109 protein-coding genes, 1 tRNA gene and 1 other RNA gene (2 of these 111 only partly in view) are annotated in these 111,183 nt (G+C 67.6%); 46 read left to right on the top strand and 65 right to left on the bottom strand.

The window, feature by feature from the left end; genetic code table 11:
- Positions 1–1,923: the 3' portion of a GumC family protein gene (locus IED13_RS06725; protein WP_191123745.1), read on the top strand. 216 nt of this gene lie to the left of the window's left edge; 1,923 of the gene's 2,139 nt are visible here — the last part of the coding sequence; its start codon lies off the left edge, out of view; it ends in the stop codon at positions 1,921–1,923.
- Positions 1,924–1,964: 41 nt separating this feature from the next.
- Positions 1,965–3,317, top strand: coding sequence for a VpsF family polysaccharide biosynthesis protein (locus IED13_RS06720; protein WP_191123744.1), 1,353 nt, complete (start codon positions 1,965–1,967; stop codon positions 3,315–3,317).
- Here the strand turns inward: IED13_RS06720 and IED13_RS06715 are convergent.
- Together IED13_RS06715 and IED13_RS06710 are read right to left on the bottom strand one after the other, a co-directional pair.
- Positions 3,259–4,503, bottom strand: coding sequence for a glycoside hydrolase family 5 protein (locus tag IED13_RS06715; protein ID WP_191123743.1), 1,245 nt, complete (start codon positions 4,501–4,503; stop codon positions 3,259–3,261). The genes IED13_RS06720 and IED13_RS06715 overlap by 59 nt on opposite strands.
- Entirely contained in the window at positions 4,500–5,669 is a 1,170-nt protein-coding gene (locus IED13_RS06710) for a DUF1972 domain-containing protein (RefSeq protein ID WP_191123742.1), read from the bottom strand. Before IED13_RS06710 ends, IED13_RS06715 begins: the two co-directional genes overlap by 4 nt.
- A gap of 171 nt (positions 5,670–5,840) precedes the next feature.
- Between IED13_RS06710 and IED13_RS06705 the strand changes: the two genes are divergently transcribed.
- Entirely contained in the window at positions 5,841–6,980 is a 1,140-nt protein-coding gene (locus IED13_RS06705) for a glycosyltransferase family 4 protein (RefSeq protein ID WP_260368377.1), read from the top strand.
- On the top strand, positions 6,977–8,233 hold the full coding sequence (locus tag IED13_RS06700; protein WP_191123740.1) for a hypothetical protein: 1,257 nt from the start codon (positions 6,977–6,979) through the stop codon (positions 8,231–8,233). Before IED13_RS06705 ends, IED13_RS06700 begins: the two co-directional genes overlap by 4 nt.
- Before the next feature lie 841 nt (positions 8,234–9,074).
- Here IED13_RS06700 and IED13_RS06695 read toward each other — a convergent pair.
- The 9 genes from IED13_RS06695 to IED13_RS06655 form a co-directional block, all read right to left on the bottom strand.
- A complete protein-coding gene (locus IED13_RS06695; RefSeq protein ID WP_113252766.1) occupies positions 9,075–10,052 on the bottom strand; it encodes a type II secretion system F family protein in 978 nt (325 codons plus the stop codon).
- A 9-nt stretch (positions 10,053–10,061) separates the two neighbouring features.
- Positions 10,062–11,039 (bottom strand): type II secretion system F family protein, encoded by a 978-nt coding sequence (locus tag IED13_RS06690; protein WP_113252765.1) that lies wholly within the window; start codon positions 11,037–11,039, stop codon positions 10,062–10,064.
- A gap of 30 nt (positions 11,040–11,069) precedes the next feature.
- Complete coding sequence (locus IED13_RS06685; protein ID WP_191123739.1) at positions 11,070–12,509, bottom strand: CpaF family protein; 1,440 nt, start codon at positions 12,507–12,509, stop codon at positions 11,070–11,072.
- 75 nt (positions 12,510–12,584) lie between these two features.
- Positions 12,585–13,853 (bottom strand): CpaE/TadZ family protein, encoded by a 1,269-nt coding sequence (locus IED13_RS06680; RefSeq protein WP_191123738.1) that lies wholly within the window; start codon positions 13,851–13,853, stop codon positions 12,585–12,587.
- On the bottom strand, positions 13,850–14,593 hold the full coding sequence (locus tag IED13_RS06675) for a CpaD family pilus assembly protein (protein ID WP_113252762.1): 744 nt from the start codon (positions 14,591–14,593) through the stop codon (positions 13,850–13,852). Before IED13_RS06675 ends, IED13_RS06680 begins: the two co-directional genes overlap by 4 nt.
- 29 nt (positions 14,594–14,622) lie before the next feature.
- A complete protein-coding gene (locus tag IED13_RS06670; protein ID WP_191123737.1) occupies positions 14,623–16,074 on the bottom strand; it encodes a type II and III secretion system protein family protein in 1,452 nt (483 codons plus the stop codon).
- Positions 16,071–16,853: a Flp pilus assembly protein CpaB gene (gene cpaB / locus IED13_RS06665; RefSeq protein ID WP_113252760.1), complete on the bottom strand. Its 783-nt coding sequence runs from the start codon at positions 16,851–16,853 to the stop codon at positions 16,071–16,073. Before cpaB ends, IED13_RS06670 begins: the two co-directional genes overlap by 4 nt.
- Positions 16,854–16,974: 121 nt before the next feature.
- The gene (locus IED13_RS06660) at positions 16,975–17,487 is read right to left on the bottom strand and encodes an A24 family peptidase (protein ID WP_113252759.1); all 513 of its coding nucleotides are present in this window, start codon (positions 17,485–17,487) and stop codon (positions 16,975–16,977) included.
- Between the two features lie 156 nt (positions 17,488–17,643).
- Positions 17,644–17,817, bottom strand: coding sequence for a Flp family type IVb pilin (locus IED13_RS06655; protein ID WP_113252758.1), 174 nt, complete (start codon positions 17,815–17,817; stop codon positions 17,644–17,646).
- Between the two features lie 450 nt (positions 17,818–18,267).
- On the opposite strand from IED13_RS06655, the gene IED13_RS06650 reads away from it, so the two are divergent.
- The 6 genes from IED13_RS06650 (at position 18,268) to IED13_RS06625 (ending at position 23,887) form a co-directional block, all read left to right on the top strand.
- Complete coding sequence (locus IED13_RS06650) at positions 18,268–18,744, top strand: pilus assembly protein N-terminal domain-containing protein (RefSeq protein ID WP_191123736.1); 477 nt, start codon at positions 18,268–18,270, stop codon at positions 18,742–18,744.
- A gap of 148 nt (positions 18,745–18,892) precedes the next feature.
- Positions 18,893–19,501, top strand: coding sequence for a TadE/TadG family type IV pilus assembly protein (locus IED13_RS06645; protein ID WP_113252756.1), 609 nt, complete (start codon positions 18,893–18,895; stop codon positions 19,499–19,501).
- A 2-nt stretch (positions 19,502–19,503) separates the two neighbouring features.
- Positions 19,504–20,097, top strand: a complete 594-nt coding sequence (locus IED13_RS06640; RefSeq protein ID WP_318652226.1) for a TadE/TadG family type IV pilus assembly protein — start codon at positions 19,504–19,506, stop codon at positions 20,095–20,097.
- Between the two features lie 112 nt (positions 20,098–20,209).
- Positions 20,210–20,884: a response regulator transcription factor gene (locus tag IED13_RS06635; protein WP_191123734.1), complete on the top strand. Its 675-nt coding sequence runs from the start codon at positions 20,210–20,212 to the stop codon at positions 20,882–20,884.
- Entirely contained in the window at positions 20,881–22,248 is a 1,368-nt protein-coding gene (locus IED13_RS06630) for a sensor histidine kinase (RefSeq protein WP_191123733.1), read from the top strand. Before IED13_RS06635 ends, IED13_RS06630 begins: the two co-directional genes overlap by 4 nt.
- A 301-nt stretch (positions 22,249–22,549) precedes the next feature.
- A complete protein-coding gene (locus IED13_RS06625) occupies positions 22,550–23,887 on the top strand; it encodes a patatin-like phospholipase family protein (RefSeq protein ID WP_191123732.1) in 1,338 nt (445 codons plus the stop codon).
- On the opposite strand, the gene IED13_RS06620 is transcribed toward IED13_RS06625, so the two are convergent.
- The 3 genes from IED13_RS06620 to IED13_RS06610 all read right to left on the bottom strand — a co-directional run bounded on the left by IED13_RS06620 (position 23,888) and on the right by IED13_RS06610 (position 26,391).
- A complete protein-coding gene (locus IED13_RS06620; RefSeq protein ID WP_142022404.1) occupies positions 23,888–24,409 on the bottom strand; it encodes a retropepsin-like aspartic protease family protein in 522 nt (173 codons plus the stop codon).
- A 180-nt stretch (positions 24,410–24,589) separates the two neighbouring features.
- On the bottom strand, positions 24,590–25,498 hold the full coding sequence (locus tag IED13_RS06615; protein WP_191123731.1) for a ribokinase: 909 nt from the start codon (positions 25,496–25,498) through the stop codon (positions 24,590–24,592).
- Complete coding sequence (locus IED13_RS06610; RefSeq protein ID WP_191123730.1) at positions 25,495–26,391, bottom strand: 2-dehydro-3-deoxygalactonokinase; 897 nt, start codon at positions 26,389–26,391, stop codon at positions 25,495–25,497. Before IED13_RS06610 ends, IED13_RS06615 begins: the two co-directional genes overlap by 4 nt.
- Positions 26,392–26,463: 72 nt before the next feature.
- Between IED13_RS06610 and IED13_RS06605 the strand changes: the two genes are divergently transcribed.
- On the top strand, positions 26,464–27,429 hold the full coding sequence (locus IED13_RS06605; RefSeq protein ID WP_191123729.1) for an aldose epimerase family protein: 966 nt from the start codon (positions 26,464–26,466) through the stop codon (positions 27,427–27,429).
- Here IED13_RS06605 and IED13_RS06600 read toward each other — a convergent pair.
- The 6 genes from IED13_RS06600 to trpA form a co-directional block, all read right to left on the bottom strand.
- Positions 27,414–28,097 carry a L,D-transpeptidase gene (locus tag IED13_RS06600; RefSeq protein ID WP_191123728.1) on the bottom strand — a complete coding sequence of 228 codons (684 nt, stop codon included), beginning with the start codon at positions 28,095–28,097 and terminating at the stop codon, positions 27,414–27,416. The genes IED13_RS06605 and IED13_RS06600 overlap by 16 nt on opposite strands.
- A gap of 134 nt (positions 28,098–28,231) precedes the next feature.
- Positions 28,232–29,074, bottom strand: a complete 843-nt coding sequence (locus IED13_RS06595; RefSeq protein ID WP_191123727.1) for an aldo/keto reductase — start codon at positions 29,072–29,074, stop codon at positions 28,232–28,234.
- Positions 29,075–29,094: 20 nt separating this feature from the next.
- On the bottom strand, positions 29,095–29,514 hold the full coding sequence (locus IED13_RS06590) for a hypothetical protein (protein ID WP_191123726.1): 420 nt from the start codon (positions 29,512–29,514) through the stop codon (positions 29,095–29,097).
- 48 nt (positions 29,515–29,562) lie between these two features.
- A complete protein-coding gene (locus IED13_RS06585) occupies positions 29,563–30,885 on the bottom strand; it encodes a bifunctional folylpolyglutamate synthase/dihydrofolate synthase (protein WP_113252745.1) in 1,323 nt (440 codons plus the stop codon).
- 28 nt (positions 30,886–30,913) lie between these two features.
- A complete protein-coding gene (accD, locus tag IED13_RS06580) occupies positions 30,914–31,822 on the bottom strand; it encodes an acetyl-CoA carboxylase, carboxyltransferase subunit beta (RefSeq protein ID WP_113252744.1) in 909 nt (302 codons plus the stop codon).
- A 94-nt stretch (positions 31,823–31,916) separates the two neighbouring features.
- The gene (gene trpA, locus IED13_RS06575) at positions 31,917–32,762 is read right to left on the bottom strand and encodes a tryptophan synthase subunit alpha (RefSeq protein WP_038365238.1); all 846 of its coding nucleotides are present in this window, start codon (positions 32,760–32,762) and stop codon (positions 31,917–31,919) included.
- A gap of 156 nt (positions 32,763–32,918) precedes the next feature.
- Here trpA and IED13_RS06570 point away from each other — a divergent pair, with 156 nt between their 5' ends.
- Positions 32,919–33,800: an alpha/beta fold hydrolase gene (locus IED13_RS06570; protein ID WP_112762482.1), complete on the top strand. Its 882-nt coding sequence runs from the start codon at positions 32,919–32,921 to the stop codon at positions 33,798–33,800.
- A 64-nt stretch (positions 33,801–33,864) separates the two neighbouring features.
- A complete protein-coding gene (hrpB, locus tag IED13_RS06565) occupies positions 33,865–36,369 on the top strand; it encodes an ATP-dependent helicase HrpB (protein ID WP_191123725.1) in 2,505 nt (834 codons plus the stop codon).
- Positions 36,370–36,511: 142 nt separating this feature from the next.
- Here the strand turns inward: hrpB and IED13_RS06560 are convergent, their stop codons facing one another.
- From IED13_RS06560 to aroA, 3 genes are all read right to left on the bottom strand, one after another.
- Complete coding sequence (locus IED13_RS06560) at positions 36,512–37,318, bottom strand: DUF1194 domain-containing protein (protein WP_038365230.1); 807 nt, start codon at positions 37,316–37,318, stop codon at positions 36,512–36,514.
- 124 nt (positions 37,319–37,442) lie between these two features.
- Positions 37,443–38,090 carry a (d)CMP kinase gene (gene cmk / locus IED13_RS06555; RefSeq protein WP_113252742.1) on the bottom strand — a complete coding sequence of 216 codons (648 nt, stop codon included), beginning with the start codon at positions 38,088–38,090 and terminating at the stop codon, positions 37,443–37,445.
- Positions 38,087–39,430 carry a 3-phosphoshikimate 1-carboxyvinyltransferase gene (gene aroA / locus IED13_RS06550; protein WP_191123724.1) on the bottom strand — a complete coding sequence of 448 codons (1,344 nt, stop codon included), beginning with the start codon at positions 39,428–39,430 and terminating at the stop codon, positions 38,087–38,089. The genes cmk and aroA overlap by 4 nt, the downstream gene beginning before the upstream one ends.
- Before the next feature lie 226 nt (positions 39,431–39,656).
- Here aroA and IED13_RS06545 point away from each other — a divergent pair, with 226 nt between their 5' ends.
- From IED13_RS06545 to IED13_RS06500, 10 genes are all read left to right on the top strand, one after another.
- Complete coding sequence (locus IED13_RS06545) at positions 39,657–40,061, top strand: TIGR02300 family protein (RefSeq protein ID WP_038364845.1); 405 nt, start codon at positions 39,657–39,659, stop codon at positions 40,059–40,061.
- 167 nt (positions 40,062–40,228) lie between these two features.
- Positions 40,229–40,304, top strand: a tRNA-Ala gene (locus IED13_RS06540).
- Between the two features lie 900 nt (positions 40,305–41,204).
- Positions 41,205–41,294, top strand: a complete 90-nt coding sequence (locus tag IED13_RS06535; protein ID WP_038364842.1) for a K(+)-transporting ATPase subunit F — start codon at positions 41,205–41,207, stop codon at positions 41,292–41,294.
- Between the two features lie 30 nt (positions 41,295–41,324).
- Complete coding sequence (kdpA, locus tag IED13_RS06530) at positions 41,325–43,028, top strand: potassium-transporting ATPase subunit KdpA (RefSeq protein ID WP_191123723.1); 1,704 nt, start codon at positions 41,325–41,327, stop codon at positions 43,026–43,028.
- 10 nt (positions 43,029–43,038) lie between these two features.
- Entirely contained in the window at positions 43,039–43,215 is a 177-nt protein-coding gene (locus tag IED13_RS06525; protein WP_191123722.1) for a hypothetical protein, read from the top strand.
- A 30-nt stretch (positions 43,216–43,245) separates the two neighbouring features.
- Positions 43,246–45,309 carry a potassium-transporting ATPase subunit KdpB gene (gene kdpB / locus IED13_RS06520; protein ID WP_191123721.1) on the top strand — a complete coding sequence of 688 codons (2,064 nt, stop codon included), beginning with the start codon at positions 43,246–43,248 and terminating at the stop codon, positions 45,307–45,309.
- Positions 45,310–45,321: 12 nt separating this feature from the next.
- Positions 45,322–45,927 carry a K(+)-transporting ATPase subunit C gene (locus IED13_RS06515; protein WP_191123720.1) on the top strand — a complete coding sequence of 202 codons (606 nt, stop codon included), beginning with the start codon at positions 45,322–45,324 and terminating at the stop codon, positions 45,925–45,927.
- A 49-nt stretch (positions 45,928–45,976) separates the two neighbouring features.
- Positions 45,977–48,682: a sensor histidine kinase gene (locus IED13_RS06510; RefSeq protein WP_191123719.1), complete on the top strand. Its 2,706-nt coding sequence runs from the start codon at positions 45,977–45,979 to the stop codon at positions 48,680–48,682.
- The gene (locus IED13_RS06505) at positions 48,679–49,371 is read left to right on the top strand and encodes a response regulator transcription factor (RefSeq protein ID WP_191123718.1); all 693 of its coding nucleotides are present in this window, start codon (positions 48,679–48,681) and stop codon (positions 49,369–49,371) included. The genes IED13_RS06510 and IED13_RS06505 overlap by 4 nt, the downstream gene beginning before the upstream one ends.
- Positions 49,372–49,411: 40 nt before the next feature.
- Positions 49,412–49,858, top strand: a complete 447-nt coding sequence (locus IED13_RS06500; protein WP_191123717.1) for a PTS sugar transporter subunit IIA — start codon at positions 49,412–49,414, stop codon at positions 49,856–49,858.
- A gap of 21 nt (positions 49,859–49,879) precedes the next feature.
- On the opposite strand, the gene IED13_RS06495 is transcribed toward IED13_RS06500, so the two are convergent.
- Positions 49,880–50,107, bottom strand: a complete 228-nt coding sequence (locus IED13_RS06495; RefSeq protein ID WP_038364826.1) for a helix-turn-helix domain-containing protein — start codon at positions 50,105–50,107, stop codon at positions 49,880–49,882.
- Between the two features lie 235 nt (positions 50,108–50,342).
- Between IED13_RS06495 and IED13_RS06490 the strand changes: the two genes are divergently transcribed.
- From IED13_RS06490 to IED13_RS06480, 3 genes are all read left to right on the top strand, one after another.
- Positions 50,343–50,786 (top strand): hypothetical protein, encoded by a 444-nt coding sequence (locus IED13_RS06490; protein ID WP_156115986.1) that lies wholly within the window; start codon positions 50,343–50,345, stop codon positions 50,784–50,786.
- Positions 50,787–51,011: 225 nt separating this feature from the next.
- Positions 51,012–52,031 carry an MraY family glycosyltransferase gene (locus tag IED13_RS06485; protein WP_260368388.1) on the top strand — a complete coding sequence of 340 codons (1,020 nt, stop codon included), beginning with the start codon at positions 51,012–51,014 and terminating at the stop codon, positions 52,029–52,031.
- Positions 52,024–52,953 (top strand): NAD-dependent epimerase/dehydratase family protein, encoded by a 930-nt coding sequence (locus tag IED13_RS06480; RefSeq protein WP_191123716.1) that lies wholly within the window; start codon positions 52,024–52,026, stop codon positions 52,951–52,953. The genes IED13_RS06485 and IED13_RS06480 overlap by 8 nt, the downstream gene beginning before the upstream one ends.
- Here IED13_RS06480 and IED13_RS06475 read toward each other — a convergent pair.
- The 3 genes from IED13_RS06475 to IED13_RS06465 form a co-directional block, all read right to left on the bottom strand.
- The gene (locus IED13_RS06475) at positions 52,877–54,832 is read right to left on the bottom strand and encodes an SDR family NAD(P)-dependent oxidoreductase (protein ID WP_191123819.1); all 1,956 of its coding nucleotides are present in this window, start codon (positions 54,830–54,832) and stop codon (positions 52,877–52,879) included. The genes IED13_RS06480 and IED13_RS06475 overlap by 77 nt on opposite strands.
- 70 nt (positions 54,833–54,902) lie before the next feature.
- Positions 54,903–55,499, bottom strand: coding sequence for a TetR/AcrR family transcriptional regulator (locus tag IED13_RS06470; protein ID WP_318652225.1), 597 nt, complete (start codon positions 55,497–55,499; stop codon positions 54,903–54,905).
- Between the two features lie 211 nt (positions 55,500–55,710).
- Complete coding sequence (locus IED13_RS06465; RefSeq protein WP_197062769.1) at positions 55,711–57,192, bottom strand: cobyric acid synthase; 1,482 nt, start codon at positions 57,190–57,192, stop codon at positions 55,711–55,713.
- A 324-nt stretch (positions 57,193–57,516) separates the two neighbouring features.
- Between IED13_RS06465 and IED13_RS06460 the strand changes: the two genes are divergently transcribed.
- Positions 57,517–58,668, top strand: a complete 1,152-nt coding sequence (locus IED13_RS06460; protein ID WP_038364818.1) for an aminotransferase — start codon at positions 57,517–57,519, stop codon at positions 58,666–58,668.
- 7 nt (positions 58,669–58,675) lie between these two features.
- Here the strand turns inward: IED13_RS06460 and IED13_RS06455 are convergent, their stop codons facing one another.
- The 6 genes from IED13_RS06455 to hisF form a co-directional block, all read right to left on the bottom strand.
- Positions 58,676–60,049 (bottom strand): hypothetical protein, encoded by a 1,374-nt coding sequence (locus IED13_RS06455; protein WP_038364816.1) that lies wholly within the window; start codon positions 60,047–60,049, stop codon positions 58,676–58,678.
- Positions 60,050–60,165: 116 nt separating this feature from the next.
- Positions 60,166–60,516: a RidA family protein gene (locus tag IED13_RS06450; RefSeq protein ID WP_038364814.1), complete on the bottom strand. Its 351-nt coding sequence runs from the start codon at positions 60,514–60,516 to the stop codon at positions 60,166–60,168.
- A 120-nt stretch (positions 60,517–60,636) separates the two neighbouring features.
- Positions 60,637–61,083, bottom strand: coding sequence for a YqaA family protein (locus IED13_RS06445; protein WP_191123818.1), 447 nt, complete (start codon positions 61,081–61,083; stop codon positions 60,637–60,639).
- 56 nt (positions 61,084–61,139) lie between these two features.
- A complete protein-coding gene (gene coaA, locus IED13_RS06440; RefSeq protein WP_051988265.1) occupies positions 61,140–62,114 on the bottom strand; it encodes a type I pantothenate kinase in 975 nt (324 codons plus the stop codon).
- Between the two features lie 67 nt (positions 62,115–62,181).
- Positions 62,182–62,502: a phosphoribosyl-ATP diphosphatase gene (locus tag IED13_RS06435; protein WP_038364811.1), complete on the bottom strand. Its 321-nt coding sequence runs from the start codon at positions 62,500–62,502 to the stop codon at positions 62,182–62,184.
- A 1-nt stretch (position 62,503) separates the two neighbouring features.
- The gene (gene hisF / locus IED13_RS06430) at positions 62,504–63,268 is read right to left on the bottom strand and encodes an imidazole glycerol phosphate synthase subunit HisF (protein ID WP_112762498.1); all 765 of its coding nucleotides are present in this window, start codon (positions 63,266–63,268) and stop codon (positions 62,504–62,506) included.
- Between the two features lie 136 nt (positions 63,269–63,404).
- Here hisF and IED13_RS06425 point away from each other — a divergent pair, with 136 nt between their 5' ends.
- Positions 63,405–64,199 (top strand): transporter substrate-binding domain-containing protein, encoded by a 795-nt coding sequence (locus IED13_RS06425; RefSeq protein ID WP_133560408.1) that lies wholly within the window; start codon positions 63,405–63,407, stop codon positions 64,197–64,199.
- A gap of 179 nt (positions 64,200–64,378) precedes the next feature.
- Positions 64,379–65,110 carry a carbonic anhydrase gene (locus IED13_RS06420; RefSeq protein ID WP_191123715.1) on the top strand — a complete coding sequence of 244 codons (732 nt, stop codon included), beginning with the start codon at positions 64,379–64,381 and terminating at the stop codon, positions 65,108–65,110.
- 3 nt (positions 65,111–65,113) lie between these two features.
- On the opposite strand, the gene hisA is transcribed toward IED13_RS06420, so the two are convergent.
- The 16 genes from hisA to IED13_RS06340 all read right to left on the bottom strand — a co-directional run bounded on the left by hisA (position 65,114) and on the right by IED13_RS06340 (position 76,878).
- Positions 65,114–65,854: a 1-(5-phosphoribosyl)-5-[(5-phosphoribosylamino)methylideneamino]imidazole-4-carboxamide isomerase gene (hisA, locus tag IED13_RS06415; protein WP_191123817.1), complete on the bottom strand. Its 741-nt coding sequence runs from the start codon at positions 65,852–65,854 to the stop codon at positions 65,114–65,116.
- On the bottom strand, positions 65,842–66,498 hold the full coding sequence (gene hisH, locus IED13_RS06410) for an imidazole glycerol phosphate synthase subunit HisH (RefSeq protein ID WP_038364801.1): 657 nt from the start codon (positions 66,496–66,498) through the stop codon (positions 65,842–65,844). The genes hisA and hisH overlap by 13 nt, the downstream gene beginning before the upstream one ends.
- Positions 66,495–66,983 (bottom strand): DUF2628 domain-containing protein, encoded by a 489-nt coding sequence (locus IED13_RS06405; protein ID WP_191123714.1) that lies wholly within the window; start codon positions 66,981–66,983, stop codon positions 66,495–66,497. Before IED13_RS06405 ends, hisH begins: the two co-directional genes overlap by 4 nt.
- Positions 66,984–66,993: 10 nt before the next feature.
- Entirely contained in the window at positions 66,994–67,581 is a 588-nt protein-coding gene (gene hisB, locus IED13_RS06400; protein ID WP_112762502.1) for an imidazoleglycerol-phosphate dehydratase HisB, read from the bottom strand.
- 204 nt (positions 67,582–67,785) lie between these two features.
- Positions 67,786–68,982, bottom strand: a complete 1,197-nt coding sequence (locus IED13_RS06395; protein ID WP_191123713.1) for an O-succinylhomoserine sulfhydrylase — start codon at positions 68,980–68,982, stop codon at positions 67,786–67,788.
- Between the two features lie 120 nt (positions 68,983–69,102).
- The gene (locus tag IED13_RS06390) at positions 69,103–69,843 is read right to left on the bottom strand and encodes a pyrimidine 5'-nucleotidase (RefSeq protein ID WP_038364797.1); all 741 of its coding nucleotides are present in this window, start codon (positions 69,841–69,843) and stop codon (positions 69,103–69,105) included.
- A 209-nt stretch (positions 69,844–70,052) separates the two neighbouring features.
- Complete coding sequence (argB, locus tag IED13_RS06385; RefSeq protein ID WP_038364795.1) at positions 70,053–70,949, bottom strand: acetylglutamate kinase; 897 nt, start codon at positions 70,947–70,949, stop codon at positions 70,053–70,055.
- A gap of 85 nt (positions 70,950–71,034) precedes the next feature.
- Positions 71,035–71,403, bottom strand: coding sequence for a DUF423 domain-containing protein (locus tag IED13_RS06380; RefSeq protein WP_162720008.1), 369 nt, complete (start codon positions 71,401–71,403; stop codon positions 71,035–71,037).
- Between the two features lie 114 nt (positions 71,404–71,517).
- The gene (locus tag IED13_RS06375; protein WP_191123712.1) at positions 71,518–71,793 is read right to left on the bottom strand and encodes a hypothetical protein; all 276 of its coding nucleotides are present in this window, start codon (positions 71,791–71,793) and stop codon (positions 71,518–71,520) included.
- Between the two features lie 39 nt (positions 71,794–71,832).
- Positions 71,833–72,498 carry a ribosome biogenesis GTP-binding protein YihA/YsxC gene (gene yihA, locus IED13_RS06370; protein WP_191123711.1) on the bottom strand — a complete coding sequence of 222 codons (666 nt, stop codon included), beginning with the start codon at positions 72,496–72,498 and terminating at the stop codon, positions 71,833–71,835.
- A gap of 9 nt (positions 72,499–72,507) precedes the next feature.
- Positions 72,508–73,140, bottom strand: coding sequence for a CatB-related O-acetyltransferase (locus IED13_RS06365; RefSeq protein WP_112762507.1), 633 nt, complete (start codon positions 73,138–73,140; stop codon positions 72,508–72,510).
- Between the two features lie 52 nt (positions 73,141–73,192).
- Entirely contained in the window at positions 73,193–75,076 is a 1,884-nt protein-coding gene (yidC, locus tag IED13_RS06360; RefSeq protein ID WP_191123816.1) for a membrane protein insertase YidC, read from the bottom strand.
- A 37-nt stretch (positions 75,077–75,113) separates the two neighbouring features.
- Positions 75,114–75,545: a ribonuclease P protein component gene (rnpA, locus tag IED13_RS06355; RefSeq protein ID WP_038364781.1), complete on the bottom strand. Its 432-nt coding sequence runs from the start codon at positions 75,543–75,545 to the stop codon at positions 75,114–75,116.
- 53 nt (positions 75,546–75,598) lie between these two features.
- Positions 75,599–75,733, bottom strand: a complete 135-nt coding sequence (rpmH, locus tag IED13_RS06350) for a 50S ribosomal protein L34 (RefSeq protein ID WP_038364779.1) — start codon at positions 75,731–75,733, stop codon at positions 75,599–75,601.
- A gap of 198 nt (positions 75,734–75,931) precedes the next feature.
- Positions 75,932–76,147 carry a hypothetical protein gene (locus IED13_RS06345; protein WP_191123710.1) on the bottom strand — a complete coding sequence of 72 codons (216 nt, stop codon included), beginning with the start codon at positions 76,145–76,147 and terminating at the stop codon, positions 75,932–75,934.
- Positions 76,144–76,878 (bottom strand): COG4280 domain-containing protein, encoded by a 735-nt coding sequence (locus tag IED13_RS06340; protein ID WP_191123815.1) that lies wholly within the window; start codon positions 76,876–76,878, stop codon positions 76,144–76,146. The genes IED13_RS06345 and IED13_RS06340 overlap by 4 nt, the downstream gene beginning before the upstream one ends.
- Before the next feature lie 138 nt (positions 76,879–77,016).
- Here IED13_RS06340 and IED13_RS06335 point away from each other — a divergent pair, with 138 nt between their 5' ends.
- From IED13_RS06335 to recR, 5 genes are all read left to right on the top strand, one after another.
- Positions 77,017–77,583: a Chromate resistance protein ChrB gene (locus IED13_RS06335; RefSeq protein ID WP_038364773.1), complete on the top strand. Its 567-nt coding sequence runs from the start codon at positions 77,017–77,019 to the stop codon at positions 77,581–77,583.
- A gap of 60 nt (positions 77,584–77,643) precedes the next feature.
- An RNA gene (gene ffs / locus IED13_RS06330) (signal recognition particle sRNA small type) lies at positions 77,644–77,740 on the top strand.
- A gap of 80 nt (positions 77,741–77,820) precedes the next feature.
- Positions 77,821–79,686, top strand: coding sequence for a DNA polymerase III subunit gamma/tau (locus IED13_RS06325; protein WP_191123709.1), 1,866 nt, complete (start codon positions 77,821–77,823; stop codon positions 79,684–79,686).
- Between the two features lie 36 nt (positions 79,687–79,722).
- Complete coding sequence (locus IED13_RS06320; protein WP_038364769.1) at positions 79,723–80,043, top strand: YbaB/EbfC family nucleoid-associated protein; 321 nt, start codon at positions 79,723–79,725, stop codon at positions 80,041–80,043.
- Positions 80,044–80,176: 133 nt separating this feature from the next.
- A complete protein-coding gene (gene recR / locus IED13_RS06315) occupies positions 80,177–80,782 on the top strand; it encodes a recombination mediator RecR (RefSeq protein WP_038364767.1) in 606 nt (201 codons plus the stop codon).
- Between the two features lie 73 nt (positions 80,783–80,855).
- Here the strand turns inward: recR and IED13_RS06310 are convergent, their stop codons facing one another.
- Positions 80,856–81,557, bottom strand: coding sequence for an outer membrane protein (locus IED13_RS06310; protein ID WP_191123708.1), 702 nt, complete (start codon positions 81,555–81,557; stop codon positions 80,856–80,858).
- Between the two features lie 238 nt (positions 81,558–81,795).
- On the opposite strand from IED13_RS06310, the gene IED13_RS06305 reads away from it, so the two are divergent.
- The 3 genes from IED13_RS06305 (at position 81,796) to IED13_RS06295 (ending at position 85,087) form a co-directional block, all read left to right on the top strand.
- Positions 81,796–82,845 carry a YihY/virulence factor BrkB family protein gene (locus tag IED13_RS06305; protein WP_038364765.1) on the top strand — a complete coding sequence of 350 codons (1,050 nt, stop codon included), beginning with the start codon at positions 81,796–81,798 and terminating at the stop codon, positions 82,843–82,845.
- Positions 82,846–82,848: 3 nt separating this feature from the next.
- Positions 82,849–84,084: an NAD(P)/FAD-dependent oxidoreductase gene (locus IED13_RS06300; RefSeq protein WP_191123707.1), complete on the top strand. Its 1,236-nt coding sequence runs from the start codon at positions 82,849–82,851 to the stop codon at positions 84,082–84,084.
- Positions 84,085–84,217: 133 nt separating this feature from the next.
- Complete coding sequence (locus tag IED13_RS06295) at positions 84,218–85,087, top strand: VOC family protein (RefSeq protein ID WP_191123706.1); 870 nt, start codon at positions 84,218–84,220, stop codon at positions 85,085–85,087.
- Between the two features lie 6 nt (positions 85,088–85,093).
- Here the strand turns inward: IED13_RS06295 and IED13_RS06290 are convergent, their stop codons facing one another.
- The 4 genes from IED13_RS06290 to dut all read right to left on the bottom strand — a co-directional run bounded on the left by IED13_RS06290 (position 85,094) and on the right by dut (position 87,591).
- Positions 85,094–85,546 carry a GNAT family N-acetyltransferase gene (locus IED13_RS06290; protein ID WP_191123705.1) on the bottom strand — a complete coding sequence of 151 codons (453 nt, stop codon included), beginning with the start codon at positions 85,544–85,546 and terminating at the stop codon, positions 85,094–85,096.
- Entirely contained in the window at positions 85,543–86,529 is a 987-nt protein-coding gene (gene cysK / locus IED13_RS06285; protein WP_038364757.1) for a cysteine synthase A, read from the bottom strand. Before cysK ends, IED13_RS06290 begins: the two co-directional genes overlap by 4 nt.
- A 100-nt stretch (positions 86,530–86,629) precedes the next feature.
- A complete protein-coding gene (locus tag IED13_RS06280) occupies positions 86,630–87,082 on the bottom strand; it encodes an RrF2 family transcriptional regulator (protein WP_038364754.1) in 453 nt (150 codons plus the stop codon).
- A complete protein-coding gene (gene dut, locus IED13_RS06275) occupies positions 87,079–87,591 on the bottom strand; it encodes a dUTP diphosphatase (RefSeq protein WP_248312475.1) in 513 nt (170 codons plus the stop codon). The genes IED13_RS06280 and dut overlap by 4 nt, the downstream gene beginning before the upstream one ends.
- A gap of 243 nt (positions 87,592–87,834) precedes the next feature.
- Here dut and IED13_RS06270 point away from each other — a divergent pair, with 243 nt between their 5' ends.
- Positions 87,835–89,007, top strand: a complete 1,173-nt coding sequence (locus IED13_RS06270) for an AGE family epimerase/isomerase (protein ID WP_191123704.1) — start codon at positions 87,835–87,837, stop codon at positions 89,005–89,007.
- A gap of 6 nt (positions 89,008–89,013) precedes the next feature.
- Here IED13_RS06270 and IED13_RS06265 read toward each other — a convergent pair whose 3' ends face one another.
- The 7 genes from IED13_RS06265 to IED13_RS06235 form a co-directional block, all read right to left on the bottom strand.
- Positions 89,014–90,840 carry an ABC transporter ATP-binding protein gene (locus tag IED13_RS06265; RefSeq protein ID WP_191123703.1) on the bottom strand — a complete coding sequence of 609 codons (1,827 nt, stop codon included), beginning with the start codon at positions 90,838–90,840 and terminating at the stop codon, positions 89,014–89,016.
- A complete protein-coding gene (locus tag IED13_RS06260) occupies positions 90,837–91,727 on the bottom strand; it encodes an ABC transporter permease (protein ID WP_112762517.1) in 891 nt (296 codons plus the stop codon). Before IED13_RS06260 ends, IED13_RS06265 begins: the two co-directional genes overlap by 4 nt.
- Positions 91,724–92,662, bottom strand: a complete 939-nt coding sequence (locus IED13_RS06255; protein ID WP_142022366.1) for an ABC transporter permease — start codon at positions 92,660–92,662, stop codon at positions 91,724–91,726. The genes IED13_RS06260 and IED13_RS06255 overlap by 4 nt, the downstream gene beginning before the upstream one ends.
- Positions 92,663–92,818: 156 nt before the next feature.
- A complete protein-coding gene (locus tag IED13_RS06250; protein WP_191123702.1) occupies positions 92,819–94,372 on the bottom strand; it encodes an ABC transporter substrate-binding protein in 1,554 nt (517 codons plus the stop codon).
- Positions 94,373–94,463: 91 nt separating this feature from the next.
- On the bottom strand, positions 94,464–95,177 hold the full coding sequence (locus IED13_RS06245; RefSeq protein ID WP_191123701.1) for an SDR family NAD(P)-dependent oxidoreductase: 714 nt from the start codon (positions 95,175–95,177) through the stop codon (positions 94,464–94,466).
- A 13-nt stretch (positions 95,178–95,190) separates the two neighbouring features.
- Positions 95,191–96,348, bottom strand: a complete 1,158-nt coding sequence (locus IED13_RS06240) for an NAD(P)/FAD-dependent oxidoreductase (RefSeq protein WP_191123700.1) — start codon at positions 96,346–96,348, stop codon at positions 95,191–95,193.
- 13 nt (positions 96,349–96,361) lie between these two features.
- Complete coding sequence (locus IED13_RS06235) at positions 96,362–96,790, bottom strand: RidA family protein (RefSeq protein WP_191123699.1); 429 nt, start codon at positions 96,788–96,790, stop codon at positions 96,362–96,364.
- Between the two features lie 355 nt (positions 96,791–97,145).
- On the opposite strand from IED13_RS06235, the gene IED13_RS06230 reads away from it, so the two are divergent.
- Positions 97,146–98,672 (top strand): ABC transporter substrate-binding protein, encoded by a 1,527-nt coding sequence (locus tag IED13_RS06230; protein ID WP_191123698.1) that lies wholly within the window; start codon positions 97,146–97,148, stop codon positions 98,670–98,672.
- Positions 98,673–98,826: 154 nt separating this feature from the next.
- Here the strand turns inward: IED13_RS06230 and IED13_RS06225 are convergent, their stop codons facing one another.
- Entirely contained in the window at positions 98,827–100,152 is a 1,326-nt protein-coding gene (locus IED13_RS06225; protein ID WP_404801883.1) for an NAD(P)/FAD-dependent oxidoreductase, read from the bottom strand.
- Between the two features lie 76 nt (positions 100,153–100,228).
- Positions 100,229–100,975: a GntR family transcriptional regulator gene (locus tag IED13_RS06220; protein WP_162737860.1), complete on the bottom strand. Its 747-nt coding sequence runs from the start codon at positions 100,973–100,975 to the stop codon at positions 100,229–100,231.
- A 216-nt stretch (positions 100,976–101,191) separates the two neighbouring features.
- Here IED13_RS06220 and IED13_RS06215 point away from each other — a divergent pair, with 216 nt between their 5' ends.
- The 4 genes from IED13_RS06215 to IED13_RS06200 are packed head-to-tail and all read left to right on the top strand — an operon-like array spanning position 101,192 to position 106,730.
- On the top strand, positions 101,192–102,205 hold the full coding sequence (locus IED13_RS06215) for an SIS domain-containing protein (RefSeq protein WP_191123696.1): 1,014 nt from the start codon (positions 101,192–101,194) through the stop codon (positions 102,203–102,205).
- A 17-nt stretch (positions 102,206–102,222) separates the two neighbouring features.
- Complete coding sequence (locus tag IED13_RS06210; protein ID WP_191123695.1) at positions 102,223–103,059, top strand: PfkB family carbohydrate kinase; 837 nt, start codon at positions 102,223–102,225, stop codon at positions 103,057–103,059.
- A gap of 15 nt (positions 103,060–103,074) precedes the next feature.
- Complete coding sequence (locus tag IED13_RS06205) at positions 103,075–105,126, top strand: hydantoinase/oxoprolinase family protein (protein WP_191123694.1); 2,052 nt, start codon at positions 103,075–103,077, stop codon at positions 105,124–105,126.
- Positions 105,126–106,730 (top strand): hydantoinase B/oxoprolinase family protein, encoded by a 1,605-nt coding sequence (locus tag IED13_RS06200; RefSeq protein ID WP_191123693.1) that lies wholly within the window; start codon positions 105,126–105,128, stop codon positions 106,728–106,730. The genes IED13_RS06205 and IED13_RS06200 overlap by 1 nt, the downstream gene beginning before the upstream one ends.
- 20 nt (positions 106,731–106,750) lie before the next feature.
- Here IED13_RS06200 and IED13_RS06195 read toward each other — a convergent pair whose 3' ends face one another.
- A complete protein-coding gene (locus tag IED13_RS06195) occupies positions 106,751–108,028 on the bottom strand; it encodes a phosphopantothenoylcysteine decarboxylase domain-containing protein (RefSeq protein WP_191123692.1) in 1,278 nt (425 codons plus the stop codon).
- A gap of 90 nt (positions 108,029–108,118) precedes the next feature.
- Complete coding sequence (locus IED13_RS06190) at positions 108,119–108,586, bottom strand: Lrp/AsnC family transcriptional regulator (RefSeq protein WP_051988217.1); 468 nt, start codon at positions 108,584–108,586, stop codon at positions 108,119–108,121.
- A 160-nt stretch (positions 108,587–108,746) separates the two neighbouring features.
- On the opposite strand from IED13_RS06190, the gene IED13_RS06185 reads away from it, so the two are divergent.
- The 3 genes in view from IED13_RS06185 to IED13_RS06175 are tightly spaced (at most 5 nt apart) and all read left to right on the top strand, a layout consistent with a single transcriptional unit that may run on beyond the window.
- Positions 108,747–109,772 (top strand): ABC transporter substrate-binding protein, encoded by a 1,026-nt coding sequence (locus tag IED13_RS06185; RefSeq protein ID WP_038364717.1) that lies wholly within the window; start codon positions 108,747–108,749, stop codon positions 109,770–109,772.
- 5 nt (positions 109,773–109,777) lie between these two features.
- On the top strand, positions 109,778–110,530 hold the full coding sequence (locus IED13_RS06180; protein WP_038364715.1) for an ABC transporter permease: 753 nt from the start codon (positions 109,778–109,780) through the stop codon (positions 110,528–110,530).
- Positions 110,530–111,183: the 5' portion of an ABC transporter ATP-binding protein gene (locus IED13_RS06175; protein WP_260368387.1), read on the top strand. Its footprint extends 114 nt past the window's final position; 654 of the gene's 768 nt are visible here — the first part of the coding sequence; its start codon is at positions 110,530–110,532; its stop codon lies beyond the right edge, outside the window. The genes IED13_RS06180 and IED13_RS06175 overlap by 1 nt, the downstream gene beginning before the upstream one ends.

Raw genomic sequence — 111,183 nt, 5'->3', positions numbered from 1 at the left:
GCCCAGCTCCTGATCGACCCGCGCGACCGCAACGTCGTCAGCAACGACGTCAATCCGAGCTCCGTCTCGCCGGATGGCGGGCTGGCGCAGGTCGAGAGCCAGGCCAGCGTCATCCAGTCCACCAGCGTGCTGATGCGCGCGATCCGCACGACCAAGCTCGCCGAGGACAGCGAGTTCAACGGCCAGGGCCTGCTGTCGCGTCTGCTCGGCCGGGTCGCGGCCGACCCGCCGAACGCCGATGGGAGCCTGACGCCCGCGGAGGCGCGGGCGCTCGCCAACCTGCGCCGCAAATTCTCGGTGCGGCGCGCCGACAAGGTCTTCGTCGTCGACGTCGTCGTGACGACGAAGGACGCGGAGAAATCCGCCAGGCTCGCCAATGCCATCGCCGAAGCCTATCTCGCCGACCAGGCTGACGCCCGCAGCAAGGCGGCCACCGAGGCAGCCGACTCCCTGACTGCCCGGCTCGCCGAACAGCGCAAGCGCGTCGAGAAGGCCGAGAACGCCGTCGAACGCTACCGTGCGGAAAACAATCTCGTCGCCTCCTCAGGCCGGTTGATCAGCGACCAGCAACTCGGCGAAATCAGCAATCAGCTTTCGGCGGCGCAGGCCCGGACGGCTGCGCTCAAGTCCCAGGTCGAGCAGATCGCCCAGCAGCACCGTGGCGGCAGCCTCGCCGGCAACTCGACCGAGGCGATCCAGTCTCCCGTCATCGCCAAACTGCGCGAGCAGGAGGCGGCGCTCGTCCTGCGCGGGGCAGACCTGCAGAGCCAGCTTGGCCCGCGCCACCCCTCGATTGGGGCGGCCCAGAGCCAGCTCGTCACCATCCGCCGGATGATCGCGACCGAGATCACCCGCGTCGAACAATCCGTCCGCACCGATTACGAGCGCGCGCAGGGCAACGAGAAGCTCCTCGCCAGCAAGCTGGAAGCCCTGACACAGCAGACACAGGGAGCGGACCAGGCTTCGGTCCGGCTGCGCGATCTTCAGCGCGACCTGGAGGCTGCCCGCACCGTCTATGCCAATTTCCTGCTGCGCGCGCAGGAAACGCGCGAGCAGGCCAATCTCGACACCACCAATGCCCGTATCATCAGCCGCGCCCAGGCGCCGCAGCAGGCGAGCTGGCCGCCGACCCTGCCGCTCGTCGCCGCAGCCGGAATGCTCGGGCTCGGACTTGGCGCAGGCCTGGCCCTGATTCGCGAATATGCCGCGCCCCATCTCATCTCCCGCGCCCAGGCCGAAGCGCTCATCGGCGCGCCGGTTATCGCCGTGCTGCGGCCGGGCAAGCCTGCTTCGAAGCAGCGCTGGCGCCTGCGCAAGGTGCCGCCCGTGCCGTCCGGGCCCGATGGCGAGGCCGGGCTTGCCCTGCTCAGACTGTTCAATACGTCGGAAGCGGTTGCCGCTGCGGCGCGCAGCCTGCTCCTGACCTCGGTCGAAAGCGACGCTGTCGATCGCGAGCGTGTGACGGACCAGCTTGCCGAAGCAGCCCTCGGGCAGGGCGAGCGCCTCCTGCTGATCGATGCCGATTTGGAAAAGGAGCCAGAGGAAACCGGCCTCGGCCTGATGGACCTGCTGCGCGGCGAAAGCAGCCTGGAATCATCGATCCATTTCGGCGCCAGCAAGGATGTCGCGATGATGTCCGGCGGGCGCCGCAAGGCCCCGCCGCAGAAGCATGTCGGCCGGACCTTCGCGGCGCGGATGCTCGCCGATGCCAGCCGGCATTTCGACCTCGTCGTGATGGATGGCGGCGCGCTCGGCCGCAATGTCAGGATCGCTCCGCTCGTCGGCATGGTCGAGGAGATCGTGCTGGTCGCACGCCTCTACGGCACGCGCCAGCAGGACATCGTCCAGGCCATGGAGGCCGCGCGCATCATGGGCCGCTCGATCACGGCCACGATCCTCGTCGATCCCGGCGGGCGCGGCTAGAGCATTTTCAAGCGAAGTGGACACCGGTTCGCGTGAAGAAAATGCAGCAAAATCTCCTCATGCGCGCCGCCGGGCTGCGGGCGGCACCGGGCTGGGCCCGGCTCGACGGCATCAGCCGCATCGGCCTCGTCGCCACGGTGCTCGTGCTGTTCTGCATCTCCGGCGGCATGCTCTGGCTCGTCGGCTACAATTACGACGGCCTCGCCGGCTCGGCCGCGACCAAGATCCATCCCTCGACCTATATGGTCGTTCTGTTCTTCTGCTGGAGCGTGCTCGCCAGCGGCGATCCGGTCAGCCGCGCCATCCACCTCGCCAGCGCCCGGCCGGCGACGCTCCTGATGCTGGTCGTCACCATCGCCGTGATCGTCGTGACCATCCTGCGCGGCGGCGCCGGCATCGGCGGCATGGTCGACACCTATGTCGCCGCCTGCCTGCTGGTCTTCCTGCTCGCCGACGCCGATGACGAGACCATGGCGACACTGACCACGCTGCTGCATGTCGTGATGACGCTGAACGCCCTGCTCGCGCTCGTCGAATTCGTCACCCAGACCCGCTTCTTCCCCTACCGCTTCGACGGTATCGCCTTCGAGACCGACACACGCTCCGCCGCGCTGCACGGCCATCCGCTGGCCAATGCCATGATCACCGCGTGCTATCTGATGGCGTTGATCAGCGGCTCCCGCCCGCTCTCGCCGGCCGTGCGCGGCACGCTGATCGCCTTGCAGAGCGCCGCCCTCGTCGTCTTCGGTGGCCGGACGGCGCTGCTGGTCTCGCTGGCGCTCGGCCTCTGCTACGGCGTCGCCATGCTGTTCGCCTCGTTGCGCGGCGGGCGGGTCTCGCTCGTCGGCGCCGCGATCGCCTGCCTGCTGGCGGCGCTGCTGCCGGTCGCGATCGGCGGATTGGCGACCATCGGCTTCTTCGACGACCTCGCGACGCGCTTCGTCTCCGATGGCGGCAGCGCCAACGCGCGCAAGGAGATGCTCGACCTGCTCGGCATGTTCTCGCTGGGCGATCTCGTCTTCGGTCCCGACAACGACCTCGTCGACACGCTCCGGCGCGTCAACGGCCTGGAATGGGGCATCGAGAACCCCTTCATCCGCATGACGCTCTACCAGGGCGCGATCGTCACCGCGCTGGTGACCGTGGCCTTCGGCCTGTTCATGTACGAGCTCGCGCGGATCGGGCGGGCGGGCGGCGTCTGGCTGCCGATGCTCGTCTGGATCGTCCTCCTGAACGGCTCGGAGAGCATCGCGACGAAGACGAACCTGCCCGCCAAGTTCGCGATCGTCGTACTCTGCCTCTATCGCCCGGAGCGCCAGACCAAGGCAGCGCCGCTCAGCCTGGCATCTTCAGCCCGAGCGCCTCGATCATGGCCGGGTCGAGCTGCCGGCTGACATCGTCGACCAGCAGCCCCAGGCTGTCGAACAGGTTCCAGAATGCCCAGGGAAAACCGAGCGCTTCGGCGCTCGTTCGAACATCCCTGACATAGCGCGCGCGGTCGGCGGGAGCCGATGCGGCGATGCCCGCGCCTGTCCGGACCGCCCCGAATTCGCCCATCAGGACGCGGCCGGGCGCGACGCTTTCGCGCTGCGCCCAGGCCCCGACCTGGCGCAGATAACCCTCGATGAAGGGGCGGTCCGGCCGGGCGTCGAAATACTCCTTCAGCACCCGCTCGGTCTCCCGATAGGTCGCGGCGCCGCTCCCCGATGCCGGCTGGCCGAGCTCCATCATCCGGGCGCGGACGGCAGCAAGCGTCGTCTCCAGCGTGCCGCGCGACGCGGGCCAGGGCACCGCGTTGAGCGCGGGATAGAACGGCTCGCTCATCCATTTCGCGCCCTGATGCGAGAACAGGTAGGGCTCGTAGAAATGGAAGGTGAAGAGCAGCGGCTCGAAGGCGGCGAGCGCGCTCGCCTTCAACGGCTCCAGCCCGGCGATCATGCTGCCGCAAGCCCCCGTCGCGACCAGGGTGAGATCGGGAGCAGCACTTCGCGCGGCGCCGAGCATGCGTCGCTGGAGCCGATCCCATTCGGTGGCGCCGCAAGCCTGGAACGGCTCGTTGACGGGTTCGAGCGCGACACGGTCCGGCCCCAGCCGCACGAGCCGCCTCGCCAGTTCCGCGATGAGAGCGAGATAGCCAGGAAAGCCCGGCGCGGCCTCGCTGCCGAAGAGACGGGCCGGCGTCCAGTGATGCGTGGCCGCATTGGCATGGAGATTGAGGACGACGGCGAAACCTTGGCCGAGCGCCGATGCGACCGCCGCCATGACCTGGTCCAGCAGGATCGCCCGCTCACGTGGCGCAGCGGCCAGGATCGGCCCGGGATCGACGGGAATGCGCACGAAATCGAAGCCCGCCCGACGCAACCGGCTGAGATCGCGCGCCGTCGGAACGGGACGATCGAGCTGGAAGGGCGGCCAATCGTAATCGGTACGCGGCGCCGGAAATTCCCGCGTCAGCGAGAACCACGGCCACAGATTGATCCCGCGCCGAAGAACGAGCGGCTGTACGGCCTGCGCCGGCCTCGCGCCGAGCAGCGTTGCCCCGACGCCTCCCGCCAGGACGGCCCGGCGGCTGAAGCTCATCCGGAGCTCTTGTCGGCCAGCTTGACGGCAGCCAGTTCGGGTGCCGCGGCCCCACCCGTCAAGGCCAGCGCCTCGCGCTCGTAATGCTCGAGCACGGCCTGCCACTTGAACTTTTCCTGCGCCCGCGACAAGGCCGCCTTCTTCAGACGCCCGGCGAGAATGTCGTCGGCGATCAGCCTGCCGATCGCCTCGGAGCAGCTGGCCTCATCCTTGAAGAAAAGCCCGGCCTCGCCCGCCGTCCAGCGATTATAGGGATTGTCATGCGCGATGACCGGGTTGCCGGCCCAGAGCGCCTCGACCAGCGACGGATTGGTGCCGCCGACCGTATGACCATGCATATAGGCGCGTGCGTGGAAGCGCAGCGCCTGCACGATGCTGGCATCATAGATCCCGCCGGGCGTCAGCACCTCTGGCCCGGTCGCGGCCATGACCTCGCGGTGATACGCGATCTTGTCCGAGAACGTGCCGAGGACCACGAGCTTCATGCCGCGCGGCTCGCGCGAGAACGCCTCGACCAGCGTCAGGATCGAATTGTCCGGCTCGATCCGGGCGATCGAGATGAGATAGCGGCCGCTTTCGAGACCGAGCTTCGCCAGGGGAGCCATCGGCGCCGACGGGATCGGCACGCCGCCATAGGGGATCATGGCTGTCGCCGAGCGCGGGCGCCGCGTTGCCAGATGGTCGGCGATGATGGGATGGTCGGCCACCAGCCGGTTGGACGACCAGGCCGCGATCCATTCGTTGAGCCAGAACCAGGCGCGGACCGGAAAGGACCATTTCGGCCGGCGCCATTCGATGCCGTCCATGTTGGTGAAGATCTTGCGCCCGGCCAGCCGCAGATAGGGCAGGAAGACCGCCCCGTTATAGCCGAGCACGAGGCTCACCGCGTCGCGTCGTGCCGCATCCCGCACGCAATGCCAGTCGAATTCGAGCGTCGCCTTCGGTCCGTCCGATGCGACCTGCGTCCGGATCAGCTCGATGCCGCGCCACATTTCGCTGCGAAACCGTTGCGTGACGGTCGGAACCTCGTCCTGGCAGTAGACGCCCACGCGCCAGCCGCGCTCGACGAGAAACAGAGCAAGTTTCTCCGCAAAGGTCTCAAAACCGCCATGCGCTGCCGGAATCCCGCGTGTTCCAAGGATCAGCAGGGTGGGAGGAGTGTCCATTTTCAATCTGTCCAAACCGACCCACGCACCGGCGCAGGCAAAGCGTCGCAATTTCATTATGCCTTGAATTTCCGTGATTTATCTTCCTTTCATCCGGAATGGTTAGGACGGGCTTTCCCGATTGCGACTTTGTCCAGAACGGACCGACGCGGCCTCGAACGGAATTGGATCGTGACGCTCCGTATCGCCTGCATACATCAAGGGTACGAACTCTACGGCTCGGACCGCAGCTTCGCCGAAAGCGTCGCGGCGCTGCGCCAAGCCTACCCTTCGGCTGAGATCGAAGTCGTGCTGCCGCGCGATGGGCCGATCCGCCGGCTGCTCGAAGGCAACGCGAGCCGGATCGTCGTCGAGCCGCTCTGGGTGCTCCGCCGCAAGGACCTGCCGCGGCTGGTCGCGACCGCGCCGATCGCCCTGCCCCGCGCCATCTTCCGGGCTGCCCGCCGCTTCAGGCGCTCGGACCTCGTCTACATCAACACCTCGGTCATCGTGGACCATGTGCTGGCCGCCCGGTTCTTTCCGGGCAAGGCACTCCAGCACATCCACGAGATCCCGGAAGGCGCGACCCGCACGCTGCTGCGGCGGCTGATCCTCTGGGGTCGCGCCCGCCTGATCTTCAACTCCCGTGCGACGCGCGAGGCCTTCGAGGCTCCGCCCGGTATCCCCTCCGACGTCATCTATAACGGCGTCGCCGGTCCTGCCGACTGGGCACCGACCGACTATGACGGGCAGCGCTCCTTGCGCGTGCTGATGCTCGGCCGGATCAACCGCATCAAGGGGCAGGAGGTGCTGCTCGCCGCGCTGGCATCCCTGCCGCCGGAGATCCGCGACCGCATCGAGACCCGCATCGTCGGCAGCGCCTTCGAGGATCCCGGCCTCGAAATTGCTCTGCGCGAAGCCGTGACCAGCGCCGGCCTCGCCTCCCATGTCAGCGTCGAGCCTTTCCTCGACGATCCGACCCCGCTCTATCGCTGGGCGGATATCGTCACCGTGCCGTCGCGCCGGCCGGAATCGCTCGGCCGCGTCGCGATCGAGGCGATGGCCTTCGGCCGCCCGCCGCTCGCCTCGGCCATCGGCGGGTTGCGCGAGGTCGTGGCCGACGGCGTCACCGGCCGCCTCCTGCCGCCGGGCGATGCCGACGCGCTGGCACAGGCTCTCGCCGCCATCGTCAGCCATCCGAAGGCTCTCGCGCCGATGGCGCAGGCCGGTCGCGAACGCTTCAATGCCCTGTTCAGTGAGCAGGCCGTCGCGCAGGCGATTGCAGCAGTCGCCGCCGACATACTTCGCCAGGGCTCGAGCCGCCCGCGATGAACCTCCAGGCCCTCCGCCATATCGTGCTGCGACTCGTCGTCATGGTCGGCGGCGAGGCGATGCAGAGCGCCTTCCATCTCGGCCTCAATATCGCGCTGCTGCATTCCGTATCCGCCCGCGACTACGGCATCTTCGCCCTGGTGATGGTCGTCGGCGGCCTTGGCCTGACCTATATCCGCGCCTTCACGGCGCTGCCTGCCAGCATCGCGATCGCCCAGAGCCGCGGCTCAGGCGCGGCCGGTGCCTATGAGGTCAGCTTCGGTTCGGCTGCGATGCTGCTGTCGCTGCTGCTCGGCCTCGTCGTCACCGGCGTCCTCGGCGTCTGGCTCGACGAGGGCGCGCTGTTCGGCGGGGCCTTCATCGGGCTGTGGTCGATGCGCGCGCATGTCCGCACGGTCCTGTTTGCGCGCAATCGCCAGATGCTGGTGAGCCTCAGCGATCTCACCTTCACCCTCTGCGGCGCTGCCGGGACCGCCTGGGTGATATGGGACGGCACGCATATCCTCCAGCACACCTTCGCGGTGATGACGGCAGCCAACGCGCTCGGCATCGCGGTGCTGTTGATCCTCTCGCGGCGGCGCCCCCTGCGGATCAATTTCGGCCGGCATGTCTGGCGGCGCTACCGCAAGCTCTGGCGCGAGCTCAAATGGTCGGTGCTGAGCGTGACGATCACCAACCTCCAGGGCCAGGGCATGGCCTTGATGGTCGCGGCGATGGCGGGTCCCGCGGCCTATGCCCCGATCGCGGCGGCGCTGGTCAATTTCGTGCCGCTGCGTATCGTCTCCACCGCCTTCGCCAACATGATGCATCCCGAGCTCTCAAAGCTCATGGCGCATCGCGATTTCGCCAAGGTCGGGCAGCGGCTGCGGCGCTGGCCCCTGCCGCTCGCCTGCCTCGGCATCCTCTACGGCATCGTCGTCCTGATCGCCCTACCCTTCATCGAGCCCGACAGCCTCGAAGGCACGCGCTTCTTCAAGATTTCCGTCCTGGCCTGGGTGATGAGCAGCCTGCCGATGCTCTATGTCATGCCGCGCATCTGGCTGGAGATCGCGCAGGACTACCGCTCTATCGCCATTCTTTCGGCCATCGCCGCCGCGGCCGGCTTGCTGCTCGTCTTCGTGCTGCTGCTGACCGTCTCACCGTCCTGGGCCCTGCTCGGCGGCGCGCTCTCGGAGGTCATCGTGCTCATCGGCTCCTGGGTGATCGTCCGGCCACGGCAGCGCGCAGCCGAGCAAGCCGCCAGCCGACGCTGACGCGCCGATGGCAAGCATAGGCAATATCTATTTGCCTGCGCCGCCCCTCGGCTGAAATCCTGAGATCGATGGTTCGCTCGCCATGGCAAAGCGGACCTACGTCCCGTAGCAGCTCCCGCCCGGCTTGGCGAAGAGGAGTAAGCGGTGTCTGGAGGGCACGTTACCAACGTCAGAGGGCAATGCTCGGCCTTAGCCACCACAGGAGCAGAGTCGCTGCAGCCAGGGGTCCGAACAAGAGCAGTGCGAAATCGTACGCTAAAGGAGCATGCGGTTTCCCCGAGGTTCTCAGCTAATTGGCGCTCGGGCACAGATCGGGCTGAATGCTCGCGTCGACAGACCTCCAGACTGCCGGAACGGGGCGAAGCCCGACTTGGCCGGGCGTCGCATGTCAGACTGCGGAACTTTTCCGACAATCGCGGTAACACTATGCCTCGCTCTTCAACAGCTCGGTCGTAGTCCACATCCGTTGCGATCCCACCATGTTCCGATACGCAGCAGTGCTAAAACTGTTCGAATTTCTGCGCCACTTTGCGCCTCGCTGCGCCAGTCATTCCGCGTTCCTAGAAGAGCCGCGTGATTGGAATAATGGGCGCTTCTCGCGCCATCCCATCACAACAGTGTCGTGCTGCGGGCTACGCAAAAGGACGGGTCTGCAAGCACCAGTGGCAACGGGTTCAATGGATTGCACAGAAAGTTTGGGCAATTCGATTTTATTTAAAGCTTTGAATTACAAAGGTAATTTCCATATGCGCCCTGTGCATATCGCGCTGAGGTGAGCCACTGTCAGGCTCAGGTTAAATGAGACAGGCTCATTTTGGGTGAGATCCTACACTCGGCGCGCTTACTGCCACTTGAAGACCTGGACCAGCGCCGGTGTCATGATGATGACGAACAGCACCGGCAGGAAGAACAGGATCATCGGCACGGTGAGCTTCGGCGGCAGGGCGGCGGCCTTCTTCTCAGCCAGGTTCATGCGCTGGTCCCGGCTTTCCTGAGCGAGCGTCCTGAGCGCAGTGCCGAGCGGCGTGCCGTAGCGCTCCGCCTGGATCAGGGCGGTCGAGACGGATTTGACGCCCTCGAGCCCGGTTCGCAGCGCCAGGTTCTCATAGGCGAGCCTGCGTTCGGCTAGATAGGAGAGTTCGGCCGTGCATAGCGCGAATTCCTCGGCCAGCGCCACGGACTGGCTGCCGATCTCGGTCGAGACCTTGCGGAAGGCATGCTCGATCGACATGCCGGATTCGACGCAGATCAGCAGGAGGTCGAGGGCATCGGGAAAGGCCTGGCGCATCGAAGCCTGGCGCTTGCCGATCTGGTTGGACAGGAACAGCTCGGGAGCCTTGATGCCGAGATAGGCGGCCGCGATGGCGATACCGCACCGGATCATGAAAGGCTGGCCGAAATCGTTGAGCACGAAGACGTAGAGGAGGGTGAACAGGAAGAGGCCGACCGGGACGGCAAGCCGGAAGAACAGGAAGCCGATCTCCGCTTGCGGGCCCCTGTAGCCCGCCATCGAGAGTTGCCGCTTGGCAGTCTCGGTGCCGAGCCAGTCGCCCAGTTTGAACTGTTCGACGATGCGGCGCATATAAGCCTTGGGTTCCTGACGCAGGCTCACCTTCTCGCCTTGGCGGTTCAGCCTCTCGCGTTCGCGCGCGCGGATCTTGTCCCGTTCGGTCGCGACGTTCTTCATCCGCTTCTGCAGGCTGTTGCCCTCTGTCAGCGGGATCGCGATGGTCAGCACCGTGGCCGCCGCGGCGACAGCCGCCAGCAAGGCCAGCAGGAACTGTGGATCGGTGGCCTTGGTGATGATTAGGGACAGCATCGCATCGCCTCAGATGTCGAAATTGATCATCTTGCGCATCACCAGCACGCCGATGAGCATCCAGATGCCGCTGGCGACCAGTGCGAACTGGCCGACCTGGGTCAGCCAGAGCAACTCGATGTATTTCGGCGTCGTCAGATAGACGAGCGCGGCGACCACCGGCGGCAGCGACCCGATGATCGCCGCCGATGCCTTGGCCTCCATCGACACCGCCTGGATCTTGTCGCGCATCTTGCGACGTTCGCGCAGCACGCGCGAGAGGTTCCCGAGGGTCTCGGATAGGTTGCCGCCCGTCTTCTGCTGGATCGCGATGACGATGCCGAAGAAATTCGCCTCGGCGCAGGGCATCCGCTCGAACAGTTTTACCGCCGCCTCCGGGAGCGGAAGGCCGAGCGCCTGCGCTTCGATGATCTGGCGGAACTCGCCGCGCACCGGCTCGGCCGCCTCGCTGGCGATGATGCGCAGGCAGTCATTGACCGGCAGGCCGGCCTTGATGCCGCGCACGATCACGTCGAGGGCATTGGGGAACTCGATCCCGAACTTCTTGAGCCGCCGGGTCTTGCAGCGCTTGAGGAACCAGACCGGCAGACCGAAGCCTCCGATGAAGAGACCGACGGCGCCGAGATAGGGACTGCCGCCGGCGATGAGCAGCAGCAAGCCCAGCACCACGGCCGTCGCCGCGCTGATGACGTAGTATTTCTGCCGCGACCAGCTCAGCCCGGCCTGGCTGATGCGGTTTTCGAGCGTGACCTTGTGGCGGGCGTTTTCCCGGTTCTCGATCTCTTTCAGGCTCTGCGCGATCTGGCCACGCTTCATCCGCGCCTGGGTCTCCCGGTCCATGCCGCGCGCCGCGACCGGGGTCGCGAACTCCTTGCGTCGCTTCTCGGCGCGCTTCTCGCCGCTGAGCATCGGGTAGAACAGCGCATAGAACACGCCGCCGACCGCGAGCATGGCCAGAACGGCGACGGCGAGGACGCTCGTGTTCATGGCCTGCCGATCCTGCCGGGGCTGCTGCGATCAGGCGACATGGCCCTCGCTCATCTGTTCGAGCTGGTCGAGGGCTGCAGCCAGGCGCTGCTCCTCCCCGAAATAGCGGGCGCGTTCCCAGAAGCGAGGCCGTCCGACGCCGGTCGAGCGGTGGCGCCCGGTCAGCTTTCCGGCGGCGTCCTCGCCCAGAATCTCGTAGGTCATCAGGTCCTGGGTGATGATGACCTCGCCTTCCATGCCCATCACCTCGGTGATGTGGGTGATGCGGCGCGAGCCGTCGCGCATGCGCTGGGCCTGGATGATCACGTCGACCGAGGAGCAGATCATCTCGCGCAACGTCTTCGAGGGCAGCGAGAAGCCGCCCATGGTGATCATCGATTCGATACGGCTCAGGCACTCGCGCGGCGTATTGGCGTGCAGCGTTCCCATCGAGCCGTCATGGCCGGTATTCATCGCCTGCAGCAGGTCGAAGGCCTCAGGCCCGCGCACCTCGCCGACGATGATGCGTTCAGGGCGCATGCGCAGGCAGTTCTTGACCAGGTCGCGCATCGTCACCGCGCCGGTGCCCTCGAGATTGGGCGGGCGGGTCTCGAGGCGCACGACATGGGGCTGTTGGAGCTGAAGCTCGGCGGCGTCCTCGCAGGTGATGACGCGCTCGTCATGCTCGATATAGTTGGTCAGGCAGTTCAGCAGCGTCGTCTTGCCGGAGCCCGTGCCGCCGGAGATGACGATGTTGCAGCGGACCTTGCCCATGATCTTCAGGATCTCGGCGCCCGGCGGCGAGATTGCGCCGAACTTGGTGATCTGGTCGAGCGTCAGCTTGTCCTTCTTGAACTTGCGGATGGTAAGCGCGGGCCCGTCGATGGCCAGGGGGGGGGCGATGACGTTGACGCGGGAGCCGTCGGCGAGGCGCGCGTCGCAGATCGGCGAGCTCTCGTCGACACGCCGGCCGACCTGGCTGACGATGCGCTGGCAGATGTTCATCAACTGTGCGTTGTCGCGGAAGCGGATATTGGTGAGCTGGATCTTGCCGCCGGTCTCGATGAAGGTGCGGGATGCGCCGTTGACCATGATGTCGGCGATGTCGTCGCGTGCCAGCAGCGGTTCCAGAGGGCCATAGCCGAGCACGTCGTTGCAGATGTCGTCGAGCAGTTCCTCCTGCTCGGCGATCGAGAGCACGACGTTCTTCAACGAGATGATCTCGTTGATGATGTCGCGGATTTCCTCCCGCGCCGATTCGGCATCGAGTTTCGCGAGCTGCGACAGATCGATGGCCTCGATCAGCGCCCCGAAGATCATGCTCTTCATCTGGTAGTATTCTTCGGAACGCGGCGTCTCCTGGGCCGCGACTTTGCGCTCCTCCGACAGGGACGCGACCGGCTCGGTCTTGCGCGGCGCCGTGGCGGCGGCAGGAGCTCTCGGGGCCAGGACTGGCGCGGTCGCAGCGCCTGCGGATCGCTTGCCGAACATCTCAATCGTCTCCGGCGCGGGCGCTCGCGGCGCCGGGCGCCGCGATGAAGTCGAAATCTGGGAGGCCGCGGCGCGTCATGAGGCTTTGCGGCGCTTCAGCTTGGAAACCAGCGGCTCAAGCAGGCTGCGCCTGCCGCGCCGTGCCTCGCCACGCCCGGTGAGCGCGCTGGCGATCTGAGTAAAGGCCTCGTTCGCCTTGCTGCCGGCTTGCACCTCCGCGATCATCTGGCCGTTGTTCGCAGCCGTTCCGAAGAGCTGGGCATCGAAGGGGATCGTCGACAGCACTTCGACGCCGAGTGTCTTGGCGAATTCGGCGGCGGCGATCTCCGGCCGCTTCGGCATCCCGACCTGGTTGAGAACCAGCCTGGCGCCGGTGTCGTTGGGGCGCGCGGCGCGGGCGAGGTCGATGAAGTTCTTGGCGTTGCGCAGCGAGGCGAGCTCAGGCTCCGCCACGATCACGATTTCGTCCGCGCCCAGCAAGGTGCGCTTTACCCAGGCGCCCCATTGATGTGGAACGTCGAGCACGATGTAGGGCACGCTCGCGCGCAGCAGGTCGAGCAGTTGCTCGAGCGCTTCCTCACCGAGATCGATGGTCCGGTCGAGCATCGCCGGCGCCGCGAGCAGCGCGAGGTTGTCGCTGCAGCGCGAGAGCAGCCGGTCGAGCATATTGGCGTCGAGGCGCTCGGGAGCGAAGACCGCCTCGGCGATGCCTTGCGGCGGATCCTGGTTGAAGTTGAGGCCGGCTGTCCCGAAGGCGATGTCGAGATCGACGATGACGGTCGAGGCGTCGAGGCTGCGGGCGATCGCCCAGGAGATGTTGTGGGCGACCGTCGAAGCGCCGACGCCGCCCTTGGCGCCGGTCACGGCGATGACGCGCCCGAGATGGCGGGCCTCCGGCGCGATATAGAGCTCCGACAGGGTGCGCAGCACGTCGAGCGTTTGGAGCGGAGCGATGAGATATTCGCTGACGCCACGCCGGATCAGGTCGCGATAGAGCTGGACGTCGTTGACATGGCCGATGACGACGACCTTGGTGCCGGCATCGCAGCTCTCCGACAACGCGTCGAGATTGGCGACCAGCGTCGCCGGATCGGAGACGGTTTCGAGCACAATGACATTGGGCGTGGGCGCGGCGCGGAAGGCTTCCACCGCTGCGGCGGGCCCACCCATCTGGATGCGGGCATGGGCCTTGTCCATGCGCCGGTCCGCCACGACCCCCTGCATGGCGGCGGCCACCGCCGGCGTTTCGCAAAAGGCCTGAAGCGTGATGCGCGGCAGCGGCGCCACGATCTCCTCGTTGCTGGTCGTACCCGGCTGGATCTCGCCCGATTCGGGAAACGTCATGTCCCGCCTCCGACCGTAGAGTTGATCTGCGGCGTCGACGACCGATACTCCGTCGACGGATCCTTGCCTTCGCGGATCTTGGCAATGGCGCCCATGCGCTTGACGATGTCGGGCCGGCCCTCGTTGCGGGAGCGCACGAGATCGATCGGATCCGCGACCTGCGTGGCGAGCGTCGCCTGCGTCGCGCAGCCGAAGTTCCAGTAGGGCTCGTTGGAGGCGGAGAACTTGAAGTCCGAGCTGCCGAGATCGGTCGGCCATTGCCCGCATTCATGCGGCAGCGTCGCCTGCAGCGAGGCGAAGGTCAGCCGGATCGGCGAGGCCAGGCCGGGATCCCGGACCGGGTAGGTCCGGACGGAGAGCGCGCCGGGAGAGACGCCGCCGCGCGCCAGCGCGGCGCGGATGCCGCCCAGCGTGTCGCGGGCCGCGAGGTCGCGCCGGTCGCCCGTCGGAACCTCAGCGACCATTCCGCCTCGTCCGGAGCGGCGATATTCGCGGGCGAAATCGACGACGTCCTCGCTCTGGCGCCGGTCGAGCGCAGCGCCCGAACGGCCGACGAAGACGTCGAGGGAGCGGGGAGCATCCTTCAGCACGATCGGATGCCTTTCACGCACGTCGACGGGCGCGAGCGAGGCGGTTGTCTCGGCCTTGCCGGCGCATCCGGCCGCCAGTGCACCGGTGACGAGAAGAGCGGCGACCATCCGCGCGGAGGGCGGGGAGCCGGATCGGGAGCGTGCGGTCATCGTCAGGCCATCCACTTCTTGTGACGCGCTCAGTCGGCGATGAAGCCCACCCGGCCCCGATAGGCCTGGGGAACCGCGCCGCCGCCGCTGCCATAGATCTTGTTGAGACGCCCGAGCAGGATCGCCTGGGCATCGTGGGATTCGACGAAGCCGTCATCGGGGCGCTGAACCTGGGTCGGCTGCATCGGCTTGGCGATGTAGGGCGTCGCTGTGATCATCAGCTCGGTCTCCTCGCGCTGGTAGTCGCGCGAGCGGAACAGCGTGCCGATGACCGGCAGGTTCATCAGGCCGGGCAGACCGTTGAGGGACTGTTTCGAGATGCGCTGGATCAGGCCGGCCGTGGCCAGCGTACCGCCGGAGGGCAGCTCCACTGTCGTGTCGGATTTGCGCACCCGAAAACCGGGCGCGTTCAGGCCGGACTGGTTCGACTCGCTGATGCGGAATTGGTTCTCGAAGTCGAGTTCGGTGACTTCGGTGGCGATTCGCATGCTGATCTTGTTGTCCGACAGGACAATTGGCGTGAAATTCAGCGTGACGCCGATCGGCCGGTACTCGATCGTCACCGTGCAGGTCTGCCGGTTGAAGGTATCATAGGAGCAGCTCTGTCCCTTCGGGACCGGAACCTCACCACCGGCCGTGAACTTCGCCGTCTCGCCCGAGATCGCGGTCACCGTCGGCTCGGCCAGGACGCGGGCCATGCCGGCGCGCTCCAGCGCGCGCAGCGTGAAGTTCTTGGCGTTGCCGAGACCCGCGGTAATCGCCGTGGCGGAGAGGGCCTGCGGCTGGATCGGCAGCGGATTGTCGATCGAGGGCGTGACCGAGAAATTGCCGAGCTTCCATTCGCCGGTAGAGTTGATGCCGAGTTGCTTGATCGCCTTGCGCTGCACCTCGGACACCACGACCTTGACCATGACCTGGTCGCGATCCCGGATTGTCAGCGAATTGATCACGGTTCCCTTCTTGTCGGTCTTGTCGGAGACGCCGACGAAGGCATTGGCGATGTCGACAGCCTGGGTCGCCTCCGAGGCGTTGGGCACGGTGCCGATCAGTAGGATCGAGTCGCCGGCCGGCTTGATCTCGATCTGCGAGTTCGGCAGTGCGGTCCGCAACGTCTGGCGCAGCACGTTCAGGTCGCGCCCGACATTGATCTCGAGCGCGGTGATCTGGCGCCCCTCGCTGTCCATCACGAACATCGAGGTCGCGCCGTCGGCGATGCCGATGACGAAGAGCTTGCGCGCTGTCCGGACCACGGCGTTGGCGACCTTCGGGTTGGCGACGAAGACCTCCTTGGCATCCCGCGGCAGTTCCACGACGAGTGACCGGCCGATCGAGAGGTCGAGCTTGCGCGAGAGCGCGTATTCGCTGGTGCCGACATTCAGGACGGGCGCCGGCCCGGTCGCCTGCGCGAAGGCGTGGGAAGCCGACAGCAGGAGCGCGGCAGCGAGGCCGGTGGAGGCGAGGCAGGCGGGCGATCGGATCATGGCTTCACGCTCTTGCTGGTGACGCCATAGCGCACGAGGGTCATCGAGTTGTCGTTCCGGGCCGGGAGAGCGGCATTGTCGCCGGCGTCCTTCAGGCTGCGCAGGGCCAGCGAGAGCGTTCCGGTCTTCTGGCCTTGGACTAGGATCTCGACCTGTCCGGGATCGACCTCGAGGGTGGCGGTCTCGCCGACGACGACCTTCTCGCCGTTGCGCTCCTGCACGTTCTGGCCGATGGCGAGGACGCGGATGTTCCGCAGCAGGGTTTCGCTGACGAAGGCTTCCCCGCGGCCCGTCGTCGATTCGCCCTTCCAGGTGCAGATCACGTCGACGCGGTCGTTCGGCAGGATGAAGCCGCCGGCCGTGCTGGCGCCGCGGCTGTCGGTCGAGATGGCGAGCGCGCGCATGCCGGGGGGAAGGACGGCCGAAAGGAAGCCGGTCCCATCGGTCCTGATGAGCTTCTCGCGACGGATCGGTTCGGCGGCGAGCACCGCATAGCGCGCGAGCTGCCCGACGATCTCCTTCTCGGCTTCCGGAGTCTCGTCCTTGCGAATGACGCCGGCCGGCACGCTGGCGAGCGGCCAGTCGAGCCAGCGCAGGTCGTTCTCCGCAACGGTGTTGCCGACGGGGATGTCGCCGGCTGCCACGAGGACGGACACGGTCGGGGCGGCTTCGACCTTGGCGACCGGCGCCGGTTCCTGGGAGGGGCCCTGGACGAGCAATGCCGCGCCAAGCCCCGCCGCCAGCGCGACCGCCAGGATAATGATGCGTGCAGGACTCATTCGGACTGATCCCCCGGCCGAGATGGCTGGCTCCTAGCCGGGATCGTCGTCTCGAAACGTCAACTTATGGTTAATCGGACGTATATTTTTCGAATCTACCGCCGGGCTTGGGGGGGCGGTCTCAGAGGCCGATCGCCGCTCGCCAGATCGCGGTCTCGGGGAGCACGAACAGGGCCGCGAAGGCCAGCGCGATTCCGTAGGGGACGCCCTGATTGGCAGCGTGGAGTCGCCGGGCCCAGCTCCAGTGCTCGGCCGGCGCCGGCAGCGGCCGGGCGCGAAGCTGAACGATGAGTAGGGTCAGGACACCGCCGAACAGGCCGGCGACCGTGAGATAGGGCATCAACTGGTCGAAGCCGAACCACAGGGCCGTGGCGGCCGCGAGCTTGGCGTCGCCGCCGCCGATCCAGCCGGCGGCGAAGAGGCCAAAGGCGACGACGAGGACGAGCCCTCCGGCCGCCAGATGCCAGCCGATTTCGCGAAGGTCGAGCCCGAGCAGCGCCGCGCTCACGGCGAAGCTTGCGATCAACGCAAGGCAGAGCCGGTTTGAAATCGTCATCGAGACGAGATCGCTGGCCGCGGCATAAGCCATCAGGAACGGGAAAACCCCCAGCAGGATGATGAGCGGAAGCGACATGGCATGGCCCGTTCGATGCGACCCGAAGGATGTCACGCAGGTCTCACCAAAGCCTTACGCTGATGGAGAGGAACTGCTGCTCTTAACGAAAGAAGAACGCCCCGGCATGGCCAGGGCGTTCGACAGGCAAGGCCGTGTTTTGCGGCCCTTATGCGATCAGGTCGGAGCGACGAGCTTGTTGCTGATGCCGGTGAACAGGCCGCTCAGCTTGGTGCCGAGGGCGGTCATGCCGGTGATGGCGACGACGGCGACGAGGGCTGCGATCAGGCCGTATTCGATGGCGGTGGCGCCGGACTCGTCCTTGACGAAGCGAGCGAAAACGTTGGTCATGTGAGAACTCCTTACCACGGTTTGACTGCTGCCTTCGCTCTAGCTGGCTTCGGTCAGCGACAGGAACGACGTTAGCGGGAGCGTCTTGCCGAACGGTTAAACGGAACGAAGAATTCGAGTGGAATAAAAAGCAATTGTTCCGTGGTTAACGCGCGATTTACAAGATTAAATACCAAAGATCCGCAATTATATTTGAGTAAATCTAAATCAATTTCGGTAAATATTCAATTTAAGGATTTGCAAGAACGGAGTTGATTCGCGGGTATTTCCCATGACGAAAAGCCTCTCGCGATTTCTTCCCCTCGGTCACGCTCGGCTGACGCTCGAAAGAACGTTGCGCCAGCGAGGTTTAGGGTTTGGTTCATCATTTTGCGCTTTGCTGGCCGGGTCGCAAACTTCGAGGCGCCGCCCATGTTCACTCTCCGGAGCTCGGCAGGACATCGTTCCCGCATGTGCCGGACCCTCGCAGGCCTGCTGCTTGTGCCGTTTCTGTCGATCCAGGCCGCGCTCGCGGCGCCGCAATCCGCGACATTGGAAAGCGTCGTGGTGCTGGTCGACCACGCCAAGGTCGTCCGCCTGCCGGAAAGGGCGCAGACCGTCATCGTCGGAAATCCGGCGATTGCCGATGTCGCCGTTCAGCGCAACGGGGTGATGGTTGTGACCGGCAAGAGCTTCGGGGTCACCAATCTCATCGCGCTCGATGCCGGCGGCGCCCTTCTCGCGGAATCGCTCGTGCGCGTGAGCGCGGCTTCCGATTCCGTACTGACCGTCCAGCGCGGCATGGATCGCGAGAGCTATTCCTGCACGCCCGAGTGCCAGCCATCGGTGCAACTCGGTGATGCGCAGAAATATTTCGGTGAGGCGGGGGCGCAGACGTCGAGCCGCAACGCGCTTGCCACGGGTCGCAGCGGCGCGCCGCCGCAATGAGCGGCTGGCGGGCCATCCGCCTTTGGTAAACGAAGTCTTCCCGCTGCTTTCGAGGAAGCTCGTCGGGCTCTAACCGATCCGAAATTCTTTGGCTGTAAGACGTCCGCATCGGGCGAGGGCTCGAGAGCAGCAGCGGATTGCGGATCGGATGACATCTCTTCCCCCCCATGCCGACGACGATGGACCTCGCGGTCGCGGCAGGATGCGGCTGATCGGGAGGTTCCGGCGCGCGCAGGACGGCGCCGCCGCCATCGAGTTCGGCATCGTCGCGGTGCCGTTCTTCGCCCTGCTCTTCGCGATCATCGAGACGGCGCTGATGTTCTGGACGAACCAGGTGTTGGAGGAATCGCTGTCTCAGGCCTCGCGCCGCCTGCTCACCGGCCAGGCGACGAGCCGCTATAACTCGTCGAATCCGGCCTTGAACGCCCAGGCCTTCCGCAACGACATCTGCGCCCTGGCACCGATGGGCCTGATCGATTGCTCCAAGCTGTTCATCGACGTCAAGGTCTACACGAACTTCGCCGGTGCGAGCTCCGGCACGACCAGCCCCATCGCCAATGGCGCGCTGAACACCAACGGCTTTGCCTATAATCAGCCGCAGCCCGGCCAGATCATCGTGGCCCGCGCCGTGCTCGATTATCGCCTGTTCCTGACGGCCTGGGCTTCGACCTCGCTGGCCAATATCGGCGCGGGCCACCGCGCGCTCGTCGCAACGACGACGTTCCGGGCGGAGCCTTTCACGGCGGGAGGTTCCTGAACATGTCAAGGAACGCGATGGGGCAGCGATGGCGCCGCTTTCGGCGCAATACGGAAGGATTTGCACTGGTCGAGTTCGCCATGGCGCTGCCGGTGATGCTGGTCGCCTATTGTGGAACCGTCGATGTCGCACAGATGGTGATGGCCGACCGCAAGGTGACGCAGTTGACCTTGGCGCTGGCCGATCTGACTGCTCGGGTCTCTGCGGTCGCTCCCGCCGATGTCGAGAATATCTTCGATGCGGCGCAGACCGTGCTGATGCCGTTCGACTCCGCGAATATCAGCATGGTCGTTTCCAGCGTCGTCATCGATGCCGGCGGCATCGCCAAGGTCTGCTGGAGCAACCAGCGCAACGGCCAGGCGCTCGCGCGCGGAACGACGGTGCCGTTGCCGGACAGCATTCGGGTACCCAGCACCTCGGTGATCATGGCGAAGGCTAGCTACAAATACACGCCGATGGTCGGCTATGTCCTGACCGGCACCTTTACGCTCGGTAATGATCCGATCTATACGCGCCCGCGTTCGGGCCAGGCGGTCGGCTCAGCCAGCATCGAGCAGGTCGTCCGCACCGGGACGCCCCCCTGCCCGACCTTCTGAGGGGCGCCTCGCGGCGCCGCAGGTCAGTGAAGGCAGGGGTTGCCCAGGGCACTTTACGGCCTGGGCTGGACATGCGACCGCTGCGTCGCAACGTAGCAACCGGGCCGCATCGATGCGTATTCTCCTTGTCGAGGACGAGCCTGAGATGGCGGCGGCGCTGCGGGCTGCCCTCGGCCAGAACGGCATGGTGGTGGACCATGCATCGACCTTGGCCGAAGGCGAGGAGGCGATCGCGACGAGCGTCCACAGCGCGGTGCTGCTCGATCGCAACCTGCCCGATGGCGACGGCCTGACGCTGCTGGCCAGCCTGCGTGCCCGAAAATCGACGGCACCCGTCATCGTCCTCACCGCGCGTGGCGAGCTCGGCGAGCGGATCAGGGGCCTCGACGTCGGGGCGGATGATTATCTGGCCAAGCCCTTCGCGGTCGAGGAGCTCCTGGCGCGGCTGCGTGCCGTGCTGCGCCGGCCTCATGATCTGGCGCCGGACATCCTGCGCATCGGCGGCCTCGAATTCGATTGGCACCATCGCTGCGCCACCGTCGAGGGGCGCGTGCTCGAGCTGCCGCGTCGCGAATTGCTGGTGCTCGAAACGCTGTTGCGCCGGCATGGACGAACCGTCCAGCGCTCCGCCCTGGAAGAGGCCGTCTATGGCTTCGATGACGAGATTCAGTCGAATGCCCTCGACATGCATGTCTCGCGTCTCCGGCACAAATTGGCGAAGGCCGGGGCGAAGCTGGAAATCCACGGCATTCGCGGCATCGGATATCTGCTGAAGCGGGCGGCATGATCCGGCCCGTCCCTTCTTCATATTCCTTGAAATGGCGGCTTGTCCGGCGCCTGCTCGCCCTCCAGGCGGCGCTTTTGTCGCTTCTCGTGCTGCTGATCGTTGGGGCGCTCTATCTCGGCGGTCATCTGTTCAATTTCGAATCCGAGGATGTCACCATCGATGCCTTGAAGACCGCGGTCGTGCGCGGTACCGATGGTGGTCTCGCATTGCAGGCGACGCCGGAGCTCGAGCGGTTGCGCTCCACCGTGCCCGACCTCTGGTTCATCGTGCGCGATCGGCAGGGACATAAGCTGACCGAGGGTGCGCCGCCGCCTCATTTCGCGCGCATGGGCAATGGTCTGGACGATGTCGGCAATGCACGTCTGGGCTGGAACCTGGGGGATCCGCCGCGAGCCAACGCCCAGATGCGCTGGATCGCGAGTGCTGCGGGCGAGATCCAGGTCGTGACCGGGCCCGGGGCCGAAGCGCCGCTGGGCTGGCTGATACAGGCCGTCCTGATCGTCTTCGCAAGCTTCGTCCTGCCGGCGCTTGCGGTCATGGCGCTCGCCACCGTCGTGGGGACGCCGACGGTTGTCAGCCGCGCGCTCGGGGGGCTCGAAGCCGTCGCCGGGGAAGCGGAGCAGATCGATCTCGACCGTCAGGGCGCGCGGCTCACCGCCACCTTCACCCCGAGCGAGGTGACGCCGCTGGTCGACGCGGTCAACCGCGCCTTGCAACGGCTCGACGAGGGCCATGCTCGGCGCAAGCGCTTCCTCGCCGACGCGGCTCACGAACTGCGCACGCCCATCGCGATCCTGCAGACGCGGTTGGAAACGCTCGAGGACACACCGCAGCGTGTACGGCTGTTGGAGGATGTCGCGCGGCTTGCCGTCATGGCCGAGCAATTGCTCGATCTGCAACGGCTGGAGCGGGATCGGGAGGTCTTCGTCGCGCTCGATCTCGTCGCGCTGGGGCGGCGCGTCGCAGTCGATCTCGCGCCCCTCGCCATCGCCGGGGGCTACGAACTGGCTTTCGAGGCGGAGGCCGAACCTGTTGACGTCTTTGGCGATCGGGCCGCGCTCGAGCGGGCTCTGGCCAATCTGGTGCAGAACGCCATCCAGCATGGCGGGCGACGCGGGACGATCACCATCCGCGTCGGCCATGAACGCACGGTCGATGTCACCGATGAAGGATCGGGTATCCCTGCCGAAGAGCGGGAGCGCATCTTCGAGCCGTTCTCGCGCATGGCGCCGCGGGATCGCGGCGCTGGCCTCGGCCTGCATCTGGTGCAGGAAATCGCCCGGCTCCATGGCGGGTCCGTGGCCGTGCTGGATCGCTCGCTCGGGGCCTGCTTTCGCCTGAGCCTGCCCCGACCTGCTTGCTGACGACCATGTGCCGCGCTGCCGGGCCGACGCGGATAATGCTGGGATAATCGACGCAGGCGATGCCGGATCGCCCGCGCAATCCCGACGATGAGGACCTGTCGCGGCGGAGATGGCACGCGACATGGTTTCACGACTGCTCCGGCGACCGGGCGCCGACGACACGCGAAAGCGGTGCCCTCTCGCCTCCGGAGACATTCCGCATGTTTCCGAAGCGCGGGAACGCTCCCTCGCCCTGTTCCATCGCATGTTCGTCGAGCAAGCCGGGGCCCGCTTTGCTCGAAAATGCGCTCGCGTCACGACGATGATGCTCGCGCTCGGCCTCTGTGCCTGCGCGAGCCCGTCGAACCAGCCCTCCAATCTGCCGCTGGCGGAAACGACGGCGTCGCTCCACACGTCCTCTTTCCCGGACGAGACGGGATCGACCGCGATCATTCTGGCTTTCTCCGGGGGCGGAGCGCGTTCGGCCGCCTTCGGCTATGGCGTGCTGTCGGCCCTGGCGGAGCAGCCCGCGCGCGACGGAACGGCGCTGACGCTGGCGGATCAGGTCGCGGCGGTGGCCGGCGTTTCCGGCGGCGGCATCCTCGCCGCTCATTTCGCCTTGTACGGCCCGGCAGGGCTCGGCGCCTTCAGGCGGGACTATCTCGACCAGGATCCCGAGGCGGCCCTGCGGACGGCGATCACACCGGTCAATCTGCTGCGCGGCTATCGCGGCGGCGTCAACGATCTGACCGGCTTCGGGGCCTGGCTCGACACACACCTCTATCACGGCGCGACCTTGGGGAGCCTCGGCCGTGGCAAGGGCCCCCTCCTTCTGCTGCACGCGACCGATCTCTACAACCGCGCGCCTTTCGCGTTCGATCGCGCAAGCTTCCGGGCGATCTGCAGCGACTATGACAGCTTTCCGCTGGCCCATGCCGTCGCCGCCTCCTCCGCGGTGCCGGTCCTGTTCGCGCCGGTCGTTCTGGAGAATTTCAGTCCGGACTGTCCGCTTTCGGCCCGAAAAGCAGCGACGCCCGGAAGGTCGACCCTCGCCCGCCATGTCGAGGAATCGCAGAAGCGCTACGAAACCGAAGCGGATCTGCGCTATCTCAAGCTGCTCGATGGCGGCCTGGTCGACAATCTCGCGGTCCACAACCTCGTCAGGGCCATGAACCGGCCCACTCCGGCCCCTTTGCGTGCCGGCGCGGCCCGCCACCTCCAGCGCGTCATCCTCATTGTCGCCGACGCGTCGCTACGCATCGGCGGCGACCTCTCGAAGACTGTGGAAGGGCCCGGCGCTGTGGACACGATCACCGCTTCGATCGATGCGATGATCGACACGGGGAGCCGTACCGGTCTCGACATGCTCGAGCACGAAGCCGGGCTTTGGCGCGAGCGATTGATACGGTGGCGCTGCGGCGGCAAGGACGCGGAGCGGGATTGCGACAGGCTGGATGTTACGGTGGTGCGGCTGTCGCTGGCGGATGTGCGGGACGCGGCGGAGAAAGCCCGTATCCTTCAACTCAGCTACAAGCTGTCGCTGAAAGCGGACGAGGTCGATTTCCTGTTCGGGCTCGGCCGCCGGCAGCTTTTGGCGAATGCCGATTACCGCCGCCTCTTCGGCGCGCGGGGCGCCTTGCGAACCGTCGCGGCGAGATAATCAGCCGCGCAGCACCATCCGCCCGGTCTGGACCTCATAGCCTTGCAGCTTGCCGAGGAAGGAGTTCCCGAGCAGGCTCATCGAGAGCGCTCCGGGCGGCATCACCACCGCCTCGACATTGCGGACGATGATCTCGCCGAGCCGGATTTCCCGCAGCATGGTGCTGGTCGCGGCCACCGCGCCATTGGCGGTGTTCAGCATCATGCGCCGGCCCTGCCTGTCGGGCTTGATCCCGAGCGCCCGGGCATCGTCGGCCGTGAGCGCGACGATGCTGGCCCCCGTATCGACCATCATCTTGACCCGGTAGTTGTCGATCGTCGGATGGACGATGTAGTGGCCGCGATAATCGGCGGCGACGGCGAGCGTCGTCGGTCCACGCGGTGCCGGCGCCCGGGAGGTCGTCGACGCGGCTGTCGCCATGGGCTCGGCCTCGACCTTGGGGGCGAGCCATTGCGTATAGGATAGCGCGACGCCGATGGCGGTTGCTGCCACGCCCAAAGCCCAGCTCGACGGATTCGCCACGGCTCCTCGCTCCGCTTCTCGCAAGCAGGGCCTCCCGCGACATGGGGCGGCGGCACTGCTCGGGGCGGAGCATCACGCCGTCAAGCCTGACGAAGCGTGAACGGCGAGCCGCGAAATCGGCGGAAATCGCGAATGGAGCGCGCCTTTGTCGCCGTCAGGCTTAACCCGGGCTTACCGCATTCATAGAAAGGACTGCCCGACGAGCGTGGCGATCTCCTCGGCGCGCGGGATGCTCGGCTGCGCGCCGGCCCGCGTGCAGGCGAGCGACCCGGCCGCCAGCCCGCGCTGCAGCGCGCCCGAGAGCCCATAGCCGGCCGCCAGCGCGGCGGCGAAGGCGCCGGTGAAGCTGTCCCCCGCCGCGACCGTGTCGACGACCGTGACGCGGGGCGCTTCGAGGCGCCGCCGCACCCCGCTTTGCCAGCCGACGACGCCGGCAGCGCCCAAGGTGGCGATGCCGATGATGCCGCGTTCGGCATCGAGGCGCTGGGCGATGGCGTCGGGGTCGCGTTCGGGCCAGCCGAGGGACTGCGCGAGGACGAGCGCTTCATGCTCGTTGACGATCAGGATGTCGACGAGATCGAGCAGCGCCGGTGCGGGCGCCCCGGCCGGTGCGAGGTTGAGGATGACGCGGCCACCCGCGTGCTTCATCAGCCGCGCGGCCTCGAGGCAGCCATCCTCCGGCACCTCCCGCTGCAGCAGCAGGATGTCCTCGGACCCCAGGGTCATCTGTCTCAGGGCGTCGGGGCTGGCCTGCGCATTGGCGCCCGCGGCGACGATGATCTGATTGGCGCCCTCGCTGTCGATGGCTATGAAGGCCGCGCCGGTCGGCGCATCGACCTGCGCGACATAAGCGAGGTCGACGCCGTCGGCGGCCAGCAGGGACAGGGCCGTTTCACCGAAGCCGTCCCGGCCGGTCGCTCCGACCATGGTGACGGCGGCGCCGGCACGCCGCGCTGCCAGCGCCTGGTTGGCGCCCTTGCCGCCGGGGTGGACCGCGTAATCCGGCCCGAGCACCGTCTCGCCGGCGCCGGGCAGGCGCTCAACCGTGGTGACCAGGTCGATATTGATCGAACCGAAGACGAGGATCATCGGGTGAGGCCTGCTGCGAGGCGCCGCACGCCGGCGACGAAGGCGGCTTCCGGCGCCGTGACGACGGCCGCGATGCCCGCCGCTGCGAGCCCGGCGCCATAGCTCTCCGCCATGACGCCGTCCGCGACGAGATGGATGTGGTTGGCGGCGCCGAACAGCGCCTGCGCCCCGGCGATCTCCTGCGCCACCAGCAGCGAGGAGAGGAACGGCCCGACCTCGCCGCCCTTCATCCGGCCGGCGAGCACCTCGGTCCGGGCGCCGAAGGCGGCGTTGAGCAGGCCGGCGGGCCGCTTCGCCGCGGCAAAGCCGCGTGCGGCTCCGTTGTTGGCGTCGTCACCGGCGGGCTCCTCGGCAAGCCGCGCGAGGATCGACTGGTTGCGCAGCAGCCCATAGATCTCGCCGGTCATGAAGCTGGCGAAACGCGTGATCCGCCCGCCCTTGACCTCCGCCCATTTCGAATGGGTTCCCGGCAGGCAGGCAAGCCCGTCCGTGAGACCGAGCCCGACGACCAGCGTCTCCTCGCCGCGCATCACGTCGAAGCTGCCATCGTCGCAGCTCAGCCCCGGCAGGATCGTCGCATGGGTGCCCGCGGTGAGTTCCACGGCGATGCCGGCGGCGGCGATCGCCTCAGGCGAGGCCGGGCAGGCGACATAGGGCGCCTCGACCCAGCCATTGCGGCTGCCGACCATGCCGGCCAGCACGATCGCCGCCTCGGGCGCGGCGCGCCGGAGATCGCCCGCGAGCGCCTCGAAAGCCGCCGGATAGCCACCTGCCGGCACGGACTGGATGCCCTGATCGGCCATGCGTCGCATCGCGACCTCACCGGCTTCGGAGATCAGGAAGGCGCGCGCGCGGGTTGTGCCCCAGTCGAGCGCGATCAGTGGTTTGGGCATGGCAGGCTCCAGAAGGGAGCGCAATGTCCTCGCGGCGCGAGGCCCGGTCAAGAGCCCCATGGCGAGACTTGTATGCCGATCGCCATGGCGCGAATCTCCATCGCGCATTCCCTGATTCTGGACATCCCGATGCTCGAGCTCGAAGCCGCCGGCCTTAAGGCCATGATCGTTCCGGAGGCGGGCGGCATCGTCTCCCGTCTCGACTGGCTTGGGCCGGACGGGCGCCAGCATCCCCTGCTGAGGCCGTCCAGCGACGCGCCGCTTTCGACGGCCTCGCCCATCTTCTCCGGCACATGGGCGTTACTGCCCTTCGCCAATCGCGCCTTCGGGAGCGTGGTCGACGATGGCGAGCGGCGTTTCCTCGTCCCGTCCAACGATCCGGGAGGCGGCGGTACGATCCACGGCTTCGGCTGGCAGGCGAACTGGCAGGTGCTGCGGTATGACCGCAGCCATACCGTGCTCGAACACCGCCGCACCGACGGCCCCGACCCCTATCGTTACCGGGCCCGGCAGGAGATTTCACTCGGCCGGGACGGTATGACCATTCGCCTGTCGATCGAGAACGAGGCGGACACGGCACTCCCTTACGGAATCGGGCACCATCCCTGGTTTCCCTGCGCCGCGGATACGCGCCTCGTCATGCGGGCCGCCGGCGCGCTCGTCTTCGGCGAAGCCTTCCGCGCGACCGGGCAGCAGAGTTTCGATGATGGCGGACCCTATGTCGCGCCAAAACCCTTTCGCCGCGACGAGGTCACCGCCTGGAGCTTTCTCGACTGGGACGGGACGGCGCGGATCGAGACGCCCTCGACCGGCCTCGCGGTCACGCTGACCGCGAGCGAGAGCCTGAACTGCCCGGTGGTCTGGGCCCCGGCGGGCGCGGATTTCCTCTGCGTCGAGCCGCAGAGCCACGCCATCGGCGCGCCGAGCGAGCCGGCGGCCCGCACTGCTGCGCCGCTGAAGCGGCTTCAGCCGGGCGAGACGCTGGAAGGCTGGTTGCGGATCGCGCCCGAGGCGCTCGCGCCTCAACGCCAACCGTAACCGTAGCCGCTCGGATAATAGGGCTGATAGCCATAGGCGTCGGCGGGGATGGCGGGCCGCAGCATGATCTGGCCGCGTGCCGCTTCCCAGCCATGGCTCCCGCCCCGCCGCGCCGTGGCGACGGCCGGGCTGCGCTGCGTCTTGGCCTTGGCGACCTTCGCCTTGCTGCCGCCGAGCTTGGCGACATGGGCGGCCTTGGCCTTGTGCGTGGAGGCCTTGGCGAAGCGCGAGAGATTGTCGGGCGCGGCGCCGTTGAGCGCGATGCGCGTCTGGCTCGCGCCATATTTCTTCACAAGCGCGAAGAGCTTGGCGGCGTTGGCCGGATGCAGCCGGATGCAGCCATGCGAGGCCGGGCGGCCGAGCGCGGCGATCGAGGTCGTGCCGTGGATGGCATAGCCGCCGCGGAAGAACACGGCATGGGGCATCGCGCCGCCATATTTGCGCGAATACCAGTTCTTTTCGAGGCGCGTCGGCCGGTAGACGCCGTTCGGCGACCGGAAGCCCGTTCGCCCTGACGAGATCTTCCAGTCGTAGGTTTCGCCACTGGGAGCGGTCACCGTCATCCGCTGCGCGGCGATGTCGACCTTCACATCGACGCCGGCCTGGGCTTTGGCGGCACCGAAAACGGACAGGAACAGAACGGCAAGAATGCCCAGAAAGCGACGCATGGCCGAGACTCCGAAAACGCAACAACTGTCGAGCGGGCGTTCGCGGGCTCTGTGACGGCCTTGCCCTTGACTCTAGGAAAGCGCGGGCAGGCAGGCCTGTAAAGCGATAAGGCGGATCGTGGTTTCCAGCGCCCTCAGATCATCGGCAACGAGGATGGTTTGCGCCCGCGCGGGAAGGCGGCATCGATCCGGGCGACGTCGCTTTCCGACAGGGTGAGATTCAGCGCGCCGGCATTGTCCTCGACATGGGCGACGCTGCCGGCCTTCGGGATGGCGAAGACGGCGGGCCTTCGCGTCAGGAAGGCGAGCGCGACTTGGCGGGGCGTTGCGCCATGCGCTTGCGCGATCTCGGCCAGCACCTTGCCCTGCGCGCTGCCCGGTTCCGGAAAGTCGTGATGGCCGAAGGGGCTGTAGGCGGTGACGGCGACGCCGCGCCGCTCGCACCACGGAATGACGGCGTGCTCGATGGCGCGCTCGCGCAGGTGATAGAGCACCTGGTTGCAGGCAATCTTGCCCTTGCCGGCGGCGGCCAGCGCCTCGTCGAGATCGTCCTCGTCGAAATTGCTGACACCCCAGGACAGGATCTTGCCCTCCTGCTTCAGCGCCTCGAAGGCAGCGAAGGTCTCCGCCAGGGGATGCGGCCCGCGCCAGTGCAGCAGGTAGCAGTCGAGCCGGTCGGTCTTCAGATGTTGCAGCGAGCGTTCGCAGGCGGCGCGCACGCCCTGCCGCGAGGCGTTGTGCGGCAGCACCTTCGAGACGAGGAAGACCTCATCGCGCCGCCCGGCGATGGCCTCACCGATGATCGCCTCCGAACGGCCGTCGCCATACATCTCGGCGGTGTCGATATGGCTCAGCCCGAGATCGAGCCCGCGCCTGAGCGCCGCGATGGCCGCGCGCCGGTCGCCCTGCTCGATATACCAGCTTCCCTGGCCAATGGTGGAAACGGCCGGTCCGCCGGCTCCGAAGCTGCGCTGCATGGGGGACCGCCTTTCGCTGTTCAGTAGACCTCGACCTTGAACCGCGCCTGGCGGATCTCGCCGTCATTGTAGCGCACGCGCACGCCGAAGCCGTCCGGGCCGCGATAACCGGGCCGTCCCGTGTACTCGAAGGCGAGCGAGGGGCCGAGCTTGCCGTCGCAGTGCTGATGGTCTCCCGGCCCGTATTCGGCCTTGGCGTTTTTCGTCGCCATCCGGACCTTTCCGTGAACGGGCGGCTCGGTCAGCACGCCCGTCGGGCGTTTCACCGGGCGGCAGTGCTCGTCCATCGTCATATAGGTCTGCCGCAGGAAGGTCGGCTTGCCGGCCGCCACGCGTTCGGCGCCTTCCTCGGACGCGGTCGTGCCGCCGGAGGTGACGCAGCCGCCGAGCAGGCCGCAGAGAAATGTCGCGGCCAGGATCGTCAGACCGGGAATGGGCATGGATGTTTCCTCAGCGGCAGTGCAGGGCCGACCTTCCCCTGTGGCGGCTCAAGCCGGCAGCGTGCCATTGGCCGAAAGCACCTCGCCGGCCAGATAGAGCGAGCCGCAGATCAGGATGCGCGGCGGCGCGGGCCAATCGCTGGCGGCGATCGTTCGCAGCGCCTGCTCGACGGAGCTGGCGGTCTCGGCCGGCAGGCCCGCGCCGCGCGCGGCCTCCGCGACCTCCTCGGCCGGGCGGGCGGCGAGCGAGTTCTGGATCGGCACGGCGTAGAGCATCTGGGCCAGGCCCTTGAAATGGCCGAGCGTGGCAGCGGCGTCCTTGGTCGAGAGCAGGCCCGCGATCATCACCAGCGGCGCCGGGTTGCGGTCGGCGAGATCGGCCATGGCCTGCGCCAGCACGCGCCCGCCATCGGGATTGTGCCCGCCATCGAGCCAGAGCTCGGCGCGTTCCGGCACCAGCGCGGCGAGATGTCCCCGTGCCAGCCGCTGCAAGCGCGCCGGCCAGTCGGCGTTGCGCATGCCGTCCTCGAAGGCGCGTGTGGGCAGCCCGCCATAGCCGGCGGCGCGCAGGGCCGCGATCGCCGTGCCGGCATTGATGTGCTGATGGCGCCCGGCCAGACGGGGCAGCGGCAGGTCGAGCAGACCGTCCTGATCCTCGTAGACCAGTCGCCCGCCGGCTTCGTGGACGTTGAAGTCCTGCGCGCCGATCAGGATCTTCGAGGCGCCGGCCCGTTCGGCCGCAGCTTCCAGCACCGCGGTCGGTTCCGGCTCCTGCGGGGCGATCACGGCAGGCGCCCCGCGCTTGAAGATACCGGCCTTCTCGCCGGCGATCTTGGTCACGGTGTCGCCGAGATATTCGGAATGGTCGAGCGAGACCGGCGTCACCACCGTGCAGGCCGGATGGGCGATGACGTTGGTGGCGTCGAAGCGACCGCCGAGCCCGACCTCGAGCAGCAGCACGTCGGCCGGATGCTCGGCGAAGAGCAGCAGCCCCGCGGCCGTCGTCATCTCGAAGAAGGTGATCGGATCGCCGGCATTGACGGCCTCGCAGCGCTCCAGCGCCTCGACCAGCGTGTTCTCTTCCACGAAGCGCCCGCCGCCGGGCGCGCCCAGCCGAATGCGCTCATGGAAGCGCACCAGATGCGGCGAGATGTAGACATGCACCGACAGGCCCGCCGCCTCGAGGATCGCCCGCATGAAGGCGATGGTCGAGCCCTTGCCGTTGGTGCCGGCGACATGGATCACCGGCGGCAGCTTTTTCTGGGGATCGCCCAGCCGCTCCAGCAGGGTGAGGATGCGGCCGAGCGAAAGGTCGATCAGCTTGGGATGCAGCGCCATGAAGCGCGCGAGCAGCGTGTCGGAAGACCCCATGATGCGCGCGCCCTCGGTCGAACGAGCCTCAGACCGCCTCGGCGACCGGCTGCGGCGGCAGAGCCGGTGCGGCTTTGCCGGTTTCGCCCGCAGGCTGCTTCATCAGCAGGCGGCCGAGGCGCGAGAGCGTCTCCGGCAGGTCGCGGCGATGCACGACCATGTCGACCATGCCGTGGTCCTTGAGATATTCCGAGCGCTGGAAGCCGTCCGGCAGCTTTTCGCGGATCGTCTGCTCGATCACGCGCGGCCCGGCGAAGCCGATCAGCGCGCCGGGCTCCGCGATGTGGATATCGCCGAGCATCGCGTAGGAGGCGGTGACGCCGCCGGTGGTCGGATTGGTCAGCACCACGAAATAGGGCAGGCCTGCCGCGCGCAGGCGCCGGATCGCGACGGTGGTGCGCGGCAATTGCATCAGCGAGAGGATGCCTTCCTGCATGCGCGCTCCGCCGGAGGCGGCGAAGACGACATAGGGCGTCTTCTTCTCAAGGGCCGTCTCGGCGCCCTTGATGAAGGCCTCGCCGGCCGCCATACCGAGCGAACCGCCCATGAAGTGGAAATCCTGCGCGGCGATGGTCATCGGCAGGCCCTTGACCCGGCCATAGCCGACCTTGAAGGCGTCCTGTGCGCCGGTCTTGGCGCGGGCATCCTTCAGCCGGTCGACATAGCGCTTCTCGTCGCGGAACTTGAGCGGGTCGATCGCGACCTCGGGCAGGGCGACATCGAGCCACTTGCCTTCGTCGAAGGTCAGCCGCAGCCGCTCCGGCGCGGTGACGCGCATATGATGCTCGGAGCCGGGGATGACGTAGCCATTGGCCTCGACATCCTTATGGAAGACCATCTGCCCGGAATCCGGGCATTTGATCCAGAGATTTTCCGGCGTTTCGCGCTTGAACAGCGTCTTGATGCGCGGCCGGACGACTTCGGAAATCCAGTTCATCGGATCATCCCTGATGGGCCTTCGGCGGCATGCGCCGTCAGGCGAGAGATGGGGATTGGCTTTTCGCCGGCAAAGGCCCGGCGTGCAAGCCCGTTCACGCGGCCTTCGCCACCGAGCGCACGCCTTGCGCGAGTTCGGCGACCAGCGAGGTGACAGCCGAAACGGTCTTTTCCGTGGCCTTGCCCTCGGCGTCGAGCGAAAGTCGGACGCGCTCCACAAGCGCCGAACCGACGACGACGCCGTCCGCGCTCTTGGCGATGGTGGCGGCGTCAGTCGCGGTCTTCACGCCGAAGCCGACCGCAACCGGCAGGCCAGTGTGGCGCTTGATGCGGGTGACGGCATCGCCCACCGCGCCGTAATCGGCGATGGCGCCGCCGGTCACGCCGGTCATCGAGACGTAGTAGACGAAGCCCGAGGTGTTCTGCAGCACCTTGGGCAGGCGCTTGTCGTCGGTCGTCGGCGTGGCCAAGCGGATGAAGGATACGCCGGCCTTGAGCGCCGGCAGGCAGAGCTCGGAATCCTCCTCCGGCGGCAGGTCGACGACGATCAGCCCGTCGACGCCGACACGGCGCGCCTCGGCCAGGAAGGCCTCGACGCCATAGACCCAGATCGGATTGTAGTAGCCCATCAGCACGATCGGCGTGTCATGGCCGGCCTTGCGGAAGCTCTCGACCATGGCGAGCGTCTTGCGCAAGGTCTGCCCGGCCTTGAGCGCGCGCTGCCCGGCGAGCTGGACCGGCACGCCGTCTGCCATCGGATCCGTGAAGGGCACGCCGAGCTCGATCACATCGGCGCCGGCCGCGGGGAGGGCGGCGAGAATGGCGCTCGCGGTCTCGAAATCGGGGTCGCCTGCCGTGACGAAGGTCACGAGCGCAGCCCGCCCCTCGCGGGCGCAGGTCTGGAAGCGGTTCTGGATGCGGGTCTGGCCGGTCTCAGTCATGAGGTCAGCGGTTAGCATGACGCGCGCGGGCTGGCGAGTGGCTCTCTCGCCCTCACCTCGCCGCATGCCGGATCCGGGGGCGCAGCCTTGCTTTCGGCTGGCGCGCATGATCGCTTGGGGGAGGGCGCCACAAAGCCGGATCACGTCGTTTCCATCATGCTCGAACATCGCACCATCCGCATCGCGGCGGACTTACGTCTGCATGCGGTTTTCGCCGGGCCCGAGCACGGGGAGACCGTGCTGCTGTTGCATGGTTGGCCGCAGACCTCCCATGCCTGGCGCAAGGTCATCCCCCTGCTTGCGGCAGCGGGATTTCGCGTCATTGCTCCGGATCTGCGTGGTTTCGGTGACAGCAGCAAGCCGGAAGGCATTCATTCCAAGCTGGTCGTGGCGGGTGACCTCGTGGCGATGCTCGATCGTCTCGGCATCGCGACGGCCTGGATCGTCGGTCACGATCTCGGCGGCCAGGTCGCCTATCCCTTGGCCGCCAATTGGCCCCAGCGGACGCGCGGGCTCGTCTTCATCGAATCGGGCCTGCCGGGCTTCGGGCAGGAACGGGCGATGGATGTGGCAAATGGCGGAAGCTGGCATTTTGGCTTCAACCGCGCCGGGGACATTGCCGAGGAACTCGTGCGCGGCCGGGAGCATCTCTTCATCAAGGCGATGATCCGCCGCGAGAACGTGGGCACTTTCGATCCGACGAGCATCACCGAGGAGGATATCGGCCATTACGCCCGCGCCGCGGCCGCGCCGGGTGGCCTGCGGGGAATGTTCGCGCATTACCGCGCCTTGATCCCCCAGGACCGGGACGACAATCTCAGGCTCGGCGCATCGCCCCTGCTCTGTCCGGTGCTGGCCGTGGGTGGCGACCATGGCTATGGCGAGGCAGCCCTGAACACGATGAAACGCGTCGCGACGGAGCCCGAGGGCGCCATCATCAAGGATTGCGGGCATTATGTGCCGGAAGAACGTCCGCGCGAGCTCGTCGAGACCATGGTGAGCTTCTTCGCGCGCCGTCAGGACCGCGCTGCGGATTGATCCTGCGGGCCGGAAGCCGCGATCCGCTTGCGTGCGGGCCGCGGCTGCGCCACATCGGCCGGACATGCGCGCCTTCGACCAAGCCCTGCCCATCGATGCCGTCCTCGACGACCTCGCCGCATCCTTGCGCGCACGGCCGAATGTCGTGCTGGTCGCCCCGCCCGGCGCCGGCAAGACGACGCGCGTGCCGCTTGCCTTGCTCGACGAGCCTTGGACGAAGGGCGGCAAGCTCATCCTGCTCGAACCGCGCCGTCTGGCGGCGCGCGGCGCGGCGAACCGGATGGCGCAGACGCTCGGCGAGCAGGTCGGCGAGACCGTCGGCCTGCGCGTGCGCCTCGGCTCCAGGATCGGCCCGAAGACGCGCATCGAGGTCGTGACCGAAGGCGTCTTTGCCCGGATGATCCTCGACGATCCCGCGCTCGACGGCGTCGCCGCCGTGCTCTTCGACGAATTCCACGAGCGCTCGCTCGATGCCGATTTCGGCCTCGCCCTGGCGCTCGATGCGCAAGGCGGCCTGCGCGAGGACCTGCGAATCCTCGTGATGTCCGCGACTCTCGACGGCGCCCGCGTCGCGAAACTGCTGGGCGATGCCCCGGTGATCGAAAGCGAGGGCCGCGCCTACCCCATCGAGACGCGCTATCGCAGCCGCGACCCGCTGAAGCGCATCGAGGATCAGGTCACCGAAACCGTGCTGCTGGCGCTGAATGAGCAACCCGGCTCGCAGCTCGTCTTCCTGCCGGGGCAGGGCGAGATCCGCCGCGTCGAGGAGCGCCTGCGCGAAAGGCTGCGCGATCCGGCTGTCGAGATCGCTCCGCTCTACGGCGCGCTCGACCAGCGCGAGCAGGACCGGGCCGTGCTGCCGGCGCCTGCGGGCAGGCGCAAGGTCGTGCTCGCCACGGCGATCGCCGAGACGTCGCTGACCATCGAGGGCGTACGCGTCGTGATCGATTCCGGCCTCGCCCGCATACCCGTCTACGAGCCCGATATCGGCGTGACGCGACTGGAGACGCGCCGCGTCAGCCGCGCCGCCGCCGACCAGCGTCGTGGCCGCGCCGGCCGCACCGAGCCGGGAATCTGCTATCGTCTCTGGGAGGAGGCCGCGACGGGCGCGCTCGAACCCTTCGCCCGGCCTGAAATTCTGTCCGCCGATCTGAGCCCGTTGTTGCTCGACTGCGCCGCCTGGGGCGTCGCCGACCCGACGACGCTGGCCTTCCTCGATCCGCCGCCCGCGCCCGCCCTCAAGGAGGCGCGCGGTCTTCTGGAGGCGGTCGGCGCGCTCGATGCGGATGGGCGCATCACGCCGGACGGTCGCGCCTTGCAGGCCCTGCCCTTGCCGCCCCGCCTCGCGCGCATGGTCATAGCCGCCGCCCGCTTCGGGCAAGCCGGCGCCGCCGCCGATCTCGCCGCCGTGCTGGTCGAGCGCGGCCTCGGTGGCGATGCGATCGATCTGGCCGAGCGGCTGGAGCGCTTTTCCCGCGAGCGCGGCGGCCGGGCCGGCGATATGCGCCGTCTGGCGGAGGGCTGGGCCCGCACCGCCGAACGCCATGCCCGGACGGACAAGGCTCTGGCGGGCGAGCCGCTCTCGCCCGGCCTCCTGCTCGCCTTCGCCTATCCCGACCGGGTCGCCAAGGCGCGTGCGCCGGGTTCCGGCCAGTATCTCCTCGCCAATGGCCGCGGCGGCGCGCTCGAAGCATCGCAGCGCCTGGCGCGCGAATCTTACATCGTCGTCGCGGAGATGACGGGGTCGGCGCAGCAGGCCCGGATCATGGCCGCCGCAGCGATCGGCGAAGCGGAAATCGGCATGCTCGTCGGCCATGGCCTCGCGCCCTACGCCATCACCGAGCGCGAGGAGGCGAGCTTCGACCGGGCCGCCCGCGCCTTGCGGGTACGAGCTGTGCGCCGTTACGGCGCGCTCGCTTTGGCGGAACGCCCCTTGCCCGTCGCCGGGACGCTTGAGAATGCTGGGGCGCTGGCGAAAGGCATCGCCGCGCTGGGCATCGGCCTGCTGCCCTGGACGAAGGGGCAGAATCAGTTGCGCGAGCGTGTCGCCTTCCTGCGCAAGGCCGAAGCCGAGCAGGGCTGGCCCGATCTCTCCGACGAAGGGCTCGCGCAGAATCCCGAAGACTGGCTCGCGCCGCATATCCTCGGCCGTGCCTCGCTCGCGGCGATCCAGCCGGCCGATCTCGATTCGGCGCTGGCGGGCCTCGTCCCCTGGGAGCTGAAGCGCCGGCTCGATGCCGAGGCCCCGACGCATTTCACCGCCCCGACCGGCTCCTCTTTCGCCGTGGACTACGCGGCCGAGGCCGGGCCGACGATTTCGGTGCGCGTTCAGGAGCTCTATGGGCTGGCGAGCCATCCGGCGCTGGCCGGCGGGCGCGTGCCGCTGGTCCTCGAATTGCTTTCGCCCGCGCATCGGCCGATCCAGGTGACGCGTGACCTGCCCGGCTTCTGGCGCGGCTCATGGGCGGCGGTGAAATCGGAGATGAAGGGCCGCTATCCCCGCCATCTCTGGCCCGACGACCCGGCGGGCGCAGCGCCGACCACGCGGGCCAAGCCACGGGGGACGTGAGCAGGCGGATGAGGGGTCTCATGACCCTACATCGTCATTGCGAGCGCAGCGAAGCAATCCAGGGGACTGGGCTCGACCCCTCATCCGTCTCGGCTGCGCCGAGCCACCTTCTCCCGCAAGGGGAGAAGGGAAGCGGGACCCTTCAATTCCCCATCCGGTCGCGCCATTGCCGTTCCCCGGCAAGGCAGGTCGACGGGTCGCCGGCCTGCGCCTTCTGGACCGTTGCATCCGGCGGCACGGCTGCGATCTCGCGCAAGAGCTTGGTGCGCGTCGCCTCGACGAACTGGTGCTTCTCGCGGATCGGGATGACGAAGGCGCCGATGCCGGTGACGACGCAGTCCTTGTAGTAGACGTCGAGATTGTCGATGTCGAAATAGCCCGCCTGTTTCAGCATCACCGGCAGGCCGTTGATCGCGATGCCCTTGGCGCCGGCCTCGTCGCGCGCGGCGGTGACGGGGCGCCCGTCATTGTTGGCGCCGTCGCCGGAGATGTCGATGACGCGGCGCATCGCGGTGACGTTGGACTGTTCGAGCAGTTGCACGCCGAGATCGATCGCCCCCGAGATCGAGGTGCGCCGGCCGCGCCGCGTCGGCGCCTCGCCGAGCTCCTCCGCGAAGGCATTGGCGGCGGCCGGGCCGTCGATGATCTTCCAGGGCCGCACGATGTGCTGGAAATTGCCGCCGGCCCATTCGAAATAGGTCACGGCGATCTTGCCGATCGCGCCATTGCTGATGGCGTCCTGCAGCGGCTTGGAGCGGAAGGCCTCGATATAGCCGTTGCGCTGCAAGGCGAGCTCGTCGAGATCCATCGAATAGGAAATGTCGACCGCCAGCACGAGTGCGACGTCGACCTCCTCGGGCGGCGCATTTGCCGGCTGCGCATTCGGCGCGGCCTGGCTCCACAGCGCCGCCGCAGCCAGACCTGAGAGACCGTACAGCCAGCGCCGCATCGCCACCTCCGCCATCCCGTCGCGGTGGCGAGTGTGCGCCGGCTTCTCGACGAGGCCAAGGCTGAAAAGCCGGCTTTCAGGCCTGTTTAGATAGCAATCTCGCGAGAACGGGCGGGAAAGCGCCTCAGGCCACGCGTCGCCGCTCGACGATGCCGATGGCGGCGGCGACCACCTCTTCGACGGTCAAGGCGGAGGTGTCGAGAATGACCGCGTCCTCGGCCGCCTTCAGCGGCGCGTCGCTGCGGCCCGAATCGCGCGCATCGCGGCGGCGGATATCGGCGAGGATGCTTTCGAAGGCGACATCCTCGCCCCGGCCGAGGAGCTCCTTGTGGCGCCGCGCCGCGCGCACCTCCGGCGTCGCGGTGACGAAGAGCTTGGCGGGAGCGTCCGGGCAGATCACCGTGCCGATGTCGCGCCCGTCGAGCACGGCTCCGCCCGGCTGCGCGGCGAAGCGCCGCTGCCGGGCGAGCAGCCCCGCCCGCACCGCCGGCATCGCCGCGACGACGGAAGCCGCCTCGCCGATCTCGCCGCCGCGCAGGCGCTCCTCCGGAAAACCGGTCTCGTCGAAGCTGCCGACGAGGTGCTCGGCCGCCGCCGCGTCATGGATGTCGTGCCCGGCATCGAGCATGGCGCGCGCCACCATGCGGTAGAGCAGGCCGGTATCGAGGCAGGGCAGGCCGTAATGGGCGGCGAGCCGCTTCGCCAGCGTGCCCTTGCCCGATGCGGCGGGGCCGTCCACGGCGATGACGAGGTCGCCCGTGGCTGGCTTCATCCGATCCGGCCTCCGAGACCGTTCATCAGAGCGGTGAAGCTCGGGAAGCTCGTCGCGATCATCAGACCGTCATCGACCACGACGGGGTTCTGGGTCGCAAGGCCCATCACCAGGAAGCTCATCGCGATGCGGTGGTCGAGATGGGTCGCGATCGGCCCGCCGCCGCGCACGGGCGCGCCGCCCGAGCCCTCGACGATCAGATCGTCGCCCTCGATCCAGCAGGTCACGCCGGCAGCCTTCAGCCCGGCCTCGACTGCGGCGAGGCGGTCGGATTCCTTGACGCGCAATTCCTGCAGGCCGCGCATCCGCGTCGTGCCGGTGGCGAAGGCGGCTGCGACCGCCAGCACCGGATATTCGTCGATCATCGAAGGCGCGCGTTCCGGCGGCACCGTCACGCCCTTGAGCTGCGAGCCGCGCACGCGCAGGTCTGCGACGGTCTCGCCGCCTTCATTGGCCTCGCGCTCGACCGTGATGTCGGCGCCCATCTCGATCAGCGTCGTCAGCAGGCCGGAGCGCAGCGGATTGGTCATCACGCTTTCGAGCAGGATGTCGGAGCCGGGCACGATCAGCCCCGCCACCAGCGGGAAGGCGGCGGAGGAGGGGTCGGCCGGCACGACGATCGGCGCCGCCTGCAATTCGGGCTGGCCCTTCAGCACGATGCGTCTGCCATGCGCGCCGTCCGGCGTCACCGTGATCTCGGCGCCGAAATGGGCCAGCATCTTCTCGGTGTGGTCGCGCGTCGCCTCCGCCTCGATCACCGTGGTCTCGCCGGGCGCGGCAAGCGCCGCGAGCAGCACTGCCGATTTGATCTGCGCCGAGGCGACCGGGGGAGCGTAGACGATCGGGATCGCCTCCTTCGGGCCGCGCAGGGTCAGCGGCACGCGGCCGCCCTCCTGCTGCGAGACGACGACGGTGCCCATCTGCTCGAGCGGGTCGAGGATGCGCCGCATCGGCCGCTTGCGCAGCGAGGCGTCGCCGTCGAAGGTCGTGGTGATCGGATGCGAGCCGCAGACGCCCATCATCAGGCGCGAGCCTGTGCCGGCATTGCCGAAGTCGAGGATATCCGCCGGCTGGTGCAGGCCGCCGACGCCGACACCCTGGACGCGCCAGGCGCCCGGCCCGTCATGGTGGACGACGGCGCCGAGCGCGCGTGCGGCGGCGGCGGTGCGCATCACATCCTCGCCTTCGAGCAGGCCGCTCACCTTCGTCTCGCCGATGGCCAGGAGGCCGAAGATCATCGCCCGGTGGGAAATCGATTTGTCGCCGGGCACGCGGACGCGGCCCTTGAGCGGGCTCCCAGCGCGGGCGGTGACGGGGACGGGGTCATGGTCGTGGGACACGGGGTCGGAATCTCTGCGCTTTGGGCCAAACGAGCTGCGCGCCCGCCCTAGCATGCCCGTGCGAGCCGCGCCAATGCGCGCGTCCGGGGGCGCGCAGAGGCTCTGGAAAACGCATTGGACTTGCGCGGGGTGATCACATCGCGCAAATCAGCATTTGACAGCGCCGTCCGCCCCGATTAACGGACGCGCCTGCTTTTCAGAACATGATGGTTGAAGGTCCGACGCAGTGGCGAAACCGGAACTCGGAACGAAGCGCGTTTGCCCGGTCACGGGGCGCAAGTTCTACGATTTGAACAAGGACCCTATCGTCTCCCCCTATACCGGGCAGGCGTATCCGCGCGCGATGTTCGAGCCGCAGGCCAAGGCGGCTGCGGCCGTGGCGGCGAAGCCGGCAGAGGATGAGGACGAGGTCGAGGTCGCCGATGGCGCGGTCGAGCTCGTCTCGCTCGAGGATGCCGACGCCGAGGCGAGCGAGAAGGACGTCGTCGTCACCAGCGAGGACGACATCGAGGTCGAGGACGACATCGTCGCCGACGACGATGACGACACCTTCCTGGAAGAGGACGAGGAAGGCGACGACGATGTTTCCGATCTGATCGACGGCGACATCGAGGGCGACGAGGACAACTGATCCACAGCCTTCAAAAAAGATGACGGCAAGGCGACATTAGGCGCTTGTGTCTTCAGCCCGGGCCGCCTATAGAGCGCTGCGTCGCCGGCAGGCGGCCCGGACGGAACCGCCGAGGCGGTTTGAATAAAGTCCGATTGACGGCCGATCCCAACTCGGTCGTCTCGTGTGGGGCCATAGCTCAGTTGGGAGAGCGCTTGAATGGCATTCAAGAGGTCGGCGGTTCGATTCCGCCTGGCTCCACCATCTCTTCCTTCACGGAAGACGGCAGATCACCGCAACCGGCCCCGCAAAGGCCGGTTTTTTGCTGTCCTCGTGTCAGGAGCGTTCGCAGGCCGCCACTGGGAGCCAGGACGATCATCCCTATCCTAGATCGGCCTGAAGAGCGCTCGCGCCAAGCGTGATTCGGCCAAGGCCCAGCTCCGCGGTATCGACCCGTCTGCGCGGTCTCGGCATCATTGCCCCGCGACGGCTTCGCAGGCGCCTCATCTGCAAACGACGCCCTGCCCCCTCATCGTGCAGGACGAGGTCATCTGATTGTCGGCACGGGATGGCTGAAAGTCGTTGGCGCCTTGAGGCGCCTGGGGTTGGCCTCCCCACTCCATCGGAGCGCTCTGCTCCGGGCCGGGGAACACGAACCCTCCGCACCCCGTCAGGAGCAGGCAGCACGCGACTGCGAAAAGCTTCTTCATGTTGCACCGCCTCGCAAGGGACTGTCTGGGATCGTGCGACAGATGGCGCTCATCATACCGCGCGCATCGCCTTTCGATAGGGATGATGCGGAGGGTCTGCTCCGCGCGGACGATCGTGCCCGGCTCGGGACGTATCGGCCGATGCCGGCGCCCGGCGGGCCTCTTGCGCACGGCGAGCCGCGGAATTCCTATAAGATTCCTATATTGAGACGCGCCCGCCCGTCTCGAACGGCTATGCCGGCCTCACGATAATCCCCTGCACGGTCGATCCGTCTGCCCACGCCCCTTTCCGCTGGAAAGCAGGCGCGGCGGCAGCCGGGGTTCGCCCGCAATGCCTCGGCCAAAGGGACCACGGCAATGGATATCGTCATGATCGGGCTGGGCCTGGCCTTCTTCGCCGCCTCCCTCGCCTATGTCGCCGCCTGCGACGCACTTTGAGTCGGGGAACCGCGCCATGATCCTCGACTACCTCCTCGGTGGGGCCGTGACCGCGATTCTGCTGGTCTACCTCACCTATGCGCTGCTCCGCCCCGAGCGGTTCTGACCGCGCTCGGCGCCACCGGAAGCTTTTGCCATGACTCTCTACGGCTGGATCCAGATCCTCGTCTTCTGCGCGCTCGTCGTCGCGCTGACCAAGCCGCTCGGCGGCTATATGACGCGCGTCTTCAACGGCGAGCGCACTGTCCTCTCGCCGCTGTTCGCGCCGGTCGAACGCGGGCTTTATGCCTTGGCCGGCACGCATGGGCGCGAGGAGCAGCATTGGAGCGGCTACGCCGTCGCGCTGCTGCTGTTCAACCTCGCCGGCCTGTTGCTGCTCTACGGGCTGCAGCGCGTCCAGGCTGGGTTGCCGCTGAACCCGGACGGCATGGCGACGGTCGCCCCCGATCTCGCCTTCAACACCGCCGTGAGCTTCGTGACCAACACGAACTGGCAGAACTACGGCGGCGAGAGCACGATGTCCTATCTGACGCAGATGCTCGGCCTCACCGTGCAGAACTTCGTTTCGGCGGCGACCGGCATCGCGATCGCGGTGGCGCTGATTCGCGGCTTCGCCCGCGCCTCGGCCAAGACGGTCGGCAGCTTCTGGGTCGATCTGACCCGCGCCATCCTCTACGTCCTCCTGCCGCTCTGCGTGGTGCTGACGCTGGCCTATGTCGCGCTGGGCATGCCTCAGACGCTCGACGCCGCCGTCACGGCGACGACGCTCGAAGGCGCGCAGCAGACGATCGCGCGCGGCCCCGTCGCCTCGCAGGTCGCGATCAAGATGCTCGGCACCAATGGCGGCGGCTTCTTCAACGCCAATGCCGCCCATCCCTTCGAGAATCCCGACGCCATCTCGAACATGCTCCAGATGGTCTCGATCTTCGCGATCGGCGCGGCCCTCACCAATGTCTTCGGCCGCATGGTCGGCAATGAGCGCCAGGGCTGGGCGATCCTCGCCGCGATGGGCACGCTGTTCATCGCCGGCGTCATCGTCTGCTACTGGGCCGAGGCCGCCGGCAACCCGCTCGTTCAGGCGCTCGGCCTGCAGGGCGGTAATTTCGAGGGCAAGGAGATGCGCTTCGGCATCCCGCTCTCGGCGCTCTTCGCGGTCGTCACCACCGCGGCCTCCTGCGGCGCGGTCAATGCCATGCATGGCAGCTTCACCGCGCTCGGCGGCCTGATCCCGCTGATAAACATGGAGCTCGGCGAGGTCATCGTCGGCGGCGTCGGCGCCGGCTTCTACGGCATCGTGCTCTTCGTCGTGCTGGCGATCTTCGTCGCCGGGCTGATGGTCGGCCGCACGCCGGAATATCTCGGCAAGAAGATCGAGGCCAAGGAGGTCAAGATGGCGATGCTCGCCGTGCTCTGCCTGCCGGCCGGCATGCTGACCTTCACCGCCATCTCCGCGGTGTTGCCGGGCGCCGTCGCCAGCGTCGGCAATAGCGGGCCGCACGGCTTCTCCGAAATCCTCTACGCCTACACCTCGGCGGCGGCGAACAACGGCTCGGCCTTCGCCAGCCTCTCGGCCAACACGCTCTGGTACAACCTCACCCTGGGCATCACCATGCTGGTCGGGCGCTTCCTGGTCATCGTGCCTGCGCTCGCCATCGCCGGCTCGCTCGCCGCGAAGAAGTCGGTGCCCGCCTCCGCCGGCACCTTCCCGACGGACGGCCCGCTCTTCGTCGGGCTGCTCGTCGGCGTCATCGTGATCGTCGGCGGCCTGACCTTCTTCCCGGCGCTGGCGGTCGGCCCGATCGTCGAGCATCTGGCGATGCTCGCCGGGCAGAGCTTCTGAGGAGGCCGCCATGTCGAGCTGTCTTCGCAATCTGCGCCGCGATGCCCTGCCGCCCCACCGTGCCGACGGCGCGGGAGCCGGCAAGGCAGGGCCACGCTCTTCCACCCTCATCCTCGCCGTCACGGCCGGGCTCGCGCTCTTCGTGCTGGTCGCCCGGGCGCTGGCCGCACTGCTTGCCGGCGCCTGACCGGCAGCCCCTTCTTCGCTGGAGTCTCTCATGAGCCAGTCCAAATCCGCGAGCCTGATCGAAGCCCGCATCCTCGTGCCGGCGCTGGGCGACGCCCTCCGCAAGCTCGATCCGCGCAGCCTCGCCCGCAATCCGGTGATGTTCGTCGTCGCCGTGGTGTCGCTGCTCACCACCATCCTTTTCCTCCGGGACCTCGTCACCGGCGGCAGCCATCTCGGCTTTTCCTTCCAGATCGTGATCTGGCTGTGGTTCACCGTGCTCTTCGCCAATTTCGCGGAAGCGGTCGCGGAAGGGCGAGGCAAGGCGCAGGCGGATTCGTTGCGCAAGACCCGCGCGGAAACGCAGGCCAAGCTGCTTTCGGGCGAGGATCGCAGCCAGTTCCGGCTCGTGCCCGGCACCTCGCTCAAGGTCGGCGATGTCGTGCTGGTCGAGGCCGGCGACATCATCCCCTCGGATGGCGAGGTCATCGAGGGCGTCGCCTCGGTCAACGAGGCCGCGATCACCGGCGAATCCGCTCCCGTCATCCGTGAATCCGGCGGCGACCGCTCGGCCGTGACCGGCGGCACGCAGGTGCTCTCGGACTGGATCCGCGTGCGCATCACCGCGGCCGCCGGCTCGACCTTCATCGACCGCATGATCGCGCTGGTCGAGGGCGCCGAGCGCCAGAAGACGCCCAACGAGATCGCGCTCAACATCCTGCTCGCCGGCATGACGCTGATCTTCGTGCTCGCCACCGCGACGATCCCGAGCTTCGCCGCCTATGCCGGGGGCTATATCCCGGTCGTGGTGCTGGTCGCGCTGTTCGTGACGCTGATCCCGACCACCATCGGGGCGCTGCTCTCGGCCATCGGCATCGCCGGCATGGACCGGCTCGTGCGCTTCAACGTGCTCGCCATGTCCGGCCGCGCCGTCGAGGCCGCCGGCGACGTGGATACGCTGCTGCTCGACAAGACCGGCACGATCACGCTCGGCAACCGCCAGGCGACGGAGTTCAAGCCGGTCTCCGGCGTCAGCGAGCAGGAGCTTGCGGACGCCGCCCAGATCGCCTCGCTCGCCGACGAGACGCCGGAGGGCCGCTCGATCGTCGTGCTCGCCAAGGAGAAATACGGCATCCGCGCCCGTGACATGGGCGCCCTCCATGCCAGCTTCGTGCCCTTCACCGCGCAGAGCCGGATGAGCGGCGTCGATCTCGAAGGCTCGCAGATCCGCAAGGGCGCCGTCGATGCCGTGCTGAACCATGTCGAGGCCGGCGCCATCGGGTCGCGCCCGGCGGCCGGCGTGGTGCGCGAGGTCCAGGCCAGTGCCGCCGAGATCGCCAAGGCCGGCGGCACCCCGCTCGCCGTGGCGAAGGATGGGCGCCTGCTCGGCGTCATCCACCTCAAGGACATCGTCAAGGGCGGCGTCCGCGAGCGCTTCGCGGAACTGCGCCGCATGGGCATCCGCACCGTGATGATCACCGGCGACAACCCGATGACCGCCGCCGCCATCGCGGCCGAGGCCGGCGTCGACGATTTCCTCGCCCAGGCCACGCCGGAGAACAAGCTCACTTTGATCCGAGAGGAGCAGGCCAAGGGCAAGCTCGTCGCCATGTGCGGCGACGGCACCAACGATGCGCCGGCGCTGGCGCAGGCCGATGTCGGCGTCGCCATGAACACCGGCACGGTCGCGGCGCGCGAGGCCGGCAACATGGTCGATCTCGACTCGGACCCGACCAAGCTCATCGAGATCGTCGAGATCGGCAAGCAGCTCCTGATGACGCGCGGCGCCCTGACCACCTTCTCGATCGCCAACGACGTCGCCAAGTACTTCGCCATCATCCCGGCGATGTTCCTGGCCTTCTATCCGCAGCTCGGCGCGCTCAACATCATGGGTTTGCAGACGCCCCAGAGCGCCATCCTGTCGGCCATCATCTTCAACGCGCTGATCATCGTCGCGCTGATCCCGCTGGCGCTGAAGGGCGTGAAGTACCGGGCCGTCGGCGCCGGCGCTTTGCTCAGCCGCAACCTGCTCGTCTACGGGCTCGGCGGGCTCGTCGTGCCCTTCATCGGCATCAAGGCCATCGACATGGCCGTGACCGCGCTGCACCTCGTCTAAGGAGCCGCCACCATGCTCAAGCAGATCCGCCCCGCTCTGGTGATGATCCTCGCCCTCACGGCGATCACCGGCCTCGTCTATCCGCTGGCGATGACCGGCATCGCCCAGATCGTCTTCCCACGCCAGGCCAATGGCAGCCTGATCGAGAAGGACGGCAAGATCGTCGGCTCCAGCCTGATCGGCCAGAATTTCACCGGCGAGCGCTATTTCCACGGCCGCCCCTCGGCGACGGTCGCGACCGATCCGGCCGACAGCACGAAGACCATCGACGCGCCCTACAACGCCGCAAGCTCCGGCGGTTCCAATCTCGGCCCGACCAGCCAGAAGCTGGTCGAGCGCATCAAGGCCGATGCCGAGAAGCTCAAGGCCGAGAATCCCGGCGCCCCGGTGCCGATGGATCTGGTGACGACCTCGGGCAGCGGGCTCGACCCGCATATCTCGCCGCAGGCCGCCTATTTCCAGGTCGCCCGCGTCGCCAAGGCACGCAATGCCGACCCTGCGGGCATCAAGGCGCTGGTCGATGCCCATGTCGAACCGCGCAAGCTCGGCTTCCTCGGCGAGCCCGTCGTCAACGTGCTCGCGCTCAACCTCGCCCTCGACGGCGCCGCTTCGCGCTGACACAAAGGCAATGGCGGCTCCCGCTCCGCCATTGCCCCGCGATACCGACATGCCAACCGCCGAGAATCATCGCGAGATCAGGGCCAGGCCCTCGCCCGAGGCGCTGCTCGAAAGCGCCCGGCGGGAGGGGCGCGGCCGCCTGAAGATCTTCCTCGGCGCGGCGCCGGGCGTCGGCAAGACCTATGAGATGCTGACCTCCGGCAGGGCCCGGAAGGCCGAGGGCATCGATGTCGTCATCGGCATCGTCGAAACCCATGGCCGCAAGGAGACGCAAGGGCTGGTCGACGGCTTCGAGATCGTCCCGCGCCGGAGCGTCGACTACAAGGGCCGCGCGCTCGAGGAGATGGATCTCGATGCCATCCTGGCCCGGCGGCCGGCGCTCGTGCTGGTCGACGAGCTCGCACACACCAATGTCCCCGGCAGCCGCCATCCGAAGCGCCATCTCGATGTCGAGGAACTGCTCTCGCAGGGCATCGACGTCTACACCACGCTGAACATCCAGCATGTCGAGAGCCTGAACGACGTGGTCGCGCAGATCACCCGCATCCGGGTGCGCGAAACCGTGCCGGATTCGGTTCTCGACCGCGCCGACGATATCGAGGTCATCGACCTGACCCCGGCCGACCTGATCAGGCGGCTCCAGGAGGGCAAGGTCTATCTCGGCAATACGGCCCGGCGCGCCATCGAGAACTACTTCTCGCCCGGCAACCTGACGGCCCTGCGCGAGCTGGCGCTACGCCGCACAGCGCAACGGGTCGACGAGCAACTGCTCAGCCATATGCAGAGACATGCGATCCCCGGCCCCTGGGCGGCGGGGGACCGCATCCTCGTCTGCATCGATGACGGTGCCGGTTCCGCCGCCCTGGTCCGCCTCGCCAAGCGCCAGGCCGACCGGCTGCGCGCGCCCTGGAGCGCGCTCTATGTCGAGACGCCGCGCGCCGCCGCGCTGACGGAAGCGGCCAAGACGCGTGTGGCCGGCGCGTTGCGGCTCGCCGAGCAGCTCGGCGGCGAGGCGGTCACGCTGCCCGGCCAGGACGTCGCCGGCGAGATCATTCGCCATGCGGCGGCGAACAATGTCACGCAGATCGTCGTCGGCAAGCCGGCCAAGCCGCGCTGGCGCGAGTTTTTCAGCGGCTCGGTCTCGCATGACCTGATCCGCCGCGCCGGCGACATCAGCGTGCATGTCGTCTCGGTCGCGGAAGGCGAGAAGGACGCCCGCCCGCTCGCAGCCGACGGCCCGCGCCCGTTCAGCCTGCGGCCCTATCTCGGCGTGGTCGTTTCGGTGGCCATCGCGCTCGGCGTCGCCGAATTGCTCAGCCAGGTTATGGACCTTCGCAATATCGCGCTGGTCTTCCTGATGAGCGTGCTGATCTCGGCCGTGACCGGCGGCTTCTGGCCGGCGCTCCTCGCTTCGGTCCTGAGCGCGCTGGCGCTGAATTTCTTCTTCATCCCCCCGCTCTACACCCTGACGATCAACGACCCGGAGAACGCGGTCGCGCTGGCCTTCTTCCTGCTCGTCGCGGTGATTGCGAGCAACCTCACCGCGCGCGTCCAGCGCCAGGCCGATGCCGCCCGCCAGCGCGCCCGCACCACGGAGGATCTCTATCTCTTCTCCAAGAAGCTCGCCGGCACGGGCACGCTCGACGACGTGCTCTGGGCGAGCGCCTTCCAGATCGCCTCGATGCTGCGGGTGCGCGTCGTGATCCTCATGCCCGAGGAGGGCTCTCTCGCGGTCCGCGCCGGCTATCCGCCCGACGACACGCTGGTCGATGCCGATATCGCCGCGGCGCGCTGGGCCTGGGAGCATAACCGTCCGGCCGGGCGCGGCGCCGATACGCTGCCCGGCGCGAAGCGCTTCTATCTGCCGTTGCGCACGGGGCGGACCGCTGTCGGCGTGATCGGCCTCGACGACGACCGGGAAGGCCCGCTGCTGACGCCCGAGCAGCAGCGCCTGCTCGATGCGCTGGCCGATCAGGCAGCCGTCGCCATCGAGCGCATCCAGCTCGTCGCCGATGTCGACCGGGCCAGGCTCGCAGCCGAGGCCGACCGCCTGCGCTCGGCGCTGTTGACCTCGATCTCGCACGATCTCAAGACGCCGCTGGCCTCGATCATGGGCGCCGCCGGCACCTTGCGCGACTATCGCAACGCCTTGCCGGAGGACGACCGCGCGGCCCTGCTCGCGACCGTGATCGACGAATCCGAACGTCTCAACCGCTTCATCGCCAATCTGCTCGACATGACCAAGATCGAATCCGGCGCGATGGAGCCGAATGCGGCGCCGGTGGATGTGGCCGAGGTGGTCGGCAGCGCGCTGCGCCGCGCCGCGAAGATCACCGCCGGCCATCGCGTCGAGACCGGGCTTCCCGAAGATTTGCCGATGCTCAGGCTCGATCCCGTGCTGTTCGAGCAGGTGCTGTTCAACCTCGTCGACAACGCCGCCAAATACGCGCCGGCCGGCAGCACGATCGCGATCAGCGCCCGGCAGGATGACGGCGCGGTCGCCATCGAGGTCGCCGACGAAGGCCCGGGCCTGCCGCCCTCCGACCTGGAGCGCGTCTTCGACAGCTTCTACCGGGTCAGGAAGGGCGACCAGGTTCGCGCCGGCACCGGGCTCGGCCTCTCCATCTGCCGCGGTTTCGTCGAGGCGATGGGTGGCACGATCAAGGCCGGCAACCGGCAGGACCGCATGGGCGCGGTCTTCACGATCCGGATGCCCAGCGAGGCGCGGCAGGACAGGTTGGAGCCGCTGACATGACGACATCGGATATCGAGGTTCTGGTCGTCGACGACGAGCCGGCGATCCGCCGCCTGCTGCGCGTCGGCCTCTCGACCGAGGGCTATGCCATCCGCGAGGCCGCCACGGCGCGCGAGGCGATCGAGCGAATCGCGGAGCAATTGCCCGATCTCGTCGTCCTCGATCTCGGCCTGCCGGACATGCCCGGCCAGGAGCTGCTGCGGAGATGGCGGGAGGAGGCGCTGGCGCTGCCGATCGTGATCCTGTCGAGCCGCACCGACGAGGCCGGCATCGTCGAGGCGCTCGAGAACGGTGCCGACGACTACGTCACCAAGCCTTTCGGCATGAAGGAGCTCGCGGCGCGGCTGCGGGTCGCGCTGCGTCACAAGCTGCAGCAGCAGGGCGAGAAGCCGATCTTCCAGACCGGCGAGCTCTCGGTCGATCTGGTCAAGCGCATCGTCAGGCTGGGCGACAGGGAGGTGAAGCTTTCGCCGAAGGAGTACGATATCCTGCGCATCCTCGTGCAGCATGCCGGCAAGGTGCTGACCCACCAATATCTGATGAAGCAGGTCTGGGGCGCTTCGGCCGACGTGCAGTATCTGCGGGTCTATGTCCGGCAGCTCAGACAGAAGATCGAGCGCGTACCCGACCAGCCGCAATACATCACCACCGAAACCGGCGTCGGCTATCGCCTGCGCGAGGCGGAGTGAGCCGGCCTCCGGCCCGCCCGAACGTGACGAAGACCAAAGCATGACCCCGTCCGACATCATCCTCCCACGCTCCATCATCGCGCTTTCGGCGCGCTCGAAGGGCGCGCTGCTGCAGGCGCTCGCGCGAACGGCCGCCGAACAGCTCGCGCTGCCGCAGGCCGCCATTCTCGATGCGCTGATCCGGCGCGAGGCTCTCGGATCGACCGGGGTCGGCGGCGGGGTCGCCATGCCGCATGCGCCCGTTCCGGGGCTGGAGCAGCCTTTCGGCCTGCTGGTGCGTCTCGAACGGCCGGTTGCCTATGAGGCGATCGATGGCCGGCCGGTCGATCTCGTCTGCCTCGTGCTGACGCCCGAGAACGGCGGCAAAGGGCGGATCGACGCGCTCGCCTGCATCGCGCGGCGGCTGCGCTCGCCGGAGGCTTGCGATCGGATTCGCGGCGCCGCGAGCAGCGAAGACATTTATGCCATGCTGCTGGAGGGAAGCTGACGGAAAGGCGCGGCGGCGCCGTTACGAGGCCGCACCCTGCGGCGGTTCCGGCACGTCGTAGCCTTCGGCGGCGTAGAGGTTGATCTTGTTGCGCAAGGTGCGAATGGCGATGCCGAGCAGATTCGCGGCATGGGTCCTGTTCCCATCCGTTTCCCGCAAGGTCGCCAGAATCAGATCCCTTTCCACCTCCGCAACCGGCAAGCCGACAAGTTGGTCCATGACGGCCTGCTCATGTTCGAGGTCGTGCATTTGATCGTCCTTTCCGAGCCCCCAGAAGCCCCGCCGGACAGGTCAAGGGGAGGACGACGTGGTTAAGAAATCGTAAATCCATGCCGTGACGGGGCCTCAGCCCCGATGGCGCCGTGCCTTCCGGGGCTCCGCGGATGGGGTCTCCACGCATCGATTTGTCGGCATGGGATCGAAATGCCCACTCGCGCGTTGAGTCGTCGGCGCTGCTACCGGCGCGCGGAATAGGACGATGACGATGATCAGACAGACAGCAGTTTCCTTGGCCGCCATGATGATGCTGGCCACGCCGGCACTGGCGCAGCAGCGCAATCTCGGTCCCTCGACCGGCACGGTGCGGATCGAGCAGGTGCAGGCCGGCTTCATCGCCGGCGGCGAGGCCGGTGGCGGCACGCTGCGCTATCATGGCCGCTCCTATCCGATCACGGTCGGCGGCCTCGGCGTCGGCACGGTCGGCGCCTCCAAGACGACCGCCTCGGGCACCGTCTACGGGCTGCAGCGGGTCGGCGACTTCGCCGGGGCCTATGTCCAGCTCAAGGAGGGCTGGGCCGTCGGCGACCAGGGCCGCGGCACGGTCTGGCTGCGCAACGACAAGGGCGTGACCCTGCGCCTCGCCACGCGTCGGCAGGGCTTGCAGCTCTCGCTCGGCGCCGACGGTGTCCTGATCGGCTTCAAGCAGTAGAGCCCGTTGATTTGGACGGAGCCACGCGGTGGTCATCCCGGGCTTGACCCGGGATCCATGCCGGAGCGCTTCCGATCAAGGCTCAGGCATGGATTCCGGATCTCCGCTTCGCTGCGTCCGGAATGACGCTGCTTTTTGTAAAAACACGGCACGTTCCAGCAAGGGCACTGCGCGATAGCCTCTAGGCTTTTGGGCCGCCTCGATTATGGTGCGGCCACCTTGGCTATCGTGCTCGTCCCCTTCGCGATCTCTGTCGCCGCCGCGTTCGCGGCGGCGCTGCTCTGCGTGCTGCTGCGTCCGCTGCTGCAACGCTACGCGCTGGCGCGCCCCAACGCCCGCTCGAGCCACACGGTGCCGACACCGCAGGGCGGCGGCATTGCCGTGCTCGCCGGCGCGTTCCTGGCCATAGCGCTGGCCTTCGGCCTGAGCCCCGTCGAGGCCGAAGCCGGGCGTGCGCTGCTCGTCGTCGCAACGGGAGCGACGGTGCTCGCCGTGGTCGGCGCCTGGGACGATATCCGGCCTCTGCCGGCGAGCCTGCGATTGGCGCTGCAGGCGGCCTGCGTCGGATTCGTGCTGTTTCGGGCCGCGCCGGAATTGCGCTTGTTCCCGGAATTCCTCCCGCTCGCCGCCGAGCGGGCCTTGGCGCTTGTCGCCGGCATCTGGTTCGTCAATCTCGTCAACTTCATGGATGGGCTCGACTGGATCACCGTCGCCGGCATCGTGCCGCTCGCGGCGGCACTTGCCTGGGCAGGGATCACCGGCGTCGTCGATCCCGCCACGGGCTGGCTCGCGGCGGCCCTCTGCGGCGGGCTCATCGGCTTCGCGCCCTTCAACCGGCCGGTGGCGAAGCTCTTTCTCGGCGATGTCGGCTCCCTGCCGATCGGGCTCCTGACCGCTTATCTGCTCTATCGGCTGGCCGGGACGGGCGCCTTCGCGGCGGCGCTCATCCTGCCGCTCTATCATGTCGCCGATTCCACCATCACGCTGCTGCGGCGCCTCGCCCGCGGCGAGAAGGTGTGGGAAGCGCATCGCTCGCATTTCTACCAGCAGGCCACCGTCAACGGCTTCAGCGTCCGCGGCGTCGTCGGACGGGTCGCGGTGCTGAACATCGTCCTGGCGACGTTGGCGGGACTGTCGATCGCTTGGCCGGGTCTCTGGGTTCAAGGCGCGTGCCTGGCATTGGCGGCCGTGCTGACGGGTCTGTTGTTGCGCGCCTTCGCGACGCCACGGGCCGGCCATGGCTGAGGGAACCATCCTCCTCACCGGCGCCAGCGGCTTCGTCGGGCCGCATGTCGTGGCGGCGCTGACGGGTGCGGGCTGGCGCCTGCGGCTCGCATTGCGGCGGCCGGTCCCGGTGCCTGCCGGCGTCGAGACGGTTAAGATCGGCGATCTCGCCCAACCGCTGGATTGGAGCGAGGCGCTGCGCGGCGTCGACCATGTTGTGCATATGGCGGGTCTCGCCCATGCCGGGCCGGGGCTCGACGAGGCGCTCTACCAGCGCATCAACACCCAGGCGACGCTGGAGCTGGCACAGGCGGCGGTTACGGCGGGGGTGCGCCGCTTCGTCTATCTCTCCTCGATCAAGGCGCTGTCGGGTGCCTTCGACGGGCCTCCGCTGACCGAGGATGCGGCGCCCGCTCCCGACGATGCCTATGGCCGCTCCAAGCTGGCTGCGGAGCAGGGCCTCGCGGCGCTCGCTCTCGACTGGGTCGCCTTGCGCCCGGTGCTGATCTACGGGCCGGGTGTCAAGGCCAATATGGCGGCCCTGCTGAAGCTGGCGAAGCTGCCGCTGCCCCTGCCGCTCGGCGGGCTTCAGGCGCCGCGCTCGCTGCTCGCCGTCGAGAACCTCGCCGAGGCCATCCGCTTCGCCCTGACACCAGCTTGCCCGCCCCGGCGGAGCTACATCGTCGCCGATCCGGAGCCGGTCAGCGTCGCCGGGATGCTCACGGCCTTGCGCAGCGGCCTCGGCCGTGGATCCGGCTTGCTGCCGGTGCCGGAAGGCTGGCTGCGGCTGGCGGCGCGGCTGGCGGGGCGGGAGGAGACCTTCCTCAAGCTCGCGGGCAGCCTCGTGGCGCGCCCCGAAGGCCTGCTCAGCGCTGGATGGCGGCCGCCGGTAGAGACCGGGGCGGCGCTGGCGCGGCTGGCGGGTTCTGCTCGCGCCGGCTGAAATCCGGGATCGCCTCGTCGAGCACGGCGTTGGCGGCGGCGCGGTCATTCGCCTTGATGGCTTCGTCCAGTTGCGCGAGCCAGCTCTGGATCTTCGCCCGCCCGGCGAAGCTGGGCTTGGCGGCCATCACCCCGTCGAGGCCGGTCTCGGCCATGGGCTCGTCGCGGGCGAAGAGGATCTCGTTGAGCCGCTCGCCCGGCCGCACGCCGCTGACGACGATCTCGATATCCTCGCCGGGCTCGTAGCCCGCCAGCCGGATCATCCGCTCGGCCAGGTCCATGATCCGCACGGGCTGGCCCATCTTGAGCACATAGACGGCGGCCCGTTCGGAATCGGTATCCTCGGCCCCGGTATGGGACGCTGCCGTCAGCACGAGATCGCAGGCTTCGCGGATCGTCATGAAATAGCGGATCATGTCGGGGCTGGTGACCGTGACGGGCCCGCCGCGCGCGATCTGCGCCTTGAACTTCGGCACGACCGAGCCGGCCGAGCCGAGCACATTGCCGAAGCGCACCGCGACCAGGCGCACGCCCGAGGCGGCCGCGACGAACTCGGCATCGCGCGACTGCGCATACATCTCGGCGAAGCGCTTCGTCGCCCCCAGCATCGAGACGGGCTCGATCGCCTTGTCGGTCGAGATCATCACGAAGGTCTTCGCCCCGGCGGCGATCGCCGCGTCGGCGACGTTCACCGAGCCGAAGATATTGGTCTTGATGCCCTCGCTCCAGTCGGCCTCGAGATAGGGCACATGCTTCAGCGCGGCGGCATGGACGACGATGTCGGGTTGGAAATCGCCGAAGAGCGGCATGATGCGCTCGCGGTCGCGGACATCGGCGAGCACGCCGGAGACGACCGTGTCGCGCTCCTGCACGGCGAGCAGCTCGGTGATCTGGAACAGGGCGGGCTCGGAACTCTCGACCACCAGCAGCTCGGCCGCGCCGAAGGCGGCGCAGCGCAGGCAGATCTCGGAGCCGATCGAGCCGCCGCCGCCGGTGACGATGACGCGCTTGCCTTTCAGGAAGGCGCCGAGACGCCCACGGTCGATGGTGACGGTCGAGCGCACCAGCAGATCCTCGATCTCCAGCGGCGCGACGTCGGTGTCGCGCGTGCCTTCGCCGGAGGCGTCGATCCGGGAGATCGGCACGGCGAGCCGGCGCGTCTGGCTGAGCCATTTCTCCGGATGGGCCTCGGGCACCAATGCAGAGGGCGTCGCGACGATGCGGCGATAGCCCTCGCCACGGTCCGCCGCCTCGCCTGCGACCGTCCCGATCTCCGAGAGCAGGCCGAGCACCGGCACGCCACGGATCGACTGGCCGAGATCGTCGTGACGCGGCGAGAGGATGCCGGCGGGGCGCAGCCGGCGCATCGTCCCGGCTTCCATGGCCCGGATCACCATCTCGACCTCGACGCCGCGGCCGAGCAGCAGGGCCGGCAGCACCGCCTCTCGCTCGGCATTGGTCCGGCCGCGGGCATATTTGAAGTAGCGATAGGCCAGGCGCGGGCCGCCGAGCAGGGCGATCTGGACCAGCCAGTAGAGCGCGATCGAGATCTTGCCGAAATAGAAGGCGCCGTAGAAATCCGGGGCGACGAGGAGATAATCGACCGCAAGCAGCGTCACCGTCAGGACCGAGACGGCCTTCACGATGTTGGAGAGGTCCGGCAGCGAGGCGAAGCGCCATTTCGAGCGGTAGAGCGAGAAGAACCAGTAGACCAGCCCGGCATAGGCGACGAAGAAGGGCAGGAAGCGCGGCAGATAGCGCAGATGCTCGGTGAGCTGGCGGCCCTCGAAGCGCACGACGAAGACGAGCCAGATCGCCAGCGCCGTCATCACCAGATCGTGCAGGACGATGGCGGACTTCTTCAGGTTCTGTTTGGGCAGGATGGCCATGTCAGCGGGGGTATCCCGCTCCCTCGGCGGCTTGTCAACGCGCGAGCCGGTCTAAAACGGGTCAGGCTCGTGGCGGTCGGGCTTCGAGCCCGCTCAAGACGAAGGAGATCATCTCGTCGGCCGAGGGGCCCGGCAGACATTCGAACTGGTTGATGAGCAGCGGGTGCATGAAGCGGGTCATCGCCGTGCGGATGCAGCCGGTCGCCTGGACCGGGTCGATGTCGCGGAACTCACCGTTGGCGATGCCATCCACCACCACGCGGCGCAGCACGGCATCGAAGCGCTCGATATGGGCGATGATCGCGTCCCAGCTTTCCTCCATCGCGGCGCAGACCATCTCCTGCATCCGCACATGGCCGGCGAAGCGAGCGACATTGAGCCGGAACGAGGTCTCCAAGATATCGCGCAACCTGTCAGCGGCCGGCCGGTCCTGACCGGCGATGACGATCATCGCCTCTTCCTGCTCGCGCTTGTAGCGCTCCAGCACCGCCTCGTTGATCGACTTCTTGGAGTCGAAGAAGCGGTAGACATTGGCAGGACTCATCCGCAGGGACTTGGCGATGTCCGCAACGGTCGTCTTCTGGTAGCCGATGTCGCGAAAGAAGCGCTCGGCGGTGTCGACGATGGTCTGCCTGGTATCGCGTTCGGCGTGGGTCACGGCGCGGCCGCTTTGTTTGCTTTCTAGTGTAGGCGGTGAGTATTGATCGCTATGACGAATTTCGTCATTCGTCAACGCTATGGCGAATAAAAGTTTTTCTCCCATGTGGCAACAATCGCGAGCGGCTCGATAAGTTCCGCGCGGCGCGCGGGACGTACGATTTCGGCGGGATGGATGCTTCTCCTCAACGGGGTAGGAGCAGGATCCTCGCTCAAATCGCAGCGTCCCGGTGCCGGCGCGCGATCTCCAGCAAGGCTTCGACATCGAGATGCCCCGCGAGATGGGCGGCGAGATCGTCGAGGGTCTGCTCGATGAGCACGTCGAACCGGACATCCGAGCCTTGCGTGCCGCCGCCGATCGCGCCGAGCCAGGCCGCCCGCATCGCATCCGACGCGAAGGCGCCATGAAGATAGGTGCCGGCGACGCGGCCGTCCGGGCTGGCTGCGCCCTCGGCCCGGCCATCGACCGCGAAGGGCGCGCGCCGGGTGTCGGGGCCTTCGGTCCGGCCGAGATGGATTTCGTAGGCGCGTCCCTGCGCCGCGCTGGCCGCATGGGTGAAGCGGGTCTCGCGCACCGTCTTGGCGGCGTCGAGCACCGTCTCGACATCGAGCAGCCCGAGGCCGGGCGCCTCTCCGGCCGGCCCCTCGATGCCCGACGGGTCGCGGACGACGCGCCCCAGCATCTGGTAGCCGCCGCAGAGCCCGAGCACATGCCCGCCGCGACGGCGATGCGCGAGGATGTCGATGTCCCAGCCTTCGGCGCGCAGCGCGGCGAGGTCCCGCAGCGTCGTCTTGGAACCGGGCAGGATCACCACATCGGCGATCGGCAGGGGCTGTCCCGGTGGCACCAGCACCAGATCGACCTCCGCTTCGAGCTTGAGCGGATCGAGATCGTCGAAATTGGCGATGCCGGGCAGGATGGGCACGGCGATGCGGATGCGGGCACCGGGTTTGCGCTCGGAACGCAGATCGAGGCCGTCCTCAGCCGGCAGCCGGTGCGCCGCCGCGAACCAGGGCACCACGCCGAGGCAGGGCCAGCCGGTGGCTGTGGCGATGGTCTCGACGCCCGGCCGGAACAATTCGACCGCGCCGCGGAAACGATTGACGGCGAAGCCGCGGATCATCGCCCGGTCGGCGGGGTCGAGCACCGCATGGCTGCCGACGAGGCTGGCGATCACGCCGCCGCGGTCGATGTCCCCGATCAGGATGGCAGGCACGTCCGCGGCGCGGGCGAAGCCCAGATTGGCGATGTCGCGGGCGCGCAGATTGGTTTCCGCGGCCGAGCCGGCGCCCTCGACGATGACGAGATCGGCGTCGGCGCAGAGCCGCTCGTAGCTTTGCAGGACCTGCGGCAGGAAATCGCCGCGCCGGGCGAAGTCGCGCGAGGCGAGGCGACCGGCGACGCGGCCCTGCAGGATGATCTGGCTGCCCTGCTCGCCCTCGGGCTTCAGCAGGACCGGGTTCATGTCGGGATGCGGCGCGACCCGCGCGGCCCGCGCCTGCAGCGCCTGCGCCCGGCCGATCTCGCCTTCGGCGGTGGCGGCGGCATTGTTGGACATGTTCTGCGGCTTGAACGGGCGCACCCGCAGCCCGCGATCGGCGAAGAGCCGGCACAAGCCGGCGACGATCAGCGACTTGCCGACATTCGAGCCGGTGCCGAGAATCATGATGGCGGGCGTGCGGGCGCGGTCCATGCGCCTGCTTAGATCATCTGCGAGGGAAAGGGAGAGGCTTTGCGATCAAAGCAGGGCGTTTGCGCCGACGGGCCGGATGTCGCGAGGCCCCTGACATAATTCGCCGGCCTACTGCGGCATCCTGCTGCGCCAAAGGGGCGAAGTCGCAACGGGCGTCCGCCGTAGACCGGCTGAAAGTGAATAGACACTGACCGGTGATGAATGTCAACATTCATCATTCGATATTTTCAGGCGCCGGAACGACGACCCCGAACGGGGATGCACACGTTCCCACGGCATGGTAGAGCCGGGCCCAGCAAAAGCCTGCCGGACGCCGAAATCCCGATGAATCCGATCTTTTCCGCCCTTCAGACCAGTGTCTTCGAGGTCATGTCCCAGCTCGCGCGCGAGACCGGCGCGGTGAATCTCGGGCAGGGCTTTCCGGATGATCCCGGGCCGGAGGATGTCCGGCGCAAGGCGGCCGAGGCGGTGATCGATGGCTGGAATCAGTATCCGCCGATGATGGGCCTGCCGGAACTGCGGCAGGCGGTGGCTGTTCACTACAAGCATTGGCAGGGGCTCGATCTCGATCCCGACAGCGAGATCATGGTGACCTCCGGCGCGACCGAGGCCATCGCCGGGGCGCTGATGGCGCTGGTGACGCCGGGCGACGAGGTCGTGCTGTTCGAGCCGATGTACGACGCCTATGTGCCGCTGGTGCGCCGCGCCGGCGGCATCCCGAAATTCGTGACGCTGACGCCGCCTCATTTCGGCCTGACCGAGGAGGCGCTGGCGAAAGCCTTCTCCCCGAAGACGCGCGTCGTGTTGTTCAACAACCCGCTCAACCCGACGGCGACGATCTTCAGCGAGGCCGATCTCGACCTGCTCGCCGCCTTCTGCAACCGCTATGATGCGATCGCGGTCTGCGACGAGGTCTGGGAGCATGTCGTCTTCGACGGCCACCGCCATGTGCCGGTGCTGGGGCGGCCCGATATGCGCGAGCGCACCGTCAAGATCTCGTCGGCCGGCAAGATCTTCTCGCTGACGGGCTGGAAGGTCGGGCTGGTCATGGCGGCGCCCGCGATCATGCGGGTGCTGGCCAAGGCGCATCAATACATCACCTTCACCACCCCGCCGAACCTGCAGGCCGCGGTCGCCTACGGGCTTGGCAAGGAAGACGGCTATTTCGAAGGGATGCGGGCGGATTTCCAGCGCTCGCGCGACCGCTTCGCCACGGGGCTTCGCGACCTGGGATTCCAGGTGCTGCCGAGCGCGGGCACCTATTTCCTCAATCTCGATATCGCGCCGCTAGGCGAGCGCGACGATGTCGATTTCTGCCGCCGTCTCGTCACGGAGAACGGCGTCGCCGCCATCCCCGTCAGCGCCTTCTATGCGGAGGGGGCGGTGAAGAATGTCGTGCGTTTCTGCTTCGCCAAGCGCGATGCGACGCTCGACGCGGCGCTGGAGCGGCTCGCGGAGCGGAGCCCGCGCGGCTGATTCGGGACTATTCCGAGAGCAGGCGCGTCGCCAGCTCTCCAGCCGCGGCCAGGCGTTGCTGGAGACCCGCGGCTGCGCCGGGGTCGGCCTTGCGCGCGGTTTCCACGGCCTCGACCAGCTGCGCCAGAGCTTTTTGGGCGAGGTCCTTGTCCTTGCCGCGGCGTGCGAGCTGGAGCATGGCCTCGGCCTGGGCCGCGCGCGTCTGAGCCCAGAGCAGCGGCACGGTCTCGCGTCGGCGCTCTTCCAGCGCGGCCGCAAATGTCGCAATGGCCTCCTCGATCACCACCGGTTCGGTGTAGCGTTCGGCCATGGCGCCGAGAACGCTGCCCATCTGGTCTTGAAGTTCGGCCCAGCGCAGCGGCTCCTTTTCGCGGTCGACGGCCGCAGCGACCCGGGTGAGGCTGTTGAAGGCGCGCTCCAGCAGGGCCAGATCGTTGCGGTGGCTGCCGAGCACCGCGCGTGCGCGCGCGATCATGTGCTCGGCCTCGAGCCAGCGCGTCTCGTCGCTGCTGCGGTCCCAGGCGGCAAGCACGGTCGCGAAGGCGGAAATCGCCTCTTCCAGCAGGGCCTCGTCCTGTTGTCTCTTGCCGAGAATGAGCGCGAGCCGGCCGAAGCGGAGCTTCAGCGCGCGCCAGAGCAGCGGAGCTTCGTCGCGCTGGAGATGTTCCAGCGCGCGCCGGCAATGCGCCAGGGCCTCGCTGCGAAGCGACTTCTCATCCGTGACCTGCGCAAGCCCTTCGAGGGCGCCGGCCAGCGCTTCCTCGGCTTCGGCGAAGGCGGTGGTATCTTCCAGGCTGTCCAGCCCTTCGATCTGGCGACGCAGCACTGCCGCGGCGGCGTCATAGCCCTCGCGGCCGCCGAAATCCTCGCTGATGCGGACGAGCGCGCTGGCTTGGTCGAGCGCGGCCCGGCGGCTGTGTTCGATATCGACGAGCCCGATCAGCGCTGAAGCCTCGCCATAGCGCGCCGCTGCTTCGCGGTAGCTTTCCGGCGCGGCGCGCAGGAAGCTGAGTGCTGCGCGGTCGGCCCGGTTTTCGCCGATCCGCACCCGGCTTCCCGCCGACAGGGCGGTGAGGTCGGTGACTTTTCCGATCAGATGGAGTTCGGCCTTCGCCAGAGCCTTGTCGGCTTCGGCGAGCCGGCCGGCGGCGATGGCGGCCGCCGCTTCGGCGCGCAGCCGCCGGATCTCCGCATCGTCGAGCGGCGATGTCAGGCGACGGGCCAAGGCAAGAAAGTCCTGGGCCTTGCGGTCGAGCAGCGTCTCGTTCGGCAAGGCCTTGCCGGCATCGGTGAGCCAGTCGCCGACCATCGCGGCCAGCGCGACCGGCGGCAATCCGTGGCGTCCGGCGACCCGGGCCAGAAGCGGTGTGATCTCGTCCAAACGGCCGATAGCCGCCTCCCGCCAGGGCTACCGCCATGCTCCCGCTGGGCTCATGGCGGCGATGCATGTCCCCGGGCCGGAAGCGGCTTCCGCGGCCGGCCCGGGGGCGTCCAATCTCACTTCGCGGCGATGACCGCGATCTCGACCGTGAACTGCGGCGCGGCGAGCTTGGCCTCGACCGTGGCGCGGCCCGGCGTGGCGCCCGCGACGACCCACTTGTCCCAGACGGCGTTCATCTCGGCGAAGGTCGACATGTCGGCGAGCCAGATATTGACCATCAGCAGCTTCGACTTGTCCGTGCCAGCCTCGGCCAGCAGGCCGTCGATGATGCCGAGGATGTCGGCCGTCTGCTCCGCCACGCTCTTGCCCGCTGCGGCGCCAGCGACCTGGCCGGCCAGATAGACGGTATCGCCGTGCACGACGGCCTTGGACATACGGGGACCGGGCTGGATACGCTGGATGCTCATCGTCAAATCTCCTTGAACGGATAGCTTCGCTGGTAGCCCGGCCGGCCCGGTTTCGCAATTGCCAAGGATGCAGGAGCGCTTTCTTCGCGCGAACCGGCATCCGCCTCGCGCCAAAACGCTTCAGGCGAGGCTCGTCCAGCCTGCCCAGAGCATCGCATAGCGCGCCGCCTTGCCGACCAGCACCAGCAGGATGAAGCGCCCGAGCGGGAAGTTCAGCGTGCCCGCGACGAAGGTCAGCGGGTCGCCGACGACCGGCAGCCAGGCGAAGAGCAGCGAGGGCCAGCCGAAGCGCCCGAACCAGCCTTGTGCCTTGGCGAGGCGGGCCGGGTCGGGCCGCAATCGCACCGGCAGCGCCTCGACGCCGCGCTGTGCGATGAGCCGGCCGAGCCACCAGTTGAGGAGCGAGCCGGCGGTATTCGCCAGGCTCGCTGTCAGGAACAAGGCGAGCGGATCGACGCTTTTCGCCGCCAACAGTCCGATGAAGACGGCTTCAGATTGCGCCGGCAGCAGGGTCGCGGCGATGAAGGCCGCGCTCGCCATGCCGGCGAGCGACCAGAAGGCTTCCATCAAGATGCGGAGCCGGAGAGGGCGGGCCGGGGCGGGAACGACATCGCGGCTGGATTCTACAGCCGCCGCAGGGCGACCTGCTGGATGCGGTGGCTCGCGCCTTTGGTCAGGATCAGGCTGGCGCGCTGGCGCGTCGGCAGGATGTTCTCCTGCAGGTTCGGCAGGTTGATGCCGGTCCAGAGCTTCTCGGCGATGGAGAGGGCTTCCTCCTCCGCGATCTCGGCATATTTGCGGAAGAAGGAGCGCGGATCGCGGAAGGCGGTGTGGCGCAGCGTCATGAAGCGGTTGACGTACCAGCGGTGCAGATCGTTCTCGTCGGCGTCGAGATAGACCGAGAAGTCGAAATAATCCGAGACGAAGGGGATCACCGTGCCGTCCTTCGGCATGCGGCTCGGCTGCAGCACGTTCAGCCCCTCGAGGATCAGGATGTCCGGCCGCTCGACCGTCACCGTCTCGCCCGGCACGACGTCGTAGACGAGGTGCGAATAGACCGGCGCCGACACTTGCGGCTTGCCCGCCTTCACATCGGAGAGGAAGCGCAGGATCGCCTGGCCGTCATAGCTCTCCGGGAAGCCCTTGCGCTGCATCAGCCCGCGCCGTTCTAGCTCGGCGTTGGGAAGCAGGAAGCCGTCGGTGGTGACGAGCTCGACCTTCGGCGTATTGGGCCAGCGCGAGAGCAGGGCCTTGAGCACGCGCGCCGTCGTCGACTTGCCGACCGCGACCGAGCCGGCGACCCCGATGATATAGGGCACCTTGGGCTCGGATTCGGCCAGCAGGAAGCGCTGCGTCGCCTTGAACAGCCCCTGCGTCGCCGCGACATAGAGCGAGAGCATGCGCGACAGCGGCAGGTAGATCGCGACGATCTCGTCGAGCGAGATCGGATCGTTGAGCGATTGCAGCTTGGTCAGGTCGTCGACCGAGAGCGTCAGCGGCTGATCGGCGCGCAGATGCGCCCACTCGTCGCGCGAGAAGATGCGATAGGGCGAGACGAGGTCGCGTTCCGGCGGGGTCGAGATGAGGCGCTGGTCCATGACGCGACCCGCAATCCAGGATTCGAGGTTCAAAGGGGGATCATCCTCGCCGGGTCTTCGACGCTACTCAACCGGATCTGGCCGCCTTCTCCGCCAGTCCGGACCGGGCCGTACGAGCTTCAAGCTGGCTCAAGACGTCTTGCAATGCAATATCGCGGCTCTTGAGCACGACCAAAAGATGATACAGCACGTCGGCGCTTTCGGCGATCAGCTCTGCGCGATCGCCCTTCACGGCCGCGATGACGGCCTCGACCGCCTCCTCCCCGAACTTCTTGGCAGCACGCTCGGGCCCGGCGGCGATGAGCTTCGCCGTCCAGGATTCCTCGGGCGAGGCGCTGGCGCGTTCGGCGATGCGGGCTTCGAGATCGGCCAGGGTAAAACCGGTCATGTCAATCGAGCCTCATCCTTAGGCCCGCTTCCGCCATATGGGCCTTGGCCTGACCGATCGTGTAGGTGCCGAAATGGAAGATCGAGGCGGCGAGCACGGCCGAGGCATGGCCTTCGCTGACGCCGGCGACGAGATCGTCGAGGTCGCCGACACCGCCCGAGGCGATCACCGGAACCGAGACCGCATCCGCGATGGCGCGCGTCAGGCCGAGATCATAGCCGGACTTGGTGCCGTCCTTGTCCATCGAGGTCACCAACAATTCGCCCGCACCCAGCGAGACGACCTCGCGCGCGAAGGCGACGGCCTCGATGCCGGTGGCGTTGCGCCCGCCATGGGTGAAGATCTCCCAGCGGCCGGGCGAGACCTGCTTGGCGTCGATCGCGACCGTGATGCACTGGGCGCCGAACTTCTCCGCCGCTTCCTTGACGAAGAGCCGGTTGGTCACGGCGGCGGTGTTGATCGAGACCTTGTCGGCGCCGGCCAGCAGCAGCGCGCGGATATCCTCGACCTTGCGCACCCCGCCGCCGACGGTGAGCGGCATGAAGCAGGCTTCGGCTGTGCGCGTCACCACGTCGAACAGGATGCCGCGATCCTCATGGCTTGCGGTGATGTCGAGGAAGCAGAGCTCGTCCGCGCCGGCCGCGTCATAGGCCTTGGCGGCCTCGACGGGATCGCCGGCATCGACGAGGTCGACGAACTTGACGCCCTTGACGACGCGGCCGTCCTTGACGTCGAGGCAGGGAATGATGCGCGTCTTCAAGGTCATCGTCGACAGGGCCCAGGCCGTTGGAAAAAAGCCGCCGGAAACCGGCTCCTCTAAACCATTGCGGCGCCGGTTGACAGTCCGTCGCGCACGTTCCTTGCTTGGCCTGCGGTTTCGACAGTTCCGAGGTCATCCGATCATGCGCCTGTTCTCCCTTCTCCGCCCCGGCCTGCTGCTGCCGGCCTTGTCCTTCGGCCTGACGCTGGCCGGCGCCGTCCACGCGCAGACGCCCGCGAGCCTGCTCGACACCGTGCAGAGCCGAGGCAGCCTGCAAATCTGCACCACCGGCGACTACAAGCCCTTCACTCTGGCCAAGGACGGCAGCTTCGAGGGCATCGACATCGAGCTGGCGAAATCGCTCGCCAAGGCGCTCGGCGTCGAGGCCAAGTTCGTCCAGACGAAATGGGCCGATCTGCTGACCGACATGGGCTCGGGCAAATGCGACGTCGCGATGGGCGGCATCTCGGTGACGCTCGACCGGCAGAAGAAAGTGTTCTTCTCCACGCCCTATCTCGTCAACGGCAAGGCGCCGATCGTGCGCTGCGCCGACAAGGACAAGTTCCAGACGGTCGCGGCCATCGACAAGCCGGAGACGCGCGTCATCGTCAATCCCGGCGGCACCAATGAGCGTTTCGTGCGCGCCAATTTCAAGCAGGCCAAGATCGAGGTCTTCCCCGACAACGTCACGATCTTCGACCAGATTCTCGCCGGCAAGGCCGACCTGATGATCGCCGAGTCGATCGAGGTGAAGGTGCAGGAGAAGGCCAAGCCGGGCCTCTGTGCCGTCAACCCGGACGAGCCGCTGCAATATGGCGAGATGGGCTATATGCTCCCGCGCGGCGACGCGACCTTCAAGGCCTTCGTCGACCAGTGGCTGCATCTCGCCAAGGCGACGGGCGAGTTCGCCAAGATCTACGACCAGTTCGTGCGCTGAGGATGTTCGTCGCGCTGCCGGGGCTGGAACCGGCGGTGCGGTGACGGCGCGACCCGGTCGAAGCTGATCGGGCGGGGGCGCGCTCGATGTCCGCCCCGATAGTCATTCTTCAACACTTGCCGATACGGTGGCGGCGCAAGGCGGAAGGCTCCGCCGGCTTTCCGGGGGGAAACGCTGCCATGTGCGAGAATTGCGTCGCTCGTCATCTGTTGCCGCGCCCGTCGCGTCGCTCCCTCCTCGGTCTGGGTGCCGCGCTTGCGCTCGCGGGCGGGATGGCCGGCGGCGTCTCGACGGCCTCCGCGCAGACCGCGAGCCCGGCGGATGTGCCGACCGGGGAAGAGGCGTTGAAGCGGCTGATGGCGGGCAATGCCCGCTACGTGGCCAACAAGCCCCGGCATCGGGATTTCTCGGCTGGACGCGCGGCCCGCGCCAGTTCGCAGCATCCCTTCGCCTCGATCGTCGGCTGTGCCGATTCGCGCCTTGCTCCCGAGCTGACCTTCGACCAGAGCGCCGGCGATCTCTTCGTCGTCCGGGTTGCGGGGAATTTCGTCAATGAGGACGGGCTGGCGAGCCTCGAATTCGGCGCGGCCGTCCTGCAGTCGCCCTTGATCCTGGTGCTCGGGCATACGCGCTGCGGCGCGATTTCCGCGACCATCGATGCAGTGAAGAACGGGACGCAATTGCCCGGCCACCTGCCTGCCTTGGTCAATGCGATCCGGCCTGCCGTCATCGAGGCGCAGAAAGCTGGCGCTGCCGATATGCTGGAAGCGGCGACGGAGGCGAATGTCCGGCTCAATGTCGAGCGGCTGAAGACGGCAGCTCCGATCCTTGCCCAGCGCGTCGCTGAGAAGAAGCTGACGGTCGTCGGCGGCGTCTACGACCTCGCCACCGGCAAGGTGAAGCTGATCTGAGGCTCAGGCGGCCCGGGCCAGCCGGTCGAGTGCTGCCGTCGGATCGATGCGACCGTCATAGAGGGCCCGGCCCGTGATCGCGCCTTCGAGGATCGCGGCGTCATCAGCGCAAAGGCGCTCGATATCGGCCATGGAGGCGAGACCCCCCGAGGCGATCACCGGGATCGAAACCGCCTTCGCCAGCGCGATCGTGCCGTCCCAGTTGATGCCCTGGAGCATGCCGTCGCGGGCGATGTCGGTGTAGACGATCGCGGCCACGCCGGCATCCTCGAAGCGCTTGCCGAGATCGGCCGCCGCCAATGTCGAGGTCTCGGCCCAGCCTTCCACGGCCACGAAGCCGTCGCGCGCGTCGATGCCGACCGCGACCTTGCCCGGAAACGCCTTTGCCGCCTCGCGCACGAAACCGGGATCGCGCACCGCCGCCGTGCCGATGATGACTCGGGCGATGCCCTTGTCGAGCCAGCCGGCGACCGTCTTCATGTCACGGATGCCGCCGCCGAGCTGCACGGGAAAGGCGACGCGCTTCAGGATGGCTTCGACCGCCGCCGCGTTCATCGGCTTGCCGGCGAAGGCGCCGTCGAGATCGACGACATGCAGCCACTGGAAGCCCTGGGCCTCGAAGGTCGCAGCCTGCGCGGCCGGGTCGTCGTTGAAGATCGTGGCCTGCGCCATGTCGCCCTGCTTCAGGCGGACGCAGCGGCCTTCCTTGAGATCGATCGCGGGAAAGAGGATCACGGCTTCCAGCTCAGGAAATTGGCGATGAGCTTGAGGCCGAGCGCCTGGCTCTTCTCGGGGTGGAACTGCGTGCCCGCGACGTTGCCATGCGCAACCATTGCGGTCACCGGGCCGCCATGGTCGGTCAGTGCGACCACGTCCTGCGCCCGTTCCGGCGTCAGCGCATAGGAATGGACGAAATAGGCATGTAGTCCCTGCGGGCCGGTCTCGATGCCGGCGAGCAGCGGGTGCTCGTTCTGCCGGTGCAGCGTGTTCCAGCCCATATGCGGGATCTTGAGGCTCTCGTCGCGCGGCTTGATCAGGGCGACATCGCCCGGAATCCAGCCGAGCCCCTCGGTTATCGTGTATTCGAGTCCGCGCGAGGCGAGGAGCTGCATGCCGACGCAAATGCCGAGGAAGGGTCGGCCCTTGCCCCGCACCACCTCTTCCAGCGTCTCGACCATGCCGGGAACGGCGTCGAGCCCGCGCCGGCAATCGGCGAAGGCTCCGACGCCCGGCAGCACGATGCGGTCGGCCGCACGCACGACATCGGTGTTGCTGGTGACGTGGATGGTCGAAGGGATGCCGGCCTCGTTGGCCGCCCGCTCGAACGCCTTGGCGGCCGAGTGCAGGTTGCCCGAGCCGTAATCGATGATCGCGACGGACTGGCTCATCGTCCCTGCGCCTCCGGGAAGAGGCCGATGATCGGCAGAGCGCCGCTCGGTCGTACTGCCGTGGCGGGCGTTACGGTTGCGATCCGCGGCGCGACGGGCTCATCGGCGAGCGCGCGTTCGAAATAGCGGCGCTCGGCCTCGGCCAGTGAGCGCGCCTCGACGACATCCGCCAGGCGCCAGCCCTTGCGGGTGAGCTTGCGGATGACGAGGTTGCGCCCCTCGACGCCGAGGAAGAACGCGATCGTCCAGTAGATCAGCCCGAGCGCGGTCGGGTGGAAGCCGAAGCGCGTCTGGAGAAAGAAGATCGCAGCCCAGGCCAACACGAGCAGCAATGTCGCCAGCCAGAGCCGTTGGCCGAGCAGCCAGAGTCCGTGAAGCAGGAACGCGCCCCAGGAGAAGCTGTCGGGAACGAGGCGTGCCCGCTCGACCGCTTCGCTCTCGCCGCCTTCGGCCGAGGGCGGCGTCATCACCGTGTAGAATGCCATCCTCGCCTCCTCAGAGCGCGCCCTTGGTCGAGGGCACGCGGCCGCCTTCGCGCGGATCGACCTCGAGCGCCTGCCTCAGCGCCCGCGCCAGCCCCTTGAAGCAGCTCTCGGCGATATGGTGGGCATTGTCGCCATAGAGCGTCTCGACATGCAGCGTGATGCCGGCATTCATCGCGAAGGCCTGGAAGAATTCGCGCACCAGCTCGGTGTCGAAGGTTCCGATCTTCTGCGCCTTGAACTCGGTGCGGAACACCAGGAACGGCCGGCCGGAGACATCGAGCGCGACGCGGGTCAGCGTCTCGTCCATCGGCAGGTGGACGTCGGCATAGCGGCGGATGCCCTTCTTGTCGCCGAGCGCCTGCCTGAGAGCCTCGCCGAGCGCGATACCGGCATCCTCGACAGAGTGGTGGTCGTCGATATGGGTGTCGCCCTTCACCTTGACCGTGAGGTCGATCAGCGAATGGCGGGCGAACAGGTCGAGCATATGGTCGAAGAAGCCGACGCCGGTGGCGATCTCGGCCTTGCCGGTACCGTCGATCGTGAGCGAGACCGCGATATCGGTCTCGTTGGTGCGACGCTTCACTTCGCCCGAACGCATGCTGGCCTCTCAGGGCAGGCTGGAAAACGGCTTCGCTTTAGCAGGGGCAAGCGGGGATGGCCACAGGCGCGGTGCCCCGGCTGTCACACGCGTCATGCTCGGGCCTGACCCGAGCATCTCGTGACGGATGAGGCTCCTGCGCTGCGTCCTTCCAGAGATTCTCGGGTCTGCGCTGCGCTTCGCCCGAGAATGACGGCTGGCGTCTTACACCTTCGCCAGCGCCCGCTCCAGATCGGCGATCAGATCGTCGGCATGCTCCAGCCCGATCGAGAGGCGGATCATGCCGTCGGTGACGCCCATATCGGCCCGGACTTCCGGGCTGAAGCGCTGGTGCGTCGTCGTCGCGGGATGGACGATCAGGCTCTTGGCGTCACCCAGATTGTTCGAGATGCGGATCAGCTTGCAGGCGTTGAGCAGGCGATAGGCGGCGTCCTTGCCGCCGGGCACCTCAAAGGCGATCAGCGTCGAGGGGCCGCTCATCTGGCGTGCGATGATCGCGGCCTGCGGATGGCTGTCATGGCCGCAGAAGATGACCTTTGAGGGCTTCGCGTGAGCGGCGAGCCAATCCGCGACCTTGGTCGCATTCTCCGCCTGCTTGGCAACGCGCAGCGGCAGCGTCTCCAGCGCCTTCAGCATCACCCAGGCGTTGAAAGGCGAGATCGCCGGGCCGGTCTGGCGCAGGAAGGTCTGGATATCGCCCTCGATCAGCGCCTTCGAGCCGACGATCAGGCCGCCGAGGCAGCGCCCCTGCCCGTCGATATGCTTGGTGGCGGAATAGACGACGAGATCCGCCCCGAGCTCGAGCGGGCGCTGGAAGAGCGGCGTCGCGAAGACGTTGTCGACGACGAGCGTTGCGCCCGCTGCCTTCGCGATCTCGGCGACGGCGGCGATGTCGATGATCTCCAGCGTCGGGTTCGACGGACTTTCAAGGAAGAGGACTTTGGTGTTCGGCCGGATCGCCTTGCGCCAGGCCGCGAGATCGGTGCCGTCGACCAGCGTCGACGCGACGCCGTAGCGCGGCAGATGGTCCTCGACGACGTAGCGACAGGAGCCGAAGAGCGCGCGCGCCGCCACGACATGGTCGCCGGCGCGGACCTGCGCCATCACGGCGGCGGTGACCGCGGCCATGCCGGTCGCGGTGGCGCGGCAGGCCTCGGCGCCCTCGAAGGCCGCCATGCGGCCTTCCAGCATCGCGACGGTGGGATTGGAGAAGCGGGCATATTGGAAGCCCGGATCCTTGTTCAGGAAGCGCGCCTCGCATTGCTCGGCGCTGTCATAGACATGGCCCTGCGTCAGGAACAGCGCCTCGGAGGTCTCGCCGAACTGCGAGCGCATGGTGCCGGCATGGACCAGACGCGTCTCGGGATGCAGCTTCGCTGCGGCGTTGTCCGATGTCGACATGATCAGCCTCAATCCGTTCTTTATAACGGACAGAGCCAGTAGCAGCTTCCATTCTGTTCGTAAAGAAGAACAGAAATTCCTTTTCGGGAAACGCGCGGCGCGGCAATCCTTCCGCCGGGTTCAGCTCCTGCGTTCGGCAGGCCGTCCGAGCGGCTTGAGGAAGCCGGCGAGATCCGTCGTGACATGGTGGACATGGCCGGCTTCGACCGCGACCTGCTCCCAGGCCTCGCGGAAGGGGTCGGGCGTCCGCGGCACGATCAGCACGGTCTTCATGCCGAGCGCGCTCGGGACGACGAGATTCTTCTCGATGTCCTCGAACATCGCCGCCCGCCCGGGATCGACCGAGTGCTTGGCCAGGAAATTCTCATAGGTCGCGCGTTCGGGCTTGGGCAGGAAGCCGGCCTGCACGATGTCGAAGATATCCTCGAAATGGTGGAGGATGCCGAGCTTGCCGGCGACGTTCTCGGCATGGCCGCGCGAGCCATTGGTCAGGATCAGCTTGCGGCCGGGCAGAGCGGCGATGGCCTCGCCCAGTTCCGGGTTGGGGTCGAGCAGCGACAGGTCGATCTGGTGGGCGAAGTCGAGGAAGTCGTCGGGGTCGACGCCATGCTCCTCCATCAGCCCCTTCAGCGTCGTGCCGTAGCGCTGGTAGTAGTATTTCTGCAGGGCCCGTGACGAAAGGCCGTCGAGGCCGAACAGCTCCGCCAGGAACAGGGTGATGCGCTCGTCGACCTGCGGCCAGACCTTGGCCTCGTGCGAATAGAGCGTGTTGTCGAGGTCGAAGACCCAGTGATCGACATGCGCGAAGCCTTCCGCCGTCAGGGGCGGGGTCGCGACCGGGATGTCAGGAAGTGTTTTCATCGGACTCCGAGATGTGGCGAGCCGGAGTCTGCGCTGCAAGTCCTTGGCCAAGGCTTAATCGCGAGCGCGCTCGACACCCTCCACCCCATCATTCCGGACAAGTCGCGGTAGCGGCGCTGATCCGGAATCCATCATAAGGCTCGGTGCTCTACGATGGATTCCGGGTCTCCGCTGCGCTCCGCCCGGAATGACGGGCTGGAGTCGTGACGTCACCGCCGGATGATCGTGCCGGCGCCGGTATCGGTGAAGAGCTCGATCAGTGCCGCATGCGGCACCTTGCCGTCGAGGATGACCACGGCCTCGACGCCCTTCTCCAGCGCGTAGATGCAGGTCTCGATTTTCGGGATCATGCCGCCCGAGATCGTGCCGTCCGCGATCAGGTGGCGGCATTCCTCGACCGTCAGCTCCGGGATGAGCTGCTTGTCCTTGTTGAGGACGCCCGGCACGTCGGTGAGCAGCAGCAGGCGCTTGGCGTTGAGCGCCCCCGCAATGGCGCCGGCGAAGGTGTCGGCGTTGACGTTGTAGGTTTGCCCGTCGGCGGCGGCGCAGACTGGCGCCAGAACCGGGATCAGCTCGGCCTTCAGCACCGCGTCGAGCACGGTCGTGTTGACCTTCTCGGGCTCGCCGACGAAGCCGAGGTCGAGCACCTCCTCGATCTTGGAATCGGGATCGACGATGGTGCGGGTCACCTTGCGGGCGGTGACCATGTTGCCGTCCTTGCCGCAGAGTCCGATGGCGCGCCCGCCTTCGCGGGTGATGTAGCCGACGATCTCCTTGTTGACCGAGCCGGCGAGGACCATCTCGACGACCTCGACCGTGGCCTCGTCGGTGACGCGCAGGCCCTGCCGGAACTCGGACTGGATGCCGAGCTTCTTCAGCATCGCCGCGATCTGCGGCCCGCCGCCATGGCAGACGACCGGCTTCAGGCCGGACTGCTCGAGCAGCACGATGTCCTCGGCGAAATCCTCGGCGGTGGCCGCGTCGCCCATGGCGTTGCCGCCATATTTGATGACGATGACCTCCTGGTCGTAGCGCTGCATATGCGGCAGCGCCTGCACGAGCAGCTCGGCGGATTGCGACGGCGTCAGAAGGGGGTGGTCGGTCATTCGGGCAGGCTCCGCACGGCCGCGAGGAAGGTGCGGCGCGCTTCTACCCGAAGTTTCCCGGCGGCGGAAGGATGCTTGACGTCGTTCAGTCGCGCTTCGCCATCACGGTCGCGACGGCAAGCCCGAGCCAGCCGCCCAGCATGAACCAGCCGCCGATCGGCGCGGCGCGCGGGAACAGCGCCTCGTTGGCGAAGCCGCGGCGCGCCAGATCGGCCGCGAAGAGAGTGGCGCCCAGGATCAAGGCCGACAGCGCGATCCGGGCGAGCGCGTCATGGAGATAGCCGCCCTTGCGGGCAACCGTCGCTCCGAACACGATGGGAGCGTGGAACAGCAGGATCTGCCCGGCGGTCTGGACATTGGCCGTGCCGGTGATGTGCGCGGCGGCGGCGAGCAGCGCCACGCCGGCGACCCCCATCAGGGCGGCGAGGAAGAGGTGAATGCGCGTGGCGGTCATCGGGACTCGCTGTCGTCGGTTCGCTCGGTTGCTGTCATGGCGCATCGGCCGGCAGCGATCCATCGGCTTTGGCTCCGATGCCGCGCGACATGGTGAAGCGCTGCGACCCGTCCGTCAGCTCTGCACGCGCAAGGTCCTGATGAATTCCGCCAGCGGGTGGATGCCCGGCGTTTCCGGCAGCAGGGGCTCGAGCGCATCGGCAATGGCCGGATAATCCTCCGGCGAGAGCGTCCGCAAGCTGGAGGAGACTTTGTTGTAGCTTGCCGAGCCGCGGCTCGCGATCGAGCGATTGATGACGAAGGTCTCCACCGCCCCGTCCAGCCGTTCGACGAAAAGGGCGAGCGAGCCGCCATCGGCGGCTGCGGCGCTGTCCGAAACGGATGTGAACATCGACCCTCCGACGGCTTCTTCTGCGGAGCTCGACCCGGCCTATGACCGTTCGGACAGCACGCGCGCGATGGTGGCGCGCAATTCGGGAATGCCGAGCCCCTTTTCGCTCGAGGTCAGCAGCACCTCGGGATAGGCGGCGGGGCGGCGCTTGATCTCGTCATAGGTCGCTTCCGCCATGAACTGCTGCTCGGCGGGCTTCAGCGCATCGCCCTTGGTCAGCACGACCTGATAGGACACGGCGGCCTTGTCGAGCGTCTCAAGCACGGCGCCGTCGACATCCTTGATGCCGTGGCGGGCGTCGATCAGCACATAGACGCGCATTAGGTTCGAGCGTCCGCGCAGATAATCGTGGATCAGCCGGGTCCAGGCCGCGACCTTCTCCTTGCCGACGGCGGCATAGCCATAGCCGGGCATGTCGACGATGGTCAGCCGCTCGTCATGATCGACCTGGCGGAAGAAGTTGAGCTGCTGCGTCCGGCCCGGCGTATGCGAGGTGCGCGCCAGCGCGTTGCGCCGCGTCAGCGCGTTGATCAGGCTCGATTTGCCGACATTGGAGCGGCCGGCGAAGGCGATCTCCTGCCCCACCATCGGCGGCAGGTCGTCGATCTTGGTCGAGGCCCAGACGAAGTCCCACGGGCCCTCGAAGAGCTTGCGGGCGGATTCGATCTCGTCCTCGGCGAACGGCTTGGTCGTGCTGGATGTCATGGCCCCTGCCTACACGGCCGCGCGCAGCGCGTCGATGTCCGCGCCCTGGATCGCGTCGACGTTGCGGCCGATCTTCGCCGCATCCCAGTCCCACCAGCGGATCGTCAGCAGTTCCGCGACGATCTCGGGCGGAAAGCGCATCTTGACGATTGCTGCTGGATTGCCGGCGACGACCGCATAATCGGGCACGTCCTTCGTCACCTGCGCCCGCGTGCCGATGATCGCGCCGTCGCCGATCGTCACGCCCGGCATGAGCACCGCCTCGCGCCCGATCCAGACATCGTTGCCGATCACCATGTCGCCGCGACTGTTGGGGCCGGGACGCTTCAGCGCCGCGGGATCGCCGAGGCCGAACATCTGGAAGGGGAAGGTCGAGAAGCCGCCGAGCGGATGGTTGGCGCCGTTCATGATGAATTGCGCGGCCTGGGCGATCGCCACGAATTTCCCGATGATCAGCCGGTCGCCGATGAAGTCGAAATGGTAGCGCACGCAGCGCGCGACGAAGTGCTCCGGCCCGCGCGAGTCGTCATAATAGCTGTAGTCGCCGACCGCGATCAGCGGATGGTCGACGATCGCTTTCAGGAAGGCCGTGCCCTTCCAGCCGGGAATGGGATGGCGCGTGGTCGGATCGGGCAAAGGCATCGCGCGGGCTCGCCGAAAAAGGCGAAGGGCGGGAAACCCGCCCTTCGCTGTCTCACTTCTTGTTGCCGTTGGCAGGCTTTGGCGGTGCGGGCACGGCGGGTGTGGTCGCCGGCTTCTTGCCGAACATGCCCTTGAGGTTGTCGAATAACTCGATCTTCACCCCGTTCTTGCGCATGATGAAGCCCTGCTGGGTCACCGAGAGCAGGTTGTTCCAGCTCCAGTAGATCACCAGGCCGGCCGGGAACGAGCCGAGCAGGAAGGTGAAGAACACCGGCATCCAGGTGAACATCATCTTCTGCACCGGGTCCGGCGGCTCCGGGTTCATCTTCATCTGGATGAACATCGTGATGCCCATGATGATCGGCCACAGGCCGAGATGCAGCATGGCGGGCGGCGTGAACGGCAGGGCGCCGAACAGGTTGAACAGGTTGGTCGGGTCCGGCGCCGCGAGGTCGTGGATCCAGCCGAAGAACGGCGCGTGCCGCATCTCGATGGTGATGAACAGGATCTTGTAGAGCGCGAAGAACACCGGGATCTGCAGCAGCACCGGCCAGCAGCCGGCGACCGGGTTGATCTTCTGCGTCTTGTAGAGCTCCATCAGAGCCTGCTGCTGCTTCATCTTGTCGTCCGCGTAGCGTTCGCGGATCGCCGTCATCTCCGGCTGCATCGCCTTCATCTTCGCCATCGAGGCGTAGGACTTGTTGGCGAGCGGGAAGAACAGCGTCTTGAGCAGCACCGTGACGATCAGGATCGCCACGCCGAAATTGCCGACATGCTTGTAGATCCAGTCGAGCACGACGAAGAGCGGCTTGGTGAAGAAATAGAACCAGCCCCAGTCGATCAGCAGGTCGAAGCGCTTGATCTGCTGGCTTTCCTCATAGCCGTTGATCGCCGCGACCTCCTTGGCGCCGGCGAAGAGCCGGGACTGCGAGGCGGTCGAGGCGCCGGGGGCGACAGTGACGCCTTCGCCGAGGAAATCGGCCTGATAGGTCCGTTCCGTGCCGGTCTGGACCGAGGAGAAGCGGCCTTCATATTTGCGCTGCTGGTCCGGGATGACGGTCGCGGCCCAGTACTTGTCGGTGATGCCGACCCAGCCGCCGACAGCATCCTTCCAGGTCCGGCCGACGGTGCCGGGCGCCAGCGCCGGCTCCTTGTCGAGCTTGTCGTAGGTCCATTCCTGCAGGCCGTTCTGCTCGCCGAGATAGCCGACGAGGCCCTCATGCAGCACGTAATAGCCGAGCGTGTGCGGCTTGCCCTGCCGGACGACCTGTCCGTAGGGGAAGAGGGTGGCTGCCGCCGAGCCCTTGTTCTCGACCTCGTCGCGGATCGTGAAAATGGCGTTGTCGTCGACGCTGAGGATGCGCTTGAAGGTCAGGCCCTGGCCGTTGTCCCAGGAGAGCGTCACCGGCTTGGCCGGGGTCAGCGTCTGGTTGTCGGCCGTCCAGACGGTCTTGGCATTCGGAACGGTGACAGTGCTGCCGGGCGCCGCGACCCAGCCGAAATCCGAATAATAGGCTTCCGGCCCGCCGGCCGGCGAGAGCAGGACGATGATCGGGCTCTTGGGGTCGACCGTCTCGTGATAGGCCTTGAGCGAGACGTCGTCGATGCGCCCGCCCGCGAGCGAAATCGAACCGGCGATCTTCGGCGTGTCGATCTTGATGCGCGGGCTCGCGGCGAGCGCCTGCTCGCGCGTGCCGGCGATCTGCGTCCCGGCGGCGCCGGGCACGGTGCCAGGAGCGGCCGAGCCGGGGGGCGCTGCGGTCGCGGCGGGATTGGCGGCGCCGGCCGGAGCGGACTGGCTCTGCGTCTGCTGGTTCTGCCGGGCGATCTCCTGCTGCCTGTCCATCTGCGGCTTGGCATAGAAGAACTGCCAGCCAAGCAGAATGACCACGGACAGGACGATCGCGAGAAGCAGATTGCGGTTGTCTTCTTTCATCATGATCGGAAACGGGTCTCGCTCGGGTCCGGCTGGTTCAGGCGGAAGAAACGGAAGACGAAGGCGGCGTGCCGCGCGCAGTGCCTGCACGGCGCCGGTCGGCCTGCGGCTTTTGCGGCCTTGCCCTGTCGATGGCAATAGAAAGATCGGCGACCAGATGCCCGAAATCGGCGCCGAGCACCTCGGCGCGGGCGATAATCACGACATCGCAGGGGCGGTCGGTCTGCGCGGCGAGCGCTTTTGCCGCAGCTGCGCGCAGGCGGCGGCGGATCCGGTTGCGCTTCACGGCATTGCCGGTCTTGCGCGAGGCGGTGAGGCCGAGGCGCAGGCCGCGGGCCGCTTTGCCGTCCCGTCCATCCTCAGCCGCGGCGTCGCGCACCTGCACGGTGAAGACGGACGAACGAAAACGGCGGCCGTGCTCGGCCGCCGCGAGAAATTCCTTGCGTTGCGTCAGACGGGCGAGGCGCATGGCGGTTGGCCAGTCTTCCGGAACGGGCGCGTGATCGTCACGCGCCGCTGTCGTCAGGCCGACAGGCGCTTGCGGCCATGCGCGCGGCGGGCGGCGATGACCTTGCGGCCACCCTTGGTCGCCATGCGGGCGCGATAGCCGTGGCGGCGCTTGCGAACCAGCTTGCTGGGTTGATAGGTTCTCTTCACGGTCCGTCTCCGGGGGCCTTGGTCAGCGCGACGACTGCGGCTTTCCGGGGAAAGCGTGGCCGATCGAGCCTGTCATGCAATAGGGTTCGGCGCCGCCCTGAGGCTGCGCAGGTCGCGGGCTTATGACGGATGGGCGACACCGAGTCAATGCCGAATGATCCGTGAAACGGCTGTCTGCGAAGAAGCTTTGCGGATCATTCAACGCGGTTTGCGCCTCGCGCCCTGCCGGACGCTGAACGCCAGGATCAGGATCGAGCCCGCCGTCAGCACCGCGGCGATCCCGGACGCGGGGCCGTGCAGGCCGAACGCCAGCACGGTGCAGAACGCGACCAGCGCGAGAATGGCGAGCGCGAGCCGCCCGTCATCGACGAACAGCGCGGCAATTTCGCGCAGGATCATGGCGATGGTTTTCATGCCGTCATCTCCACGGAACGCTTGCGAAAGGCCGCGACGAGGGTGAGCGCGCTGGCAAGCAGCAGCGCCGCCAGCGCAGGGATCGCCAGATCGGCGCCGGGCCAGCTCACGCCGAGCCCCTCGCCCGTCCAATAGATGCCGAAGGCCGAGATCATCACGCCGACCGCGAATTTCAGGGTGTTCTCGGGAACGCGGGCGAGCGGCTTGCGCAGGATGAGGCCGAGCGCGAGCACGAGCGCGCAGGCCGCCAGGGCTCCGAGGCTGGCGGGCCAGAGCAGACCCCGGCCGGCGCCGACGGCCAAGACGATGAAGACGACCTCGATGCCTTCGAGCATCACCGCCTTGAAGGCGGTGAGCCCGGCCAGCCAGTTGCGGCGGCTCGCCGTTCCGCTGTCGCCGGCTTGCAAGGCCCCGGTTTCCTTGGCGAAAGCCGCGTCCTCGTCATGGAGCGCGATGAAGCCGGCGGCCCGCAGGATGGCCTTTCTGAGCCAGCGCAGGCCGAACATCATCAGCAGCACGCCGATGACGAGCTGCAGGGCCTGCAGCGGGATCAGCGTCAGGGCCGGGCCGAGCAGCAGCACCAGCAGGGCTAGCGCAACCAGCGCGCAGCCCGTGCCGATCAGCGCCGGCCGCCAGCCGCGCACGGTGCCGACGGCCAGCACGATGGTGAAGGCCTCGACGACCTCGACCAGCGAGGCGAGGAAGGCGGCGGAGAGAGCCGGGGCAGCCATGGTCCAGGTCACGGGAAACCTCGCGTGAACGATCGAGCTTGCAGGCGACAGCGGCAGCTTTTGCTGTCACGATGGCAGCGGCATCAAACGACTTTGATGCTATTGTATTTGTAACAGCGGTAACATTCAAGGAGTTCCATGGCGTCGCTCGAATGGTTGCTGTTGACCTACAAGGTCCCGGCCGAGCCGGCGCGCAAGCGCGTCTCGATCTGGCGCAAGCTCAAGGGGATGGGCGCGGTCTATCTGCAGGGCGGCGTCTGCCTGCTGCCGAAGACGGACGACCATCTGCGGCGGCTCAAGATGCTCGAGAACGAGATCGCCGAGGCCGAGGGCGAGGCGCTGCTGCTGGCGACGGTCGGCCTCGACCAGAAGCAGCAGGAGAAGGTCGTCGCGCGCTTCAACGCCGACCGTGACGACGAGTACAAGGAGTTCATCGAGAAATGCCTCGCCTTCGAGGCCGAGATCGACGACGAGACGCGCAACGCGCATTTCACCTTCGCCGAGCTCGAGGAGAACGAGCAGGAGCTGATGAAATTCCGCAACTGGATCGAGAAGATCCGCAAGCTCGATTTCTACGGCGCCCCCCGTGCCGGGGAGGCGGCCGAGCGCCTTCAACGCTCGGAAGCGATCCTTGACGCCTATGCGCATAACGTCTTCGCGGCGCAGGAGGAAAACCGCCCGCCCGAGGCGGCGAAGCGATCCTGAGGGCGCGGATCTCTCGCCGGCAGGCTTGCGCTTCGCACGGACATCCCCGATATAGCGCCCGGGAGGTTGGCGAGGGACGTCTCACTCGCCAACCGGGTCAGGTCCGGAAGGAAGCAGCCCTAACGAGACCGAACGGGTCTTCGTCCAGCCTCCCACCTCATGCGAGTCGCGTGTAACCGGGCCTTCTGGCCCGCGGCGGCATTGACCCTCGCCTCCCGATTGGCGAAACCAGTTTTCATGACCGACGAGATCGACGCCGCCACCGCAGACGAGCCGGGCTTCGCCGGCTTCGACCCCGCGCCTGTGCCGGCCGTCGCGGCGCCGACGCCCTATCGCGTGCTGGCCCGCAAATACCGCCCGGCCCATTTCGGCGATTTGATCGGCCAGGATGCGATGGTGCGCACCCTGACCAATGCCTTCGCGGCGGGGCGCATTCCGCAGGCCTGGATGCTGACCGGGGTGCGCGGCGTCGGCAAGACCACGACCGCGCGCATCCTCGCCCGCGCCCTCAACTTCCAGACGGCCGATGGCGGCGGCGCGCCGACCACCGATCTGCGCGAGTTCGGCATCCATTGCCGCGACATCATCGAGGGCCGGCACATCGACGTGATGGAGCTCGATGCCGCCTCGAACAACGGCGTCGAGAATGTCCGCCAGCTCATCGAGGGCATCCAGTACGCGCCGGTCTCCGGCCGCTACAAGGTCTACATCATCGACGAAGTCCATATGATGTCGACGGCCGCCTTCAACGCGCTCCTCAAGACGCTGGAGGAGCCGCCGGCCCACGCGAAATTCATCTTCGCGACCACCGAGATCCGCAAGGTGCCGATCACGGTGCTGTCGCGCTGCCAGCGCTTCGATCTGCGCCGTGTCGAATCCGACGTGCTGGTGAACCATCTCTCAGGCATCTGCCGTACCGAGAGCGTCGAGGCCGAGGATGAGGCGCTTGCCGCCGTCGCCCGCGCCGCCGAGGGTTCGGTGCGCGATTCGCTCTCGATCCTCGACCAGGCCATCGCCCATGCGGCGGGCCGGATCACGCTCGACGACATCCGCTCCATGCTCGGCCTCGCCGACCGGGCGCGCGTCATCGATCTGTTCGAGTCGGTGATGAAGGGCGACATCGCCGCTGCGCTCGGCGAATTGCGCGCGCAATACGATGCCGGCGCCGATCCGGTCGTGGTGTTGAACGACCTCGCCGAATTCACCCATCTCGTCACCCGCCTCAAGCTCGTGCCGGACGCCGTGAAGGACGCGACGCTCGCCCAGGCCGAGCGCGTGCGCGGCGGCGACTTCGCCCAGCGTCTCTCGCTGCGCGTGCTCGCCCGCACCTGGCAGATGCTGCTCAAGGGCATTGCCGAGGTGAAGCAGGCCGACCGGCCGGTAATGGCAGCGGAAATGGTGCTGGTGCGCCTCGCCCATGCCGCCGACCTGCCGACGCCGGACGAAGCCTTGAAGATGCTGCGCGACGGCGCGGGCGCCATCCCCGGCGGCAATGGCCAAGGAAACGGCCATGGTGGCGGCGCGCCGCGTCCGCCCTCCGGCGGCGGCAACACCGCGCTGGCCGCACGCCCGATCCTCGCCAGCGCCAATCCGGCGCCTGTCGCCGCACCGCGCGCCGTGGCGGCCCCGCAGGCGATCGTCGCCTCGATCGAGGATGTGGTGGCGCTGGCCTCCCAGCATCGCGAGATCACCCTGAAGATCGCGCTCGAGCGCGATATCCGCCCGGTGCGCTTCGAACCCGGTCGCATCGAGTTCTCGCTGGTCGAGGGCGCCTCGCGCACGCTGGCGCAGGATCTCTCGCGCAAGCTCAAGGAATGGACCGGCCAGACCTGGATGGTCGCGGTCGTCAACGCCGAGGGCGGCGCGACGATGCGCGAGCAGGCCATCGCCGCCAAGGATCAGCGCGAGAGCGATGCCGCCGCGCATCCCTCCGTCAAGGCGGTGCTGGAGCGCTTTCCCGGCGCGCGCATCGTCGATGTCCGCGATCCGCGCGCCGTCGAGGCGGCCGAGAATTCCGCAGCGCCGGCCGGCGACGAATACCTGCCCGATGCCGAACCGCTCTTCGACGATGCCGAGCCGGATTTCGACGGCATCGACTTCTGATCACGATCGTTTGCAGTTTCCCGAGGAGGATTTCCGATGCGCGACATGATGGGTCTGATGAAGCAGGCTCAGCAGATGCAGCAGAAGATGGCCGACATGCAGGCCGAGCTCGAGACCATCGAGGTCGAGGGCGCGGCCGGTGGCGGCATGGTCACGGTGACGATGACGGCCAAGGGCGCGCTCAGGAGCGTGAAGATTGACCCCAGCCTGATGGTGCCGGACGAGCGCGAGATCCTGGAGGACCTCATCGTCGCGGCAGCCGGCGATGCCCGCGGCCGCGCCGAGCGCGTCATGCAGGAGCGCATGGCCGAGGTCACCAAGGGCCTGCCGATCCCGCCGGGCATGAAGCTGTTCTGATTTCATATCCGCACGGGTCATCCCGGCCGAAGCGAAACGCAGAGCCGGGATCCATGCCTGAACCGTTCCGGCATGAATCCCGGGTCTCCCTGCGGTCGCCCGGGATGACGCCTCCCTTCTTCTGAGAAGCAGCATGTCCCGCGCCATTGCCGGTCCCGAGATCGAAAGGCTGATCCAGCTTCTGGCCAAGCTGCCGGGGCTCGGGCCGCGCTCGGCCCGGCGCGCGGCGCTGCATCTGGTCAAGAAGCGCGAGCAATTGCTCGGCCCGCTCTCCGAGGCGATGGCGGTGGCGCGCGAACGCATCGTCGTCTGCTCGACCTGCGGCAATGTCGATACCAGGGACCCTTGCGGGCTCTGCAGCGATCCGCGCCGCGACGACAGCCTGATCGTCGTCGTCGCCGATATCTCGGATCTCTGGGCGCTGGAGCGTTCGGGCGCGGTCTCCGGCCGCTATCATGTGCTGGGCGGCGTGCTTTCGGCGCTCGATGGCGTCCGGCCGGAGCATCTCTCGCTCGACGCCCTGGTGGCGCGGGCCTCCGATCCGGCGGTGAAGGAGGTCATCCTCGCGCTCAACGCGACGGTCGACGGCCAGACCACGGCGCATTTCATCACCGATCTCATGGCGCATCTGCCGGTCAAGGTGACGAAGCTCGCCCATGGCGTGCCGGTCGGCGGCGAGCTCGACTATCTCGACGACGGCACATTGGCCGCCGCCATCCGCCAGCGCACGGGGTTTTGAGCAGATCCGCACCACATGTCATTCCGGATCGGCGCTGCTTCGCCACTTGTCCGGAATGACGTGTTGGGGACGCTCAGAACTTGTAGGCGATGCTGGCGCGGGCGCTGTGCGTGGTCAGTTCCTGCTCGCCGCTCAGGCCGGGGATGGCGCCCGAGGTCGCGAAGCGGTTCTTGCCGAAATCGGTGTAGCGGTATTCGGCGCCGAGGATCAGGTTGTCGGTGAAGGCGAAGTTCACGCCGGCGCCCACATTCCAGCCGGTCCGCGTGCTGCTCAGCCGCTCCCCGAAGCCAGCCGGGTCGAAGACGCGGCGTTCGAATTCGCTGAAGGAGGCGCCGCCGGTGGCGTAGATCATCAGCCGGTCGAAGGCATAGCCGATACGGGCCCGCGCCGAGCCCTGCCAGTTCTGGTCGATGCGCGCGGCGATGCTGATTCCGTCGAAGCGGCTGCGGCTGTTGAGCGCCTCGATGTCGCCCTCGATGCCGAGCACGACGCTGCCGAACTGGTAGTTGAAGCCGGCATGGGCGCCGCCGAAGGCGGAATCATCGTCGGCCCGGAAGCTCGTCGGCGCGAAGGGGCCGACGGACCCGCCGATGCGGACGCGGTTGCTGCCCCAAGAATAGCCGCCCTGCAGGCCGGCATAGAGGCCGGTCCAGGAATAGAAGGCCGGCAGCTCCGGCGCCGGCGGCAGCGCGACGCCGCGGAGATCGGCCGCGCCGGCCGCTCCCGAGAGCAGGATCGCGAGGCTCGTCAGGCCGGCTTTGAGCAGCTTCGTCATCGGGCTTCCGTTGAATCGCAAGCGCCGGCCCATCGAGGGCGGCGCCGGCCGATAACGAAGCATTAAGGTTAACAATCGGCTAAGGCGGCCTTCTCGCCCGCCCTTCAGGGAACAATTGCGGGCCGGGCCTGTTGCCCGCAAGCTGGGCCCGGAGCATTTTCGGCGAAGCGGACGCCGGTTCGCGTGAAGACGATGCGGCAGGACAGAAGACTCTTCGTAACGGAGACCGGACCCCGAGATGGCTTTCCTGAAGCGGATCACCGGCGCGGCGGGCATCGGCGTCGCGCTCGGCTATCTCTCGGGGGTCGTCTCCAGCCGTCGCGTCCGCCGCAGGCGGGAGGCGGCGCGCGGCCGGCTGGCGCGGACGCCGCTGCAGATGACCTGGCTCGGCTGGAAGGATGTGCTGCTGCGCTTCGTCGGCAATGTCGGCGACAACCGGCTGACCTCGCTGGCCGGCGCCGTCGCCTTCTTCACCCTGCTCTCGCTGGTGCCGGCGCTCTCGCTGCTGGTCACGATCTATCGCTATTTCACCGACCCGGCGACGATCGCCGGCCAGCTCGACGCGATCACGGCCATGTTTCCGCAAGCCGCGCGCGAGCTCATTCACGAGCAGGCGATGCGGCTGTCGGGCCAGTCGGGCTTCTCGCTCTCGCTGACCTTCGTGATCAGCTTTCTGGTCGCGACCTGGTCGGCGAATGCGGCGGTGAAGGCGATCTTCGACGCGCTCAACATCATCTATCGCGAGCAGGAGAAGCGCAGCTTCCTCAAGCTCAACGCCGTCTCGCTTTTCACCACGGTGAGCGGCATCGTCCTGCTCGCCTCGGTGCTGGTCATCATCGCGAGCTTGCCGGTGGTCACCGCGCTCTTCCCGTTCCATTCCGAGCTGGAGCGGCTGATCCGGCTGGTGCGCTGGCCTATCTTCCTCGTCGTCGCGATTCTCTCGATCGCTTGCCTGTACTGGATCGGTCCAAGCCGCGAGCGCATGCGCTTCGTCTGGGTGATGCCGGGCGCCGTCGCTGCCGCGCTGCTCTGGGCCGCGGCCTCCTATGCCTTCTCCTGGTATGTCAGCACGCTCGGCAACTACACGGCGGCCTATGGCTCGCTCGCGACCGTCGTCGTCTTCATGACCTGGCTCTGGCTCTCGGCGACGATCGTGCTGGCCGGCGCCGAGCTCAACGCCGAGCTGGAACACCAGACCGCACATGACACCACCGCAGGTCGGGCGAAGCCGCTCGGCGAGCGCGGCGCGACGATGGCCGACCGGGTCGGCCCGCCACGGGCCGGCTGAGGGATGCTCGATCCGGAAACGACCCGCCATGAGGATCTGCGCAGTGGCACCGGCCCCTGGCGCCCGGCCTTGCAGCGCCCGCAGGGGCGCCCGCTCGGGCGTGACATGCGCTGCGACGTCGCCATCGTCGGTGCCGGCATCACCGGCGCCTTCCTCGCCGAGCATCTCACCGCGATCGGGCTCGATGTCGTGGTGATCGATCGGGAGCGCGGAGGGTTCGGCAGCACGGCGGCGTCGACGGCGATGCTGCAATGGGAAATCGATCTGTCCCTGCGCGAGCTCGCCGCGCTCTATGGCTTCGAGCGGGCGGCCGAGATCTATCAGCTGAGCTTCAGGGCCGTCGCGGGACTGGGGGCCCTCGTCGAGAAGCTGGCCCTGCCCTGCAGCTTCGCCCGGCGCGATTCGATCTATCTGGCGGCAGGCAATGTCGGGCCGCGCGAGCTGCGCGATGAAGCCACTCTGCGCGAGAGGGCCGGGTTGCCGGGCAGCTTCGTCGAGCATGCGGCGCTGCTGAACGCGTTCGGCTTCGACCGCGCCGCCGCGATCGTATCGCCCGGTTCGGCCGAGGCCGACCCGCTTTGCCTCTGCCATGGTCTGCTCGCGGCGGCGGCGCGGGCCGGTGCGCGCATGATCCGCGACGAGGCCGTTGCTTACGACGATGCCGGCCGGTCGGTGGCGATCTCGCTCTCCGGCGGCGTCACCGTGGAGGCCGGCCATGTCGTGCTCGCGACGGGTTACGTCATGCCCGATTGCGTGAACGACGATCTGCACAGCACCGCCTCGAGCTGGGCGATCGCAACGGTTCCGCAGTCGCCGCAGGCGCTCTGGCCGGGGCCGGCTCTCGTCTGGGAGGCTTCGGAAGATTATTCCTACTGCCGCACGACCCTGGAGGGACGCATCGTCTTCGGTGGAGAGGATGAGGACTTCGCCGATCCGGACCGCCGCGAAAAGCTCGGCCCGGCCAAGACCGAGGCCCTTCGCGCCCGCCTTCATGCCTTGCTGCCGCAGGCGCGGCTCGATGTGGACTTTGCCTGGTCCGGCGCCTTCGGGCAGACGGCGGACGGCTTGCCGCTGATCGGGCGCGTGCCCGGCCGGCCACGCCTGTTCGCCGCCTATGGCTATGGCGGCAACGGCATCACCTTCAGCTTCCTCGCTTCGAGGCTGCTCGGCGGATTGCTGCGCGGCGGGGAGGAACGCTGGTTTCGCCATTTTGCCATCGATCGCCCGCGCCCGGCCTGAGATCCGCATTCTCACCGGTCTCGTCATTGCGATGGTGCAATCCCGCATTTGCCGACCGGAATGGCGACAAATGCGCCGCGAAGGACCATCTTCCCTGGAAGCGTGGCCTGGCCGCGCAAGGAAGGACAACGACATGCTCGCAGTTCAGGACAAGGCGGGAGCGGCCACGCGGCTCGAAGCTCACGACGCACCCTATCACATCGGCGCGGTGACCTTGCGGGCCCGCGATCTGCCGAAGCTCACGGCTTATTATCGCGATGCCATCGGGCTGAAGCTCCTGCGGGACGCTCCCGGCCTCGCCGAACTCGGCGCTGGCGAAGCCGTTCTGGTCCGCCTCATCGAAGGCGCCGCGCAGCCGACCTCCGCCGCCGGGCTCTTCCATCTCGCGATCCTGCTGCCGTCGCGGCGCGATCTCGCCAACTGGCTGCGCCATGCCGCCACGACCGGCATCCGGCTCGAAGGCGCCTCCGACCATCTCGTCAGCGAAGCGCTCTATCTCTCCGACCCGGAAGGCAACGGCATCGAGATCTATCGCGACCGCCAGCGCCAGGAATGGCCGCGCAAGCCGGATGGCGGCATCGCCATGGCGACCGAGCGGCTCGATCTCGACCGCTTGCTGGCCGAGGCGGCAACCGGCGCCTATGCCGGCATGCCGGAGGGGACGGGCATGGGGCACATCCATCTGCGCGTCGGCGACACGGCCGCCGCCGAGGCGTTCTATCACGGCCTGCTCGGCTTCGATGTGATGGTGCATTATCCGGGCGCGAGCTTCCTCGCCAGCGGCGGCTACCACCATCACATCGCCGGCAATATCTGGGGCAGCCGTGGCGCCGGCCTTCGCGGCGCCGGCGAGGCCGGGCTCGACCGTTTCGAGATCGTGGCGCGCGACACGGCCGATTTCGCGGCCATGCGGGAGCGCATCATCGCGGCCGGTGGCGAAGAGGCTGACGGGGTGCCGTCCATCGCCGACCCCTGGGGCAATCGGCTCGTGCTGACGCGCTGAGCCGGCTCAGCGCGTCAGGAGATGCGAGCGGCGCGTGCCGCCGTTATCGGGCGTGAAGCCGTTCGCTTCCCAGAAGGCCGCGGCGCGTGGATCGGCCGCCCGCAGCGAAAGCCGCGGCGCCAGCTCCAGCCCCTGCTGGATCAGGGCCGTGGCGAGCACCCGGCCGACGCCGGCCGCGCGATGCAGCGGCCGGACATAGACATGCCGCACCCGCAGCAGATCGGGCGCCGGGTCGTAAGGGTCCGGCGTCACCGCGCCGATGCCGGCGAGCTCTCCCTCGCGGTAAGCCGCGAAGGCCGCGAAGCGGTCGTCATCGCTGCCATACTGTCCCGACAGCCACTCCGCGCGCAGCCCCTCGATGAAAGCGAAGCTCTCGGCGCTCGCCTCGCTGCGCAGCGCCTCGAACTCGTCCGGCAGGCTTTCCGCCAGCCGGACGATATGGACGCTGCCTTCGCTCACAGACCCTCGAACAGGGCGCTGGAGATGTAGCGCTCGGCGAAGGAGGGGATGATCACGACGATGGTCTTGCCGGCATTCTCCGGCCGCGCCCCGACTTCAAGCGCCGCCGCGACCGCCGCACCCGACGAGATGCCGGCCGGGATGCCCTCGCTCTTGGCGAGCGCGCGGGCCGTCTCGAAGGCCGTCTGGTTGCCGACGGTGACGACCTCGTCGATCACGGCGCGGTCGAGCACGCCGGGCACGAAGCCGGCGCCGATGCCCTGGATCTTGTGCGGACCGGGCTGGCCGCCGGAGAGGACAGGCGAATCCTCGGGCTCGACCGCGACCATCTTCACGCCCGGCTTGCGCGCCTTGAGCACCTGGCCGACGCCGGTGATGGTGCCGCCGGTGCCGACGCCGGAAATGACGATGTCGACCTGGCCGTTCGTGTCGTTCCAGATCTCCTCGGCCGTCGTCTTGCGGTGGATCTCGGGGTTGTGCGGGTTCTCGAATTGCTGCGGGATGATCGAGCCCGGAATCTCGCTCTTCAGCTCCTCGGCCTTGGCGACGGCGCCGCGCATGCCGCCGGGGCCGGGCGTCAGGACGAGCTCGGCGCCGAGCAAGGCGAGCATCTTGCGCCGCTCCAGCGACATCGTCTCGGGCATGACGAGGATGAGCCGATAACCGCGCGCGGCGGCGACGAAGGCGAGCGCGATGCCGGTATTGCCGGAGGTCGGCTCGATCAGCGTGCCGCCGGGCTTGAGCGCGCCGGAGGCTTCCAGCGCATCGATCATGTTGACGCCGATGCGGTCCTTCACGCTCGAGATCGGGTTGAAGAATTCGAGCTTGGCCAGGATCGTCGCCTTGACGCCACGCTCGGCCGGAAGCCGGTTCAGCTTGACGAGCGGCGTGTCGCCGATGGTGTCGGTGATCGAGTTGTAGATCCGGCCGCGACCGGGGGCCTTGGCGGGGGGCGTCGAGGATTTCTGCGCTGCTTCAGCCATGGGAGACTCCTTGGGTCGGGCCGTTTTGGGATCGGGCCGTTTGGCCGGTGAAGCTAACGTAATTCACACGTTCTGTCGAAGAAAGAGATAAATCACATCTTTATATTGTGAAATCGGGGTGGGACCTGCCATCCGCAGCCGCCGCCCGGTCCAAAGCGCGCCGGCAGAACTCTTCCACAGTGACCTCCTCCAGTGACGACAGGAAGGCGGCTGAGGCGGCCTCGACCTGGGGCGCGATCACATCGTCGATCAGGGCCGAATGCGGCATCGGGCCGAGCGCATCCTCGCCATCGTCCTCCATCGCGGCGCGCACGATGTCACCGGCCGTGATCCTGCGGCGCTCGCGTGCCAGCTCGTAGCCGCCGCGCGGGCCGCGCACGCCTTTGAGGATTCCGGCACGCACCAGCGCCTGCAGCAGCGTCTCGAGATGGCGTGGCGGCAAGGCGTGCCGCGCGGCGAGCAGCTTCGCCGCCACCGGCGAGGGCCGCGCATGCAGTGCGATGTCGACCACCGCGGCGATGGCGAGAAGGCTGCGGCGGGAGAGGAGCATCATGACCGGCCTCCCGGAGCCTCGCCGCCGGCGATGCCCGTCGAGCCGAAGCCGCCGCCCCCTCTTTTCGTGGAAGCCGAGAAGGCTTCGACGACTTTGAAGGTCGGCCGCAGGATGGGCAGGAAGACGAGCTGCGCGATTCTGTCGCCGGGGGTTATTCGAAGCGGCGCGCTCCCCGGCGGCGTTCTCAGCCAGGCGCTGATGAAGATCTGGTTCTGGTAATCCGCGTCGATCGTCCCGACGCTTTGGCCGAGGATGAGGCCCTTCTTGTGGCCCAGCCCAGACCTCGCGAGCAGGAAGGCGGCGACGTTGGGGTCGTTCATCTGGATCGCGATGCCCGAGGGGATCAGGACTGCGTCGGCTTGCGGCTGAAGATCGAGCGGTTCGTCGATGCAGGCGAAAAGGTCGATGCCGGCCGACATGTCCGTTTGATATGTCGGGAGGCCCCAATCGAAGATCCGGTCGTCGAGGACCATCATTTCGAAGCGGGGGCTGTCGTGCAGTGTGCTCAAGATGACCCCTCGCGTCGCGGACGCCCCGTTCTAGGCCGCATGCAGGGCGCTGTTCAACTCCCATTCCGGCCGCTGCTTCAGCTCCCGACATGCCTGCGCCCGACCCATCTGCAGGCCGGGGAATGGGGCCGCTGCGGAGGCGCCTTGACGGGGCTGCCCTGAATCGGGCTCGTGCCCGAACGAGGAGAGGGGACCGGCCGTGCGCGGCCCGGCCCCGGCGTTCCTCGGGGAGGATATCGATCGATGAAGCGCATCGAAGCGTTGGAAGCGACCATCGGCTCGCCGCGGGACTGGCTGGGGCAGGTTCTGATCCCCGGCTGGATCGAGCGGGCCCTGCAGCCGGGCCGCCCGGGCTTCGTCGAGCATTTCGATCCGGCGCAGGCCAGGCACGATGCCGGTGTGGTCAGGACGACGCTGGTCACGGCCCGGCTGACCTATGTGTTCAGCCATGCGCATCTGCTCGACCCTTCCGGTCCGGCGCTCGCCGCAGCGCAGCACGGCTTTGCGTTCCTGCGCGATCGCTGCCGCGACGGGCAGGGCCGGTTCCGCCATGTCGTCGGCGAGGACGGCACGCCGGTCGACGCCCGCACCGATCTCTACGACCTGGCTTTCGTCCTCTTCGCCATGGCCTGGTTTCATCGGGCGACGCGGGACGGGCAGGCGCTCGCCATCGCAGACGAGGTCATCGGCTTCATCGAGCGGGAGATGTCGCATCCGGAGGGCGGCTTCGCCGAGGACACGCTCGGCACGCTGCCCCGCCGACAGAACCCGCATATGCATCTGCTCGAAGCCTTCCACGCGCTTGCCGAGGCCACGGGCGAGAAGCGCTGGCTCGATCGTGCCGGCGATATCGTCCGGCTGGCGCGCGAGCGCATGGTCGACACCGAGACCGGCTCGCTGGGCGAATATTTCACGCAGGACTGGCAACCGGTCCCCGGCGCCGCCGGCGCCTTGCGCGAGCCGGGGCATCATTTCGAATGGACCTGGCTGCTGCTGCATCACTGGCGGCTCACCGGGGATGTGGCGGCGCGCGACCTCGCGGACAGGCTCTACGCCTTCGCCATCCGTCACGGCCTGGATGATGGCGTCGCGGGGCCCGTCGCGGCCTTCGACGGTGTCGACCGGACCGGAAAGCTCGTTGCGCCGACGAAGCTGCTCTGGCCGCAGACCGAGGCGATCAAGGCGTTTCTGGCCCGGATCGAATTGCTCGGCGATGACGACGCGGCCCGGCGCCTCGAACCCCATCTCGACGGTCTGTTCCGCACTTTCGTCGCGCCCGATACGGGGCTCTGGCTCAATCAGGTCACAAGAAGCGGGGCGCCCGCACAGATCGTGATCCCGGTGCGCGTGCTGTATCATCTCGTGCTGGCCCTGGCGGAATGGGACCGTGTGGGCCGCGGAGCTGCGCCGGGTTGACCGGCGCTATGCCCTCGCATCGACGGGCTGGCGGATGAAATGGCCGGGAGCGACCTCCACCAGCGCCGTTGGGACCGCCTGCCAGTCGAGCTTGCGGATCGGGCTCGGCAATTCGTCGATCGCGAGTTCACGGCGTAGCGCGCGGCGGCGCGGATCGGGAACGGGGACTGCCGCCAGCAGCTTGCGCGTATAAGGGTGGCGCGGGTCGGAGAACACCGCCTTGCGCGGGCCGATCTCGACGATCTCTCCGAGATACATCACCGCGACACGATGGCTGACGCGTTCGACCACGGCCATGTCGTGCGAGATGAAGAGATAGGCGAGGCCGAGTTCTGCCTGCAGGTCGAGCATCAGGTTCAGCACCTGTGCCTTCACCGAGACGTCGAGCGCCGAGACCGCCTCGTCCGCCACCACGAGCTTGGGCGAAAGCGCGAGCGCACGCGCGATCGCGATGCGCTGGCGCTGGCCGCCGGAGAATTCATGCGGAAAGCGCACATGCATCTCGGGGGCGAGCCCGACCTTGCGCAGGAGTTCGGCGACGCGCTCGCGGGCTTCGTTTCCCTTGGCGAGCCCGTGCACCAGGATCGGCTCGGCCAAGGCGCTGCCGACGCTCTTGCGTGGATTGAGGCTGGCGAAAGGATCCTGGAAGATCATCTGCATCTCGCGGCGGACATCGCGCAATTCGCTTTTGCCGAGCCCGGTGACGTCGCGCCCGCCGAAGCGGACGGTGCCGAATGAGGGCTCGACCAGCCGCAGGATCGATCGCCCCGTCGTCGACTTGCCGCAGCCGGACTCGCCGACCAGCGCCAGTGTCTCGCCGCGCCGCAGGCTGAAGGAGACGTCTTCGACTGCATGGACTTGGCCACGCAAGCGGCCGAGCAGGCCGCCGCGGATGCCGAAGCGGGTCGTCAGCCCGGAGACTTCGAGCAAGGGCGGTTCGTCGGCCGCGACCGTGTCGGGCTGCTCGACCGGCTTGCCCTCGACCTTGCCGTTATCGGGGTCGATGCGCGGAAAGCGCAGCGGACGGCCATGGCCGGTCATGTCGCCGAGCTTGGGCACCGCCGCGAGCAGCGCCTTGGTGTAGCCGTGGACAGGCGTGTGGAAGACCTGTGAGGCCGGCGCGTCTTCCAGCTTCTTGCCCTTCCACATCACCACGACGCGGTCGGCGATCTCGGCGACGACGCCCATGTCATGGGTGATGAAGAGGACGGACATACCCTCCTCGTCCTGCAGCGTCTTGATCAGCTCCAGGATCTGCGCCTGGATCGTCACGTCGAGCGCGGTCGTCGGCTCGTCGGCGATCAGGAGCTTGGGCTTGCAGGCGAGCGCGGTCGCGATCATCACGCGCTGCCGCATGCCGCCGGAGAGCTGGTGCGGATGATTGTCGAAACGGCTCTTCGCCGAGGGGATGCGCACCTTGTCGAGCATGCGCAGCGCCTCGGCCTTGGCCGCGCCGGCATCGAAGCCGCGATGGTAGCGCAGCGCCTCGGCGATCTGGAAGCCGACGGTCAGCACCGGGTTCAGGCTCGTCATCGGTTCCTGGAAGATCATCGCGACGTCGTTGCCGCGGACCTTGCGCATCTCCTCCTCGCTGAGCGCGAGCAGGTCGCGGCCCTCCAGCGCGACGCGGCCCTGGATGCGGCCATTGGCCGATGAGACCAGCCGCATCACCGAGAGCGCGGTCACGCTCTTGCCCGAACCGGATTCGCCGACGATGGCGACGGTCTCGCCGGGCGCCACGTCGAAGCTCAGGTCCTCGACGGCCCAGCGCCATTCCCCGCCGACGCGGAAGGCGGTCTGGAGGTTCTCGACGGAGAGGACGGGGCCGCTCATCGCTCGCCCTTCAGCTTCGGGTCGATGGCATCGCGCAGGCCGTCGCCGAGGACATTGAGCGCGAACACGACAACGAGGATCGCGAGCGAGGGCGCCAGCACCAGCCAGTAGCTGTCGAGGATGTTCTCGAAGCCCTCGCGGATCATGCCGCCCCAGGTCGCGATCGGCGGCTTCACGCCGAGGCCGATGAAGGCGAGCGAGGCTTCCGTGCGGATGGCGTTGGCGAGCCAGAGCGAGGCCATCACCAGGATTTCCGGGAAGATGTTCGGCAGGATATGGCCGGCCATGATCCGCGCGTCGGAGAAGGCCAGCGCCCGGCCGGCGCCGATATAGTCGCGCTCCTTGACCGTGATGGTAGGCGCGCGGGCGATGCGGGCGAAGGAGGGGATCGAGGTCAGCGCGATCGCGATGGTGATGTTCTCCATCGAGGGGCCGAGCATCGCCACGAGGATCAGGCCCAGGATCAGCGACGGGAAGGCGAGGAGGATGTCCATCGCCTGCATCACCACCACGTCGAAGCGCCCGCCATAATAGCCGGCGAGCAAACCGATCAGCGATCCCACGACCATCGCGATGACGGTCGAGGCGATGCCGATCACCAGCGAAATCCGGGCGCCGTAGAGCAGCCGCGAGAGGATGTCGCGGCCGAAATAATCGGTGCCGAGATAGAAATCGTCATGCGGCGGCTGGAGCCGCGACAGGATGTTCTGCTCCAGCGGATCGTGGGGAGCGATGACGGGCGCCAGCACGGCCGCGAGGATCACGGCGACGACGATGGCGAGCCCGACCCAGGAGGTCTTGTTGGCATTGAAGGCGCCGATCGTCGCCTTCAGCCAGCGCAGGCGCGGCGGGGCGACGGGGGCGGCATCATGGACGGAGGTGCTCATGACAGCTTCACCCGGGGGTCGACGAGGGCGTAGGTGATGTCGGTCGCGATGTTCACGAGCACGACGATCAGCGTGTAGATCACCATCATGCCCTGCAGCATGGTGTAGTCGCGCTGGTTCAGCGCACCGACGATCAGCTTGCCGAGGCCCGGCCGGTTGAAGACGATCTCGGTCAGCACCGAATTGCCGATCAGTATGCCGAGATAGAGGCCGACGATCGTGATGATCGGAATCAGCGCGTTGCGCAGCGCATGCCGCCAGACCACGACGCGCCAGGGCACGCCCTTGGCGCGGGCGCTGCGGACATAGTCCTCCTGCATCACCTCCAGCATGGCCGAGCGGGCGACGCGGGTGATGTAGGCCGCCATGATCAATCCGAGATTGAGCGCCGGCAGCGCCATCGACTGGAACCAGGCTGAGGCCGAGCCGCTGCCGGCCGAGATCACCGGGAACCAGCGCAGCATGATCGCGAAGACGATCAGCAGGATGATCGCCGAGACGAAGGGCGGGAAGGAGAGGCCGAGCAGCGAGGCGATGCGGGTGACATAGTCCGGCATGCGGTTGCGGTTGACGGCCGCCCAGACGCCGAGCGGCACGCCGATGACGATGCCGATCGCCAGCGAGACGATGGTGAGTTCGATCGTCCAGGGCAGGACGGCGAGTACCTCCTGGATTACCGGCCGCCCGGTGACGAGCGAGACGCCCCAGTCGCCGCGCACGGCGCCCCCGAGGAAGCTCAGGTATTGCTCGCTCATCGAGGCATCGAGGCCGAGCCGCGTGCGCATCGCGGCGATCGCGGCTGCGTCGGCCTGGTCGCCGAGGATCACCTGGGCGGGGTCGCCGGGGACGATGCGCACGACGACGAAGACCAGCGAGAGCACGGCCCAGAGCGTGACGATGGCGAAGCCGAGGCGTTTGACGAGGAAGGCGCTCATGATGCCGCCCTGTTCGAGGGGAAGCGGCCGCAATGGCCGCCTAGGTCGGGCCGTCATGCTCGGGCTTGACCCGAACATCTCTCGACGAGTTTCCGAGATACATCCGGCACGAGATTCTCGGGGCAAGCCCGAGAATGACGCGCGGAATGGGCGACCTCACTTCGTGAAGCGCGTCGTCTCCAGCACCGGCGGGCCGAGATTGAGCGAGGCCTTGAGCTTGTAGCCGAGGTCGAGGCTATCCTTGTAGGCCCAGAGCTGCATCATCTCGTTGACCGGTATGGCGCAGACATCGGCGATGATCTTCTCCTGCGCCGTCTTCCACAAAGCGAGCTGCTTGACCTTGTCGGTCTCGGAGCGCGCCGCGTCGATCTCGGCATCGGCGACCTTGCAATGCGAGAAATTGGTCACCGCCGTCGGCGTCTTCACGATCGCCCGCGAATGGAAGAACTGCGAGAGATAGACATCCGCCACCGGGAAGCGCGCCGCCTGGAAATGCACGACCTGCGAGAGGTCCTGCCTGATCTGCTGGTGGAAGGTCGCGTGCTCCACCGGCTGGATCTCCAGGGTGATGTTGGCGCGCTTCAGCAGCGCCTGCACCGCTTCGGTGAAGCTCAGCATCGAGGGGAGGGTGGTGTTGATCGCCTTGATGGTGACGCCGTTCGGGAAGCCGGCCTCCGCCAGCAAAGCCTTGGACTTGGCGAGGTCGAAGGGCAGGAGCGGGGCCTTCTCGTCCGTGCCGAGATAGCCTGACGGCACGACGGAGACGGCCGGGCGCGAGATGTTCTTGCCGCGGAACTGCCAGATCGCGTTGCGGTCGATGGCATAGGCGATGGCCTGCCGGACCTTGATGTTGTCGAGCGGCGGCTGGCTCATGTTGAGATGCAGCACCGACATCTCGGCCGGGCCCATCGCGACGACCTTGACGCCGGGCAGTGCCGTCATGCGGTCAACCCAGGCCTGCTCCTGCCGCCCCAGCATCATGTCGAGCTCGCCGGACTGGAAGGCGAGATCGCGCGAGGAATCCGAAGGGATGAAGCGGTAGAGGATTTCGGTCAGCTTCGGCTTGCCGCGGAAATAGTTCGGGTTGGCGACGAGCTTGGCGTATTGCTGCGGCACATATTCCTGGAACATGAACGGGCCGGTGCCGACCGGCTTCTTGGCGAAACCCTCTTTGCCCAGCTCCTCGGCGGCCTTCTTACAGACCATGTTGCCGCCATGGTAGTTCATGACGATGCCGAGCAGGCTCGGGATCGGCTCCTTCAGCGCGATCTTGACGGTGTACTTGTCGGGAGCTTCGATCGACTGCACCGCGCTGTAGTCCGACGAGAAGGCGGAGCTGTCCTTGGAGGAAGCGCGCTTCAGCGAATAGACCGCGTCCTCCGCAGTGAACTCGCCATAGCCGTGGTGGCACTGCACGCCCTGGCGCAGCTTGAAGGTCCATTCCTTGCCGTCGGCGGAGGACGTCCAGCTCTCGGCGAGGTCGGGCTCCATGAATTCGGGCGAAAGCTCGCCGGGCTTGATGCGAACGAGCCCGTTGAACATCCATTGCAGCATCGCCTTGCCGGGCGTCCCGGAGTTCAGATGCGGGTCGAGCACGCCAGCATCCGAGCTCTGCATGCCGACGGTGAGCACGGTCTTCTGCGCCAGGGCCGGACTGGCCATCAGCGCGCCGGCCAACACGGCGGCGAGGATCGAAACGGGTCTCTTCATGGTTTTCCCCTGCTTTTGTCGTTGATTTTCGGTGATTTCGATCTGGAATTGGCCTTTCCGCGCCTGCGCCCGTCCCGTCGAGCGCCTGGCCTTAAAGCGTGTCCTCCAGCCTGCAATTGACGAGCAATTCCGCAACGGCGGCATTGTTGGGCAGGGCCAGCACGGTGGCAACCAGTTCGGCGAGATCGGCCGGCTGGGTCATCGCCTCCGGCGGCAGCGCCGTGCTCGCTGCCGTCATGTCGGTGCGCACGAAGGAGGGGCAGAGCGCGGTTGCCCGCACGCCCTTGTCCCAGGCGATGCGCCGCGCCGCATGGTTGAGCGCGGTCATCGCATGCTTGGTCATGTTGTAGGCGACATGGTCGTTGCGCACGCGCTTGCCCGAGAGCGAGGCGACATTGACGATGCGGCCGATGCCGCTGGCCTCGAGATGCGGCAGCGCGCAATGGATCAGGTTGAGCGGCCCCTTGCAGTTCGCCGCCCAGATCGCGTCGAGCGCGGCCTCATCCGGCGTTCGTAAGGTCATGGCGCTATGCATGCCGGCATTGTTGACGAGCCCGTCGATCCTGCCGAAGCGGGCCGCCGCGGCATCGACCCAGGCGCGATGGCTCGCCCAGTCGCCGGCATCGTAACGAGCGACATGGACCCGCGACGGGTCCCAATCGGCGCTCATCGTCTTCAAAGAGTTCAGATCGCGCCCGCCGAGGCTCAGACTGTAGCCTTGTGCGTGCAGCAACTCGGCGACGGCGCGACCGATGCCGCGATTGGCCCCGGAAATCAGGATGACGCGTCCCTCGGGAGCAAGCATGGCGGGCGATGTCCTATCCGTGCAGGGAGAGTTCGGCGGTGCTGTTCCGGCCGTTCGCGAAACGGTTCAGCCGGAAGGGAGAGAGATCGAAGCGCGGTTGGCGCGACAAGGCGAGGTCGGCCAGGATCTCGCCGGTGACGGGGCCGATGCCGAAGCCATGCCCGGAAAACCCTGCGGCGACGACGAGCCCGTCGATGCCCGTTTCGCCGTCGATCGCCGGCAGGGCGTCGGGCGTGAGGTCGATCAGCCCGCCCCAGAGCCGGGCGATGCCGGCCTCCGCCAGCGTGGGCAGGATTTGCGTCGTGCGCGCGATCAGCGCTGCGATATCGCGGCTGCGCGGAGCGAGCGAGGCCTCGGTCCAGCTCGTGGGATCATGCGGCCAATCGCCGATGCCGGTGGTGACGCGCAGGCGCCCGTCGATCTCCTGCCGCCCGGCTGCATCGGCATTGGCGACGCCGAAGACCGGCGCGAGCAGCGGCGGCAGCGGCACGCTCTGCATGACGCAGACCAGCCTGATGGTCAGCGGCAGGGAGAGGCCGAGCGGCGCCAGCAGTTCGGGCGCATGGATGCCCGTGGCCAGGATGACGCGACCGGCGGCGATGGTCTCGCGATCTTGCGTTTCGACGCCGGTGACGCGGTCGCCTTCGCGGATCAGCGCCCGGATCGGCACGCCTTCGCGGATGATCGCGCCATGCCGGCGGGCGGCCTCGGCATAGGCACGCACGGCCGGAACCGGATCGGCATGGCCATCGCCGGGGCAGAAGGAGGCTGCGAGGATGTCCGGTCCGATCGCGGGAGCCTTGTCCCGCACGGAGGCGTTGTCGGGCAGGTATTCGATGGTCAGGCCGAGCTTGCTCTGCTGCGCGACCAGCTCGCGGATGACCGTCACTTCCGCTTCGGTCCGCGCCAGCCGCAGATTGCCGTGGCGGCGGTAGCCGGTCGGCGCGCCGAGCTCCGCGTCGAGCCCGCCCCAGCGTTCGACTGCGGCCTTCGCCAGCGGCAGCTCGGCGGGATCGCGGCCGGATTGACGCACGCCGCCGAGCGTCCAGCTCGACGCCATCGCCGCGAGATTGCGCGCTTCCAGCAGCGTCACGGAATGGCCGGCCCGCGCGATCTCGTAGGCGGCCGAAACGCCGCTGATCCCGCCTCCGACGATGACGACATCCGGCATGGCCGCGCTGCCTTCAGGAGAGGTCGACGTCGATGCGCTGCTCCGTCTCGTCCGGATTGCGGCGCCTGTAGGCGGTGACCTCGAACTCGACCTTGAGCTCGGGCTGGCCGAGCGGCGTGCAGGTCGTGGTGTTGGCGGGGTCGATGCCTCTGAACTTGCGGCCGACGACCGCGTTGACCGCCTCCATGTCGGCGATATCAGGCACGAAGACCTTGACCGCGACGACATCCTTCAACGATGCGCCGACGGCGGCGAGCGCGCCCTCGATATTGCGGAAGGCCTGCTCGGCCTGGCCCCCGGCGTCGGAGGCGATGGCACGGGTCTTGTAGTTCCGTCCGGCGGTGTTCGAGACGAAGATCATGTCGCCCGCCACCACCACCCGCGAATAGCTGTTCAGCGTCTCGTATTTGCTGCCGGATTTGACTTTGATGATCTCGCTCATGGCAGTCTCCGGAGGCGCGGCCTGCGTTGCCGGGCGTCCCGACCGGCAGCATCCCTTGCGGGAATTGGTGTATACCATTCGAGTTGTTTTGGGCTGTCAAGGATGGGGATGCCCGGCGAGAGCGATGCCATGGAGGTGGCTGGCGTGGAACGATCTTCCTGACAATAGGTCGCCCGCGCAAAAAAGATACCGGGATACGCTGCTTGCGGGAGTGATCCAGGCTGTTCGCGCCCTGCGTGTCTTATGCCTTGTCGCGTCTTTCGGCGCCGGGTCGAGTCACATTGACAAGCTGGTATATACCAAATCATTCTGCGCTTTCGGCTGATCAAGCCGCCAGAACAGAGAGGGGTATGCGATGGTCTCGATCTCTCGCCGCAATCTGCTCGCCGCCGGTGCCGCCTTGCCTCTTCTGGGATTGCGAGCCCATGCCCAGGCTGCCGGCAAGGTGCTGCGCTTCGGCCTGTCGAGCTTTCCGCCCAGCCTGCAGCCCTGGCTCCATACCGGCACGGCGGCGCTCACGGTCAAGCTGCTGATCTTCCGCGGCCTGACCGGCTTCGACGAGAAGGGCGAGGTGCGGCCCGAGCTGGCGGAAAGCTGGGAGCGCGAGGGCGAGACCGGCTGGGTCTTCAAGCTGCGCCAGGCGAGCTTCCAGAATGGCAAGCCGGTCACCTCCGAGGATGTGAAATGGACGCTGGAGCAGATCGCGGCGCCCAATTCGACGGCCTTCATGAAGGCCGAGTTCGGCGGCGTCGAGCGCATCGAGACGCCCGATGCCCGCACCGTCCGCATCGTCATGAAGCAGCCGACCGTGACGCTGCCGATCTGGCTCGCCAGCCCCCATGTGCCGATCATCGCCAAGGATTCGATCGAGGGGCGCGCGGGTCTCGGCGTCGGCGCGGGGCCCTTCATGATCAAGGCACAGGAGCGTGGCGCTTCGATCGAGGTCGTGAAGTTCGACAAATACTACAAGCCCGGCCAGCCGAAGCTCGATGGCATCAAGCTCGTCGCCTATGCCGACGAGAACCTGCGGGTCGCTGCGTTGCAGGCCGGCGATATCGACCTCATCGAATATGTGCCCTGGCAGTCCATGGGGACGATCGAGAAGGATTCGCGCCTGCGGCTCATAGCCGTCGACGGTCCTTTCATGGGGCTGAACTTCAACGGCGGCGCTGGCCCGTTCAAGGATGTGCGGCTGCGCCAGGCGGTCGCCCATGCCATCCGCCGCGAGGATATCGTCCAGGCCGCCTTTTTCGGCCGGGGCAGCAAGCTCGAGGGCATTCCGATCCCGTCGAGCAGCCCCTATTTCGACAAGGCGCGCTCGGAGTACTGGAACTACGACCCGGCCAAGGCGAAGAAGCTGATGGCCGAGGCCGGGGTGCCGAACGGCTTTTCCTGTACGCTGCTTTCGACGGCGCAATATGGCATGCACAAATCGACCGCCGAGGTCGTGCAGGCCAATCTCGCCGAGATCGGCATTCAGGCAAGCCTCAATCTGCCCGACTGGGCGGCGCGCGTCGATCTGGCGGGCAAGGGCCGCTACGATTTCATGGTGCAGGGCACGACGGCGGACAACAACGACCCCGACGGCCTTGCCCCGCTGATCGACGGCGACCTGCCGGCCAACATGGCGCGGAGCTGGCAGATCCCGACCCCCGAGATCCACGCTCTCTTCGCCAAGGGACGCGCCGAGTTCGATCCCGCCAAGCGCAAGGCGGTCTATGCCGAGCTGGAGAAGTCCGCCCTGGAACAGGCGCCGCTCGTCGGCCTCGCCTGGCGCTCGCAGGGCTATGCGATGGTGAAGGGCCTCAGCGGCTTCAAATGCTATCCCGGCGGAACGAATTTCTTCTCCGCCTATTCGCTCGACGAGGCCGCGCTGGCGTGAAGCGCTGCGGCGCACCGCATTTAAATGGAAACACGCCGTCATTCCGGGCTTGACCCGGAATCCATCGTAGCGCGCTTCGTTCTACGATGGATTCCGGATCGGCGCCGCTGACGCGGCTTGTCCGGAATGACGCCGCGTCCCCAGCGCCCTTCGCTCACCCCACCCGGGTCGTCCGTTCCAGCCGCGCGAATCGTTCGAGCCGGAAAGGCTTCGGATCGATCATCGGGGTGCGGCCGCTGACCAGGTCGGCGGTGAGCCGGCCCGCGCCGGGGCCGATGCCGAAGCCATGGCCCGAAAAGCCGCTGGCGATGAAGAAGCCGGGTAGCCGCGGCACCTCGCCGATCACCGGCACGCCATCGGGCGTCGCGTCGATCAGCCCGCCCCAGCTCTCCTTCACCTTCAGGCCGGCGAAGGTGGGGAAAGCGGCGGTCAGGTTGCGTTGCGCCTCCTGCAGAATGGCTTCGGAGGGTTTGGGATCGAGGATGCGCATGCGCTCGAAGGGCGTTTCTGCGTCGAGCGACCAGCGCCGCGGCGTGCGGGCTTCGTCGAGGAAACGATGGCCGAGGCTGAGCCGCAATTCATGGCGCTGCTTGACCAGCGAGGGCAGGAAATCGAAGAGCAGCCGGAAGCTGTCCGGCACGATCTCGGCCACGCTCGCGCCGCGATGGGCGATGGTGTAGCCGCCGTCTTGCCGTTTGCGGAAGGCGAAATCGGAGGCGCCGACGGCGTGGACGGGGGGACCGTCCAGAGGCTCGGTCCGGAACACCGAACCCAGGATCTTGAGAGCGGGCAGGTCGATGCCGAGATTGCCGAGGAAGAGCCGCGACCAGGCACCGCCGGCCAGTACGACGCGCTGGCAGGCGATCGGGCCGCGCTCGGTGACGACCCCACTGACGCGGCCCGCCGCCGTCTCGATGCCGCGCACCGCGCAGCGCGTCAGCACGGTCCCGCCATGGCGGCGCAGCGCCCGGGCCATGGCCGGAACGGCCTTCTGCGGCTCGGCCCGCGCATCGCTCGGGGTGAACAGCGCTCCGGCGAAGGCGCGCTTGCCGCCCGGCAGCACGGCGTCGATCTCGCGCGTGCTGAGCAGGCGTGAGTCGAGCTGATAGGATTTGGCGTGGTCGAGCCAGGCTTCGTGCTCGGCAAGCTTGGCGGGCGTGTCGGCGACATAGACGATGCCGGAGCGGGTGAAGCCGGTATCGCCCCCGACCAGCCGGTCCATCTCCGACCAGAGCCGCATGCTTTCAAGGCCGAGCGGGATCTCGCCGGGGTCGCGCCCCATGATGCGCACCCAGCCCCAGTTGCGGCCGGATTGCTCGTGGCCGACCTCGCCCTTCTCGCAGACGGTGACCGAGATGCCCTCGCGCGCCAGGAAGAGCGCGGTGGTGATGCCGATGATGCCGCCGCCGATGACGACGACGTCGCTGGCGGCGGGGAGGGACGGGTCCGGCTCTATGGTCTCGATGGTGATGCCCATCACGAAGGCTCCGGCGGCAGGAAGGAGGAGGCGCCTTGACCGGCCGTCCGCGGCGGCGTCGGCCGGACCGGGGCTGCGATCACGTCTGCGCGGGTAGCGCCGCGCTGCGGAAGACGACGTGGTGGGGGTGGTTGATGGACCGCATATATTCGATCGGCCGGCCGTCGCCGTCGCGCGCCACGATCCGCAGCACGAGCGTCGGCGAGCCCGGCGCCAGCGCGAGAAGCTGGGCTTCGCGCTCGGTCGCCGTCCCGACGCTGATCTCGCGATCCCGGATGCTGATCTCGATGTCGTAACGCTGCCGCAGTAATTCGTAGAGCGATTGGCCGCCGAGCAGATCCTCGGCCGAGAGGCCCGGGACGCGTTGCGCCGGCAGATAGCTCGTCTCGATGCAGAAGGCCTCGTCGTTCACGCTGCGCAGGCGGCGCGCCATGATGAGCTCGCTGCCCGGCGGCACCTCAAGACGCCGGGCGACGCTCTCGCTCGCGCCTTCCTCGCCGAAATGCAGCAATTTGCTGCCGGGCTCGCCGCCGGCATTGCGGATGATGCGGGTGATGCCCAGCGAGGCCGGCGCATCGATCGGCCGCGACACCTGGACCAGCGGGATGCGCGTGCCGCTGGTGCCGTTGCGCTCCAGCACGTTGCGCTCGACCAGCCGGTCGATCGCCTTGCGCACCGTCATGCGGTTGATGCCGAGCGTGTCGGCGAGCGTCCGTTCCGAGGGAATCCGGTCGCCGGGCCCGTAATCCGGCCCGCCGATGAGGTCGAGGATATAGTCCTGGGCCTCGACATAGATCGGTTTCACCCGCTTCAGCGGCTTGGACATGCCCTGCATCTCTATGCGTTGCGTCTCTCTCGGCGACCGTGGGCCCCGTCGACGGCGGCCGAGGCCGCTTCCTTCGTGTTTAAGGCGAAAAACCTGCGGATGGCTACTGTCCGAAGGGCGCGTGCACCGAAACTGGAATAGGCTTGACAGTCATTGGTATATGGAATTGGTGTATACCAATTCCATCGCCCTTTGAAAGCCCGTCCGGAGCCTTCCATGTCCATCGCCTTCGACCGCGGCGCAATCCTGTCCGGGCTGGAGCCGACGCGCGCGGCGCTGCCGGCGGCTTTCGCGCTCGGACAGGAGCTCGCTCCGCAGATCGACCGCGTCTACATGGTCGCCTGCGGCTCGGCGAACCGGGCGATGCTCGGCATCCAGTATTGGCTCGAGCGCTCTTCGCCGGGCATCGAGGTCAGGCGCTATTTTCCGGCCGAGTTCATGGCGATCGACCCGCCGCGGCTCGGCGACCGGACGCTGGTGCTGCTCGCTTCGAAATCCGGAACGACGCCGGAAACCGTGGCGGCGGCGCATTTCCTGAAGGATAGGCCCTGCCAGGTCGTCGCCTTCAGCCAGTATGGCGACAAGCCGCTGGCGCAGGCGGTGCCGCGGCATTTCCTCGTCGGCGATACCAGCGAATCCTTCGCCGCCATGTTCATGCTGATGCAGGCGCTGATCGGCGGGCTGATGACCGCCAAGGAAGGCTGGCCGCTCGGCGCCAAGCTCATCGCCTCGCTTGACGCGCTTCCGACGGCGATGTGCGACGCGGCCGAGCAGAACGAGGCCCGCGCCGCGGCCGATGCCGCGACCTATGCGGAAGACGACCGCATCTACCACGTCGCCTCGGGGCCGGGCTTCACCACGGCCTATGTCTTCGGCGTCTGCATTCTCATGGAGATGCTCTGGCTGCACAGCTATCCGATCGAGGCGGCCGAGTTCTTCCACGGTCCCTTCGAGATCGTCGACAAGCAGACGCCGATGATCCTGATCACGGGGGAAGACCCGAGCCGGCCGTTGATGGAGCGGGTCGTGAAGTTCTGCGACACCTATGCCGGGCGCGTGATGAACTACGATTCCCGCAATTTTGCGATGAAGGGCATCGACCCGGAGATCCGCCCGATCGTCGCGCCCTATATCCTGCAGGCGGCGCTCAAGCGCTTCTCGGCGCATCTCTCGGTGCTCCGCAACCAGCCGCTCACCACCCGCCGCTACATGTGGAAGGTGGCGTACTGATCCGGGAAGGGACGGCGATGGCCTGGAGGCTGCTGGGGCTCGGCGACAACACGGTCGACACCTATGTCGATCGCGGCCTTCAATTCCCCGGCGGCAATGCCGTCAACGTTGCCGTGCAGGCGAAGCGGCTCGGTGCCGAGACGGGCTATCTCGGCTGTATCGGCTCGGACGAAGCGGGCATGCTTCTCTGCGATGCCCTGAGGCAGGAAGGCGTCGATACGTCACGCTGCCGGATCAGGCTCGGCCGGAACGCCCGCGCCTTCATCGGCCATGATGGGCAGGATCGGCGCTTCCTGCGCTCCGAGCGCGGCGTGCGCGGCGAATGGGGCGCGTTCGATACCGAGGATCTGTCTTATATAGCCGGCTACGATCTCGTTCACTCCAGCATTTACAGCGAGCTCGGCGAGGCGCTGCCCCCTATGCGTGGCGCGCCACGGCGGCTGTCCTACGATTTCTCGGAACGCTGGACGGCCGAAAATCTCGCCGCGACGCTGCCGGCCGTCGATATCGCCTTCCTGTCGCATCCATCCGCCTCGGATGCCGAGTGCCGCACACTGCTGGAGCGTTGCATCGGCTGGGGTGCAGGGATGGTCGTCGCGACGCGTGGCGCAAGAGGTGCCCTAGCGCTCGCTGGCGGGCGCTTCCATGAGCAGCCGGCCCGTCCTGCATCCGTGGTGGATACGCTCGGCGCCGGTGACGGTTTCATTGCCGCTTTTCTGCTGGCCATATTGGATGGTTCCGGCACGGCAGCCGCGCTGGCAGCGGGCGCGGATCACGCAGCGCAGGTCTGCGGCTATCAGGGCGGCTTCGGTCACGGTGTGGCGTGGACGCAGGTCGATGCGGCCGTGTTGTAGGGGAGGAAGACAGAGATGGCGTGGCGGATCGGGATCGATTCCGGGGGCACATTCACCGATGTCTGCCTGTTCGACGACGCGACCGGCATGGTCGCGGTCTGGAAGGTGCCTTCCACGCCTGACGATCCCTCCCGCGCCATCGCGCGCGGCACGCAGGAAGGCGTCGAGCGCGTCGGCGCCAGCCCCGCCGACATCGCCTATTTCGGCCATGGCACCACGGTCGGCACCAACGCCCTGATCCAGCATCGCGGCGTGAAGACGGGCCTCGTCACCACCGAAGGCTTCCGCGACCTGATCGAGATCGGCCGGCAGAAGCGGCCGGACCTCTACGATCTCCAGGCCGACAAGGCCCCGCCGCTCGTCACCCGCGACCTGCGCTTCGGCGTCCCCGAGCGTGTCCGCCATGACGGCACGGTCGAGACGCCGCTCGACGAGGACGCCGTGCGGCACGCGGCGCGGGCGCTGAAGGCGGAGGGCGTCAAGGCTGTCGCGATCGGCTTCCTCTACGGCTTCGTCCGGCAGGAGCATGAGGAAGCGGCCAAGCGCATCGTCACCGAGGAATTCCCCGAGGCCTTCATCTGCGCCTCGCACGAGGTCGCGCCGGAATTCCGCGAGTACGAGCGCATCTCGACTGCGGTGGTGAACGCCTATCTCGGCCCGGTCATGCAGGGCTATATCCGCCGCCTCGCCGACCGTTTGAAGGAACTCGGCCTCAAGGCGGTGCCGCATCTGACGCAGTCCAATGGTGGCGTCATCGGCTTCGACATGGCGGCGCGCCTGCCGGTGCGCACGGTGCTCTCCGGCCCCTCGACCGGCGTCGTCGCGGCGCAGGCGATCGGCGCCATGATCGGCATACCCAACCTCATCACCTTCGACATGGGCGGCACCTCCTCGGACGTCGCCCTGCTCAGCAACGGCGAGGCCAAGCTCGCATCGGAGGCCAACGTCCACGGCTACCCGATCAAGGCGCCGATGCTTGATATTCATACGGTCGGTGCCGGCGGCGGTTCGCTCGCCGCGATCGATTCCGGCGGACTGCTCAAGGTCGGTCCACGCTCGGCCGGCGCCGATCCCGGTCCCGTCTGCTACGGGCGCGGCGCCACGGAGCCCGCCGTCACCGACGCCAATGTCGTGCTCCAGACCCTGAACCCGACGCATCTGCTCGGCGGACGCATGCCGATCGACCAGAGCCTGTCGAAACAGGCGATCGGCCGGCTCGCCGACGAACTCGGTCTTGATCTGATGGCGACGGCGCAGGGCATCATCTCGGTCGTCACCGCCAACATGGCCAAGGCGATCCGGGTCATCAGCGTCCAGCGCGGGCATGACCCGCGCGACTACGCGCTGGTCGCCTTCGGCGGGGCCGGGCCACTGCATGCCGCGAGGCTCGCGCGCGAACTCGACATGAAGCGCATCGTCGTCCCGCGCAATCCCGGCATCGGCTGCGCGCTCGGCCTGCTGCTCACCGACCTGCGTGCCAATTTCGCGACGACGCGTCTGGCAACGCTCTCCGAGGCGCTGGTCCCGGATATGGCGGAGATATTCGTCGCCTTGCAGGAGCAGGCGGATCACTGGTTCGCGGAGGAGGGCGTCGTCTCGGCAGACCGTCGGCTGAAGCGCACTGCCGATCTGCGCTATCACGGCCAGAACTACGAGCTCGCCATCGACGTGCCGGACGGGCCGATCACGCCCGCGACCATCGCCGCACTGGCCGAAGGCTTCGCCGCCGCCCATAAGCGCCTCTACGGCTTCGTCGCGGAAGGCGAGGCGGTCCAGCTCGTGACCTATCGCGTCGAGGCGGTCGGCCTCGTGCCCAAGGCCGCCTTCCGGCCGGAGCCCGATGCCGGCCCGGACGCCTCCCACGCCATCCTCGGCAGCCGCGAGGTCTGGTTCCCCGAGGCCGGCGGCTTCGTCGCCTGCCCGATCTACGATCGCGACAAGCTCAGATCCGGCAATCGCTTCACCGGCCCGGCCATCGTCGAGCAGATGGATTCGACCACCGTGCTGCTGCCGGGCATGACCGCCACCGTCGAGCCCTATCTCAACCTGATCCTGGAGATGCCGTGATGACCGCGACCGCATCCGTCAGCGTCGACCCGATCACCGTCGAGGTCATCGGCTCCTCCTTCGCCTCGATCGCCGAGGAGATGGGCGAGGCCCTGGTCAAGGCGAGCTATTCCACCAACATCAAGGAGCGCCGCGACTGCTCGACCGCGCTCTTCGATGTCGAGGGCCAGACGCTCTGCCAGGCCGAGCATATCCCGATGCATCTCGGCTCCTTCATTGGCATCATCCCGCATATCCTGAAGCGCCATTCCGTGGCGGATATGAAGCCCGGCGACGTCTTCATCGGCAACGACGCCTATGAGGGCGGCGGCACGCACCTTCCCGATATCGTGCTGGCCGAGCCGGTCTTCCACGAGGGCGTGATGATCGCCTGGGCGGTCAACACCGCGCACCATTCCGATTTTGCCGATCGCGGCCACGCCCACATCTATCAGGAGGGCCTGCGCATCCCGCCGATCCGCCTCTATGACGGCGGCGTGCTGATGAAGGACGTGCAGGAGCTGATCCTGCTCAACTGCCAGGTGCCGCGCGAGCGCCTCTCGGACCTGCGCGCCCAGATGGCGGCGAACCGGCTCGGTGTCGAACGCCTGCGCGCGCTCTGCGACAAGTATGGCCGCGATACCGTGCTCGCCGCCGGCAAGGCCTTGCAGGATTATGCCGAGCGCAAGATGCGCGCCGGCATCGCCTCGATTCCCGACGGGGTCTATCGCTTCTCGGATTCCTTCGACAATCCCGAGATCGACGAGCCGCTGACCTTCTCGGTCGCGATCACCGTCAAGGGCGAGGAGATGACGCTCGCCTTCGACTCGCCGCCGCAGATGCGGGCGGGCTTCAACATGGTCTACACCGCGCTGCTCTCGACCGTGTATTACGCGGTCAAGACCGTGGCCGACCCGACCATCCCGCCCAATGCCGGCCTGGCGCGGCCGCTGACCGTCACCGCGACCGAAGGCACGGTGCTGAACTGCGTGCATCCCGCCGCCGTCAACGGCCGCATCGCCGCCTGCCAGCGGGTGGTCGACCTGATCCATGGCGCGCTCGCGCAAGCGGTGCCGGACCGGGTGATCGCCGCCTGTTCGGGCGCGGTCGCCTCGGCGACCTTTGCCGGCGAGCAGCCTGGCAGCGGAGAGCTCTGGGTCTATCTGGAGACGATCGGCGGCGGTTCCGGCGCCCGTACCAACAAGGACGGGCTCCATGGCGTCCATGTCCACATGACCAACACCTCGAACCTGCCGGTCGAGGCATTGGAGCTCGAATACCCGCTGACCCTGCTGCGCTACGAACTCGTCGACGGCTCCGGCGGGGATGGCCGCCAGCGCGGCGGTATGGGGCTCCGCCGCGTCTACCGGGCGGAAGCGCCGTGCCGGCTGAACGTCGACAATTCGCGCCTGACCTCGCGACCCTGGGGACTGGCGGGCGGCGGCGAGGGGCAGGGCGGCTCCTTCGTCTTCAGCGAGGGCGTCGTGCCTTTCGTCAAGGGCGACGGCGCGCTGGAAAAGGGCCAGATCGTCGAGATCATCACGCCCGGCGCCGGCGGCTATGGTCCGCCCGCGGAGCGCAGCGCCGAGGCGCGGGCGCGCGACCGGGCGGAGCAGCGCCAGTGATCTAGCGCGCCGCTTGGAGCTCAGCCCGCCTTCGCGGCGGCGAGCTTCTGGGCGAGATGGGCGACGAGGCGGCTTGCGACCTCTTCCTTGGGCAGGGTCGGCCAGGTCTCGACGCCATCGACTGTCACGAGATGCACGGTATTGGCGTCGCCGCCCATCACGCCGGTACCGCCCACATCGTTGGCGACGATCAGGTCGCAGCCCTTCTTGGCGAGCTTGACCCTGGCGTAGTCGATGACGTGCTGCGTCTCGGCCGCGAAGCCGACGACGAAGCCCGGCCGCCCGTTCGGGCGATGCGCGACGGTGGCGAGGATGTCGGGGTTCTCGACCAGCGAGAGCGGCGGCAGGGCTCCGCCGTCCTTCTTCATCTTCTCCGATGCGGCGTCGGCCACGCGCCAATCCGCGACGGCAGCGGCGAAGATCGCAAGATCGGCCGGCAGCGCCGCCTCGACGGCCGCCAGCATCTGCCGGGCGGATTCGACATGGATGGTCTCGACCCCGGCTGGATCGGGCAGCGTGACCGGCCCGCTGACCAGCGTCACGCGGGCCCCGGCGGCGGCCGCCGCCGCCGCGATGGCGTGGCCCTGCTTCCCGGAGGAGCGGTTGGCGATGTAGCGCACCGGGTCGATCGGCTCATGCGTCGGCCCCGAGGTGATCAGGACATGCTTGCCGGCGAGCGAGCCGGCGGCCGGAGCATGGTCGCCGCCGGGCAGCCGGCCGAGGAAGCCGATGGCGCGGGTCGAGGGCTTCTCTCCGGCGAGCGCGAGCTCGATCGCGGCCAGGATTTCCGGAGGCTCGGCCATGCGGCCCGGCCCGCTCTCGCCGCGCTCGGCCATGGCGCCGCTATTGGGCCCGACGACGAGGATGCCATCCTTTTCGAGCTGGGCCATGTTCCGCCGCGTCGCCGGGTGCTGCCACATGCGCGGATTCATCGCGGGTGCGATCAGCACGCGTTTGTCGGTGGCGAGCAGCGCGGTCGAGGCGAGGTCGTCGGCATGGCCATTCGCCATCTTGGCGATGAGATCGGCGGTCGCCGGCGCCACCACCACGAGATCGGTCGAGCGCGAGAGCTGGATATGGCCGATATCGGCCTCGTCGGTCAGCGAGAACAGATCGGTGAAGCAGCGCTCGCCCGCCAGCGACGACACCGCGAGCGGCGTGACGAACTGCTCGCCCGCCTTGGTCAGGATGCAGCGCGAGGCGATGCCGCGATCCTTCAGCCGGCGGATCACTTCGAGCACCTTGTAGGCGGCGATGCCGCCGCCGATGATCAGGAGAACGGAGCGGGATGCGGACAAGGCGGCTCCTCGGGCAGCGCGGGCGTCGGGCTGCTTCCTAGCATCCGCGACGCCGGCCTGTCATGCGCCGGCAAGGCTGGCCCGTGCCGCTCATGGGCGCGGCAGGTCCGGCACCTTGTAGGCGGTCGTCGCCTTGATCCGTTCCATGGCGAAGCGCGAGGTGACGTTCTTGAGCGGGATCGTCTCGATCAGCTTCTTGTAGAAGGTGTCATAGGCGGCCATGTCGGCGACGACGACGCGCAGCATGTAGTCGACATCCCCCGCCATCCGGTAGAATTCCATCACCTCCGGCATGGCGGCGGCCGTCTGCGCGAACTTGTCGAGCCAGGGGCCGGAATGGTCGGCCGTCTCGATCTGCACGAAGACGGTGAGCCCGAGCCCGATCTTCTCCGGCGAAACCAGCGCGACGCGCTTCAGGATGACACCCGCCTGTTCGAGCTTCTGGATGCGCTTCCAGCATGGGGTCTGCGAGAGCCCGACCCGATCCGCCAGATCGGCGATCGAGATGTTGGCGTCGTTCTGCAGCACGGTCAGGATCTTGCGGTCGATGGCATCCATTCTCTGAAATCCGTCATAGGAGAAAATTCGTTCCGTTGATCGCGATCATAAGAGAATAAGTTTCTTTTTGATGTCGATCACTTGCATCCAGATAGAAAATCCTTTTCTCCATCTGTCAATGGGTGCTGTTTTGGCGCCGTCTTGCGAGAGGATTTGAACGATGGATCGCCGCCAGTTTCTCATCGCGGGTGCGACCCTGGCAGCGGCGGCCCCGTTCGCCGGCGCGGCTCGTGCCCAGGCCGTCACGGCACGGGTCGGTTACATTCCGGTCGTCGGCACCGCGCCCTTCTTCGTCGCCAATGGCGAGGGCTGGTTGAAGCAGGGCGGCCTCGAAAGCGCGGTCACCGTCTTCGAATCCGGCCCGAACATGATCCAGGCGCTGGCCTCGGGTACGCTCGACATCTACGTCGCCGGCGTGGCCCCGCTGGCCGTCGCTCGCTCGCGCGGCATCGATGTCCGCGTCGTCGCCTCGACCGCCATCGGCGAGAATGTCGTCGTCGCCGCGCCGTCGCTGTCGAAGTTCTTCACGGCCGGCACCGCCGCCGCGGCCGCCTTCAAGGCGTTCAAGGCGGCGAATGGGAAGCCGGCCCGCCTCGCCACCCAGCCGGCCGGCTCGGTGCCCAACACCACGCTGCAATACTGGCTCTGGGAGGTCGCAAAGGTCGACAAGGCCGATGTCGAGATCGTGCCGATGGGCATCGACGCGACCCAGCAGGCGATCCTGGCCGGCGCGGTCGACGGTGGCAGCGTGCGCGAACCGGCGCTGACCATCCTCCAGAGCCGCAACAGCGCGATCAAGCTCGTCGCCGGCGGCGAGGAGGTCTTCCCGGGCCAGCCGGGCACGGTCGTCGCCGTCTCCGGCGCCTTCGCCACCAAGAACCCCGACGCCGTCCAGAACCTCGTCTCAAGCCTCGTCAAGGCGGCGGCGCTAATCAAGGCCGACCCGGCCAAAGCCGCGCCGCATGTCGGCGCCGCGCTCGGCAAGGGCATCGTCGATCCCGAGTTGATCCGGAAGGCGCTGGGCTCGCCGGCAAGCGTCTTCGAGATCGATCCGCGCAAGATCATCGAGCCCGCGCGCGCCATGCAGGCCTATCAGGTCAAGCTCGGCTCGCTCGACAAGGAATTGCCGTTCGACGGATTGTTCGAGACCCAGTATTACGAGCGCGCGATCAAGGCGGGCGGCTGACCACTGTGAAGAGACTTCGGGCTCCGGCCCTTGCCCTTCTGGGCCTGATCGCCTTCCTGCTGATCTGGGAGGCGGTGCCCTATTTCGGCTGGGTGAACCCCGCCTTCCTGCCGCCGCCGAGCGCGCTGCCCAAGGCCTTCATGCGCGAGGTGTCCTCGGGCGCCTGGCTCGCGGCGATCCTCGGCTCGCTCTGGCATTATTTCGTCGGCCTCTTCGTCGGCGCCGGCCTGGGCATCGCGCTCGGCGTGCTCGTCGGCATGTCCCGTATCGCCGAGGAGGCGACGGCCTGGGTCGTGCGCGTGCTGCGGCCCGTGCCCGGCCTCGCCTGGGTGCCCTTCGCCATCATCTGGTTCGGCGTCACACCGGGCGCTGCGGTCTTCATCATCGCCATCGGCGTGTTCTGGATCAGCTTCTTCGCGGCGCAGGGCGCGATCCGCGGCGTCGACCGCGATCTCGTCGAGGTGGCCGACGCCTTCGGCTTCCGCTCGCCCTGGCAGCGCCTGTTCAAGATCCTGTTGCCGGCGGCGATGCCGGGCATCCTCGTCGGTTTTCGCACGGCGCTCGGCCAGGCCTGGATGGCGGTGGTCGCGGCCGAGATCTTCGGCGTCGCTGGCGTCGGCCAGCGCATGATGCAGGCCTCGAGCCTGCTCGCGACCGACATCGTCGTGGTTTACATGCTGACGATGGCGGCGCTCTACGGGCTGCTCGACACGGCCTTCGTCGCCTTCCAGAGATGGGTGCTGCGTTGGAAAGCGTGATCGAGAAGAGCGTGATCGAGATCAAGAGCCTGTCGCTGACCTTCACCCGCGACGGCGAACAGACCGAAGTGCTGCGCAAGCTCGACCTTAAGGTCGGGCGCGGCGAGTTCCTCGCCATTGTCGGCCCTTCCGGCGTCGGCAAGTCGACCCTGCTGCGCGTCATCGCCGGTCTTGCGAAGCCGAGCGGCGGCGAGGTCGTCATCCACGCGAAGGACAATGCGCGTCGCCCTGTCGCTCTGGTCTTCCAGGATTCGCGGCTCCTGCCCTGGCGCAAGGTGGTCTCGAATGTCGGCTTCGGCCTGGAAGGCCGGACCTCGCGCGGCGAACGCCTGAAGAAGGCGCAGGAGATGCTCGATCTCGTCGGGTTGGGCGGGCTCGCGCAACGCTGGCCGCATCAGCTCTCCGGCGGCCAGCGCCAGCGCGTCTCGCTGGCGCGTGCGCTCGCGGTCGAGCCCGAGATCCTGCTGATGGACGAGCCCTTCTCGGCGCTCGACGCCCTGACGCGCGAGAACCTGCAGGACGAATTGGTCCGCGTCTGGCAGCGCACCGGCAAGACCGTGCTCTTCGTCACCCACGACATCGACGAGGCGGCCTATCTCGCCGACCGTGTCGTGATCCTCTCGGGCGCGCCCGGCCAGATTATCGCCGAGCAT

Source organism: Allobosea spartocytisi (genome assembly GCF_014764685.1).
GTDB classification, from domain to species: domain Bacteria; phylum Pseudomonadota; class Alphaproteobacteria; order Rhizobiales; family Beijerinckiaceae; genus Allobosea; species Allobosea spartocytisi.
The sequence above is the reverse complement of the archived record's forward strand: the minus strand, read 5'-3'. Positions and strand labels throughout refer to the sequence as shown.

Coding starts and splice junctions, on each gene's coding strand:
- IED13_RS06720 (WP_191123744.1), top strand. CDS start 1,965: ATGCAGCAAAATCTCCTCATGCGCGCCGCCGGGCTGCGGGCGGCACCG.
- IED13_RS06715 (WP_191123743.1), bottom strand. CDS start 4,503: ATGAGCTTCAGCCGCCGGGCCGTCCTGGCGGGAGGCGTCGGGGCAACG.
- IED13_RS06710 (WP_191123742.1), bottom strand. CDS start 5,669: ATGGACACTCCTCCCACCCTGCTGATCCTTGGAACACGCGGGATTCCG.
- IED13_RS06700 (WP_191123740.1), top strand. CDS start 6,977: ATGAACCTCCAGGCCCTCCGCCATATCGTGCTGCGACTCGTCGTCATG.
- IED13_RS06695 (WP_113252766.1), bottom strand. CDS start 10,052: ATGCTGTCCCTAATCATCACCAAGGCCACCGATCCACAGTTCCTGCTG.
- IED13_RS06690 (WP_113252765.1), bottom strand. CDS start 11,039: ATGAACACGAGCGTCCTCGCCGTCGCCGTTCTGGCCATGCTCGCGGTC.
- IED13_RS06685 (WP_191123739.1), bottom strand. CDS start 12,509: ATGTTCGGCAAGCGATCCGCAGGCGCTGCGACCGCGCCAGTCCTGGCC.
- IED13_RS06680 (WP_191123738.1), bottom strand. CDS start 13,853: ATGACGTTTCCCGAATCGGGCGAGATCCAGCCGGGTACGACCAGCAAC.
- IED13_RS06675 (WP_113252762.1), bottom strand. CDS start 14,593: ATGACCGCACGCTCCCGATCCGGCTCCCCGCCCTCCGCGCGGATGGTC.
- IED13_RS06670 (WP_191123737.1), bottom strand. CDS start 16,074: ATGATCCGATCGCCCGCCTGCCTCGCCTCCACCGGCCTCGCTGCCGCG.
- cpaB (WP_113252760.1), bottom strand. CDS start 16,853: ATGAGTCCTGCACGCATCATTATCCTGGCGGTCGCGCTGGCGGCGGGG.
- IED13_RS06660 (WP_113252759.1), bottom strand. CDS start 17,487: ATGTCGCTTCCGCTCATCATCCTGCTGGGGGTTTTCCCGTTCCTGATG.
- IED13_RS06655 (WP_113252758.1), bottom strand. CDS start 17,817: ATGACCAACGTTTTCGCTCGCTTCGTCAAGGACGAGTCCGGCGCCACC.
- IED13_RS06650 (WP_191123736.1), top strand. CDS start 18,268: ATGTGCCGGACCCTCGCAGGCCTGCTGCTTGTGCCGTTTCTGTCGATC.
- IED13_RS06645 (WP_113252756.1), top strand. CDS start 18,893: ATGACATCTCTTCCCCCCCATGCCGACGACGATGGACCTCGCGGTCGC.
- IED13_RS06640 (WP_318652226.1), top strand. CDS start 19,504: ATGTCAAGGAACGCGATGGGGCAGCGATGGCGCCGCTTTCGGCGCAAT.
- IED13_RS06635 (WP_191123734.1), top strand. CDS start 20,210: ATGCGTATTCTCCTTGTCGAGGACGAGCCTGAGATGGCGGCGGCGCTG.
- IED13_RS06630 (WP_191123733.1), top strand. CDS start 20,881: ATGATCCGGCCCGTCCCTTCTTCATATTCCTTGAAATGGCGGCTTGTC.
- IED13_RS06625 (WP_191123732.1), top strand. CDS start 22,550: ATGATGCTCGCGCTCGGCCTCTGTGCCTGCGCGAGCCCGTCGAACCAG.
- IED13_RS06615 (WP_191123731.1), bottom strand. CDS start 25,498: ATGATCCTCGTCTTCGGTTCGATCAATATCGACCTGGTCACCACGGTT.
- IED13_RS06610 (WP_191123730.1), bottom strand. CDS start 26,391: ATGCCCAAACCACTGATCGCGCTCGACTGGGGCACAACCCGCGCGCGC.
- IED13_RS06605 (WP_191123729.1), top strand. CDS start 26,464: ATGCCGATCGCCATGGCGCGAATCTCCATCGCGCATTCCCTGATTCTG.
- IED13_RS06600 (WP_191123728.1), bottom strand. CDS start 28,097: ATGCGTCGCTTTCTGGGCATTCTTGCCGTTCTGTTCCTGTCCGTTTTC.
- IED13_RS06595 (WP_191123727.1), bottom strand. CDS start 29,074: ATGCAGCGCAGCTTCGGAGCCGGCGGACCGGCCGTTTCCACCATTGGC.
- IED13_RS06590 (WP_191123726.1), bottom strand. CDS start 29,514: ATGCCCATTCCCGGTCTGACGATCCTGGCCGCGACATTTCTCTGCGGC.
- IED13_RS06585 (WP_113252745.1), bottom strand. CDS start 30,885: ATGGGGTCTTCCGACACGCTGCTCGCGCGCTTCATGGCGCTGCATCCC.
- accD (WP_113252744.1), bottom strand. CDS start 31,822: ATGAACTGGATTTCCGAAGTCGTCCGGCCGCGCATCAAGACGCTGTTC.
- trpA (WP_038365238.1), bottom strand. CDS start 32,762: ATGACTGAGACCGGCCAGACCCGCATCCAGAACCGCTTCCAGACCTGC.
- IED13_RS06570 (WP_112762482.1), top strand. CDS start 32,919: ATGCTCGAACATCGCACCATCCGCATCGCGGCGGACTTACGTCTGCAT.
- hrpB (WP_191123725.1), top strand. CDS start 33,865: ATGCGCGCCTTCGACCAAGCCCTGCCCATCGATGCCGTCCTCGACGAC.
- IED13_RS06560 (WP_038365230.1), bottom strand. CDS start 37,318: ATGCGGCGCTGGCTGTACGGTCTCTCAGGTCTGGCTGCGGCGGCGCTG.
- cmk (WP_113252742.1), bottom strand. CDS start 38,090: ATGAAGCCAGCCACGGGCGACCTCGTCATCGCCGTGGACGGCCCCGCC.
- IED13_RS06535 (WP_038364842.1), top strand. CDS start 41,205: ATGATCCTCGACTACCTCCTCGGTGGGGCCGTGACCGCGATTCTGCTG.
- kdpA (WP_191123723.1), top strand. CDS start 41,325: ATGACTCTCTACGGCTGGATCCAGATCCTCGTCTTCTGCGCGCTCGTC.
- IED13_RS06525 (WP_191123722.1), top strand. CDS start 43,039: ATGTCGAGCTGTCTTCGCAATCTGCGCCGCGATGCCCTGCCGCCCCAC.
- kdpB (WP_191123721.1), top strand. CDS start 43,246: ATGAGCCAGTCCAAATCCGCGAGCCTGATCGAAGCCCGCATCCTCGTG.
- IED13_RS06515 (WP_191123720.1), top strand. CDS start 45,322: ATGCTCAAGCAGATCCGCCCCGCTCTGGTGATGATCCTCGCCCTCACG.
- IED13_RS06510 (WP_191123719.1), top strand. CDS start 45,977: ATGCCAACCGCCGAGAATCATCGCGAGATCAGGGCCAGGCCCTCGCCC.
- IED13_RS06505 (WP_191123718.1), top strand. CDS start 48,679: ATGACGACATCGGATATCGAGGTTCTGGTCGTCGACGACGAGCCGGCG.
- IED13_RS06500 (WP_191123717.1), top strand. CDS start 49,412: ATGACCCCGTCCGACATCATCCTCCCACGCTCCATCATCGCGCTTTCG.
- IED13_RS06495 (WP_038364826.1), bottom strand. CDS start 50,107: ATGCACGACCTCGAACATGAGCAGGCCGTCATGGACCAACTTGTCGGC.
- IED13_RS06490 (WP_156115986.1), top strand. CDS start 50,343: ATGATCAGACAGACAGCAGTTTCCTTGGCCGCCATGATGATGCTGGCC.
- IED13_RS06480 (WP_191123716.1), top strand. CDS start 52,024: ATGGCTGAGGGAACCATCCTCCTCACCGGCGCCAGCGGCTTCGTCGGG.
- IED13_RS06465 (WP_197062769.1), bottom strand. CDS start 57,192: ATGGACCGCGCCCGCACGCCCGCCATCATGATTCTCGGCACCGGCTCG.
- IED13_RS06460 (WP_038364818.1), top strand. CDS start 57,517: ATGAATCCGATCTTTTCCGCCCTTCAGACCAGTGTCTTCGAGGTCATG.
- IED13_RS06450 (WP_038364814.1), bottom strand. CDS start 60,516: ATGAGCATCCAGCGTATCCAGCCCGGTCCCCGTATGTCCAAGGCCGTC.
- IED13_RS06445 (WP_191123818.1), bottom strand. CDS start 61,083: ATGGAAGCCTTCTGGTCGCTCGCCGGCATGGCGAGCGCGGCCTTCATC.
- coaA (WP_051988265.1), bottom strand. CDS start 62,114: ATGGACCAGCGCCTCATCTCGACCCCGCCGGAACGCGACCTCGTCTCG.
- IED13_RS06435 (WP_038364811.1), bottom strand. CDS start 62,502: ATGACCGGTTTTACCCTGGCCGATCTCGAAGCCCGCATCGCCGAACGC.
- hisF (WP_112762498.1), bottom strand. CDS start 63,268: ATGACCTTGAAGACGCGCATCATTCCCTGCCTCGACGTCAAGGACGGC.
- IED13_RS06425 (WP_133560408.1), top strand. CDS start 63,405: ATGCGCCTGTTCTCCCTTCTCCGCCCCGGCCTGCTGCTGCCGGCCTTG.
- IED13_RS06420 (WP_191123715.1), top strand. CDS start 64,379: ATGTGCGAGAATTGCGTCGCTCGTCATCTGTTGCCGCGCCCGTCGCGT.
- hisH (WP_038364801.1), bottom strand. CDS start 66,498: ATGAGCCAGTCCGTCGCGATCATCGATTACGGCTCGGGCAACCTGCAC.
- IED13_RS06405 (WP_191123714.1), bottom strand. CDS start 66,983: ATGGCATTCTACACGGTGATGACGCCGCCCTCGGCCGAAGGCGGCGAG.
- hisB (WP_112762502.1), bottom strand. CDS start 67,581: ATGCGTTCGGGCGAAGTGAAGCGTCGCACCAACGAGACCGATATCGCG.
- IED13_RS06395 (WP_191123713.1), bottom strand. CDS start 68,982: ATGTCGACATCGGACAACGCCGCAGCGAAGCTGCATCCCGAGACGCGT.
- IED13_RS06390 (WP_038364797.1), bottom strand. CDS start 69,843: ATGAAAACACTTCCTGACATCCCGGTCGCGACCCCGCCCCTGACGGCG.
- argB (WP_038364795.1), bottom strand. CDS start 70,949: ATGACCGACCACCCCCTTCTGACGCCGTCGCAATCCGCCGAGCTGCTC.
- IED13_RS06380 (WP_162720008.1), bottom strand. CDS start 71,403: ATGACCGCCACGCGCATTCACCTCTTCCTCGCCGCCCTGATGGGGGTC.
- IED13_RS06375 (WP_191123712.1), bottom strand. CDS start 71,793: ATGTTCACATCCGTTTCGGACAGCGCCGCAGCCGCCGATGGCGGCTCG.
- yihA (WP_191123711.1), bottom strand. CDS start 72,498: ATGACATCCAGCACGACCAAGCCGTTCGCCGAGGACGAGATCGAATCC.
- IED13_RS06365 (WP_112762507.1), bottom strand. CDS start 73,140: ATGCCTTTGCCCGATCCGACCACGCGCCATCCCATTCCCGGCTGGAAG.
- yidC (WP_191123816.1), bottom strand. CDS start 75,076: ATGAAAGAAGACAACCGCAATCTGCTTCTCGCGATCGTCCTGTCCGTG.
- rnpA (WP_038364781.1), bottom strand. CDS start 75,545: ATGCGCCTCGCCCGTCTGACGCAACGCAAGGAATTTCTCGCGGCGGCC.
- IED13_RS06345 (WP_191123710.1), bottom strand. CDS start 76,147: ATGAAAACCATCGCCATGATCCTGCGCGAAATTGCCGCGCTGTTCGTC.
- IED13_RS06340 (WP_191123815.1), bottom strand. CDS start 76,878: ATGGCTGCCCCGGCTCTCTCCGCCGCCTTCCTCGCCTCGCTGGTCGAG.
- IED13_RS06335 (WP_038364773.1), top strand. CDS start 77,017: ATGGCGTCGCTCGAATGGTTGCTGTTGACCTACAAGGTCCCGGCCGAG.
- IED13_RS06325 (WP_191123709.1), top strand. CDS start 77,821: ATGACCGACGAGATCGACGCCGCCACCGCAGACGAGCCGGGCTTCGCC.
- IED13_RS06320 (WP_038364769.1), top strand. CDS start 79,723: ATGCGCGACATGATGGGTCTGATGAAGCAGGCTCAGCAGATGCAGCAG.
- recR (WP_038364767.1), top strand. CDS start 80,177: ATGTCCCGCGCCATTGCCGGTCCCGAGATCGAAAGGCTGATCCAGCTT.
- IED13_RS06310 (WP_191123708.1), bottom strand. CDS start 81,557: ATGACGAAGCTGCTCAAAGCCGGCCTGACGAGCCTCGCGATCCTGCTC.
- IED13_RS06305 (WP_038364765.1), top strand. CDS start 81,796: ATGGCTTTCCTGAAGCGGATCACCGGCGCGGCGGGCATCGGCGTCGCG.
- IED13_RS06300 (WP_191123707.1), top strand. CDS start 82,849: ATGCTCGATCCGGAAACGACCCGCCATGAGGATCTGCGCAGTGGCACC.
- IED13_RS06295 (WP_191123706.1), top strand. CDS start 84,218: ATGCTCGCAGTTCAGGACAAGGCGGGAGCGGCCACGCGGCTCGAAGCT.
- cysK (WP_038364757.1), bottom strand. CDS start 86,529: ATGGCTGAAGCAGCGCAGAAATCCTCGACGCCCCCCGCCAAGGCCCCC.
- IED13_RS06280 (WP_038364754.1), bottom strand. CDS start 87,082: ATGATGCTCCTCTCCCGCCGCAGCCTTCTCGCCATCGCCGCGGTGGTC.
- IED13_RS06270 (WP_191123704.1), top strand. CDS start 87,835: ATGAAGCGCATCGAAGCGTTGGAAGCGACCATCGGCTCGCCGCGGGAC.
- IED13_RS06265 (WP_191123703.1), bottom strand. CDS start 90,840: ATGAGCGGCCCCGTCCTCTCCGTCGAGAACCTCCAGACCGCCTTCCGC.
- IED13_RS06260 (WP_112762517.1), bottom strand. CDS start 91,727: ATGAGCACCTCCGTCCATGATGCCGCCCCCGTCGCCCCGCCGCGCCTG.
- IED13_RS06255 (WP_142022366.1), bottom strand. CDS start 92,662: ATGAGCGCCTTCCTCGTCAAACGCCTCGGCTTCGCCATCGTCACGCTC.
- IED13_RS06250 (WP_191123702.1), bottom strand. CDS start 94,372: ATGAAGAGACCCGTTTCGATCCTCGCCGCCGTGTTGGCCGGCGCGCTG.
- IED13_RS06245 (WP_191123701.1), bottom strand. CDS start 95,177: ATGCTTGCTCCCGAGGGACGCGTCATCCTGATTTCCGGGGCCAATCGC.
- IED13_RS06240 (WP_191123700.1), bottom strand. CDS start 96,348: ATGCCGGATGTCGTCATCGTCGGAGGCGGGATCAGCGGCGTTTCGGCC.
- IED13_RS06235 (WP_191123699.1), bottom strand. CDS start 96,790: ATGAGCGAGATCATCAAAGTCAAATCCGGCAGCAAATACGAGACGCTG.
- IED13_RS06230 (WP_191123698.1), top strand. CDS start 97,146: ATGGTCTCGATCTCTCGCCGCAATCTGCTCGCCGCCGGTGCCGCCTTG.
- IED13_RS06220 (WP_162737860.1), bottom strand. CDS start 100,975: ATGTCCAAGCCGCTGAAGCGGGTGAAACCGATCTATGTCGAGGCCCAG.
- IED13_RS06215 (WP_191123696.1), top strand. CDS start 101,192: ATGTCCATCGCCTTCGACCGCGGCGCAATCCTGTCCGGGCTGGAGCCG.
- IED13_RS06210 (WP_191123695.1), top strand. CDS start 102,223: ATGGCCTGGAGGCTGCTGGGGCTCGGCGACAACACGGTCGACACCTAT.
- IED13_RS06205 (WP_191123694.1), top strand. CDS start 103,075: ATGGCGTGGCGGATCGGGATCGATTCCGGGGGCACATTCACCGATGTC.
- IED13_RS06200 (WP_191123693.1), top strand. CDS start 105,126: ATGACCGCGACCGCATCCGTCAGCGTCGACCCGATCACCGTCGAGGTC.
- IED13_RS06190 (WP_051988217.1), bottom strand. CDS start 108,586: ATGGATGCCATCGACCGCAAGATCCTGACCGTGCTGCAGAACGACGCC.
- IED13_RS06185 (WP_038364717.1), top strand. CDS start 108,747: ATGGATCGCCGCCAGTTTCTCATCGCGGGTGCGACCCTGGCAGCGGCG.